At 72.7% G+C, this 111,512-nt stretch carries 106 protein-coding genes and 2 tRNA genes (2 of these 108 only partly in view); 54 read left to right on the plus strand and 54 right to left on the minus strand.

The window, feature by feature from the left end; all coding sequences use genetic code 11:
- On the plus strand, nt 1–232 hold the final stretch of the coding sequence (locus ACZ63J_RS02385) for an AraC family transcriptional regulator (protein WP_465404641.1). Its footprint begins 641 nt before the window's first position; only the last 232 of its 873 coding nucleotides appear in the window; its start codon lies beyond the left edge, outside the window; the stop codon is at nt 230–232.
- Here the strand turns inward: ACZ63J_RS02385 and ACZ63J_RS02390 are convergent.
- The 3 genes from ACZ63J_RS02390 to ACZ63J_RS02400 form a co-directional block, all read right to left on the minus strand.
- Nucleotides 225–371 (minus strand): hypothetical protein, encoded by a 147-nt coding sequence (locus tag ACZ63J_RS02390; protein WP_465404643.1) that lies wholly within the window; start codon nt 369–371, stop codon nt 225–227. The two genes, ACZ63J_RS02385 and ACZ63J_RS02390, sit on opposite strands and share 8 nt — an antisense overlap.
- A gap of 82 nt (nt 372–453) precedes the next feature.
- Nucleotides 454–1,311, minus strand: coding sequence for a S1 family peptidase (locus tag ACZ63J_RS02395; protein WP_465404644.1), 858 nt, complete (start codon nt 1,309–1,311; stop codon nt 454–456).
- Between the two features lie 77 nt (nt 1,312–1,388).
- The gene (locus ACZ63J_RS02400) at nt 1,389–2,018 is read right to left on the minus strand and encodes a TetR/AcrR family transcriptional regulator (protein WP_465404645.1); all 630 of its coding nucleotides are present in this window, start codon (nt 2,016–2,018) and stop codon (nt 1,389–1,391) included.
- Between the two features lie 122 nt (nt 2,019–2,140).
- On the opposite strand from ACZ63J_RS02400, the gene ACZ63J_RS02405 reads away from it, so the two are divergent.
- Both ACZ63J_RS02405 and ACZ63J_RS02410 read left to right on the plus strand, forming a co-directional pair.
- Nucleotides 2,141–2,650: a 4-hydroxylaminobenzoate lyase gene (locus ACZ63J_RS02405; protein WP_465404646.1), complete on the plus strand. Its 510-nt coding sequence runs from the start codon at nt 2,141–2,143 to the stop codon at nt 2,648–2,650.
- Nucleotides 2,647–3,333, plus strand: coding sequence for a nitroreductase (locus ACZ63J_RS02410; protein WP_465404647.1), 687 nt, complete (start codon nt 2,647–2,649; stop codon nt 3,331–3,333). The genes ACZ63J_RS02405 and ACZ63J_RS02410 overlap by 4 nt, the downstream gene beginning before the upstream one ends.
- Before the next feature lies 1 nt (nt 3,334).
- Here ACZ63J_RS02410 and ACZ63J_RS02415 read toward each other — a convergent pair whose 3' ends face one another.
- Nucleotides 3,335–4,177: a CU044_5270 family protein gene (locus ACZ63J_RS02415; RefSeq protein WP_465404649.1), complete on the minus strand. Its 843-nt coding sequence runs from the start codon at nt 4,175–4,177 to the stop codon at nt 3,335–3,337.
- Nucleotides 4,170–4,760 carry an RNA polymerase sigma factor gene (locus tag ACZ63J_RS02420; protein ID WP_465404650.1) on the minus strand — a complete coding sequence of 197 codons (591 nt, stop codon included), beginning with the start codon at nt 4,758–4,760 and terminating at the stop codon, nt 4,170–4,172. Before ACZ63J_RS02420 ends, ACZ63J_RS02415 begins: the two co-directional genes overlap by 8 nt.
- A 115-nt stretch (nt 4,761–4,875) precedes the next feature.
- On the opposite strand from ACZ63J_RS02420, the gene ACZ63J_RS02425 reads away from it, so the two are divergent.
- A complete protein-coding gene (locus ACZ63J_RS02425) occupies nt 4,876–5,886 on the plus strand; it encodes an amidohydrolase family protein (RefSeq protein ID WP_465404652.1) in 1,011 nt (336 codons plus the stop codon).
- A gap of 6 nt (nt 5,887–5,892) precedes the next feature.
- Here ACZ63J_RS02425 and ACZ63J_RS02430 read toward each other — a convergent pair whose 3' ends face one another.
- Both ACZ63J_RS02430 and ACZ63J_RS02435 read right to left on the minus strand, forming a co-directional pair.
- The gene (locus ACZ63J_RS02430; protein WP_465404653.1) at nt 5,893–6,018 is read right to left on the minus strand and encodes a hypothetical protein; all 126 of its coding nucleotides are present in this window, start codon (nt 6,016–6,018) and stop codon (nt 5,893–5,895) included.
- Nucleotides 6,015–6,338: a hypothetical protein gene (locus tag ACZ63J_RS02435; protein WP_465404655.1), complete on the minus strand. Its 324-nt coding sequence runs from the start codon at nt 6,336–6,338 to the stop codon at nt 6,015–6,017. Before ACZ63J_RS02435 ends, ACZ63J_RS02430 begins: the two co-directional genes overlap by 4 nt.
- Nucleotides 6,339–6,465: 127 nt before the next feature.
- On the opposite strand from ACZ63J_RS02435, the gene ACZ63J_RS02440 reads away from it, so the two are divergent.
- The 3 genes from ACZ63J_RS02440 to katG all read left to right on the plus strand — a co-directional run bounded on the left by ACZ63J_RS02440 (nt 6,466) and on the right by katG (nt 9,709).
- The gene (locus ACZ63J_RS02440) at nt 6,466–6,951 is read left to right on the plus strand and encodes a pyridoxamine 5'-phosphate oxidase family protein (protein ID WP_465404656.1); all 486 of its coding nucleotides are present in this window, start codon (nt 6,466–6,468) and stop codon (nt 6,949–6,951) included.
- 69 nt (nt 6,952–7,020) lie between these two features.
- On the plus strand, nt 7,021–7,452 hold the full coding sequence (locus ACZ63J_RS02445) for a Fur family transcriptional regulator (RefSeq protein WP_465404658.1): 432 nt from the start codon (nt 7,021–7,023) through the stop codon (nt 7,450–7,452).
- Between the two features lie 28 nt (nt 7,453–7,480).
- On the plus strand, nt 7,481–9,709 hold the full coding sequence (gene katG / locus ACZ63J_RS02450) for a catalase/peroxidase HPI (protein ID WP_465404660.1): 2,229 nt from the start codon (nt 7,481–7,483) through the stop codon (nt 9,707–9,709).
- A 31-nt stretch (nt 9,710–9,740) separates the two neighbouring features.
- Here katG and ACZ63J_RS02455 read toward each other — a convergent pair whose 3' ends face one another.
- Nucleotides 9,741–10,604, minus strand: a complete 864-nt coding sequence (locus tag ACZ63J_RS02455; protein ID WP_465404662.1) for an LLM class flavin-dependent oxidoreductase — start codon at nt 10,602–10,604, stop codon at nt 9,741–9,743.
- A 149-nt stretch (nt 10,605–10,753) separates the two neighbouring features.
- Here ACZ63J_RS02455 and ACZ63J_RS02460 point away from each other — a divergent pair, with 149 nt between their 5' ends.
- Nucleotides 10,754–11,641, plus strand: a complete 888-nt coding sequence (locus ACZ63J_RS02460) for a LysR family transcriptional regulator (RefSeq protein WP_465404664.1) — start codon at nt 10,754–10,756, stop codon at nt 11,639–11,641.
- Between the two features lie 397 nt (nt 11,642–12,038).
- Here ACZ63J_RS02460 and ACZ63J_RS02465 read toward each other — a convergent pair whose 3' ends face one another.
- The 3 genes from ACZ63J_RS02465 to ACZ63J_RS02475 are packed head-to-tail and all read right to left on the minus strand — an operon-like array spanning nt 12,039 to nt 14,687.
- The gene (locus ACZ63J_RS02465; protein ID WP_465404666.1) at nt 12,039–12,602 is read right to left on the minus strand and encodes a TetR/AcrR family transcriptional regulator; all 564 of its coding nucleotides are present in this window, start codon (nt 12,600–12,602) and stop codon (nt 12,039–12,041) included.
- An 11-nt stretch (nt 12,603–12,613) separates the two neighbouring features.
- On the minus strand, nt 12,614–13,600 hold the full coding sequence (locus ACZ63J_RS02470) for a hypothetical protein (RefSeq protein ID WP_465404668.1): 987 nt from the start codon (nt 13,598–13,600) through the stop codon (nt 12,614–12,616).
- Nucleotides 13,601–13,613: 13 nt separating this feature from the next.
- On the minus strand, nt 13,614–14,687 hold the full coding sequence (locus ACZ63J_RS02475) for an alcohol dehydrogenase catalytic domain-containing protein (RefSeq protein ID WP_465404669.1): 1,074 nt from the start codon (nt 14,685–14,687) through the stop codon (nt 13,614–13,616).
- A 79-nt stretch (nt 14,688–14,766) separates the two neighbouring features.
- On the opposite strand from ACZ63J_RS02475, the gene ACZ63J_RS02480 reads away from it, so the two are divergent.
- Complete coding sequence (locus ACZ63J_RS02480; RefSeq protein WP_465404671.1) at nt 14,767–15,546, plus strand: helix-turn-helix transcriptional regulator; 780 nt, start codon at nt 14,767–14,769, stop codon at nt 15,544–15,546.
- On the opposite strand, the gene ACZ63J_RS02485 is transcribed toward ACZ63J_RS02480, so the two are convergent.
- Nucleotides 15,522–16,100 carry a TetR/AcrR family transcriptional regulator gene (locus tag ACZ63J_RS02485; protein ID WP_465404673.1) on the minus strand — a complete coding sequence of 193 codons (579 nt, stop codon included), beginning with the start codon at nt 16,098–16,100 and terminating at the stop codon, nt 15,522–15,524. The two genes, ACZ63J_RS02480 and ACZ63J_RS02485, sit on opposite strands and share 25 nt — an antisense overlap.
- A gap of 61 nt (nt 16,101–16,161) precedes the next feature.
- On the opposite strand from ACZ63J_RS02485, the gene ACZ63J_RS02490 reads away from it, so the two are divergent.
- From ACZ63J_RS02490 to ACZ63J_RS02525, 8 genes are all read left to right on the plus strand, one after another.
- Nucleotides 16,162–17,169 carry a hypothetical protein gene (locus ACZ63J_RS02490; RefSeq protein ID WP_465404675.1) on the plus strand — a complete coding sequence of 336 codons (1,008 nt, stop codon included), beginning with the start codon at nt 16,162–16,164 and terminating at the stop codon, nt 17,167–17,169.
- A 155-nt stretch (nt 17,170–17,324) separates the two neighbouring features.
- Nucleotides 17,325–18,104 (plus strand): hypothetical protein, encoded by a 780-nt coding sequence (locus tag ACZ63J_RS02495; RefSeq protein ID WP_465404677.1) that lies wholly within the window; start codon nt 17,325–17,327, stop codon nt 18,102–18,104.
- Between the two features lie 58 nt (nt 18,105–18,162).
- A complete protein-coding gene (locus ACZ63J_RS02500; RefSeq protein WP_465404679.1) occupies nt 18,163–19,449 on the plus strand; it encodes an alpha/beta hydrolase fold domain-containing protein in 1,287 nt (428 codons plus the stop codon).
- 15 nt (nt 19,450–19,464) lie between these two features.
- Nucleotides 19,465–19,827, plus strand: coding sequence for an Imm8 family immunity protein (locus ACZ63J_RS02505; protein WP_465312302.1), 363 nt, complete (start codon nt 19,465–19,467; stop codon nt 19,825–19,827).
- Between the two features lie 129 nt (nt 19,828–19,956).
- On the plus strand, nt 19,957–21,093 hold the full coding sequence (locus ACZ63J_RS02510; protein ID WP_465404681.1) for an adenosylhomocysteinase: 1,137 nt from the start codon (nt 19,957–19,959) through the stop codon (nt 21,091–21,093).
- Nucleotides 21,094–21,167: 74 nt separating this feature from the next.
- Nucleotides 21,168–22,043, plus strand: coding sequence for an LLM class F420-dependent oxidoreductase (locus ACZ63J_RS02515; RefSeq protein WP_465404683.1), 876 nt, complete (start codon nt 21,168–21,170; stop codon nt 22,041–22,043).
- 191 nt (nt 22,044–22,234) lie between these two features.
- Nucleotides 22,235–23,647 (plus strand): hypothetical protein, encoded by a 1,413-nt coding sequence (locus ACZ63J_RS02520; protein ID WP_465404685.1) that lies wholly within the window; start codon nt 22,235–22,237, stop codon nt 23,645–23,647.
- A gap of 386 nt (nt 23,648–24,033) precedes the next feature.
- Nucleotides 24,034–24,687, plus strand: a complete 654-nt coding sequence (locus ACZ63J_RS02525) for a GTP pyrophosphokinase (RefSeq protein WP_465404687.1) — start codon at nt 24,034–24,036, stop codon at nt 24,685–24,687.
- A gap of 7 nt (nt 24,688–24,694) precedes the next feature.
- Here ACZ63J_RS02525 and ACZ63J_RS02530 read toward each other — a convergent pair whose 3' ends face one another.
- Together ACZ63J_RS02530 and ACZ63J_RS02535 are read right to left on the minus strand one after the other, a co-directional pair.
- Nucleotides 24,695–25,348, minus strand: a complete 654-nt coding sequence (locus ACZ63J_RS02530; protein ID WP_465404689.1) for a TetR/AcrR family transcriptional regulator C-terminal domain-containing protein — start codon at nt 25,346–25,348, stop codon at nt 24,695–24,697.
- Nucleotides 25,345–26,649, minus strand: a complete 1,305-nt coding sequence (locus tag ACZ63J_RS02535) for a cytochrome P450 (RefSeq protein WP_465404812.1) — start codon at nt 26,647–26,649, stop codon at nt 25,345–25,347. The genes ACZ63J_RS02530 and ACZ63J_RS02535 overlap by 4 nt, the downstream gene beginning before the upstream one ends.
- A gap of 81 nt (nt 26,650–26,730) precedes the next feature.
- Here ACZ63J_RS02535 and ACZ63J_RS02540 point away from each other — a divergent pair, with 81 nt between their 5' ends.
- Nucleotides 26,731–27,288: an ester cyclase gene (locus tag ACZ63J_RS02540; RefSeq protein ID WP_465404691.1), complete on the plus strand. Its 558-nt coding sequence runs from the start codon at nt 26,731–26,733 to the stop codon at nt 27,286–27,288.
- A 45-nt stretch (nt 27,289–27,333) separates the two neighbouring features.
- Here the strand turns inward: ACZ63J_RS02540 and ACZ63J_RS02545 are convergent, their stop codons facing one another.
- Nucleotides 27,334–28,353, minus strand: coding sequence for a hypothetical protein (locus ACZ63J_RS02545; RefSeq protein WP_465404693.1), 1,020 nt, complete (start codon nt 28,351–28,353; stop codon nt 27,334–27,336).
- Nucleotides 28,354–28,441: 88 nt separating this feature from the next.
- Nucleotides 28,442–29,092 carry a DUF998 domain-containing protein gene (locus tag ACZ63J_RS02550; RefSeq protein WP_465404695.1) on the minus strand — a complete coding sequence of 217 codons (651 nt, stop codon included), beginning with the start codon at nt 29,090–29,092 and terminating at the stop codon, nt 28,442–28,444.
- Between the two features lie 196 nt (nt 29,093–29,288).
- Between ACZ63J_RS02550 and ACZ63J_RS02555 the strand changes: the two genes are divergently transcribed.
- The gene (locus ACZ63J_RS02555; protein ID WP_465404814.1) at nt 29,289–31,748 is read left to right on the plus strand and encodes a M14 family zinc carboxypeptidase; all 2,460 of its coding nucleotides are present in this window, start codon (nt 29,289–29,291) and stop codon (nt 31,746–31,748) included.
- Nucleotides 31,749–31,791: 43 nt separating this feature from the next.
- On the opposite strand, the gene ACZ63J_RS02560 is transcribed toward ACZ63J_RS02555, so the two are convergent.
- From ACZ63J_RS02560 to ACZ63J_RS02590, 7 genes are all read right to left on the minus strand, one after another.
- Complete coding sequence (locus ACZ63J_RS02560; RefSeq protein ID WP_465404697.1) at nt 31,792–32,397, minus strand: LysE family translocator; 606 nt, start codon at nt 32,395–32,397, stop codon at nt 31,792–31,794.
- Between the two features lie 272 nt (nt 32,398–32,669).
- Nucleotides 32,670–33,764: a J domain-containing protein gene (locus tag ACZ63J_RS02565; RefSeq protein WP_465404699.1), complete on the minus strand. Its 1,095-nt coding sequence runs from the start codon at nt 33,762–33,764 to the stop codon at nt 32,670–32,672.
- A 438-nt stretch (nt 33,765–34,202) separates the two neighbouring features.
- Nucleotides 34,203–35,786: an AMP-binding protein gene (locus ACZ63J_RS02570; protein ID WP_465404701.1), complete on the minus strand. Its 1,584-nt coding sequence runs from the start codon at nt 35,784–35,786 to the stop codon at nt 34,203–34,205.
- Between the two features lie 163 nt (nt 35,787–35,949).
- On the minus strand, nt 35,950–36,687 hold the full coding sequence (locus ACZ63J_RS02575) for a transporter substrate-binding domain-containing protein (protein ID WP_465404703.1): 738 nt from the start codon (nt 36,685–36,687) through the stop codon (nt 35,950–35,952).
- Between the two features lie 49 nt (nt 36,688–36,736).
- Complete coding sequence (locus ACZ63J_RS02580) at nt 36,737–39,031, minus strand: P-loop NTPase fold protein (RefSeq protein ID WP_465404705.1); 2,295 nt, start codon at nt 39,029–39,031, stop codon at nt 36,737–36,739.
- A 76-nt stretch (nt 39,032–39,107) separates the two neighbouring features.
- Complete coding sequence (locus tag ACZ63J_RS02585) at nt 39,108–40,136, minus strand: aldose epimerase family protein (protein ID WP_465404707.1); 1,029 nt, start codon at nt 40,134–40,136, stop codon at nt 39,108–39,110.
- A 70-nt stretch (nt 40,137–40,206) separates the two neighbouring features.
- Nucleotides 40,207–41,436, minus strand: coding sequence for a PucR-like N-terminal domain-containing protein (locus tag ACZ63J_RS02590; RefSeq protein WP_465404709.1), 1,230 nt, complete (start codon nt 41,434–41,436; stop codon nt 40,207–40,209).
- 246 nt (nt 41,437–41,682) lie between these two features.
- On the opposite strand from ACZ63J_RS02590, the gene ACZ63J_RS02595 reads away from it, so the two are divergent.
- The 7 genes from ACZ63J_RS02595 to ACZ63J_RS02625 all read left to right on the plus strand — a co-directional run bounded on the left by ACZ63J_RS02595 (nt 41,683) and on the right by ACZ63J_RS02625 (nt 56,952).
- Complete coding sequence (locus ACZ63J_RS02595; RefSeq protein ID WP_465404711.1) at nt 41,683–43,677, plus strand: MMPL family transporter; 1,995 nt, start codon at nt 41,683–41,685, stop codon at nt 43,675–43,677.
- Nucleotides 43,674–45,071, plus strand: coding sequence for an MFS transporter (locus ACZ63J_RS02600; RefSeq protein WP_465404712.1), 1,398 nt, complete (start codon nt 43,674–43,676; stop codon nt 45,069–45,071). The genes ACZ63J_RS02595 and ACZ63J_RS02600 overlap by 4 nt, the downstream gene beginning before the upstream one ends.
- Before the next feature lie 92 nt (nt 45,072–45,163).
- A complete protein-coding gene (locus ACZ63J_RS02605; RefSeq protein ID WP_465404714.1) occupies nt 45,164–46,897 on the plus strand; it encodes a fatty acyl-AMP ligase in 1,734 nt (577 codons plus the stop codon).
- Nucleotides 46,894–53,136 carry an SDR family NAD(P)-dependent oxidoreductase gene (locus ACZ63J_RS02610; protein ID WP_465404716.1) on the plus strand — a complete coding sequence of 2,081 codons (6,243 nt, stop codon included), beginning with the start codon at nt 46,894–46,896 and terminating at the stop codon, nt 53,134–53,136. Before ACZ63J_RS02605 ends, ACZ63J_RS02610 begins: the two co-directional genes overlap by 4 nt.
- Nucleotides 53,136–54,713, plus strand: coding sequence for an acyl-CoA carboxylase subunit beta (locus ACZ63J_RS02615; protein ID WP_465404718.1), 1,578 nt, complete (start codon nt 53,136–53,138; stop codon nt 54,711–54,713). The genes ACZ63J_RS02610 and ACZ63J_RS02615 overlap by 1 nt, the downstream gene beginning before the upstream one ends.
- Nucleotides 54,714–54,724: 11 nt before the next feature.
- Nucleotides 54,725–55,693, plus strand: a complete 969-nt coding sequence (locus ACZ63J_RS02620) for an alpha/beta hydrolase (protein WP_465404720.1) — start codon at nt 54,725–54,727, stop codon at nt 55,691–55,693.
- Nucleotides 55,694–55,737: 44 nt separating this feature from the next.
- Nucleotides 55,738–56,952, plus strand: coding sequence for a lipase family protein (locus ACZ63J_RS02625; protein ID WP_465404722.1), 1,215 nt, complete (start codon nt 55,738–55,740; stop codon nt 56,950–56,952).
- On the opposite strand, the gene ACZ63J_RS02630 is transcribed toward ACZ63J_RS02625, so the two are convergent.
- Nucleotides 56,921–57,796, minus strand: coding sequence for an SDR family oxidoreductase (locus tag ACZ63J_RS02630; RefSeq protein ID WP_465404724.1), 876 nt, complete (start codon nt 57,794–57,796; stop codon nt 56,921–56,923). The two genes, ACZ63J_RS02625 and ACZ63J_RS02630, sit on opposite strands and share 32 nt — an antisense overlap.
- A gap of 117 nt (nt 57,797–57,913) precedes the next feature.
- Between ACZ63J_RS02630 and ACZ63J_RS02635 the strand changes: the two genes are divergently transcribed.
- From ACZ63J_RS02635 to fgd, 8 genes are all read left to right on the plus strand, one after another.
- On the plus strand, nt 57,914–58,315 hold the full coding sequence (locus tag ACZ63J_RS02635) for a winged helix-turn-helix transcriptional regulator (protein ID WP_465404726.1): 402 nt from the start codon (nt 57,914–57,916) through the stop codon (nt 58,313–58,315).
- A gap of 204 nt (nt 58,316–58,519) precedes the next feature.
- Nucleotides 58,520–59,287 (plus strand): SDR family oxidoreductase, encoded by a 768-nt coding sequence (locus tag ACZ63J_RS02640; protein ID WP_465404728.1) that lies wholly within the window; start codon nt 58,520–58,522, stop codon nt 59,285–59,287.
- Nucleotides 59,284–60,162, plus strand: coding sequence for an SDR family oxidoreductase (locus ACZ63J_RS02645; RefSeq protein WP_465404730.1), 879 nt, complete (start codon nt 59,284–59,286; stop codon nt 60,160–60,162). The genes ACZ63J_RS02640 and ACZ63J_RS02645 overlap by 4 nt, the downstream gene beginning before the upstream one ends.
- On the plus strand, nt 60,162–60,902 hold the full coding sequence (locus ACZ63J_RS02650) for an enoyl-CoA hydratase family protein (protein ID WP_465339336.1): 741 nt from the start codon (nt 60,162–60,164) through the stop codon (nt 60,900–60,902). The genes ACZ63J_RS02645 and ACZ63J_RS02650 overlap by 1 nt, the downstream gene beginning before the upstream one ends.
- A complete protein-coding gene (locus ACZ63J_RS02655) occupies nt 60,892–61,755 on the plus strand; it encodes a CoA transferase subunit A (protein WP_465404732.1) in 864 nt (287 codons plus the stop codon). Before ACZ63J_RS02650 ends, ACZ63J_RS02655 begins: the two co-directional genes overlap by 11 nt.
- A complete protein-coding gene (locus tag ACZ63J_RS02660) occupies nt 61,752–62,483 on the plus strand; it encodes a CoA-transferase subunit beta (protein WP_465404734.1) in 732 nt (243 codons plus the stop codon). Before ACZ63J_RS02655 ends, ACZ63J_RS02660 begins: the two co-directional genes overlap by 4 nt.
- The gene (locus tag ACZ63J_RS02665; protein WP_465404736.1) at nt 62,480–63,535 is read left to right on the plus strand and encodes an NAD(P)H-dependent flavin oxidoreductase; all 1,056 of its coding nucleotides are present in this window, start codon (nt 62,480–62,482) and stop codon (nt 63,533–63,535) included. The genes ACZ63J_RS02660 and ACZ63J_RS02665 overlap by 4 nt, the downstream gene beginning before the upstream one ends.
- 6 nt (nt 63,536–63,541) lie before the next feature.
- Nucleotides 63,542–64,546: a glucose-6-phosphate dehydrogenase (coenzyme-F420) gene (gene fgd, locus ACZ63J_RS02670; RefSeq protein WP_465404738.1), complete on the plus strand. Its 1,005-nt coding sequence runs from the start codon at nt 63,542–63,544 to the stop codon at nt 64,544–64,546.
- A 1-nt stretch (nt 64,547) separates the two neighbouring features.
- Here fgd and ACZ63J_RS02675 read toward each other — a convergent pair whose 3' ends face one another.
- Genes ACZ63J_RS02675 through ACZ63J_RS02685 form a run of 3 tightly spaced genes read right to left on the minus strand, consistent with a single transcriptional unit; the run spans nt 64,548 to nt 67,620 of the window.
- A complete protein-coding gene (locus ACZ63J_RS02675; protein WP_465404740.1) occupies nt 64,548–65,699 on the minus strand; it encodes an acetyl-CoA C-acetyltransferase in 1,152 nt (383 codons plus the stop codon).
- An 8-nt stretch (nt 65,700–65,707) separates the two neighbouring features.
- A complete protein-coding gene (locus tag ACZ63J_RS02680) occupies nt 65,708–66,478 on the minus strand; it encodes an SDR family oxidoreductase (protein ID WP_465312268.1) in 771 nt (256 codons plus the stop codon).
- Nucleotides 66,475–67,620 (minus strand): acyl-CoA dehydrogenase family protein, encoded by a 1,146-nt coding sequence (locus ACZ63J_RS02685; RefSeq protein WP_465404742.1) that lies wholly within the window; start codon nt 67,618–67,620, stop codon nt 66,475–66,477. The genes ACZ63J_RS02680 and ACZ63J_RS02685 overlap by 4 nt, the downstream gene beginning before the upstream one ends.
- Nucleotides 67,621–67,702: 82 nt before the next feature.
- On the opposite strand from ACZ63J_RS02685, the gene ACZ63J_RS02690 reads away from it, so the two are divergent.
- Genes ACZ63J_RS02690 through ACZ63J_RS02710 form a run of 5 tightly spaced genes read left to right on the plus strand, consistent with a single transcriptional unit; the run spans nt 67,703 to nt 73,164 of the window.
- Nucleotides 67,703–69,226 (plus strand): FadD3 family acyl-CoA ligase, encoded by a 1,524-nt coding sequence (locus tag ACZ63J_RS02690; RefSeq protein ID WP_465404744.1) that lies wholly within the window; start codon nt 67,703–67,705, stop codon nt 69,224–69,226.
- Nucleotides 69,223–70,068 (plus strand): enoyl-CoA hydratase, encoded by an 846-nt coding sequence (locus ACZ63J_RS02695; RefSeq protein WP_465404746.1) that lies wholly within the window; start codon nt 69,223–69,225, stop codon nt 70,066–70,068. The genes ACZ63J_RS02690 and ACZ63J_RS02695 overlap by 4 nt, the downstream gene beginning before the upstream one ends.
- On the plus strand, nt 70,068–71,198 hold the full coding sequence (locus tag ACZ63J_RS02700; protein WP_465404748.1) for an acyl-CoA dehydrogenase family protein: 1,131 nt from the start codon (nt 70,068–70,070) through the stop codon (nt 71,196–71,198). The genes ACZ63J_RS02695 and ACZ63J_RS02700 overlap by 1 nt, the downstream gene beginning before the upstream one ends.
- Nucleotides 71,195–72,130 carry an acyl-CoA dehydrogenase family protein gene (locus ACZ63J_RS02705; protein ID WP_465339350.1) on the plus strand — a complete coding sequence of 312 codons (936 nt, stop codon included), beginning with the start codon at nt 71,195–71,197 and terminating at the stop codon, nt 72,128–72,130. Before ACZ63J_RS02700 ends, ACZ63J_RS02705 begins: the two co-directional genes overlap by 4 nt.
- The gene (locus ACZ63J_RS02710; RefSeq protein ID WP_465404750.1) at nt 72,127–73,164 is read left to right on the plus strand and encodes an acyl-CoA dehydrogenase family protein; all 1,038 of its coding nucleotides are present in this window, start codon (nt 72,127–72,129) and stop codon (nt 73,162–73,164) included. The genes ACZ63J_RS02705 and ACZ63J_RS02710 overlap by 4 nt, the downstream gene beginning before the upstream one ends.
- On the opposite strand, the gene ACZ63J_RS02715 is transcribed toward ACZ63J_RS02710, so the two are convergent.
- Both ACZ63J_RS02715 and ACZ63J_RS02720 read right to left on the minus strand, forming a co-directional pair.
- Complete coding sequence (locus ACZ63J_RS02715; RefSeq protein ID WP_465404752.1) at nt 73,161–74,975, minus strand: flavin-containing monooxygenase; 1,815 nt, start codon at nt 74,973–74,975, stop codon at nt 73,161–73,163. The genes ACZ63J_RS02710 and ACZ63J_RS02715 overlap by 4 nt on opposite strands.
- A gap of 90 nt (nt 74,976–75,065) precedes the next feature.
- Nucleotides 75,066–76,241, minus strand: a complete 1,176-nt coding sequence (locus tag ACZ63J_RS02720) for a GAF domain-containing protein (RefSeq protein WP_465404754.1) — start codon at nt 76,239–76,241, stop codon at nt 75,066–75,068.
- 213 nt (nt 76,242–76,454) lie between these two features.
- On the opposite strand from ACZ63J_RS02720, the gene ACZ63J_RS02725 reads away from it, so the two are divergent.
- Nucleotides 76,455–77,465, plus strand: coding sequence for a TerC family protein (locus ACZ63J_RS02725; protein ID WP_465404756.1), 1,011 nt, complete (start codon nt 76,455–76,457; stop codon nt 77,463–77,465).
- Here ACZ63J_RS02725 and ACZ63J_RS02730 read toward each other — a convergent pair.
- Nucleotides 77,445–77,861, minus strand: coding sequence for a VOC family protein (locus ACZ63J_RS02730; RefSeq protein WP_465312258.1), 417 nt, complete (start codon nt 77,859–77,861; stop codon nt 77,445–77,447). The genes ACZ63J_RS02725 and ACZ63J_RS02730 overlap by 21 nt on opposite strands.
- A 22-nt stretch (nt 77,862–77,883) precedes the next feature.
- On the opposite strand from ACZ63J_RS02730, the gene ACZ63J_RS02735 reads away from it, so the two are divergent.
- Nucleotides 77,884–78,549, plus strand: coding sequence for a GntR family transcriptional regulator (locus ACZ63J_RS02735; RefSeq protein WP_465404758.1), 666 nt, complete (start codon nt 77,884–77,886; stop codon nt 78,547–78,549).
- Between the two features lie 74 nt (nt 78,550–78,623).
- On the opposite strand, the gene ACZ63J_RS02740 is transcribed toward ACZ63J_RS02735, so the two are convergent.
- Complete coding sequence (locus ACZ63J_RS02740; protein WP_465404760.1) at nt 78,624–80,579, minus strand: DNA/RNA non-specific endonuclease; 1,956 nt, start codon at nt 80,577–80,579, stop codon at nt 78,624–78,626.
- A gap of 217 nt (nt 80,580–80,796) precedes the next feature.
- On the opposite strand from ACZ63J_RS02740, the gene ACZ63J_RS02745 reads away from it, so the two are divergent.
- On the plus strand, nt 80,797–81,792 hold the full coding sequence (locus ACZ63J_RS02745) for a zinc-dependent alcohol dehydrogenase (RefSeq protein WP_465404816.1): 996 nt from the start codon (nt 80,797–80,799) through the stop codon (nt 81,790–81,792).
- Here ACZ63J_RS02745 and ACZ63J_RS02750 read toward each other — a convergent pair.
- Nucleotides 81,789–83,279: an adenylate/guanylate cyclase domain-containing protein gene (locus tag ACZ63J_RS02750; protein WP_465404762.1), complete on the minus strand. Its 1,491-nt coding sequence runs from the start codon at nt 83,277–83,279 to the stop codon at nt 81,789–81,791. The genes ACZ63J_RS02745 and ACZ63J_RS02750 overlap by 4 nt on opposite strands.
- A gap of 183 nt (nt 83,280–83,462) precedes the next feature.
- On the opposite strand from ACZ63J_RS02750, the gene ACZ63J_RS02755 reads away from it, so the two are divergent.
- Nucleotides 83,463–84,371, plus strand: a complete 909-nt coding sequence (locus ACZ63J_RS02755; RefSeq protein WP_465312254.1) for an AurF N-oxygenase family protein — start codon at nt 83,463–83,465, stop codon at nt 84,369–84,371.
- A 4-nt stretch (nt 84,372–84,375) separates the two neighbouring features.
- Nucleotides 84,376–85,878: an FAD-dependent oxidoreductase gene (locus tag ACZ63J_RS02760; protein WP_465404764.1), complete on the plus strand. Its 1,503-nt coding sequence runs from the start codon at nt 84,376–84,378 to the stop codon at nt 85,876–85,878.
- A gap of 3 nt (nt 85,879–85,881) precedes the next feature.
- Here the strand turns inward: ACZ63J_RS02760 and ACZ63J_RS02765 are convergent, their stop codons facing one another.
- From ACZ63J_RS02765 to ACZ63J_RS02815, 11 genes are all read right to left on the minus strand, one after another.
- A complete protein-coding gene (locus tag ACZ63J_RS02765; RefSeq protein ID WP_465404766.1) occupies nt 85,882–88,155 on the minus strand; it encodes a hypothetical protein in 2,274 nt (757 codons plus the stop codon).
- Nucleotides 88,156–88,178: 23 nt separating this feature from the next.
- A tRNA-OTHER gene (locus ACZ63J_RS02770) sits at nt 88,179–88,250 on the minus strand.
- Between the two features lie 8 nt (nt 88,251–88,258).
- Nucleotides 88,259–88,330 (minus strand) — tRNA-Thr (locus ACZ63J_RS02775).
- A gap of 52 nt (nt 88,331–88,382) precedes the next feature.
- Nucleotides 88,383–89,525 (minus strand): M20 family metallopeptidase, encoded by a 1,143-nt coding sequence (locus tag ACZ63J_RS02780; RefSeq protein ID WP_465404768.1) that lies wholly within the window; start codon nt 89,523–89,525, stop codon nt 88,383–88,385.
- On the minus strand, nt 89,522–90,508 hold the full coding sequence (locus ACZ63J_RS02785) for a ketopantoate reductase family protein (protein WP_465404770.1): 987 nt from the start codon (nt 90,506–90,508) through the stop codon (nt 89,522–89,524). The genes ACZ63J_RS02780 and ACZ63J_RS02785 overlap by 4 nt, the downstream gene beginning before the upstream one ends.
- On the minus strand, nt 90,501–91,268 hold the full coding sequence (locus ACZ63J_RS02790) for an SDR family NAD(P)-dependent oxidoreductase (RefSeq protein WP_465404771.1): 768 nt from the start codon (nt 91,266–91,268) through the stop codon (nt 90,501–90,503). Before ACZ63J_RS02790 ends, ACZ63J_RS02785 begins: the two co-directional genes overlap by 8 nt.
- Nucleotides 91,268–92,551: an MFS transporter gene (locus ACZ63J_RS02795; protein WP_465404773.1), complete on the minus strand. Its 1,284-nt coding sequence runs from the start codon at nt 92,549–92,551 to the stop codon at nt 91,268–91,270. Before ACZ63J_RS02795 ends, ACZ63J_RS02790 begins: the two co-directional genes overlap by 1 nt.
- Nucleotides 92,548–93,435, minus strand: coding sequence for a polysaccharide deacetylase family protein (locus ACZ63J_RS02800; RefSeq protein ID WP_465404775.1), 888 nt, complete (start codon nt 93,433–93,435; stop codon nt 92,548–92,550). The genes ACZ63J_RS02795 and ACZ63J_RS02800 overlap by 4 nt, the downstream gene beginning before the upstream one ends.
- Entirely contained in the window at nt 93,432–94,439 is a 1,008-nt protein-coding gene (locus ACZ63J_RS02805; protein WP_465404776.1) for an Lrp/AsnC family transcriptional regulator, read from the minus strand. Before ACZ63J_RS02805 ends, ACZ63J_RS02800 begins: the two co-directional genes overlap by 4 nt.
- A gap of 61 nt (nt 94,440–94,500) precedes the next feature.
- Nucleotides 94,501–95,445, minus strand: a complete 945-nt coding sequence (locus tag ACZ63J_RS02810; protein ID WP_465404778.1) for a carbohydrate kinase family protein — start codon at nt 95,443–95,445, stop codon at nt 94,501–94,503.
- A complete protein-coding gene (locus tag ACZ63J_RS02815; protein WP_465404780.1) occupies nt 95,442–96,116 on the minus strand; it encodes a class II aldolase/adducin family protein in 675 nt (224 codons plus the stop codon). Before ACZ63J_RS02815 ends, ACZ63J_RS02810 begins: the two co-directional genes overlap by 4 nt.
- Before the next feature lie 56 nt (nt 96,117–96,172).
- On the opposite strand from ACZ63J_RS02815, the gene ACZ63J_RS02820 reads away from it, so the two are divergent.
- Entirely contained in the window at nt 96,173–96,850 is a 678-nt protein-coding gene (locus tag ACZ63J_RS02820; RefSeq protein WP_465404782.1) for a TetR/AcrR family transcriptional regulator, read from the plus strand.
- On the opposite strand, the gene ACZ63J_RS02825 is transcribed toward ACZ63J_RS02820, so the two are convergent.
- The 5 genes from ACZ63J_RS02825 to ACZ63J_RS02845 form a co-directional block, all read right to left on the minus strand.
- Nucleotides 96,781–97,623, minus strand: coding sequence for a class I SAM-dependent methyltransferase (locus ACZ63J_RS02825; RefSeq protein WP_465404784.1), 843 nt, complete (start codon nt 97,621–97,623; stop codon nt 96,781–96,783). The genes ACZ63J_RS02820 and ACZ63J_RS02825 overlap by 70 nt on opposite strands.
- Nucleotide 97,624: 1 nt before the next feature.
- Nucleotides 97,625–97,954 carry a VOC family protein gene (locus ACZ63J_RS02830; RefSeq protein WP_465404786.1) on the minus strand — a complete coding sequence of 110 codons (330 nt, stop codon included), beginning with the start codon at nt 97,952–97,954 and terminating at the stop codon, nt 97,625–97,627.
- A gap of 1 nt (nt 97,955) precedes the next feature.
- Complete coding sequence (locus ACZ63J_RS02835; RefSeq protein ID WP_465312245.1) at nt 97,956–98,117, minus strand: CopG family transcriptional regulator; 162 nt, start codon at nt 98,115–98,117, stop codon at nt 97,956–97,958.
- A 71-nt stretch (nt 98,118–98,188) separates the two neighbouring features.
- A complete protein-coding gene (locus ACZ63J_RS02840; protein WP_465404788.1) occupies nt 98,189–99,250 on the minus strand; it encodes a DmpA family aminopeptidase in 1,062 nt (353 codons plus the stop codon).
- Entirely contained in the window at nt 99,247–99,855 is a 609-nt protein-coding gene (locus tag ACZ63J_RS02845; protein ID WP_465404790.1) for a TetR/AcrR family transcriptional regulator, read from the minus strand. The genes ACZ63J_RS02840 and ACZ63J_RS02845 overlap by 4 nt, the downstream gene beginning before the upstream one ends.
- A gap of 119 nt (nt 99,856–99,974) precedes the next feature.
- On the opposite strand from ACZ63J_RS02845, the gene ACZ63J_RS02850 reads away from it, so the two are divergent.
- On the plus strand, nt 99,975–101,351 hold the full coding sequence (locus ACZ63J_RS02850) for an APC family permease (protein ID WP_465404792.1): 1,377 nt from the start codon (nt 99,975–99,977) through the stop codon (nt 101,349–101,351).
- Nucleotides 101,352–101,357: 6 nt separating this feature from the next.
- Here the strand turns inward: ACZ63J_RS02850 and mftR are convergent, their stop codons facing one another.
- The gene (mftR, locus tag ACZ63J_RS02855) at nt 101,358–101,975 is read right to left on the minus strand and encodes a mycofactocin system transcriptional regulator (protein WP_465339374.1); all 618 of its coding nucleotides are present in this window, start codon (nt 101,973–101,975) and stop codon (nt 101,358–101,360) included.
- A 108-nt stretch (nt 101,976–102,083) separates the two neighbouring features.
- Between mftR and mftA the strand changes: the two genes are divergently transcribed.
- Genes mftA through mftD form a run of 7 tightly spaced genes read left to right on the plus strand, consistent with a single transcriptional unit; the run spans nt 102,084 to nt 107,677 of the window.
- Nucleotides 102,084–102,185, plus strand: a complete 102-nt coding sequence (gene mftA / locus ACZ63J_RS02860) for a mycofactocin precursor MftA (RefSeq protein ID WP_465312240.1) — start codon at nt 102,084–102,086, stop codon at nt 102,183–102,185.
- Entirely contained in the window at nt 102,175–102,456 is a 282-nt protein-coding gene (gene mftB, locus ACZ63J_RS02865) for a mycofactocin biosynthesis chaperone MftB (RefSeq protein WP_465312239.1), read from the plus strand. The genes mftA and mftB overlap by 11 nt, the downstream gene beginning before the upstream one ends.
- Nucleotides 102,456–103,622, plus strand: coding sequence for a mycofactocin radical SAM maturase (gene mftC, locus ACZ63J_RS02870; protein WP_465404794.1), 1,167 nt, complete (start codon nt 102,456–102,458; stop codon nt 103,620–103,622). The genes mftB and mftC overlap by 1 nt, the downstream gene beginning before the upstream one ends.
- A 2-nt stretch (nt 103,623–103,624) precedes the next feature.
- A complete protein-coding gene (gene mftE, locus ACZ63J_RS02875) occupies nt 103,625–104,305 on the plus strand; it encodes a mycofactocin biosynthesis peptidyl-dipeptidase MftE (protein ID WP_465404796.1) in 681 nt (226 codons plus the stop codon).
- Nucleotides 104,302–105,081, plus strand: coding sequence for a mycofactocin-coupled SDR family oxidoreductase (locus ACZ63J_RS02880; RefSeq protein WP_465404798.1), 780 nt, complete (start codon nt 104,302–104,304; stop codon nt 105,079–105,081). Before mftE ends, ACZ63J_RS02880 begins: the two co-directional genes overlap by 4 nt.
- Entirely contained in the window at nt 105,078–106,487 is a 1,410-nt protein-coding gene (gene mftF / locus ACZ63J_RS02885; protein ID WP_465404800.1) for a mycofactocin biosynthesis glycosyltransferase MftF, read from the plus strand. The genes ACZ63J_RS02880 and mftF overlap by 4 nt, the downstream gene beginning before the upstream one ends.
- A complete protein-coding gene (mftD, locus tag ACZ63J_RS02890; RefSeq protein WP_465339382.1) occupies nt 106,484–107,677 on the plus strand; it encodes a pre-mycofactocin synthase MftD in 1,194 nt (397 codons plus the stop codon). The genes mftF and mftD overlap by 4 nt, the downstream gene beginning before the upstream one ends.
- Before the next feature lie 42 nt (nt 107,678–107,719).
- Here mftD and ACZ63J_RS02895 read toward each other — a convergent pair whose 3' ends face one another.
- The 4 genes from ACZ63J_RS02895 to ACZ63J_RS02910 form a co-directional block, all read right to left on the minus strand.
- Nucleotides 107,720–108,277 (minus strand): snapalysin family zinc-dependent metalloprotease, encoded by a 558-nt coding sequence (locus tag ACZ63J_RS02895; RefSeq protein ID WP_465312233.1) that lies wholly within the window; start codon nt 108,275–108,277, stop codon nt 107,720–107,722.
- Nucleotides 108,278–108,436: 159 nt separating this feature from the next.
- Nucleotides 108,437–108,994 carry a TetR/AcrR family transcriptional regulator gene (locus ACZ63J_RS02900; protein WP_465404802.1) on the minus strand — a complete coding sequence of 186 codons (558 nt, stop codon included), beginning with the start codon at nt 108,992–108,994 and terminating at the stop codon, nt 108,437–108,439.
- A 2-nt stretch (nt 108,995–108,996) separates the two neighbouring features.
- Nucleotides 108,997–110,478 carry an MFS transporter gene (locus ACZ63J_RS02905; protein ID WP_465404804.1) on the minus strand — a complete coding sequence of 494 codons (1,482 nt, stop codon included), beginning with the start codon at nt 110,476–110,478 and terminating at the stop codon, nt 108,997–108,999.
- 71 nt (nt 110,479–110,549) lie between these two features.
- Nucleotides 110,550–110,825: a hypothetical protein gene (locus ACZ63J_RS02910; RefSeq protein WP_465312230.1), complete on the minus strand. Its 276-nt coding sequence runs from the start codon at nt 110,823–110,825 to the stop codon at nt 110,550–110,552.
- 255 nt (nt 110,826–111,080) lie between these two features.
- Here ACZ63J_RS02910 and ACZ63J_RS02915 point away from each other — a divergent pair, with 255 nt between their 5' ends.
- On the plus strand, nt 111,081–111,311 hold the full coding sequence (locus ACZ63J_RS02915; RefSeq protein ID WP_465312229.1) for a hypothetical protein: 231 nt from the start codon (nt 111,081–111,083) through the stop codon (nt 111,309–111,311).
- Between the two features lie 22 nt (nt 111,312–111,333).
- Here ACZ63J_RS02915 and ACZ63J_RS02920 read toward each other — a convergent pair whose 3' ends face one another.
- Nucleotides 111,334–111,512, minus strand: the end of a protein-coding gene (locus tag ACZ63J_RS02920; RefSeq protein WP_465404818.1) for an ROK family protein. 994 nt of this gene lie beyond the right edge of the window; only the last 179 of its 1,173 coding nucleotides appear in the window; the start codon falls outside the window, past its right edge; it ends in the stop codon at nt 111,334–111,336.

Consider the following 111,512-nt stretch of genomic DNA (forward strand, 5'->3'; position numbering starts at 1 on the left):
CGGTCTTTCCCGCGCGACGCTGGCCCGCCGCTTCACGGCGTTGACGGGCCAGCCACCGATGACGTACCTGACCTGGTGGCGGCTGACGACGGCGGCGCGGCTGGTGCGCGAGACGGACCTGCCGCTGCCGTCGATCGCCGCGAAAGTCGGGTATGCGTCGCCTTTTGCGCTGTCGCACGCCTTCAAGCGGCAGTTCGGCGTCGCGCCGGGCGTCTACCGGAAAGTCATTTGAGGAAGTTCAGGCCGAGCGCGGCGATGGCGACAAGGGACACGTCGACGCTGCCGTGAGCGGATTTCCGCGCCTTGGTGATCGACAGGAAGAACCGCCGCTTCCAGCTGAAGTTTCCGATGATGAGCAGGCATGCTCCCACTCCGGGAACGGCCCTGACACACTCGTGAATTTCGGCGGTCTCGAACCTCGGGTCGCGCGGGCGATCGTAGAGGACGAACCGGTCAGCCGATCTGCTCGCGGATCCAGTCCGCCACGACGTCGACCCTCGCGATCGTCTCCGGACCCGGCTGGGGGCACGGCGGCCCGGTGTTCACGATCGCCACCAGGGTGCCTGTCCGGTCGTTGTCGTCCGAGACGAAGAACGGGCCGCCCGAATCCTCCGGGCAGGGGCCGTTGTCGACCGTGCGGGTGCCGATCGGCTGTGCCTCCAACGTTGTCCGGTCGATGCCCGACACCCGGAAGTGCCCGCGTTTGAGGTGGTCGGACGGGCCGAGCACGGTCGCCGAGTGGGAACCCCAGCCCGCGAACTGCAGCTCCTCGCCGACCGCGGGGCGCTGGTCCGCCAGCGTCACCGGGGTGATGCCCTCGACCGGCGCGCTGAGCTTCGCCACCGCCAGGTCGTTGAGCGGTGACTGCCGGACGTCGACGACCTCCGCCGTGTGCCCGCCCGGGTCGCTGTCCTTGAGCCGGCCGACCGTCACCGTCATCGTGTAGCGCGGCCGGCCGCCGATGCGGGCGTCCTTCAGGTCGTGGAAGCAGTGCCCGGCCGTGACCACCCACTGCGGCGCCACCAGCGCTCCGCTGCACGCGCCGTCCCGGACGCCGCCGCCCGGGACCGGGATGTCCGCCGACGTCAGCTTGGCGTTGAACGGCAGCACCGGCGCGGGGGGCGGCGCCGGGGGAGCGGACGTCGCCTCGGGATCAGGCAGGCTGTGTGCGTGGGGTGACGCCGCCAAAGCGGGCAGCGGGGGCGCCGCGGCCAAAGCCGTGTGCGCGAACGCGACGCCGGCCCCCGCCAGCACCGCGACCGCGGTGACCCCCGGCCGGAACAGCCGTCGTCGATCCGAAGTTCGCCTCACACCTCGAATACACGTGCGGGAGGCCGGTTTGGTTGAGTGGACCGCGTTTGCCCCGCTCAGACTGTGTGACGCAGACCTCACCGCCGCCGGCGGGCCGGTTTTGCGGCAATCGCCGGCCACAGCACCGAGACGACCGCCTCGGGGATCCCGTCCGTCGGCTCGCCGCGGTGGAAGGCGGCGAAGTAGCTGCCGAAGCACATCGTCGCGATCGTGTGCTTGTCGACGCCGTCCTGGACCGCACCACTTTCCTGCAGCTGCGTCAGGACGTTCTCGACCAGCGTGACCCGCGGTTCGACGGCGTGCTCGCGGAGGATCCCGAGCAGCTCCGGGGTGCGGATCGCCTCGCCGGCGAAGTTGCCCATCAGCACCATCGCGTCCGGGTTGAAGTACGCGGGGTCCAGGCGGCGGACGGCCTCAGTGAACGCCTCCCGCGGCTCCAGCCGAGCCAAGTCGACGGTGTACATGTCCCGCTGCCGGCGGAAACCGTAGTCGAGCGCGTCGACGACCAGCTCGAACTTCGTCGCCCAGCGGCGGTAGAGCGTCGGGCGGCTGACCTTCGCGTCCGCCGCGATGTCGCCGATGGTCATCAGCGAATACCCGTCGCGGACCAGCCGGTCCCGGGTGGCCAGGATGATCGCCTCGTCGAGCGCCGCGTCCCGGGGACGGCCGCCGGGGCGCGGCCCGGCTTCCTCGCTTGCTTCCGCCATGGCCCGACCCTAGCCGATCCGTTACGAGCAGTGGTCGTTACGCAACGACATTAGTTACAATACTTGACTGTAACGAAACTGCGTCCTACCTTCGGGAGAACCCGACGAGTAAGGAGCCGACGATGACCACCGCCCAGGACCTGATCGACCGGAGTATCCCGTTCCTCGACGCCGTCAAGAACCGGACCGCGGGCGGGGAGCTGGAGACCTGGCTCAACGAGAACCACGGGCCCGGCAGCCCGCTCTACGACGACCTGGCGCGGCTGGTCACCGACGGCGTCCGCGCCGGCTGGGCGGCGAACGTCGAGGTCGACGGCCCGAAGTACCGCCGCAGCCGGATCGCCGAGCCCCGCGACGTCCTCAACTACTTCAGCGTCACGGCCGTCTACATCGAGAGCGTCGAGCCGTACCGCGGGCAGTACCACCAGCACCCGTACGGCGAGCTCAACCTCGTGGTGCCGCTCGACCCCGGCGCGAAGCTGCGGGGCCCGCGCGGCTGGAGCGGCCCGGGCTGGACCGCGCCGGGCCCGGGCAGCCACCACTACCCGGAGGTCAAGGGCGGCGCCCTGATCGCGCTGTTCTATCTGCCCGCGGGCCGGATCTCCTACGACATCACGCCGCCCGCCGAGTGAGCGCCACCGTCGAGGACGCCCTGCGCACCCGCCGCAGCTGCCGGGCGTTCCGGGCGGACCCGGTGCCGCGTGAGGAGGTCGAACGGCTCCTCGCGCTGGCCGCCCGGTCGGCCAGCAACTCCAACTGCCAGCCGTGGCAGGTGCACGTGCTCACCGGCGCGGCCAAGCGGGCCCTCACCGCGGACCTGCTGGGCGCGCACGACGAAGGCCGTCGTACGCCGGGAGAGTTCGCCTACCAGCCCGGCGCCGGCGAGTGGCACGAGCCGTTCCGCTCGCGCCGTCGCCGGTTCGGCGAGGGGCTCTACCGGGACACGCTCGGCATCACGCCGGACGACACCGCCGGCCGCCGCGGCCACCACCGGCGCAACTACGACTTCTTCGGCGCGCCGGTCGGCATCGTCCTGACGGTCAGCCGGCGGCCGCTGCAGGGCGCCCTGGTCGACGCGGGCCTGTTCCTGCAGGCGCTGATGCTGGCCGCGCGCGGGGCCGGCCTGCACACGTGCGCGCAGGCGTCGTTCCTCGACTTCCACCCGGTGCTGCGGCGGCATGTGCGGGTGCCGGACGACCACGTGATCGTCTGCGGCGTGGCGCTCGGATACGCCGACGACGAGCACCGGCTGAGCGCGCACCGCACGCCGCGTGAGCCGGTGTCGTCGTTCGCGTCGTTCTACGAGACCCGCTGAGTCAAGGGCGTTGCCCGGCGCCGTCCACGAACGTCTTCACCGTCACGGCGGTGTCTTCCGTGCCCAGGTACTGGTGCGTGGTGGCGTCGAAGACGATCACGACCGGCTTCGCCTTCGCCGACGAGCCCGGCGGGACCGGCCAGGTGATCCCGACGCCGGGGCGGCCGGCGCCGTCGGTCACGTGGGCGAGCGCCGTCAGCCCGGGCACCTTCGCCGCCGCCTGGAACAGCGCCGCGTAGGACGCCGGGGTGAGCGCTTTTTCGTTGGCGAGGGAGAGCACGTTCTTGCCCATCGAGTTGGTGCTGTCCTTGCCGCCGGGCAGGCCGCCGAGGTAGGCCAGCATCGCCTCGGCCGTCGTCGGCAGGTCCGCCCGGTAGGCGGGGGACGGCCGGCAGTCGTCACCGCCGTGGCAGGCGGGCAGTGCGACGCGGCCGACCACGCCGTCGCTGACAAGGCCGTCGCGGGTGCCGTCGACCGAAAGCCAGATCTCGCGGACGTGGTGGTCGGGGTGCTCGGTCTTCACGTACAGGAACTGGTCCGGGCGCGGCGCCCGGGCCGGTTCCGCCAGCGCCGCGTTCGCCGCTTCGGTCAGCACGCGCACCGGATCGGCGTTCGCGACGCCGACGCCGATGCCGACCCGGTCGGCCGGGGCGAGCGCGACGACCGCGGTGATCGCGGCGGCCAGGCCGATCGAGGCGCCCGCGGCCCAGAACCGGCGCCGGGAGCGGTGCGGGCGTTCGCCGCGCGCCGCGGCGAGCAGGCGGTCGCGGGCCGGGGTGAGGTGCTCCGGCGGCGCGAAGCCGACGGCGTCCGCGCGGTCGCGGATCAGGTCGAGGTCATCCATGGCGGGAGGTCTCCTTCACGAGGTCGTGGGCGCCGAGCGCGGCGCGGACGTGGCCGCGGGCGCGGTTGAGCCGCGACTTCACGGTGCCGACGGGGATGGCCAGTGCTTCGGCGACTTCCTGGTAGCCGAGCCCTTCGGCGGCGACCAGCAGCAGGACGTCCCGCTCGCGCGGCCGCAGCGTGGCCAGCGCCCGGTCGAGCTCCCCGCCGAGCGCCTGCGCGCTGACCTGGTCGGCGACGCGGTCGGCGGGGCCGTCCTCGACCGCCGGCGGGCCGAGCACCGTCCGGAGCTGCAGCTCGCGCACCTCGGCCCGTCGCTGCCGCGAGACGAGGTTCGTCGCGATTCCGTAGAGCCACGGCCGCGCGTCCGGGCGGGTCGTGTCGAACTTCGTCCGCTTGGCGAACGCGATCAGGAACGTCTCCGCGAGCACGTCGTCGGCGGCGCCCGGGCCGAGGCGCCGCGCCACGTAGCGGTGGATGTGCCGGGAGTGGCGGTCGAAGATCACCGCGAACAGGCTCGGTTCCCGCCGCGACCTCGCGATCACGCTCGCGTCGTCGCCGGCATCCGTGTCTTCCGGGGTCATCGCCCGCCTTCCGCTCCGCCAGTGTCATCTGGTGTTCTCGCGAGCCGGGAACGGGTTCCCGGATCACCGGCGGAAGTGACGCAGGTCACGCGCGGACGGCGGTACGGTCGGACCCGTGCTGCCGAAGATCGCGTTGGAGGAAGCCTACGAACACCCCGACCGCGTCGCGCGGCTGCTGGCCGACGAGGAAGCGCTGGCCGCGGTGTCGGACGGCGGCGGGGTGATGCCGGAGTTCTACCGGCCGGTGATGGCGAAGCTGGGGGAGTTCGACGACGTCCGGCTCGGCAGCATGGACCGGGCGGGCATCCGGCACACGATCCTGTCGCTGACCGCGCCCGGCGTCCAGCGGCTCACCGACCCCGCGGCGGCGACCGCGGAAGCGCGCCGGCAGAACGACTTCCTGGCCGGGCAGGTGGCGAGGCACCCCGACCGGTACTCCGGGTTCGCCGCGGTGGCGTTGCAGGAACCGGAGAACGCGGCGGCGGAAGCCCGGCGCGCGGTCACCGAGCTCGGCTTCAAGGGGGTGCTCGTCAACGGCTACACGAACGTCGGAGACCACGAGCACGGCAGCTACCTCGACGAGCCGCGCCACCACCCGTTCTGGGAGGCGCTCGCCGAGCTCGACGTGCCGCTGTACCTGCACCCGCGGCCGTCCCTGCCGGGCGGGCAGGCGCTCTACGCCGGGCATCCGGAGATGAAGGGCGCCACCTGGGGGTTCGGAACCGAGACGGCGGCGCACACCGTGCGGCTGCTGCTGAGCGGGCACTTCGACCGGTTCCCGACGACGAAGCTCGTCCTCGGGCACCTGGGGGAGGCGCTGCCCGCGCTGCTGTGGCGCACGCAGAACATGTTCGAGGCCAACCCGTTCGGCCACCGGCCGCGCAAGACGCTGCCCGAGTACTTCGCGGACAACATCTGGGTCACCACGAGCGGCAGCTTCTCCGACCACGCGCTGATCAACGCGGTGCTCACCGTCGGCGCCGACCACATCATGTTCTCCGTCGACTACCCGTATTCGGAAAACGCCGGGGCCGCCGAGTGGATCGAGCGCGCGCCGATCAGCGAGCTGGACCGCCGCAAGATCGCGCACGGCAACGCCGCCGCGCTCTTCGGGATCGAGCTCTGACGGCGCTCAGCGCCGGGACGCCGCGGCCGCCAGCTGCTCGGTGATCTCCGCCAGCAGCTCGGTCGCGGCGGTGCCGAGCGCGGCCAGGTCGGCCAGGGTCACGTGGGTCTCCGGCGCGGCGGGCGCGGTCATGTCAGCTCCTCGAGGGCGGCGTGGCGGGCGATGACGGCTTCGGCGAACGCGGCGTGCACGCGGAGGTACTCGTCGACGCCGACTGCCGTGTCCGCCCACTGGTGCCAGCGGACGTGGGCTTCGGCGACGTCGAGCTTCGCGGCCGCGGCCACCGCCGCGGCGCTCGTGCCGCCGAGGATCGCGTGGTGCATCAGCGACGGGGACGAGCGCTTCGCGAGCTCGGCCAGCGCCGCGAGGCGGGCGAGCTCGGCGAGCGCGTCGGTGCGGCGCGGGCGCGGGACCGGGCGGGTGTTCTCCCAGTCCGTGAGGACGCTGGTCATCGAACGACTCCTGGTCGGAAGCAGCTGAGACAACCTGAACGACCGACGTTTACCCCTCCGGATCCCGGGTAAACCCGGTGGCTCGTGATCTCCGTCTCACCGGATCGGTGGCAGAATCCGGGCCCTGATGACGGACGACACGCTCGCGGCGCACGCCCGCGCCCTCCTCGCGGCCAACCGCTACCTGACCTTGGGCACGACCGACGCGGACGGCGGCCCGTGGACGTCTCCGGTGTACTTCGCCCCGGCCGACGACCGGACCTTCGTGTGGGTTTCGGAGTCCGATGCCCGCCACTCCCGCAACCTCGCGCAGCGTCCGCGGGTGAGCCTCGTCGTCTTCGACTCGACGGTCGCGCCGTACCACGGCCGGGCCGTCTACGCGGTCGGTGAGGCCCGGGAGGCGGCGGACGCCGAGCTCGACCGCTTGCTCGGGTGCTACCCCCGGCGTGACGACGACGGCGCGTCGGAGCTGGCCCGGGACGACGTCACCGGCTCGTCGCCGTACCGGCTCTACGTGGCGACGCCGACGGAGTCGTGGGTGCTGTGCCCGCGTGCTCCCGGGCAGCCGTGCGCGCTGCACGGCCTGGCGAAGGACCACCGGGCCCGGCTGTAGCGGGAGCCGAGCGACACGGCCGGGTGGCTATTCTTGATTCATTCCAGAAAATGCGGCAGACTCGCCCTCGTGCCCACGACCACGGAGTTCGAGCGGATGCTGCGCGAGGTGTCCCTGCGCGTCACGCGTCCACGGCTGGCGGTGCTGTCCGTGGTGCACGGGCACCCGCACGCCGACACCGACTCGATCATCGGGGCCGTGCGCGAAGGTCTCGGGGAAGTGTCCCACCAGGCCGTCTACGACGTCCTGCGGGCACTCACCGGAGCGGGGCTGCTGCGGCGCATCCAGCCGCCCGGCTCCGTCGCCCGGTACGAGGCCCGCGTGGGGGACAACCACCACCACGTCGTGTGCCGGTCCTGCGGGGCCATCGCCGACGTCGACTGCGCCGTCGGCCACGCGCCTTGCCTGACCGCGTCGGACGCCCACGGCTTCGTGATCGACGAAGCCGAGGTCGTCTACCGGGGCCTGTGCCCCGGCTGCTCCACCGCGCCGAGTTCCTGAACGTTGTTCCCGTCCCGGAAGGATTCCTGTGTCTGACAGTGCTGACGCCAAGGTTGGCGAGCTGAACGAAGAGGCCGCCGGCGGCTGCCCGGTTTCGGCCGGGCGTCGCAACCACCCGACCGAAGGCGCGGGGAACCGCGACTGGTGGCCGAACCAGCTCAACCTGAAGATCCTGCGCAAGCACCCCGCCGTCGCGAACCCGATGGGCGAGGACTTCGACTACGCCGCCGCGTTCGAGACCGTCGACCTCGACGAGCTGGCGCGCGACGTCGACGCGGTGCTGACCACCTCGAAGGAGTGGTGGCCCGCCGACTTCGGGCACTACGGGCCGTTCATGATCCGCATGGCGTGGCACAGCGCCGGCACCTACCGCATCGACGACGGCCGCGGGGGAGCGGGCGCCGGCATGCAGCGCTTCGCGCCGCTGAACAGCTGGCCGGACAACGGGAACCTCGACAAGGCGCGCCGGCTGCTCTGGCCCGTCAAGAAGAAGTGGGGCCAGAAGGTCTCCTGGGCCGACCTGATGATCTTCACGGGCAACCGCGCCCTGGAGACCATGGGCTTCAAGACGTTCGGCTTCGCCGGCGGCCGCGCCGACGTGTGGGAGCCGGACGAGGACGTGTACTGGGGCCCGGAGCGCACCTGGCTGGGCGACGAGCGCTACACCGGCGACCGCGACCTGGAGAACCCGCTCGCCGCGGTCCAGATGGGCCTCATCTACGTCAACCCCGAAGGCCCGAACGGCAACCCGGACCCGCTGGCCGCGGCCCGCGACATCCGCGAGACGTTCGGCCGGATGGCGATGAACGACGAGGAGACCGTCGCCCTCATCGCCGGTGGCCACACCTTCGGCAAGACCCACGGCGCGGCCGACCCCGACGAGTTCGTCGGCGCCGAGCCCGAGGGCGCGGGCATCGAAGAGCAGGGCCTCGGCTGGAAGAACACCTTCGGGTCCGGCAAGGGCCGCGACGCGATCACCAGCGGTCTCGAGGTCACCTGGACCTCGACGCCGACGCAGTGGAGCAACCAGTTCTTCGACAACCTGTTCGGCTACGAGTGGGAGCTGTCGAAGAGCCCGGCCGGCGCCCACCAGTGGGTGGCGAAGGACGCCGAGGACACCATCCCCGGCCCGGAGGCCGGCGACCCGGCCCGCAAGCCGACGATGCTGACCACCGACCTGTCGCTGCGCGTCGACCCGGTCTACGAGCAGATCTCCAAGCGCTTCCACGAGAACCCGGACCAGTTCGCCGACGCGTTCGCCCGCGCCTGGTACAAGCTGACCCACCGCGACATGGGCCCGATCCAGCGCTACCTCGGCCCGCTGGTGCCGGCCGAAGAGCTGATCTGGCAGGACCGCGTCCCCGCCGTCGACCACGAGCTGGTCTCCGACGCCGACGTCGCGGACCTCAAGGCGAAGCTGCTGGACTCGGGCCTGACCGTCGGCCAGCTCGTCTCGACCGCGTGGGCGTCGGCCTCGACGTTCCGCGGCAGTGACAAGCGCGGTGGCGCGAACGGCGCCCGCATCCGCCTCGAGCCGCAGCGCGGCTGGGAGGTCAACGAGCCCGACCAGCTCGCGCAGGTCCTGCGCACGCTGGAAGGCGTCCAGGAGTCCTTCAACTCCGCGCAGTCCGGCGGCAAGAAGGTCTCGCTGGCCGACCTGATCGTGCTGGGTGGCACCGCCGCGGTCGAGAAGGCCGCCGCGGACGCCGGCGTCACGATCACGGTGCCGTTCACCGCGGGCCGCACCGACGCCACCCAGGAGCAGACCGACGCGGAGTCCTTCGCGCCGCTGGAGCCGACGATCGACGGCTTCCGCAACTACCGCGGCAAGGGCCACCGCCTGCCGTCGGAGTTCCTGCTGGTCGACCGCGCGAACCTGCTGAACCTGAGCGCGCCCGAGCTGACCGTGCTCATCGGCGGTCTGCGGGTGCTGGGCGCGAACCACCAGCAGTCCGCGCTGGGCGTGTTCACCCCGACGCCGGGCAAGCTGACCAACGACTTCTTCGCGAACCTCCTCGACATGGAGACCGAGTGGAAGTCCACCTCGGAGGACCAGGAGACCTTCGAGGGCCGTGACCGCGCCACCGGCGAGGTCAAGTGGACCGGCTCCCGCGCCGACCTGGTGTTCGGCTCGAACTCCGAGCTGCGCGCCGTGGCCGAGGTCTACGCCAGCGACGACGCGAAGGAGAAGTTCGTCCGCGACTTCGCCGCCGCGTGGACGAAGGTCATGGACGCCGACCGGTACGACCTGGTCTGAGTTCCCGCACGCCGCGCCCGCGGCCGGCCCCTCACCCGAGGGCGCCGGTCGCGGGCGCGAGGCGTTCCAGGGTCTCGACGTCGGCGGTGAAGTCGTCGGTCGTCGGGGGCATGAGGACCACGTGGTCCGCGCCCGCCGAGAGGTGGGCGCGCGCCTTGGCCGCGATGGCGTCCGGCTCGCTCTCGGCGACCACCGCGCCGGCGAGCGTGTCGACGTCGCCGGCCGAATACCCCAGCCGTTCCACGGCTTTGCGGTACCAGTCCATGCCGAGGCTGCCGGTCACCTTCTCGCGCGCCGCCTCGGCGCCGCCGGTGACCACGGGCAGGCCGACCACCAGCAGCTTGCCCGGCCCGAGTGCCGCGCGGGCCTCGGCGGTGAGCTCCGGCGGCAGGTTCGCCGGGAACGCGCCGTCGGTCAGCTCGGCGGCCAGGGCCAGCATCTTCGGGCCGTTGGCGCCGAGGATCCGCGGGTAGGCCGCGGCGGGCGCGGGCGGCCAGGTCTGCTCGTCCATCCGCGTCAGGTAACCGCGCACGGTCTCCAGCGGGCGGCCGTAGTCCCGGCCCGCGGCGGCGGCCTGCGCCGGGTGGCCGGCCCCGATCCCGAGCACCAGCCGGTCCGGGAAGGCGTCCGCGAGCTGTGCCGCGGCGGCGTGCAGCACCTGCGGTTCGCGGGCCCAGATGTTCGCGATCCCGGTGCCGAAGGTGAGGCGCTCGGTGGCGGCCAGCAGGAGCGCCAGCTGCACGAGGGCGTCCTTGCCGCCGACGACCTCGTTCGTCCACACGGTCCGGTAGCCGGCGTCTTCGAGCCGCCGGGCGCCGTCGCGCTGCGCGTCGGCCGACGGGGTTGTGGTGAACGAGATCGGCAGGTAGACGCCGATCGGTCCCAGGTCCTTCATCAAGGTTCCTCCGCGAAGTGTGTCTCCTTCCACCGTGGGGTCACGGAGCGTGCCAGGTCCAATGAGTGTTTCGCGCAGCGTGACGCGGTTCGCGCATCACCGCAGGTCGTGGGCTTCGGGCCGACTGGTGCCCGGGTTACGCTGGGGACATGCCCGACCCGGATCTGGACCTGCGGCTGGTGCGCAGCTTCACCGTGCTCGCCGGGCGGTGCCACTTCGGCCGCGCCGCCGCCGAGCTGCACCTGACGCAGTCGTCCCTGAGCCGTCAGATCATCCGGCTGGAGCAGCAGGTGGGCGCGCGGCTGCTGGACCGGACCCCGCAGGGCACCCGGCTGACCGAAGCCGGCGAAGCGTTCCTGCCGCTGGCCCTCGAGGTGCTGCGGTCGGCGGCCGCGGCGGCGGCGCACGCGCGGTCGGTCGCCCGGCCGCGCCGGATCACCGTCGGCTACATCGCGAACCTGGTCGTCACCCCGGCCGTGCGCGAGCTGCGCCGCCGGCACCCCGACGCCGAGGTGCGCACCCAGCACCTGCGGTGGGACGACGCCCGAGCGGCGCTGCTGGAGCACCGCGTCGACGTGGCGGTGGTCCGGCTACCGCTGCCGTCGGCGCGGCTGCACGTCACGGTTCTCTACGACGAGCCGAGGGTGCTGCTGCTCCCGCGTGACCACCGCTTGGCGGGCAAGGAGTCGCTGACGCTCGACGACATCGCGGACGAGCCGCTGCCCCGCGCGGCCGACGCGGCGTGGGACGCGTTCTGGCGCATCGACCCCCGCCCCGACGGGCGCCCGGCCCCGGACGGGCCGCGCCTGGCCGAGATGGACGACAAGTTCGAGCTGGTGGCGAGCGGTCAGGCGGTGGCGATCGTCCCGGCCGGCCCGGGCACCGTCGGCAGCCTGCGCCCGGACCTGACGACGGTGCCGCTGGAGGACGTCGAACCGGCGCACGTGGCGGTGGCGTCGCGCGCGGACGACCGGAACGGGCTCGTGGCGGCGTTCCGCAGGTACGCGGAGGCGCTGCTCACCGGAACGCCCGGCTGAAGGGTGCGGGGCTCCATGTGTCCTTTGTGGATACTCGAAGGGTCATCGGGACGCGGCGGACGCGCCCGCCGTGCTGCGGGTCTGCTCCGCCCGCTTGCGTTGGATCGCTTCCTGCGCGCGCTGCAACTTGTCGTGCCAGGCTCCTGAATCGTTCGTCATGATGTGCTCCGCGGGACCGGATGTGACGGGTGGGAGGAGGCGGCCGGGCCGGTGATCGACTGCCGGTGCCGTGGGGTAGAGATACCCACGACGCTCGCCGGTCAACCCCCTTTTGTGTGCTCCACCAGGGTGAAGCCGGGACGCGGGTGGGCCCGTGCCCCGGCTCGCCGCGGTTCGGCAGGCTCACTTCTCTTGCGCGGGAAGCGTTTTCCTGCTCACAGCGTCGGTGTGCGTCGCCTCAGTCCGCGGCGCCGGCGAGGCCGTCGAGGAACACCCGCACCAGCCGCTCCGCCGGTTCCGTCCGCGCCCGCGGCGTCGGGCCCGCCACCAAGGCCGCCTCGTGCATTTCGAAGAGCAGCGCCAGATCCGCGGGCTCGAGATCCGCCCGGACCCGGCCCGTGCGCTGAGCCTCTTCGAAAGCCGGGCGCAGCAACGCGATCAAGGCGTGGGTGTACTGACGCTGGCTGCGTTCCGGAAGCTCGCGGAACAGCCGGACGAGCGGGCGCCGCCGGGCCTGCATCGCGAGGACCCCGCCCAGCAGTTCGCGGAACGACTCCTGGTCCCGCGCCTGGTTCTTGAACGCCGCGAGGTGGTGCGCGGCGACGGCGAGCGCGAGTGCCGTGCGGTCGGGGAAGTGGCGGTACACCGTCGCGCGGCCCAGGCCCGCGCGGCGGGCGACCTCGTCCAGGACGACGTCGGCGTCTTCGCTGAAGACTTCGTCGGCGGCACGGAGGATCGCTTCGCGGTTGCGGCGGGCGTCGACGCGCCGGGGCCCGGCCGCGGACGGTCGCACAGCGCGCATGGCCCCGGACCTTACTCGCGAGTAGTGAGCCCGGCAATCACAGGCAAACCGGCGCGCTCCAGCTGCCGGGCGATCTCCCCGGCGGGGTACGGCGTCCGCCGGTCTTCGGTGTGCAGGGCGAAGTAGAAGTCGTTGACGACCGCCGCGAGCGGGGCGTACCGGCGCAGGAGCGGCGACTGATGCGCCGCCGCGTGTTCGCGGACGAAAGTGTTGCGGGCACGGGCATCCGGCCAGTCGCCGAGGCCCCGGACGACCCGGTTGACCAGATGGGTCAGGACGTAGGCCCGGTCGTGGTCGGCGTGCTCGGCCAGGAACGCGGCCTCGGCGTCCGAAAGCTCGAACCGCGGTGACACCGTGAGGCCGAAGTCGGTGAGGTAAAGCCGCTCGCCGTCGGTGACGATGTTGGCGAAATGCGCGTCGAAGTGCTGGACGCCCTGCCCGGCGAGGAACTCCGTGACCTGCCGGAGGTCCCGCTCCAGCGGCAGGTCGTCACCGTCCCGGTGGGCGAGGCTGTGCGGCAGGTGCTCGAGGAACAGCACGAGGTCGGTGGTGGCTCCGGCGAGTGCTTCCAACCGGCGCCGGACGCCCGGGTCGCCGTGCCAGAACGCGACGTCCGCCTCGATGTCGGCGCGGGGCCGCGGGAGGCCGGGCAGGATCCGCCAGTGGTGCAGGAGCGGAAAGTTCTCGCACGCGCCTTCGCGGACCCACGCGGTCGCCATCAGGTGCGCTTCCAGCTCGCGCCAGGCCCCGCCGCCCGCGGAACCGACGCCGTAGTGCGACCACGGCGGCAGCCCGTAGAGGTCGGCCGTCGAGCGCGGGTTCGCCAGTTCGACGTCGGTGAGGGGGACCCGCTTCACGAAGACCGGTTCGCCCGCCACACTCAGCAGCCAGGTCGACCCGCCGATCCCGGTGCCGAGCGGCCGCGCGCCGGTCAGGAGGTCGTCGGGCGAGTCTTCGAGCGCTGCGGCGAGCTTCTCGTGGCGGGCGAGCCGGGTCATCCTTCGACCGTACTCACGGCCGGATCACCGTGAGGGCGAAGCGCGTCCGGCCGCTCGCCGCGTGGTCGAGGGCACTCGTCATGTCGTCGAGGCCGAACTCCGTGACGGCGAACTGGCCGAGGTCCAGCAGGCCGGCGCGGGCCAGCGCGATCAGGCTCGTGGTCGCCGTCCGCGGGGCCAGCCACTGGCCGCGCACCGTGATGCCGTTGCGCATCAACCACGGGTAGGGGAGGGCGAGGTCGGCGCCGCCGAGCATGCCGACACCGCCCATCAGCACCACCCGGCCGCCCTCGCGGACCGCCATCGCCGCGGCCCGCACCGGCGCGGTGCTCGCCGACGGCGGCAGCAGGTCGAGCACCACGTCGATCGGGCCCGGGGCCGCCCGGCGCAGGCGGCCCGTGTCGCCGTCGCCGGTGAGCCGGACCGTCCGGACGCGGGCGCCGAACCGGCGTTCCAGGTCGGCCAAGACGGCTTCGTCGCGGCCCGGCGCCACCACGCACGCCGCGCCCATGGCGAGCGCGACGGCGACGGCCGCGCTCCCGAAGTTCCCGGTGGCGCCGCTGACCAGCACTGTCTCGCCGGGCCGCAGGTCGGCCGCGAGCCAGCCGCCGTAGGGCACCAGGCAGAGCAGGAGCGCGGTCCACCGGCCGGCGTCGGCCGGGTCGACCGGCCCGAGCGGGACCGCGTTCTCGGTCGGGACGAGCACCTGCTCGGCGTACGCGCCGTGCCCGAAATGACGTTGCAGGAACAGGCCGCCGTCCCCGCGCGCGCTCAGGCCCTGGAGCGTGATGTCCGGGGTCAGCGCGTCGTCGCGCGAGCGGATCGCCGGGTCGCACAGCACCCAGTCGCCGGGCGCCAGGCGGGTCGCGTCGGGGCCGGTCGCGTGCACCTGGCCGACCGCGCCGGCGCCGGGCACGACGGGCAGCGTCAGCTGGTAGTTCCGCTCGCCGCGGAACACCTCCGCCGCGTAGGGCAGCACGCCCGCCGCGACGACGTCGACAAGCACTTCGCCGGTGCCGAGGGCCGGCGCGGGAATGTCTTGCACGGACAGGGGTTTGCCGAACTCTTCGAGGATCGCGGCTCTCATGCCTCGATCGTCGGCGAACCGGGGCGGGCTATCCAGGCCTGGTATCATCCTGGGACTGCCGAGTGCCACGGAGGTTGTCATGCCGGAGGTGGCCCGTGCCGGGCTGGGGGAGTTCCTGCGGTCGCGGCGCGAACGGCTGAATCCCTCGGCGCTCGGGCTGCCGGACCGCCGCCGTCGCCGGACCCCGGGGCTGCGCCGCGAAGAGGTCGCCGAGCTGGCCGGCATCGGCGTCGACTGGTACATCCGGCTCGAGCAGGGCCGCACGGTCAGCCCGTCGTCCGAGACGGTCGAGGCGCTCGCCGGCGCCCTGCGGCTGGACGACGCCGAGCGCGCCCACCTGCGGGCGCTGGCCCGGAACCCGGCCCGGACCCCGTTCCGCCGCGAGCAGGTGCCCGAAGCGACCCGCCGGCTCGTCGAAGGCCTGAGCGAGCCCGCGTACGTGACGGGCCGCCGCTGGGACGTCCTGGCCTGGAACCCCGCCGCGGCCGAGCTGTTCACCGATTTCGGCGCGGCGCCGGAGGCCGACCGGAACGTCCTGGTCTTCCTGCTGCTCGGCACGCGCGGCCGGCGGCTGTTCGGCGACGGCTGGGCGGCGCAGGCCGAGCACGCCGTGGCCCAGTTCCGCGCCGCGCACGACCTGTGGGCCGGCGACCCGGCGTTCTCGGGGCTCGCGGCGCGGCTGCGGGCCGGCTGCCCGGAGTTCGCGACGTGGTGGGACCGCCACGACGTCGGCCGCAGCGGACCCGGCCGGAAGACGTTGTTCGTGCCCGGGCCCGCGGTGTTCGACTACGCGGTCTTCCAGGCCGCCGAGGACCCGGAGCTGCGGGTGACGATCTACGCGCCCACCAGCGGCAGGTAGACCTCGTCGACGATCTCGACGAGCACGCCGTCGTCCACTGTGGTCAGTCCGCGCGTGAGGAGTTCGTTGCGCAGCAACACGAGCGCGACCGTCGCGACCCGCGGGTGCCGGGCTTGGGGTCGTGCTTCGCCGCGTGCGATGGCTCGCTCGACGATCGTAAGCCAGGTTTTCGCGCCTCCCTCGGCGGCCTGTTCGTAGAGCTGCTCGCGGAGTTCGGGCTCCTCGCCGACGCCGGTCAGGAGACCGCGCAGGATCCGCGCGGCGGGCGAGGTCTGGCCGCAGTTGATCGTCCGCAACAGCGTCAGCACGTCTTCGCGGAGGTTGCCGGTGTCGGGCGGCTTCAGGGTGTCCTCGGCCAGGAGCCGGTAGGCGGCGACGCCGAGTGCGGCGCGGTTCGGCCAGCGGCGGTAGATCGTGTTCTTGTTGGTGCCGGCCCGCTGCGCCACCCGCTCGATGGTGAGGCCGGGATAGCCGGCCTCGGCGAGCTCGTCCGCGGTGGCGCGCAGGATCGCCTCTTCCAGCTCGGCGCCGCGGCGCCGGGTCTTCTCGGCCATGGGCGTCACTCTACCGTCCTAGGGTACGGTACGGACCGTACCCTAAATTTCGGGAGGAACCGTGAGAGCCAAAGGCATCGGCTACGACACCGGGCTGGAGCTGAACGGGCGGTTCAACCGGCCCTTCGACGCCGAGCTGGTCCGGCGTGAGCTGGCGGTCATCCGCGACGACCTGCACTGCACGGCGGTCCGGCTGATCGGCACCGACCTCGACCGGATCGAGTTCGCCGCGCGCGAGGCGGCCGCGCTGGGGCTGGAGGTGTGGTTCTCGCCGTTCCCGATGGACCGGACGCCCGAGGAGATCCTCGCGCTGCTCGCCGACGGCGCGTCACGAGCCGAACGCCTCCGGACGGCCGGGGCGGAGATCGTGTTCGTGACCGGGGCCGAGCTGAGCCTCTTCAACCACGGTTTCCTGCCGGGAGACGGGATCGAGGAGCGGCTGGCCGGGCTGCTCGCGTCGCGGGAGCTCGTCGCCGGGCTGTCCGAGCGGGTGAACGCCTTCCTGGCCCGCGCGGTCCAGGCGGTCCGCGCGCGGTTCGGCGGGCGCGTTACTTACGCGGCGGTTCCGCTGGAGCGGGTCGACTGGACGCCGTTCGACATCGTCTCGGTGGACGCGCACCGCTCGAAGGAGGTCGCGCACGGCTACCGCGAGGGCGTCCGCACGCTGGTGGCGTCGGGCAAACCGGTGGCGATCACGGAGTTCGGCGTGACGCCCTACCGCGGCGCGGCCGACCTCGGCGCGCGGTGCGGCGAAATCGTGGAGTACGACGGTGACGTCCCGGTGCGGTTGAAGGGCGAGTACGTCCGGGACGAGGAAGAGCAGGCGCAGTACCTCCGGGAGCTGCTGGAGATCTTCACGGCGGAGGGCGTCGACGCGGCTTTCGCGTGCACGTTCGTCTGCTACGGCCTGGTGCACCGCGCGGACCCGCGGACGGACCTGGACATGGCGAGCTGGGGCGTGGTGAAGCTGCTGGAAGACGGCGCGGGGCAGACGTACCCGGGCGTGCCCTGGGCACCCAAGGCGGCGTTCGGCGCGCTGGCGGACTGCTACTCCGCATCCATCAGATGAATCATCGACCAATTGGGCGAGCATCTTGCCAACGACCACCGGAAAGCGCTAGCTTCGAGAGGTAAGACATCGGATGTCCAGCCCGGTTTTCTGGGTCCGTCCGCCGACCGATGTGCACCCCTGCCGAACTTGTCGTCAGGAAGGACACACCGACGATGCCGGAATTCCCCCGCAGGACGGCGCTCGCCGTCGCCGCCCTCACCGTGCCGCTTCTGTTCAGCCCGATCGCCGAAGCCGCGCCGTTGTGGCACCCGAACCCCGCCACCGACGGCCTGAAGGCCTTCGAGGGCATCGAAGCCGACCGCGGCAACCACCACCCCGACCGCAAGTACGTCGTGGTCGAAGGCGACCACTACCGCTTCAACATCTGGAAGGACGACCGCGACACGACCGGCGGCGGCGACCGCCAGCGCACCGAGTCCAAGGGCATGGTGCAAAGCGGCTCCACGCTCAAGATGCACGACGGCGAGACCTGGACGCTCTCCTACGAGATGTACATCCCGGGCTCGCTGCACGGCACCAGCAAGTTCACCCACATCTTCCAGACCAAGACACCGTCGACCAACGGCGGCCCGTGGGTGACGCTCGACCTGACCCGCAGCGGCAGCAAGGAGATGCTCAACGCGCGCGCCTACGCCAACTCGGGCTCGCCGAGCATCGCGGCCACCGACCTCGCGCCGCTGCGCGACAAGTGGATCACGATCGAATGGACGTTCACGCCGGGCTCGAAGGGCAAGGCGTCGGCCGTCATCCGCAACGGCACGGGCACCGGCGCCCCGGTGGCCGCGCAGGGCAGCATGAGCAGCGTCAACATCCCCGACCAGGGTGACTACGTCCGCCCGAAGTGGGGGATCTACCGCTCGGTGCAGAGCGCCTCTTCCGACATCCTCGACACGTATCTGCTGTTCCGGAACTACACGGCGTCGCAGAAGTAGCGGCGCTGCGCCGCCGGAGCCGTGGCGGTGATGGCCGGTACCGGGTGACACTGGCGGCATGAAGGTCGTCGACGGGCAGCGGGGCGTCTACCGCCCGTCGACGACCGCCGTGCCCCTCTTGAGACGCGGTCCGGTGCTGGTCACGGCCGCTTTTGCCGCGCTGGGCGGGGCGCTGATCCCGGCCGTCTCGGTGCCCGCGCTGTGGCGGGTCTGGCAGCTGTACGCCATGTTGTTCGCCCTGGTCGCGACCCTCGAGCTGGTGGCGGTCTTCGCGGTGCTGGGGTGGCCGACCCGCAGGACGGCCCACGCCGCCGCGCTCGCCGCGACGACGTCGCTGGCGGTGTGGGTGGCCAGCCGGCCGCTCGGGCTGCTCGTGCGCCTCGACCCCTGGCAGCCCGCCGACGCGGTGGTCGGCTTCACCGACTACGTCGCGGCCGGGCTGCAGGTCGTGGCGGTGTTCGGCTTCCTGGTCGTGGCCCGGCGGCGGGCGCACCCGCGGCCGTCGGCGCTGCGGCGCGTGTCGGCGTGGATCGTGCTGTTCCCGGTGCTGCTGGTGGTGTTCGCGACGGGCGCGGCGGGGACCGTCGCAGCCGGAGCGGGCATCACGGCGCCCACCGCGTCGACGCTGCTCGACGGCGCCACGGTCGAGTACTGCCGCCCCGCCGGTGTGCCGCTGGCGATGGACGTCACCCGGCCGCGGCCGGGCGGGCCACCGGCGCCGGTGGCGCTCTTCCTGCACGGCGGCGGGCTGATCTCCGGCGACCGCAGGCCCGCCGGACCCGGTGCCGAGCTCGCCGGGTCCCGGCTCACCCCGCTGCGGGACGAGCTGACGGCCCGCGGCTTCACCGTCGCGTCGATCGACTACCGCCTCGCGCCCGCCGCACCCTGGCCGGCGGCGCTCACCGACACCCGCTGCGCCGTCCGGTTCCTCAAGGCGAACGCGGCGGCGCTGAACATCGACCCGGCCCGCGTCACGGCGGTCGGCTCCGGCGCGGGCGGCACACTGGCGTCCCTGCTCGGCGTCGCGCCGGGGCCGGACACCGGCCAGTACCCGGGGCAGGACAGCAAGGTCCGTGCGGTGGCCGCGCTGGCGGCCCCGGCCGAGTTCGACCTCACGGGCCTCGACCCGGTGACCCGGGCGTCGGTGCTGGTGGCACTGGGCCGCGCACCGTCGACGTTGCGGGCGGCGAGCCCCCTGGCGTACCCGGCGGCGGGCGCCCCGCCGTTCCTGATCGCCGAAGGCGGCCGGAAGTCGGCGGAGTTCGCGGACCACCTGCGCGCGGCGGGCGTCCCGGTCACGACGAACCCGGACGTCGCCGGCTTCCTGGCCGCCGCGGTCGGCTGACGGCACACTGGCCGCATGCCCACGGTGCGTCCCGAGATCAAGTACCTGATGACCCCCGACACCGACCCGCCCGAGTCGTTCGTCCCGGCGGACCCGGAGCGGTTCATGTTCCTGGTCCAGCTGATCGCGGGCCCGGAGGGGGAACCGGGCGAGGAGTCGTTCCAGTTCGTCGTGTGCACGCCGGGGTGGCTGCGCGAGGAGGTGGCGAGCGGGCCGATCTCGCTTCGCCACCACGTGATCGTCCACCACTACGACTGGCCCGCGCTGGTGGCCTACTTCGAGGGCCTGGTGGCCGGGTGCGTCGGCGCGAACTGGCACGAGGCCGCCGAGCGGCTGGCCCGGTACGGGTGGTGGGAGTTCGAGGACTACACGCCCTGATAGCTTGAGGCCATGAGCGGACGAGGGCTGGTGGCGCCGATCTTCGGCGACCACTCGTACCGCTGCGACTTCTACGGTTGACCGGCCCCGCTTCCGGGTCCCCTTTCTCGTTCAACCGCTAGGAAAGCCATGCCTTCTTTTGTGCACGCCGGAACCCAGTGGGCGCTCAAGCACATGCCCCTGACCACCGCCGCCGTCGAAGAGACCGCGCCCGTGCTCGCCGGGCGGCGGCTCGCCATGTGCCTGCACGTCGAGCCCAAGACCGCGGCCCTGGTCACCCTGCTGGCCCGCGCCGGCGTCGAAGTCACGCTGACCGGCTCACCCGGCACCACCCACGACGACGTCGCCGACGCTCTCCGGGCGCTCGGCGTGCGGGTGCACACGCGCCGCGCCGACGATGACGCCGCCCACGCCCGCAACGTCGTGAAGGTCCTCGAGTGCGAGCCGGACCTCACCCTCGACAACGGCGCCGACCTCACCCTGTCGCTGCTCGGGTCCGGCGTCCCCGCGGGGTACCTCGGCGGCACCGAGGAGACGACCACCGGCGGGATCCGGCTGCGGGAGAAGCAGGTCGGCCACCCGGTCGTCGTGATCAACGACTCACGGCTGAAACTGCTGGTGGAGAACGAGTTCGGCGTCGGGCAGAGCGTCGTGCAGGGATTCCTCAACGCCACCAACCTGATGGTGCCGGGCATGCGCGCCGCCGTGCTCGGTTACGGGCCGTGCGGCAAGGGCGTCGCGGACACGCTCTCGCGGCTCGGCGCGCGGGTTTCGGTGTGCGACACGGACCCGATGCGCGCGCTGCAGGCCATTTTGGACGGTCACCGCGTCGGCCCGGCCCTCGAGGTCCTGCCCGGCGCGCAGGCGGTCTTCACCGCGACCGGCGCCCCCGGGGTGGTCGGCGAGGCCGAGCTGGCGGTCCTGGCCGACGGCGCGCTGCTCGCCGGGGTCGGCCACTTCGCGTGGGAGATCGACGCGGACGCCCTGCGCGCGGCGACCGTCCGCACCGTCGAGTACGGCGAGCCCGGCCGCCGGACCGGGCACGTACTGGCCGACGGCCGCGAGGTCGTCGTCCTCGACCACGGCCGGATGCTCAACCTGACCGCCGCCAACGGCAATTCCATCCAGGCCATGGATCTCGGCCTCACGCTGCAGGTCCGCAGCCTGGCGGCGGTGGCCGCGGGCGGGCTCGCGGCCGGGGTGCAGGCGGTGCCCGGGCCGGTCGAACGGCGGATCGCCACCGACCTGGTGGCGCGGCTGCGGTAGCCGGGGCTTGCCCTGGAGCGCGCTCCAGGTCCTAGCGTGGCGGGCACGCCGACCGCACGTCAGGAGAACGTCTCATGGACCTGGGTTTCCACCTCCCCATCTTCGACATCGAGGGCGGGACCACCGCCATCGCCGGTGAGCTCGCGCGCGTGGGCGCCGCGGCGGAGGAGGCCGGGGCGACGTGGCTGTCCTTCATGGACCACTACTTCCAGATCGAGCCCACCGGCCTCCCCGCCGAGGCGAACATGCTGGAGGGGTACACGACGCTCGGCTTCCTCGCCGCGCACACGTCCCGGATCGACCTCGGCCTGCTCGTCACCGGCGTGACCTACCGGCACCCGGGGCTGCTCGCGAAGATCGTCACGACCCTCGACGTCCTCTCGGGCGGCCGCGCGGTGCTCGGTGTCGGCGCGGCGTGGTTCGAGCGTGAGCACGCCGGGCTCGGGGTGCCGTACCCGCCGATCGCCGAACGGTTCGAGCGGCTGGAGGAGACGCTGCGCATCTGCGGGCAGATGTGGGACCCGGCGGACAACGGCCCGTTCGACGGCAAGCACTACCAGTTGGCCGAGACGCTCTGCTCGCCGCAGCCGATCAACCGGCCGAAGGTGATGATCGGCGGCAGCGGCGAGCGCAAGACGCTGCGGCTCGTCGCGCAGTACGGCGACGCGTGCAACCTCTTCGGCACCTCGCCCGAGGACGTCGCGCACAAGCTGGACGTGCTGCGGCGCCACTGCGACGACGTCGGCCGCGACTACGACGACATCAGGAAGACGATCCTGGCCAACAACCCGCGGCCGGGCCCGGACACGCGCGACGAGTTCGTCCGCGCGATGGCGGGTTTCGCGAAGCTGGGGGTCGGAACGGTGATCGTCACCCCGACGACGGGGTCGCCGGCGGCGTGGATCGACGGCATGGCGCCGGCCGTGCCGCAGCTGGCGGACCTCGGCTGACGGGAGCGCGCGTTGACACCGCGCTTACTCCGGCTCTGGTAGGCAGGGCCCCGAACCGGTGGACCGCCGGTTCGGGGTTCGTCCTGTCCACAGTGGATTTTCCGTGGTGGTAACCGGAAAATCCGGATGAACCGCTCTGGTCGTCCCGCCCGTGTGCCGGGGTGAGGTGGCGACCAGAGAGGAGGGGCTTGATGCCCCAAGTGCGCACTACCGGACGACACCGCAAACCGGCGACGATCGGACTCGCCGCACTGCTGGGAATCGCGGGAGCGACCGCGACGGCAATCGCGTTGAGCAGCCCGGCCGGCAACGCGGCCACCGAAGACTGCGGAGGGCTGGACACGGCCCTGCAGAACAATCTCGCCTTCATCGCAGGTCAGCAGGCCGCCCCGGACGCCCAGTCCGAGGCCCGGATAGCCAACCGCCAGGCGGTGGTCGACCAGATCCAGCAACGCCGCACGGCGGCGGGCTGCGACGGAGCGGTGGCGGCGAACGCGACGCTGGCGGCGTGCACGGAGGTGGCCGGGCTGGCGGACCAGGTGGCTGCCAAGAACGACGCTGCCGACCAGGGTGCGGCGGCGGATGAGAACGGGATGGGCGCCGGTAAGGCGAAGAAGAAGGCTGCCGAGCAGGGTGCGGCGGATGAGAACGGCATGGGCGCTGGCCAGGCGAAGAAGAAGGCTGCCGAGCAGGGTGCGGCGGACGAAAACGGGATGGGCGCTGGCCAGGCGAAGAAGAAGGCCGCCGAGCAGGGCGCGGCGGACGAGAACGGCATGGCCGCCGACCAGGGCGCGGCAGCAGCGGACGCGGCCGACCAGAACGCGGCGGGCGAGCAGGCCTGCCAGGTGGTCCAGCAATGCCTGACCCAGGCGACCGGGACGGCGGACGCCAACGGAATGGCGAACCAGAACGGCAAGGCCGCGGAGAACAAGGCCGCCGACCAGCAGAACGGCATGGCCGACCAGAACGGCATGGCCGGTGGCGGCAAGGCCGCCAAGGACCAGGCTGCCGATCAGGGCGGCATGGCTGACCAGAACGGCGCCGCCCAGCAGAACGGTATGGCTGGTAGCGGCAAGGCCGCGAAGAACCAGGCTGCCGATCAGGGCGGCATGGCTGACCAGAACGGCATGGCTGATGGCGGCAAGGCCGCGAAGAACCAGGCTGCCGACCAGAACGGCATGGCCGACCAGAACGGCATGAACGCCCAGGACCAGGCCGCAGCCCAGAACGGCACGGCGGACCAGCAGGAGAACGCGGTCTCCGCCCAGGACTGCGCGGCGCTCCTCGAGTGTGTCGCCCAGGCCGACCCCGCCGCGGCGGCCGGCCAGCAGGGCATGGCCGCCGAAGAGAGCACCGGAAAGAAGGCGGCCGACCAGGGCGCGGCAGGCAAGGCGGCGGACGGCAAGGCCGCGGGCAAGGCAGCGACCGGCAAGGCGGCCGACGAAAGCGCAGCAGCCGACGGCATGGCCACCGCCGACCAAGGCGCCGGCGACCAGGCCGCGACCGACCAGGCGGCGAACCAGGCCGCGATCGAGCAAGCGGGCGCCATCGCCGCCAAGTGCGTTGCGTCCGTCACGGCCGCAACCGTCCCCATGGGGCGCTGACCTCACCGACAACCGGAAAACCGCAAGCCCACCTCGGCCCGGACCGCACCTGGTCCGGGCCGAGGTGACACCAGCTCCCCGGACCACACCCGACCCAGGCCGGAGTGACACCGACCCCCGGGACCGGGCGCGGTCCGGGCCGGGCGACATCGGCCCCCGGGGACCGTTCCTGGTCCGGGCAGGGATGACTCCGGCCCCAAGACCGTGCCGGGGCCCGGCCGAGGTGACATCAGCACCCCGGCCCAGGCGGGCGACACCCCCGAACACCGCCTTTTCCACCCCGATCCGGTGACCAGCGGGAACCCCGGCCCGTCGCCGATCGTTATCCGGAGGGAGCCCAGTAACCTGGAGCTCGGACCCACGACCGACAACAGCACGAGGCTTCAGTGACCACCGACCCGGCGGCCGACGAGACTTCCCTGCGCGAGGCGGCCGACGAGCTCGCCGTGGCCGGGCAGCTCCCGCGGTTCCTCCTGATGTACAAGTTCGCCATCGAAGAGCTGATGACGAAGCTGCGGATCCTCAGCGAGGAGTTCGACTTCGTCCACCGCCACGACCCGATCGAGCACATCACGAGCCGCGTGAAGCGGCCGGAGGCGATCAAGGAAAAAGTGCACCGTCGCGGCCTCGGTGACGACTGGGTCTCCGCGGCCGGCGCGCTCGACGACATCGCCGGGATCCGCGTTGTCTGCCCGTTCGTCGACGACGTCTTCGCGGTCGCCCGCATGCTCACCGCCCAGGACGACGTCGAACTCTTGCGCACCAAGGACTACATCAAAAACCCGAAGGCGAACGGCTACCGCAGCCTGCACCTGATCGTGCGCATCCCGGTGTTCCTGTCCGACCGCGTCGAAAAGGTCAAGGTCGAGGTCCAGCTGCGCACCATCGCGATGGACTTCTGGGCCGCGGTGGAGCACAAGCTGTCCTACAAGTACCGCGACAGCGTCCCGCCGGACTTCGCGGGTGAGCTCGCCGCCGCGGCCCGGACGGCCGCGGACCTCGATTCGCGGATGGCGGCGTTGTACGAACGCATCCGCTGACGAGCCGTCACGGCGCGAGCGCGTCCAGCAGGATGCCCAGCCCGAACTCGAACTCCGCTTCGTGGTCGCACACCGCGAGGTACGGCGCCGCCGCGGAAACCGCCGGCAACCCTGATCCCTCCAGGTCGGCAAGCCGGTCCTGGGTGCCCGGTGGGTCGGCGCCGCTGAACGTCGGCGCGGCGTCGACCTCGCGCATCAGTGTCCCGATCAGGAACGCCAGCACCGCGCGCAGCCCGTGCACCGCGCGGTCCGGGGGATACCCCGCCGCCAGCAGCGGGCCGAGCACGGCCTCCACCGGGGCGAGCGCGGTCATCGACGCGAGCTGGCGGGTCAGCACGAGCGGTGCCGCGCGCGGGTGGCCGAGCATCGCGGCGCGGAAACCGTGGGCGAGCGCGGACATCGTCGCCCGCAGGTCGCGCCCGGGAACCGGCGCGGGGATCGCGGCGAGCAGGACCTCGGCGACCCCGTCCAGCAGGGCGTCCTTGCCGTCGACGTGGTTGTAGAGGCTCATCGGGTCGACGCCGAGCCGGCGCGCGAGCTTGCGCATGCTGACGGCCTCGAGCCCGTCGGCGTCGACGAGCGCGAGCGCCTCCCGCAGGATCCGCTCCCGCGACAGGGCGCCGTCCGCATCCTTGGGCGGACGGCCACGCCGGCCCGTCACGCGGCGAGCACCGCGGGCAGGTATTCGTACCCGCGGAGGATGCGCGTCTGACGACGACGGCCGCCGGGCAGCACCCGCAGGCCGGGAAAGCGGCCGAAGATCGTCCGCAGGCCGATCTCGCCCTCCATCCGGGCCAGCGACGCGCCCAGGCAGTGGTGGCGCCCGGCGCCGAACGACACGTGGTCGCGGGCGCCGGCGCGGGTGACGTCGAAGACGGCCGGGTCGGTGAACACGCCGGGGTCGCGGTTCGCGCCGGCCAGCACGGTGGTCACCAGCGCCCCGCGCGGCAGGCGGACGCCGGCGATCTCGGTGTCGCGCACCGCCAGGCGGCCGGTCAGCAGGACCGGCGGGTCGTGGCGCAGCACCTCCTCGACGGTGTTGCCCCACAGCTCGGGCCGCTCGCGCAGCACCGCGAGCTGCTCCGGGTGCTCGCTCAGCAGGGCGATGCCGCTGCCGAGCAGGTTGACGGTCGTCTCGAAGCCGGCCGCCAGCACCAGCCCCGCGGTGGACTTCAGCTCGGTCTCGGTCAGCCCGACACCGTCGTCGCGCGCCGCGACGAGCCGGCTGAACAAGTCGTTCCCGGGGTGGCGGCGCAGGTGGTCGAGGTGTTCGCCGAGCCAGGCGTCGAACTCGGCGAGCGCGGTCTCGACGTCGCGGAAGGTGCGCCACCCGAGCCCGAGGTCGAGGCTGGGCGCGGCCGCCGCGCCCAGCGACAGCACCTTGCCGAGCTGCTCCGGCGGGACGCCCAGGATCTCGCTGATGACGGTGACCGGGAGCAGCCCGCAGTAGGCCTCGACGAGGTCGGTCTCACTCCCGGGCTCGAGGCGCTCGAGCAGGCCGTCGGCGATCTGCTGGACCCGGCCGCGCAGCTGCTCGACGGCGCGGGCGGTGAACACGCCGGTGACCAGCTTGCGGTACCGGGTGTGCTCGGGCGGGTTGACGGCCAGCAGCGACGGCGGCCGCACCGGGTGCAGGTGCTCGCCGGCCGACCACTCCACCAGCCGCCCGAGCGCCGACCCGTCACCCCCGACCACGCCGACGCGGAAGTCCTCACTGGCCAGCACCTCGCGGACCGCGCCGTGGTGGGTGGTCATCCAGCCGAAGCGGGTGCGGGCGAGCGGGCCGGCGGCGCGGATCTCGTCGAACAGGCCGGTCAGGTCCCGGCCTTCGGCGGCGTCGACGACCATCCGGCCCTGGAGGTCGCCGCGCCGGGCCTCGCGGCGCAGCACGGTGCGGGGGAGCGCGTGGCCGAGGCCCCAGCGGATGGCGGGCTTCGCCCGGGCCAGAGCGGTGTCGAGCACGGTCACGGTGTCCCCTTCCCACGGCGTGCCTACAGTGTAGGTTATCGTCGAAACCTACGCCGTAGATTTAAGGGAGCCCCGATGACCGCGTTCGCCATCCCCGGCCCGGCCGTCCTCGAAGCCCGGCAGAAACTGGTGCTCGACCACTTCCGCGACGAGGTCGCCCAGGACTGGGACGCGGCCCTCTCGACGTTCCCGCACCCGCACTACGAGGTCGTCGCGACCATGACGGTGCACGACGGCGACAGCGCCGTCCGCGGCTACTACCACGACACGCGCACCGCGTTCCCCGACCAGCACCACGAGCTGATCGCGCTGCGGCACAGCGCCGACGCGGTGATCGTGGAGTTCTGGCTGCTGGGCACCCACCTCGGGCCGTTCGGGAAGATCCCGGCCACCGGGTCCCCGTTCCGGGTGCGGATGTCGGCGTACTTCGTCTTCGACGCGCGGGAAAACCTCGTCTGCGAACGCATCTACTTCGACACGCTCTCGATGCTCAAGCAGCTCGTCGGCGGGGTGGACAAGAAGAACCCGAAGAACTGGCCGCTGCTGGTCAAGGTCGTGCGCGGGCTGCTGGCCATGTCCGGCGAAACGCCCGACCCGCGGCTGGTCCACACCACCGAACCGGACCTCGGCTGAGGGCGCCGACGTCTGTCCTTTGTGGATGACGTCGGCGCCCTCAGGTCAGGAGCCGACCGCCGTGCACGTCCAGCGCAGCGGGCCGTATTCGCTGCCCGTGTTGCCGAAGACCGTGCCGTCGTCCCCGACCACGAAGACGTCCGCGTCGACCCCATCCGGGGCCGGGAGCGCGCCGAGCAGCTTGGTGTCCTGCCAGACGGCCGCGTGCCCGGTCAGGCTGTCCAGGCTGCCCGCGATGAGCCCGTGCGCGTTGATCGCCTCCGCGGTCCCGCCCCGCTCGAGGGGCCGCGGGTCGGCGGGGCCGTGCCAGGCCAGGGCGCGCGAAGCCGGCCACGGGGAGTCGATCGCCGTGCCGACCACCACGCCGTTGCGGAGCTCGCGGATGAGCACCGGCCGGTCTTCGCCGGTCAGCGGGATGACCTGCCCGTGGCGCCAGAGCGCGCCCAGCTTGTTGCCGGGGGCGTTGAGCAGCACCGTGCCGTCGTCGTCGAGGTCGATCCCGTACCCGGCCGGGCTGTCGATGACGAGCGGCCCCGCGGACAGGTTCGACCACAGGATGCTGACCGGGTGGTCGTCTCGGAGGGTGTAGGCGCTGGCCAGGACGTCGCCCCGCTCGTTGAGGGCGGTGGCCGAACCGATGCGGTAGCCGGCCGGGGTGGGCAGCTGCGTCAGCGTGCCCGGCCCGTGGTGCCCGCCGCTGAACAGGTAGACGCCCACTTCGGTGGACGTCGGCAGGCCGCCGGAGAGCAGCACCGTCCCGGCGGAGTTCTCGCCGGCGATGTTCGGGTAGACGAACGACGCGAGCGCGTCCGGGATGCGGGGCTTGTTGTCGGTCCAGACCACGACCCGGCCCATGTCGACCGACACGTCGGTCACCGTGCCGACGTAGTTGCCGTGGCTGTCGGTCCCCCTGACGTCGGTGAATTCGGCGTCGTACCCGTCCGGCGGGACGACCTTGTGCGCGGTCCAGGTGCACGGTGCGGCCGCGGTCGCGGCGGCCGGAGCGGTGAGGACGGTGCCGAGCGCGAGCGCCACGGCGGTGAGTACGGCAGCACGTCGAGACATGCGATCTCCCCCTGAGGTCGGTGAACGCACGCTGCACGCCCGGCGCCCGCCGCCGGTTGGGCCGTCGGCGGGGTGCTACCCGATCGGCCTAGCGGCCCCGGTCGCCGACCGGGGCGAGCAGCACGCCGAGCGCGACCAGCTCGGTCAGCGCCATCCCGCGTTCGACCAGGCCGAGCGGGATGAGCGTCCACCAGCGGCCGCCTTCCACCGCGGCGACCACCACCGCGCCGAGGATCACGGCGAACCAGCCCAGCGACACGATCGCCAGCACGCGCGCGAGCCACCGGCGCACGGGGGAGCCCGGCAGCGCCGTGCGCGCCGCGACCAGCACCGCCAGCGGGAGCGCGACGAACGCGACGACACTCGCGATCCGGTGCAGCGTGCCGCCGAAGTCCGAGCGGGAAACCGTGGCCCAGTCGGGTTTCGGGAACGCGACGATCACCAGCAGCCCGACCGTCCACAATGCACCCAGGACGGCCGCGGGCGCGGGCAGCCGCCGTTGCCGGGCCAGCACGGCGAGCCCGGCGGCCGAGCCGAGCGCGACCAGGACCACGGCCAGGTCGAACAGCCACTTGTGGTCGGACAGGCCGTATTCGCTGATCGTGCGGCGGGTCGCGCTGATCTCGTCGGTCGGCGGGATGACCTGCAGCAGCAGCACCAGGCCGGCGCCGAGCACGAGCGCGGCCACACCGGTCAGCGAGATCGCGGCGGAAACCCGTCGCGCAGGGATCGTGACCATGCTCCGACAGTAGCCGGTCCCGGGTTGAACTCCCGGTGAAACGGGCCTTTCGGGCAGGTGGAACGGGCAGGTAGTACGACTTACGGCGGTTACCGCGGCCGGATTTCCTCCATTATGGTCACTCGCTACCGGTACGTCCGTGCTGCCGGCCTCGTCAAGGAGGTCTTGTCCTGTGGGGAATTCACCAAGACGACTGGTGCTGCTGGCTTCGGCCGTGGCACTGGCCGCCACGTTCGTAGCGCTGCCTGCCGGAACGGCCGGCGCGGCGCAGAACATTTTGCGTGCCGACAAGTCGGTACCCCGCTCCTGCTTCGCAAAGGTGCAGCCCAAGGGCACCGCGGGCACCGACCGCCGGGACGTCACGTCCACGGTGGACGGTCTCGTCCAGGCCCGTCTCAAGCCGGTGCAGGGCGCCGAAGGCGACTGGGACGTCGCCGTGTTCGACAAGGCCACCGGCGCGGTGGTCGCCGCCTCGACGGCGTTGCGAACCCGCGAACTCGCCGAAAGCTTCGTGAAGAAGGGCCAGGAGCTCGTCGTCCAGGGCTGCCGGTACGGCGGCTCGGCCGGCCAGGCCCAGCTCGGTGTCGACTTCCTGGCGCTGACCCCGCAGGGCACGCCGACCACCGCGCAGAAGGCGCAGCTGGTCCGCGTCCAGACCCCGACCCGCGCCGACAAGGCCAAGCTCACCGGCCTCGGCCTCGACGTCACCGAGAAGGGTGACGCGACCGGCGTCGAGGTGGTGCTCGCCGACGACACCGACCGCCAGACGCTCACCAAGAGCGGCCTGAAGTCGACCGTGGTCCAGGCCGACCTGTCGGCCAAGTCGGTCGCCGACGCCAAGGCCGACCGCGCGTACGCGGCCAAGACCCCCAAGTCGGTCCTGCCCTCGGGCCGGACCAGCTACCGGCACCTCTACGACTACGAGTACGAGATGAAGGAGCTGGCCCGCGCCAACCCGAAGCTCGTCTCGGCGTTCACCATGCCGGAGTCGACCTGGGAAGGCCGCGACGTCATGGGGCTGGAGATCGCCACCGACGTCAAGAACCTGACCGACGGCAAGCCGGTCGACTTCACCATGGGTGTGCACCACGCCCGGGAGTGGCCCGCCGGCGAGACGGTCATGGAGTGGGCGTACGAGCTGGTCAACGGCTACGCGCACGACAACCAGATCCGGAGCCTGGTCGGCAAGACGCGCAACGTCATCGTGCCGATCGTCAACCCGGACGGCTTCGACATCTCCCGCGAGGCCGAGCCGAAGGGCGACTTCTCCCGCTTCGACTACGAGATGAAGCGCAAGAACTGCAACGTCAATGACTCGCCGCCGCAGTTCGCCACCGGCGTCTGCAAGGCCAACCCCGGCGGCCGGATCCGCGGCACCGACCCGAACCGCAACTACGCCGGGTTCTGGGGCGGCAACGGGGCCGAGATCGCCTGGAGCGGCGACACCTTCCGCGGCTCGGCGCCGTTCTCCGAGCCGGAGTCGCGCAACATCCGCTCGATCGTCTCCTCCCGCCAGGTGACCAACCTGATCACCTTCCACACCAACGCGGCCCTGGTGCTGCGCCCGCCGGGCGTGGCCGACGTGCGGCCGCCGCTGGAGGAGCCGCAGTACAAGGCGCTGGGCGACAAGCTGGCCTCGCGCAACGGCTACACCAGCGAGCCGAGCTGGGCGCTCTACGACACGACCGGCACCACCGAGGACTGGTCGTACTGGGCCACCGCGGGCTGGGGCTTCACCATCGAGATCGGCGGCGCGGGCTTCCACGAGGCCTACGAGACCGCCGTCGTCGCCGAGTACGCCGGGCTGGCCCCGACGACCGGCGCGGGCAAGGGCGGCAACCGCGGCGCGCTGCTGGACATGCTGTCCAACGCCGCCGACCCGCAGCAGCACTCGACGCTGATCGGCTCGGCGCCCAAGGGCTACCAGCTCAAGCTGCACAAGACGTTCCAGACCCCGACGTCACCGGTGATCCAGGCCGACGGCACCACCAAGCCGCCGATCTACGTCACCGACGACCTGAACGCGAAGCTCACCACCACCGGCGGGCGGTTCGCGTGGTCGGTCAACCCGTCGACCCGGCCGTACGTGGCGGGCCGCTACGGGCGCGACCCGCAGGGACCGGCGCAGCAGGGGTACGCGGTAACCAACCCGGCCGGGGTGCCGCCGATCAACCAGAACTACCCGGCCGACCCGGCGGGTGACTCGTTCACCTTCCACGTCGACGGCCTGCCGAAGGTGGACAACGGGAAGTTCAGTGTCAACATCAACTGGGCGAACACCGCGACCGACTGGGATCTGTTCATCTACGACTCGGCCGGCAACCTGGTCAGCTCGTCGGCGAACGGCGGCACGACGTCCGAGCACGCCGTGCTGTTCGACCCGCCGGCCGGCGACTACAAGGCCGTGGTGGTCAACTACGACCAGGCCGACCCGAACGCCGTCGACGACTGGACCGGGGACGTGTCGTTCTCGTCGCCGATCCCGCCGACGTACGGCACGAAGGAGGCCTACCAGCTGACCTGCTCGGCGCCGAACGGCAAGCTCGTCGGGGTGGCGGACGTGTTCGCCGACCGCGGCCAGACGATCGACGTCGGTGAGGTCTGCACCCGCTCCGCGCACGCGCAGAAGCAGCGCGCTTCGGGCGGCGTCCGGTAGTTCTGTGGTTCGTGAGGGCCCCTTCGCTGCGGCGGAGGGGCCTTCACGGCGTTACGACGAGGGTGATGCCCAGGACGACGAGAACCGTGCCGACAACGCGGTTGAGGGCCGGTTTGGCGTGGGCGTACCAGCGCTGGGTGGCGGGAGAGGAGAACAGCAGCGCCACGCTCAGGTGCCACGCGGTCGAGACGGCGACGATCAGCACGACGGCGGCGACCTTGACGGCGGTGGGTTCGGACGGCGGCAGCGTCGCGGTGAGGACGCTGCCGAAGAAGGCCGCGGCCTTCGGGTTGGTCAGGTTGCTGGTGACGCCTTGGCGGAAGGCGCTCCCGTGGCCGGCGGGCGGGGCTGCGTCGGGTGAGCGGGCGCGCAGCCAGAGCCGGACGCCGAGCCAGGCCAGGTAGCCGCCACAGACGACCCGCAGGGCGGCGGCCAGCCAGGGTTCCCGCGCGAGAAGGCTGCCGAGCCCGAAGACGGCCACGGCGGCCAGCAGGCCCCCGGCGGCGATCACCCCGAGCGCGACGGCCACGGCGGCCCGGCGCGATCCGGCCGCGGCGGTGTGCGCGATGAGGACGAAGTTGGGCCCGGGGGAGACGGCCGCGGGGAGGTAGGCCAGCAGCACGGTCCCCAGCGTGGCGGCGGGGCTCACGTTCGGTGGTGGTTTCCGGTGGTCGGGGTCATGTCGTGCACGGTATTCGTGCCGGTGACCGGGAGGTTGTGGGGTTGGTGCGGCCGGGGCTGGGGCGCTCGGACCGGGCCGTCGTGAACGGCGGCGGGCACCGGCCGGGGGCCGCCTCGAACCGCCGGGGCGCAGGTGTGACCCCGCTCGGCTCGGCCGAGATCGTCGGCTGCTGCTGCCCGGGCTCCCGAAGCGGGCTGCCCGTGGCGAGCGCCGATGCACCACCACCTGCGTCTCCGCGCTCACGCGGCCCGGCCGCCCCCGCCCACCACCTGGTCCCTCATCGTCCGCAGCGCCTCGTGGTCCACAGTGGACGGATCCGCCGCGAGCCACTCGCCGATCTCGTGCAGGAACGTCTCCGGGGTCATCGGCGCGACCACGTCGTCGCCCGGATCCGCCGTGGTCAGGTCGCCGCTGCGGCTCGGGTACACGATCATCGCGCCGCGCAGGGCCACTCCCGGCAGCAGCTCGCGGTACGCGGCGAGGCTCTCGGCGAGCCGGCTGCCGCCGCCGCGGAACGGGCGGCCGTTGCGCAGCAGCCTGCCGTCCTCCGCCGTCTCGTAGTGGCCCGGGAGCCACAGCTTCGACTCGACCAGGACCAGCCGCTTGCCGCACAGCACCGCGTGGTCGACGTCGGCGAACACCGAGCCCGGCCACGCGAGCCCGTGGAAGATGCGCGCGCCCGGCAGGCGGGTCAGATACCCCTCGAGGAGGTCGGCCGTGAGCCGCTCGGCCAGCTCGTCGCGCTCGGTGCCGGGGGCGCCGAAGACCGTGCGGCCGCCGAACTCCTCGGCGTAGGCGTCGCGGGCCCGGCTGGCCCGCAGGTAGCCGCGCGCCAGCCGCTGGACGAGCAGCGCCGTCCCGGCCGTCAGCAGCAGCCAGACGACGAGCACCGGCGGCGAGAACTCCACCCCGCCGACCAGCGGCAGCAGCACCAGCACCATGCCGCCGACCGCGGCGACCACCGGTGTGTGCCCCGGCCCGCGGCGGCGGCCGTGCCGCATCCGGGTGTCCTCGCCGGCGAAGTGCCACCAGGTCAGGTCCTCGGCGTCGAGGTCGGGCAGGTCGGGGACGAACCCGGGCTCGTCGCCGAAGCGGCGCCGGGGCCGCGGCCGCACCGGGACGGGCACCACCGTGGCGCCGCCGGCGTCGTAGCGGGCGCGGCGGACCGGGTCGCTGAGGACGTCGTAAGCGTCGCGGAGCAGGCGGAACGTGCCGACCGTGCCGCCGGCGTCCGGGTGCATGGTCTTCGCCAGCCGGCGGTAGGCCGTCTTGACGTCGGCCGCCGTGGCGTCCCGGCGGACGCCGAGCACCTCGTAGTAGTCGACCTCGGGCACGCGGGCGGTCACCTCCGGATGGGCTGCGCGAAGACTTTATGGGGTCGGCTCGCGGGGCCGGGCACCGCCTCCGCGGCACGCCAGGGTGATGCTCCCGCGGCGCTGGTCAGGGCCGTGTCAGGAGTTTTACCGTTCACGGCGGCGGGTTCGTTGCACCGGCCCCGCCCGGCCCTCCGCCGAGGTGTGACGACGTCCTCCGCGCCCACGCGGCCGCGTTCGGGGTGGTCCGTGACCGTCCACTGAGGACTGTTTGTCGCCCGGAAGTGTTGTCGCGTGGGCGATCGCCGGGTTCACGGTGACGGTTGGTAACCGGAATTCACTCGAACAGCCGTGAACATATGTTCGAATCCGCGGCTAGGATGGAGACATGTCCCCGGCACCCCACGAACGTGACGGGCCCACCGCCACCCCACCTCGGCAGCGGGCCCGTCACCCCCGTCAGCGCTCGCGCAGCAGGAACCGCTGCAGCTTCCCGCTCGCGTTGCGCGGCAGCGCGTCGATAAACCGCACCTGGCGCGGGTATTTGTACGGCGCCGCAACGGCTTTGGCGTGCTCCTGGAGGGCGTGCACGACCTCCAGGCCCGGCGTGACGCCCGGGCGCAGCACGACGAAGGCGGTCACCACGGCGCCGCGGTCCGGGTCGGGCGTGCCGACGACCGCGCACTCGTCGACGTCCGGGTGGGTCAGCAGCACCTCTTCGACCTCGGGAGCCGCGATGTTGTAACCGGAAGAGACGATCATGTCGTCGCTGCGCGCGACGAAGCGGAAGTAGCCGTCCGCGTCGCGCACGTAGGTGTCGCCGGTGAGGTTCCAGCCGTCGCGGACGTAGTCGGTCTGCCGCGGGTCGCCGAGGTACCGGCAGCCGGTCGGGCCCTGGACCGCGAGCAGGCCGGGCGTGCCGTCGGGCACCGGCTCGCCGTCGAGGTCGAGGACGGCGGCCCGGAAGCCGGGCACGACGGTGCCGGTCCGGCCGGGGCGGGCCGCCTCGTCGGCCGCGGAGATGAACACGTGCAGCATCTCCGTGCTGCCGATCCCGTCGATCAGCGGCCGGCCGGTGACCTCGCGGTACCGCTCGGCCACGGCGGCAGGCAGGGCCTCCCCGGCGGAGACGGCGCGGCGCACGCCGGCGAGCAGCGGGCCGTCGCCGGCGCCGAGGATCGCGCGGTAGGCGGTCGGCGCCGTGAACAGCACGGTCACCGCCTGCTCGGCGACGATCGACGCCAGCTCCTTCGGCGTGGCGCGCTCCAGCAGGAGCACGGACGCGCCGGCGTGCAGCGGGAACACCAGCAGGCCGCCCAGGCCGAAGGTGAACGCCAGCGGCGGCGTCCCGCAGAACACGTCGTCGGCGACGGGCCGGAGCACGTGCCGGGAGAACGTGTCGGCGATGGCGAGCAGGTCGCGGTGGAAGTGCATCGTCGCCTTGGGTGTCCCGGTGGTGCCGGAGGTGAAGGCGAGCAGGGCGACGTCGTCGGCGGCCGTGGGCACGTCGGCGAAGGTCGCCGGGTGCCGCGCGCAGCGTTCGGCCAGTTCGGCGCCGAAGGAGACCACCGGCAGGCCGGGTGGCAGCTCGTCGATCAGGCGCTCGTCGCACAGGGCGACCGACGGCCGAGCCCGGTCGGCGATCTTGTCCAGCTCGCCGCGGCGCAGCATCGGCATCGTCGTGACCGCGACGGCCCCGGCCTTGAGGACGCCAAGCCAGCAGGCCGCGAGCCACGGCGTGTTGGCGCCGCGCAGCAGCACGCGGTTGCCGGGCACCACCCCGAGCTCGGCGGTGAGCACGTGCGCGATCCGGTTGGCGCGCGCCACGACCTCGCCGTAGGTCCACGTCTCGTGCGGCGACCGCAGGCACGGCCGGTCCGGGCCGAGGCGGGCGGCGGTGTGGTCGAGCAGTGCCGTCGCGGCGTTGAGCCGGTCGGGGTAGTGCAGCTCGGGCCGGTCGAACACGAGCCGGGGCCACTGCTCGAGCGGCGGCAGCCGGTCGCGGCAGAACGAGTCGGTGTGCGCGCTGGGAGTAAGCGGCATCGCAGCTCCTCGGGTCTCGGCCACGGGATCGGCCTGCACCTCAAGAAACGTAGCACTCGTTGCGACCGTCGAGAAGACGCTATGCCGCACTCATGACGGCGACGACGAAGAAGCGATAGCACTCCGTCGGCCGGGGACCGCGCAGGGTGACGACCATCCGTCCTCAGTGGACGGACGAGCTCCCCGACGGCGGGGCGACGGTGGCGTCCGGCTGGTTCGCGCGGCGCAGCGACTCGGCGACGAAGCCGCCGGCCTTCAGCTCCTCGACCAGCTCATGCAGGAACACGACGGTCTCCGCCCGGCGGTCCGGGGTCGTGGCGACGGCCTGCTGGATCTCCATGAAGCGTTCGCCGATCACCCGCGTCCCCGGGTGGGCGGCGGCGTAGGCGGTGATCGGCTGCCGGATCCCGGCCGCCGCCTCCAGGCCCTGCTCCTCGAAGACGACCACGCCGTCCTTGCCCCGCACGACCGTGGCTTGCCGGAGGGTGCGCGTCAGGAACAGGTCGTAGGCTGACCCCTCCTTGACGCCGACCCGGACGCCCTCCTGGTCCACGTCGGCCGGCGACCGGAAGGCCGAGCCGTCCGGGACGGCGAACACGCCCTCGATGAGGACATAGGGCGCGGTGAAGGCGACCTGGGCCGCGCGCGCCGGCTCAATCGCCAGGAACCCGAGGTCGGCCGCACCCGAGGTCAGCGCCTCGAACGACTTGCGGGCGGCGTCGAAGCAGGCGAACTCCACCGGAACGCCCAGCCGCGCGGCCACCTCGCGCGAGAGGTCCACGGTGACCCCACCCGGTTCGTCCGGCGCGCCGTGGGCGAGCACGGAGTTCCCGAGGTTGATGGCGGCCCGCAGCGTGCCCGCGGGCGCGAGGTCTTCGGCGACGGCGTGAAGGTCTCCCATGATCAGCGAGGGTAACCACGGGACCGGCCACCCGGCGCCGAAGTGTTGCTCACCCCACCGCCGGCGGGGTGAGGTCGAGGTTGAGCGTCTTGCGGACGGCGAGGATGGTCTCCGTGGCGAACTTGGGGTGCAGTGCCATGCGTTGCCGGGCCAGGGCGATCAGGTGCAGGTCGGGACCGAGGCCGGGCTCCTGCAGGTCGTCGGTGAAGACGTCGAGCACCGTGGCGCACAGCAGCGCGAAACAAGCGGCGTGCCGGCGCAGCCGTTCGACCGGGTCACCCGGGTCGCCGGCGGTGGCCGGGTCGGCGAGGCGGTGGGCGAACTCGACCAGCTCCAGGGACTGGTCGACGTCCTTGAGGTGGAGGAGCTCCGCCGAGAGGCGCGTGACCTCGTCGGTGGGTGGCAGCATGTCCGCCATGCCGGCCAGGGCGTGCGCCTTGCCGCGCAGCTCGCTGCCGATCAGCCGGCGGGTGACCGTCTCCAGCGTGGGGTGGTAGACCTCGTTGGCGATGTCGACCATTTCGATGGTGTAGCGGCGGAGGTCGCGCGGCAGCCCGCCGGACAGGCAGTGGCACAGGTATCCGAACTGCTCGGGCAGCTCCGGCAGCCGCAACGTGATCCACAGGCGGCTTTCCTCGAGGGTGAAGTGCTCGACGCGGATCATTTCGGTGAACGCGCTGTCGAAGGCGTCACGCACCGCCAGCCCGCGTTTCTCGAAGTTGAGCACCGCGTCGTCGGAGACGGACACGAAGAACAGGCAGCCCGGGACGTCGAAGATGGCCTTGATGTCGTTGATGAACTGGTGGGCCTTCTCCGGTTCGCCGATCTTGTCGAGCTCGTCGATCGCGACGACGAGCAGGCCGGCGAGCTTCTCTTCCGCCAGCCGCCGCGCGGTCGAGGTGGCGAACTCGCGGAACTTGTCGACCACCTCGGGGTGGGTGAGCTGCTGCTCGGCGCGCTGGGTGGACCAGGTCCGGCCGGCTTCGCCCTTGAGGGGCATGTTCAGCTTCCCGGACCAGCCGGTGGTGTAGGTCTGCAGGAAGCGGATCTGGTCGAGCTGCTTCTTCGCCTGCTTGCGCAGCGCGGTGATGCCGGGGGAGGTGCGGTGGCGGGCCGCGGTGAACGCGGTGCGGGCGACCGCGGCGACCAGCACAACACCGATGTGCACCGGGACCGTCGCCAGCACGGCCAGGGCGGCGAGACGCATCGGGGACTGGCCGGCCGTGAGCTGGGACAGGTCGCGGGGAAGGGCGCGGTCGAGCAGATCGGCGATCTCGCGCGCGAACACGGCGATGTCGGGCGAGCCCCAGAGCAGCATCGCGATGGCGGCCGAAACGGCGAAGTGGACCACGATCCGGGTCGCCTGGTCGAACACCCGGCGGGCGAGCCGCCGCCGGCCCGGCGCCGTCGCGGTGCCGACGGTGGCGAGGACCGCGCGGCAGAGCAAGGCATGCAGGTGCAGAACGAACTCGCGCGCCTCGTAGTTGGCCGGCGCGGACGCCAGCACCAGGAACGGCGCCGGGTTTCCGCCGCTGCTGTGCAGGCCGGCGGTGATCGACTTGATCGCGGTCGTCTTGCCGACCCCACGGTTACCGGCGAGGGCCACGGCGACGGAGTCGGCGCGGTCCAGCACGCGGGTCAGGCGCCGGGTCGCCGCCGTCTGGATGATGTCGGCGCCGATCTCCTGGTAGAGGCCCGTGACCTCGCGGAAGATGAGCTTGGTCCCGAACGTGAGCTTGCGGTTGCGCCGGATGAACTCCTGGATCGCCGGCACGACGATCTCGGCCCGGACATCGGCCAGCCGGTCGCCGAGGCCGATGAGGTCTTCGTGCGGGACGATGCGGCCCACCTCGCCGAGGCTTGTGACGGGGAAGAGCTCCGGGACCCGGCGCAACGCGATCCGGCCGGACATCGCGACCACCCCGGCCAGGCCGGCGGCGCCCAGCGCGGCGAGCGACCAGGAAAGTGCGGAGTAGCTGTAGACGAAGCACGACAGGTAGGCCGCGGTGAGGCCGACCGCGGCACCCAGCCAGAGGACCTTGGCCGGCCCCAGGTGCCGGATCCGCGGCCGCCGGGAGCCACTGTGGTCCTGCTGGGCGTACTCGTCCTGGGCCATGCGGACGCGGGCGAGGGTGGACTCGCTGGCCAGGACCGCCGCTTTGGCGTCTTCGGCGCGAAGTCCCTCCGAACGCAAAGTCGCCCGGAGATCCGGGTCGGCGAGCGCGTCGTCGAGCATGACCTCGAGAGCGAGGGCCGCCGTCCACAGCTCGAAGTCGTCCGACGTCGTGACGTTCCAGTCCTGGAGCACACTGGGGCCGAGATCTCTGGGCGGTTCATCGCTCATCGGGACATGGTGCCAACGGGCCTGGCGCGGGTCGCCGGTTCCGCGGCAGGTGCGCCCTGTTGGCCGAACGCCGTTGTTACCCGGTGGTGACCGGTGGCTCCTCCGCCGCGGTCAGCGCGAAGGTCGTCTCCTGGTGGTAGACCTCGCCCGGGCGCAGGACCGTGCTCGGGAAGTCCGGCCGGTTCGGCGAGTCGGGGAAGTGCTGCGGCTCCAGCGCGAACCCCGCGCCGCGGTGGGGCAGCCGGTTGCCCGCGTAGAACTGGAGCCCCGGCTCGGTGGTCGTCATCGTGAGCAGCCGGCCGGACGCCGGGTCCCAGGCCTGGGCCGCCCGGGGGCCGTCGAGCACCCAGTTGTGGTCGTAACCGCCGGCGATCGCCAGCTGCGGGTCGGGCCGGTCGAGGCGGGCGCCGATCGGGGCCGGGGAGCGGAAGTCGAACGGCGTGCCGTCGACCGGGGCCGGGGCGCCGCGTGGGATCTGGCCGGTGTCCGTGGGGCAGAACCGGCTCGCGTTCAGCGTCAGCCACTGCGCGTGGACGTCGCCGGCGCCGGCCAGGTTCCAGTACGTGTGGTTGGTCAGGTTGACCACCGTCGGCGCGTCCGTCTCCGCCCGGTAGGTGAGGGTCAGCCCGCCCGCGGTGAGGCCGTACGTCACCTCGGCCGTGAGCCGGCCGGGGTAACCCTGGTCGCCGTCCGGGCTGACCAGGGTGAGCCGCAGCCCGCCGGCGACTTCGGCGGCGGACCACACGCGCGTGTCGAACCCGGCCGGGCCGCCGTGCAGGCTGTTCTTGCCGTCGTTCAAGGGCACGCGGTGCAGGACGCCGTCGAGGGTGAAGGCGCCGCCGGCGATCCGGTTGGCGTACCGGCCGATCACCGCGCCGAGGAAGACCCGTGCCGCGCCCGGCCGGTTGTTCGCGACGTACCCCGCGAGATCCGGATGGCCCAGGACGACGTTGCCCGGCCGGCCCCGGCGGTCCGGCGCCTCCAGCGACTGGATGACGCCGCCGTAGTCGAGCACGCGCACGGTCAGCTCGCCGCGGGTGAGGGTGTACCGGTGGACGTCGGTGTCGCCGACGCGGCCGAAGAGCTCGCGGGTCACCAGAGTCATCGGATCGCCCTCCAGCACGCTGTTAGCGTTAACACCGTGTCGGAACTCTAAGTTCCGCCCGACGGCGAGGTCAAGCCTCCGGCTGGGTGCCGAGCAGCTGGTGCGCGCGCAGGGCCATCTGGATCTCCAGCCGGTGTGCGGGGTCGCCGAGCCGCTCGCCGAACAGGTCGCTCAGCTGGCTCACCCGGTAGCGCACCGTCTGCGGGTGGATGCCCAGTGCCTGCGCGATGTCGGGGGTGTTCCCGTTGTGCTCCAACCAGCTCAGCAACGTCTCGGCCAGCCGGACCTGCTGCTTCACCGTCAGCCCCGCGAACGGCGCGAGCGCCTTCGCCGACAGCTCGTCGAGCAGGAACCGGTCGGCGAGCAGCCAGTGCGTCGCCAGGTGGTCGGCAGTGTGTGTCACGGCGCGATCGTCGACGATCCCGCGCCGAACCAGATCGAGGGTGCGGCGGGCCCAGCGCAGGGACGTCGCCGCGTCGGCCGGCCGGACCCGCGGGCCCACCGCGGCGCGCCAGCCCGGCAGGCGGCCTTCGAGCCCGCGCAGGTCGCGTTCGGGATGCGGGGTCAGCAGGCAGGGCTCGGTGCTTTCGAGGTCGAGCAGGACGTCGTCAGCGACGTGCGGGCCCGGGGTCAGGTCCTGGTCGGTCCGCGGGTCGAGCGCGACGACCGTGACCCACTCCGGCATGGTCCACTTCGCGGCTTTCGCCGTCGTCACGATCGTCGCCGGCGACGACGGCGGAGTGGCCAGCAGCAGCTCGAGCAACCGGCGCCGGCGGCGTTCGAGCGTGCCCGTCGCCATCGCCTGCGCGAGGGTGTACCCCTCCACCGAATACGACGAAATCTCGTCCACGTAAGCAAAAATGGCTTCCGCGCCGACGCAGAGCACGGCCGCCGGGAAGCGGTGCGCCTGCCCGAGTTCCGCGACGTAGCGCCACGCCGCACGCCCGCCCGCGCGGTAGGCGGCCTGCAGCGAGTTCAGGCTGCCGCCGTCGTGGTGGACACGTTTGCCGACCTCCATGAACAGTGGCGCCCAGTTGTCCTGTGTGGACGCGAGCTCCTCGATGCTGTCGAGGCAGCTGACGACGGCGTGCTCGATCGCCAGCACGATGATCTTGCCGAACTCGCCTTCCAGGGGCTTGGCGTACTCGGGCACGGCGCGCTGGATCTCTTCCAGGATCCGGCGGGCGAGCGGGTCGGCGTGCGGCCGGAACCGGCGCGCGAACTCCGTCGGCAGCGAACACCACAGCTGCCGCGCGCGACCGGAGCCCCGCGGGTGGGGGACGGTGACCGTCCGGGTCATTTCCCACCCCTTTCCGCATCGGCGCGGACGTCCATGTACTCACACGGAAACACCGCTTGGCAACCGCCGGGCCTGGTTCTGTCACGCGGGACCCAACTGCCGCGCCGGGGTTTGTCACCTGTCCGACAAGCGGCGAAACACTCATCACCACAAGGGTTTTCGCGTGCCGATTTGTGGTCCCGGTCCGTATCTTCCTGCGCCGTCCGGTTGTTAGCGTGATCAACCACGCGACCGGAAGGAGACGGGATGAAAACGCTCGTTTCGTGGTCGTTCCGCCGCGCCGGCGTGGTGGTTTTCCTGTGGCTGACCGCACTCGGCGGGCTCGGTTTCGCCGTGCTGCACACCGGTGCGGCCTTCCGCGACACGGTGGCGCTGCCCGCCGCGGACAGCACCGCGGCGGCGAACCTGCTGCGCGGCGCCGGAGCGGCCGGGGACGAGGAACGGGTGGTCGTCCGCCCGCCGGACGGCACGGTCGACTCCGGCACGGTCCGCGTCCGGGTCGACGCCTTGGTCACCCGGCTGGCCGCGCTCCCGCACGTCGTGTCCGTCACGCCCGGTGAGGTGTCCGGCGACCGGCGGACCGCGGTGCTCACCGTCCGGTTCGACGCGCCGGCCGCGGACCTCGGCCAGGGCCCGGCTGACGCGCTGGCCGCCGTAGTCCGTGACGCGGACGGCCTCACCGCCGGCGCCGCGGGCGAGCTCGCCGCGATGACGGCGGCCGCGCCCGACCTGGGCAACGCCGGGATCGGCCTGCTCGCCGCGGCTCTTGTCCTGCTGGCCGCCTTCGGGTCCCTGAGCTGTGTACTGCTGCCGGTCCTCACTGCGTCGGTTTCGGTCGGCTGCGCGCTGGCCGTGGTGACGCTGTTGTCGCACGTCATGACCGTGCCGAAGATCAGCACCGAGATCGCCGCGCTGCTGGGGCTCGGCGTCGGCGTCGACTACGCGCTGTTCGTGCTCACCCGCTTCCGGCAGGGCCGCCGGGAAGGCGCGGAACCGGCGGTGGCGCTGGCCGCCGCGGCGGCGACGTCGGGCCGCAGCGTCGTTTTCGCCGGGCTCACCGTGAGTGTCTCGCTGGCCGGGATGCTGACCGTCGGAATGCCGTTCCTCGACGGGATCGCGGTGGCCGCCGCGGTTTCCGTGGTACTGACCGCGTCGGCCGCCTTGACGCTGCTGCCCGCGTTGCTGCGGCCGGTCGCGCGCCGGATGCGCGTCGCGGGGGACGGCACCGGCGCCCGCTGGGCCCGGCTCGCGCGTTCGGTGACCGCGCGGCCCGGTCCGTACACGCTCGCCGCGCTGCTGGTCGTCGCCGTGCTCGCGCTCCCGATGACCGGGCTGCGGCTCGGGGTGCCGGACGCCGCCCACGACCCGCCCGGCAGCGTCACGAAGACCGCCGCGGAGCTGCTGGACACCGGGTTCGGCCCGGGCGCCGCCGCTCCGCTGCTGGTGACCGGCACCGGCGACGGGTCCGTCGGGACGCTCCGGGAAGCGCTGCGGGCCCGGGCCGACGTCGGCCCGCCTACGCCGTTGCCCGGCGGCTGGCTGCTCACGGTGGTCCCGCGGACCGCGTCCGACGATCCGGCCACCGGCGAGCTGCTGGCCTGGACGCGGACGATGGCCACCACCCTCGGCGGCCCGGACACGCACGTCGGCGGGCTCGTCGCGACCCGGGCCGACTTCTCGGCGGCGATCACCGCGCGGCTGCCGCTGTTCCTCGTGAGCGTTGTCGGCCTTTCGGTGCTGCTGCTCGCGTGGGTGTTCCGCAGTGTGCTGATCCCGGTGACGGCGGCGGTGATGAACCTGCTGACGGCTGCGGCGACGACGGGCGCGATCGTGGCCGTGTTCGGCGCGCCGGTCGAGCCGTACCTGCCGGTGTTCCTGTTCGCCGGGCTGTTCGGGCTGTCGATGGACTACGAGGTCTTCCTGATCGCGCGGATCCAGGAGGCGTGGCGCCGCCACGGGGACACGCGGGCCGCGGTGGTCGACGGCGTCGCGGCGACCGGGCGGACCATCACCGCGGCCGCGCTGATCATGGCGCTGGTGTTCGTGTCGTTCGCCTTCGTGGACGCCCGGGTCGTGCGGGAGGCGGGGGTGGGACTGACCGTCGCCGTGCTGCTCGACGCCGTGGTCGTCCGGTGTGTGCTCGTGCCCGCGGTGATGGCTCGCTTGGGCGCTGCCAACTGGTGGTTCCCGCGCCGACGTCGGGCTGTGGTCACCCGCGAGCTGATCGGGAGCGCACGATGACGCGCCGGTTCCCGACGCTGGTGCTGATCGCGCTCGGGGCGTTCGTCACCACTCTCGACAACACCATCGTCGCGGCGGGCGCGCCCTCGATCGCGCGGGACCTCGCGCTGGACCTCGGGGCGCTGCAGCGGGTCGCGCTCGGGTACATGCTGCCGTTCGCCGGTCTGCTGCTGGTCGCCGGCACCCTGGTGGATCGCTGGGGTCGCCGGGCGACGCTCGTCGCGGGCCTGCTCGCGTTCGGCCTCGGCGCGGCCCTCGGCGGGCTGGCCGGTTCGGTCGAGGTGCTCATCGCGGCCCGGGTGCTGCAGGGGACGGCGGCCGCGTTCCTGGTGCCGGGCCTGCTGAGCCTGCTGCGCACGAACCTCGACGTTCGCGGCCGGACGCTTGCCGCGGCGGTGTGGACGGCCTGCCTGGCCGCCGCGCTGGCGCTCGGCCCGGCGCTCGGCGGCGTGCTGAGCGCGTCACTCGGCTGGGGCTGGATCTTCTTCGTGAACCTGCCGTTCGTCGCGGTGATGCTCGTGCTGGTGCCGGCCGCCGTGCCCCGCGGCCGGGACCCGGACGCCCCGCGACCGGCGACCGGACCCATGATCGTCGTGACGGCGAGCCTGGTCCTGGTCACGGCGGCGCTGGTCCGGTCCGGAACCGGGGTCGCGGTGCCGCTGCTCGCCGTGGGGGTCGCGCTCGGCGCCGGGTTCGTGGTCCGGGAACGGCGGGCTCACGACCGGATCGTGCCGGCGGCCCTGACCGGCAACCGGGTGTTCGCCGGCTCGCTCGCCGTGCAAGTGCTGTGGGGACTGGGAATCTCCGGTGTCTTCTTCTTCACGCCCTTGCTGCACCAGGAGTTCCTCGGACTCGACCCGGTCGGCGCCGGGCTGCCGCTCGTGCTGGTGGCGGTGGCGGTGATGGCCGCGACCCCACTGGTGCCGGGCGCGGTGGCGCGGTTCGGTCCACATCGGACTGTCGCGGGCGGGCTCACGGTCGTAGGCGCCGGGCTGCTGGCGCTCGCCGCCGTGAACCACATCCCCGCGATCTCCCCGCGGATGCCCGGACTGGTGCTGATCGGGGCCGGGTCGGCGTTCACCACGCCGTTGACCTCACACGCGCTGGACGTTGTCGCCGAGCGGTACTCCGGCACGGCGTCCGGGCTGCTGAGCGCGTCCCGCGAGCTGTCGAGCGCGCTGGGGGTGGCGCTCATCGGCGCCGTGCTGACCGCGGTGCGGGGAATGCAGCTCGACGCGGGCGCGACGCCCGGGACAGCCTTGGCCGCCGGGTACACCGCCGGGCTGCTCGCCGCGGCGGTCCTGACCCTCGTCGGCGCGCTGCTGGCCGTGCGGGTGGTGCGAAGCCCTTCCGCCACAACCTCGTCGCCGCGTGACAAACGCGCGGTGCCGTAACCCGTTTCCCCGTGAGCATCCGAGATCGCCTGATTGACAACGTCCGCCGGAAACCTCTTCACTGCGCCGGTAAACGCTATCTGCGAGGGACCATGGAAACCATTTCCGAGCCGCTTCCCGTCACCGGGGAAACGGACGGCGACGCCGAATCGTTCGCAACCCTGTTGAGCCATTGGGCACAGGTCCTCGGCGACGAGGTCGCGCTGACCCACCTGGACCACCGCACGTCCGCGGACGGCCGGGCGAACACGCTCACGTGGCGTCAACTCGACGCGCGCGTCGACGCGGTTGCCGCGCGGTTGAGCGAAATCGCCGCGCCGGGGGAGCGCGCGGCGGTGCTCGCCGGGCAGTCGGCGGACTATGTCATCGGGTTCCTCGGCGCGCTCCGGGCGGGCCTCGTCGCGGTGCCGCTGTTCGCGCCCGGCCTGCCCGGGCACGCGGGCCGGCTGACCGCGGCACTCGCGGACTGCACCCCGCGGGTCGTGCTGACCACGACCGACGAGATCGACGTCGTGCGCGCGTTCACCGGCGGCCCGGCGGTGGTCACCGTCGACGCACTGGCTCCGGTCCCGCCGCACGACTGGTCCCGGCCGGACCCCGACGCGCCGGCGTACCTGCAGTACACATCGGGGTCCACGCGCTCGCCCGCCGGGGTTGTGCTGACCCACCGCAACGTGCTCGCGAACGCTCGTCAGGCGTGCGCCGCGTACGGCGCCGAAGCGCGGACGACCTCCACGGTCAGCTGGCTGCCGCTGTTCCACGACATGGGCCTGATCCTCGGCATCGGCGCGCCGATGGCCAGCGGCATGGCGTCGCTCCTGCTGGACCCGCTGGCGTTCCTCGAACGGCCCTCGCGGTGGCTGCGTGCGCTTTCCGCGAGTCCCGGCGCGATCAGTGCCGCGCCCAACTTCGCCTACGCCTACAGCGCTTCCCGCGTCACCGAGGCTGAGAAGAGCTATCTGGACCTGAGCCGGGTCGTGTCGCTGATCAACGGCAGTGAGCCGGTGCTGCCCTCGACGATCGCGAAGTTCCAGGCCGCCTTCGAAGAGTGCGGGTTGCGGCCCGAGGCGCACCGGTCGTCCTACGGCCTGGCCGAAGCCACCGTCTTCGTTTCTGTTACCGGCGCCGGGAAACCGGCGCGGCAGGCCACGTTCGACCGGGCCCGGCTGGCCGCCGGGTTCGCCGAGCCGGCCGCCCCGGGCGCGTCCGCGACCACGCTCGTCTCGTGCGGCCGCCCGGTCGGCCAGCGTGTCCGCGTCACCGACCTCGAGACCGGTTCGGAGGTCAAGCCGGGCGAGGTCGGCGAGATCCGGGTCAGCGGCCCGAACGTCGGCCGCGGGTACTGGGGCCGGCCCGACGCGTCGGCGGCCACGTTCGGCCTGCCGCCGCTCGACCCGGACACCGGGACGGGCTGGCTGGCGACCGGCGACCTCGGTGTGGTGGTCGACGGCGAGCTGTTCGTGACCGGCCGGCTGAAGGACCTCGTGGTCGTCGACGGGCGCAACCACTACCCGCAGGACGTCGAGCAGACCGTGGAGGAGAACCCCGCCGTGCGCCCGCATTCGGCCGCGGTGTTCGCGATCGACGGCACCGACGGGGAGACCGCGGTCGTCGTGCTGGAACGGGCCAAGGACAGCGATGCCGATGTCACCGAAGCGGCCGCCGTGCTGCGCTCGGCGGTGTCGGCTGGGCACGGCCTGCGGCTGCACGACGTCGTTTTCCTGCCGCCCGGCGAAGTTCCGCGCACGTCGAGCGGCAAGATCAGCCGGGCGCGGTGCCGGGAGTCCTATCTGGACGGTTCGCTGGCCACGCGGCGGCTGGGATGAACGCCGGTGAGATCCGCGCCTGGCTCGCCGCCCGGGTCGGCGCGGTGGACCCCGACCGTCCCCTGAGCGAGACGGGACTGTCCTCGAGGGACGCGACGAGCCTCGCCGCCGACCTCGGCGACGTGCTGGGCCGCCCGCTGCCGGTGACGCTGGTCTGGCAGTACCCGACGATCAACGCGCTCGCGGCTCATCTGTCCACTGTGGATTCACCTTCGGTGGCGGCTTTGCCTGTGACGGAAGGGGAACCGATCGCGATCGTCGGCCTCGGCTGCCGCCTGCCGGGCGGAATCGACTCCCCGGAAGCCTTCTGGCGGTTCCTCGACGCCGGCGGTGACGGCATCGGCGACGTCCCGGAGGGGCGTTGGGAGACGTTCGCGCCCGCCGAGGACTTCGCCGATGTGCCGCCGCGCGGGGGTTTCCTCGCGGACGTCGCCGGGTTCGACGCCGCGTTCTTCGGCATCACCCCGCGTGAGGCCGAGGCGATGGACCCGCAGCAGCGGATCGTCCTGGAGGTCGCCTGGGCGGCGCTGGAGCACGCCGGGATCCCGCCGTCGAGCCTGCGGGGGAGCCGGACCGGGGTGTTCGTCGGGCTGTCGGCGACCGAGTACGGCTCGCTGACGATGACCGACGTCGCGGGGGTCGACGTCTGGTCCGGCCCGGGCGCGGCGGCGAGCATCACCGCGAACCGGCTTTCGTACCTGCTCGACCTGCGCGGACCCAGCCTCACGCTCGACACGGCGTGCTCGTCGTCGCTGGTGGCCGTGCACCAGGCGGTGCAGAGCCTGCGGCTCGGCGAGAGCGAGACCGCGCTCGCCGCCGGGGTGAACGTGCTGCTGTCACCCGGCATCACGGCGGGCTTCCACCGCGCCGGGGTGCTCGCCGCGGACGGCCACTGCAAGCCGTTCGACGCCGCCGCGGACGGCATCGTCCGAGGTGAGGGCTGTGGGGTGGTGGTGCTCAAGCCGCTACGGGCGGCGCGGCGGGCGGGCGACCGGGTGCTGGCGGTGATCCGCGGCAGCGCGGTGAACTCCGACGGCCGGTCCAACGGCCTGACGGCGCCCAACCCGGAAGCTCAGGCGGCCCTGCTACGCGACGCCTACGCGGCGGCGGGCGTCGAACCGTCCTCAGTGGACTACATCGAGGCGCACGGAACAGGGACGCCACTGGGCGACCCGCTCGAAGCGGGCGCGCTGACGGCGGTGCTCGGGAGCGGGCGTCCACCCGAGCGGCCGTTGCTGGTCGGTTCGGTGAAGAGCAACCTCGGCCACCTCGAAGGCGCGGCCGGGATCACCGGGCTGGTCAAGGTGGTGCTGGCCATGCTGAACCGGCGGCTGCCGGCGAGCTTGCATTTCCGGTCGCCGAACCCGCACATCGATTTCGGTGGGTTGCGGGTGGTCGACGAGGCGGCGGAGTGGCCGCGGTATTCGGGTGTGGCGCGGGCGGGGGTGTCGGCGTTCGGGTTCGGCGGGACGAACGCGCATGTGGTGCTGGAGGAGTGGCCGGCGGCTTCGTTCCCGGTGCGGTCTGATGTGGATGGTCCGCAGGTGTTCGCGCTCTCGGCCCGGTCGGCGGAGGCGTTGCGGGCGCGAGCGGGGGAGCTGGCGGACTGGGTGGAGACGCGGGAGGTGCCCCTCGGGGCGGTGGCCTCGACGCTGGCTCACCGGCGGGAGCACCTGCCGGTGCGCGGCGCGGTGATCGGTGAGGGCCGCGGGGAAGTGGTCAGCGCGCTGAGGGAACTGGCGGCCGGTGGTGGTGTGGTCGCGGACATTCGTGATGTGGCCGGGCGGGTGGAACTTCGCGCCGCGGTCGCCGATCCCGGTGTCGTCTTCGTCTTCTCCGGCTACGGCTCCCAATGGGACGGCATGGGCCACCACCTCCTCCACTCCGAACCCGCCTTCCGCACTCAAGTCGAATCGCTCGACCCCGTCTTCCGAACCGAAACCGGCACCTCCCTCCACGACCTCCTCACCCAAGAAAGAACCGACCTCGCCAAAACCCAGCTGGCCCTCTTCGGCATGCAACTCGCCCTCGCCGGACTCTGGCGCGCCCACGGGATCACCCCCGCTGCCGTGCTCGGGCACTCCATGGGCGAAGTCGCCGCCGCCGTTGTTGCCGGGGCGCTCGATGTCCGGAACGGCCTGCGCGTCATGACCACCCGGGCCCGCCTGCTCGCCGAACTCGACCAAGGTGGTGATGGCGCGATGGCCGTCGTCGAGCTTTCCCGCGCCGAGCTGGCGAAGTTCCCCGAGGTCAGCGTCGCCGTCTACGCGTCTCCGACCCAGTGCACCGTCAGTGGCGCCGCCGCCCAGGTTGACGCTCTCGTCGACCACGCCGAACGCCTCGGCAGGCTCGCCCGGCGGCTGCCGGTCGGCGGGGCCGGGCACTCCGTCGCCGTCGATGCCGTGCTCGGGCGGTTCCGCGACACCCTCGCGGGCCTGATCGCCGGGAAGCCGGAGATCCCCTGCTACACCAGCGTTCTCGACGATCCCCGCGAGACACCGGCCTTCGATGTCGAGTACTGGGCGGCGAACCTGCGCCGTCCGGTGCGGTTCAGCCAGGCCCTCGAAGCCGCCGCGGCCGATGGGCACCGGGTGTTCGTCGAAGTCTCGCCGCACCCGGTGGCCGCCGCCGCGATCGAGCAGACCACCGGGGAACCGTGCCTGCCCTCGGCCAGTCGCCGGGTCGACGAACGGGTCGCCTTCCTCACCAGTCTCGCCCGGCTGTACGTCCAAGGTCGAGCGGACCTCGCCGGCCGCCCGCGGACGCCGGTCGTCGAGCTGCCCGGTCCGGTCTGGCGCCACGAACGGTTCTGGCCGCGACGCACCCCGCGCACCGGCGGCGGCCACCCGCTGCTGGGTGTCCACATCGAACAACCCGGCGGAAGCACCCACCTCTGGCGCGCCGACGTCGGCACGGCCGTGCTGCCCTGGCTGGCCGACCACACCGTCCAGGGCACGCCCGTCTTCCCGGCCACCGGCTTCCTCGAACTGGCGCTCGCCGCCGGCGGGCACGTCCGTGACCTCGAGCTGCGCGAGGTCCTCCCGCTGGCCGAGCACACCGAGGTGACGACCACCCGCACCGGCGCCGAGCTGAGCGTGCACGCCAAGTCCGCCCACGGCGAGTGGGTCCGGCACGCCACCGCCCGCCTCGGCAGCGGCGGCACACCGTCGGCGCCGTTCGGCGCGGTCACCGGGGAGCCCGTCGACCTCTACCGCGTGCTGGCCGACCTGGGCCAGTCCTACGGCCCGGCCTTCCGCGGCCTGCGCCGGGTGACCGCCGCTCCCGGACGCGCGTCGGCGGCGATCGTGCTGCCGGAGGCCGACCATCCCGCCTACGTGCTGCACCCCGCGCTCGCCGACGCCTGCCTGCACGCCCTGGCCGCGGCCGTCGGCCAGGCGGACGCGCTCTACCTGCCGCTCACCGTGGGCGAGGTGGTCGTCGCCGGGGATCCGCGCAAGGGGGTGCGGGTCGACGCCGTCCTCGGCTCGGTTGATCCCTCCGGGGACGGCCTGCTCGGCAGTGTCCAGCTGGTCGACGCCGGGGACGCCGTCCTGGTGGAGTTCCGGGACGTCTACTGCCGCCGGTTCCGGGACGCGGCTCTGGCCCGGCTGCTGTTCGAAGCGACCTGGCAGCCGGCCGATCTGCCCGCGGCCGGGCACGAGCCGAACTGGATCATGCTCGATGACGAAGGCCTCGAAGACCGTGCCGCACTCGCGAAGCAGCTCCGCGAGAAGAAACCGGCTGCGGTGGTCGCGCTGCTCGGCGGGGCGACCGGGCCGGATCCGGCCCGTGCCGCGCGGCTGGTCGCGACGCTGTCCGGAATCACCGCCGAGCTGGCCGAACTCCCGGCGCCGCCGCGGTTGTGGCTGGTCACCGCGGGTGCGCAGAGCATCGAACCCGGCGAGCGCGGCGACCCCGGCCTGGCGGCGGTGCGTGGGCTGGTGCGCGTGCTCGCCTTCGAACACCCCGAGCTCCGCGTGAGCCAGGTCGACTTCGACGGCGAACCGGACCCGGCCCGGCTCTGGGAGAGCCAGCTGCGGGACGAGGTCTCCGCGGACGGCCCGGACGACGAAGTCGCCTGGCGCGAAGGCATCCGTCACACCCGGCGACTGGTCCGCCCGGAGCTCGGCGACCCGCTGCGCGAGCCGGTCCGCGACGGCGCCTACGTCATCACCGGCGGGCTCGGCGGCCTCGGGCTGGCCGCGGCGAAGTGGCTGGCCGGCCGTGGGGCGACGCGCTTGGTGCTCTGCAGCCGCCACCCCGCCGACCCGGACCTGGACGACCTGGGTGTCGACGTCCGGGTGGTGGCCGGGGACGTCGCCGACCCCGGCACGGCCGAGGCGCTGGTCGCGGCCGCCACCGACGGCGGTGTGCCGTTGCGCGGAGTGCTGCACGCGGCCGGTGTGCTGGCCGACGGCGCGGCGATCACGCTGGACGCGGCCGCGCTCCAAGCCGTCTGGCGGCCGAAGGCGCTCGGCGCCTGGCGGCTGCACGAAGCGACCGCCGGGCACGATCTCGACTGGTGGCTGGTCTATTCGTCCGCGGCCGCGTTGTTCGGTTCGCCGGGCCAGGCCGCGTACGCCACCGCGAACGCGTGGACCGACGCGCTGGTCACCTGGCGCCGGGCCCAAGGACTCCCGGCGGCGACGATCGAGTGGGGTGCCTGGGGTGAGATCGGCGCCGCGGCCGGGTCGCGCAACCCGGTCCTCGAACCGCTCGGCACGGAGGAAGCGCTCTCCGCCCTCGACGCCGTCCTGGCACGCGACCGCGCGGCGACCGGGGTTGCCCGGGTGGCCGCCGAGACGGTGCTGGAGCTGTTCCCGCGGCTGGCCGAACGGCCGTTCTTCGCCCTCTTCACACCGGAGCCCGCGGAGTCCACTTGGGACGGTCTGGAGTCCCTGCGTGCCAGGTCGAAGGAAGCCGCGCGGGCCGCGATGGCCGACCACCTGGCCGAGCTCGTCGCGGGCCTGCTGGGCTACGCCGAGGTCGACCGGAACGTGCCGCTGACCCGGCTCGGGCTCGACTCGCTGTCGGCGATGCGGGCGAGGGGCGCGGTCGAACGCGACTTCGGGCTGCCGCTGCCGATCCCGTTGCTGCTGCGCGGGGCGAGCCTGGCCGAGCTGGCCGGTCACCTCGCCGAGCAGGCCGGTTTCGGGACGTCGGACCCGGCCGAGCCCGGGGGAGCGGGGCCGCGCGACCCGGCCGAGCGCTGGGTCGCCCGCCACTGGCAGGCCGAGCTGGGTGGTCCGGAACCCGGGGTGCACGACGACTTCTTCACCGTGGGCGGGGATCCCGGACGCGCACAGCGGCTGCGCGAGGTGTTCGCCGAGCAGCTCGGCGCAGTGCCCGCCGTGGACCGGCTGTTCGCCACACCGACGGTCGCCGCGCTCGCCGACCTGCTGCGGGCCGAGCTGGAAGGCCACGGCGACGGCCCGGTTCGGCTGCTGCGCGACGGCGTCGGCGAGCCGGTGTTCCTGTTCCACCCGGCCGGCGGGCCGACGAGCGTCTACCGCGAGCTCGTCCGGCTGCTCCCCGAAGGCCAGCCGGTGTACGGGTTCGAGCGGATCGACGACGAAGACACCGTCGAAGCCAAGGCGGCCTGTTACACCGAGCTGATCCGGGAGATCCAGCCGCACGGGCCGTACCGGCTGGGCGGCTGGTCGTTCGGCGGCTGCCTCGCCTACGAGACGGCGCGGGTGCTGACGGCGGCGGGCGAGCCGGTCGAGCTGGTGTTCCTGATCGACACCATCCTGCCGCTGCCCGCGCCCGGGAAACCGGTGGGGGAGCTGCTGCTCGACCGCTTCGACCGGTTCGCCGAGCACGTCTCGCGCACCTACGGCGTGCCGTTCGCAGTTCCACGCGAGGAGCTCGCGCGGCTGGACGAGGACGCCCAGATCCGCTGGGTGATGGACCGGCTGGCCGCGCAGGTGCCGGACCTGGGGCCGGGCGTGCTGCGGCACCAGTACGAGTCCTATGTGGACGCCCGGGTCGCCGAACGCTACACGCCGGTCCGCTACGACGGCCGGGTGCTGCTGCTGCGGGCGCGGGACCCGCACCCGCTGACGACCGCGCTCGACCCGCGCTACCTGCGCACCGACCCGGCCCTCGGCTGGGACGAGCACTGCGCCGGCCTCGAGGTCGTGCGGGTGCCCGGCGACCACGTCTCGATGATCGACCCGCCCCACGTGGCGGAGCTGACCGGAGCGCTGGCGGAGAGACTCGAAGTGGGGGTGCGCTGATGGACGAGCTCAGGCCGACCACGGCCTTCCGGATCGCCGACCTCGCGGCGCGGCAGGACGAAGTCGTCCGGATCGCCGAGAAGCGGGCCGTCGACCGGCAGCACGCCAAGGGCAAGCTGACCGCGCGGGAACGGATCGGGCTGCTGCTCGATCCCGGGTCGTTCGTCGAGCTGGACCAGTTCGCGCGGCACCGGTGCGCGGAGTTCGGGATGGACGCCAACCGGCCGTGGGGCGACGGCGTCGTCACCGGGCACGGGACCGTCGACGGGCGGCAGATCTGCGTGTTCTCGCAGGACTTCAGCGTCTTCGGCGGCAGCATGGGCGAGGTCTCCGGCGAGAAGGTCCTCAAGGTGATGGACCTGGCCATGAGCATCGGCTGCCCGGTCGTCGGGATCAACGACTCGGGCGGCGCGCGCATCCAGGAAGGCGTTGTGTCGCTGGCGTACTACGCCGAGCTTGGCCGGCGCAACGCGCACGCGTCCGGCGTGGTCCCGCAGATCTCGATGATCATGGGCCCGTGTGCCGGCGGCGCGGTCTACGCGCCGGCGATCACCGACTTCACCGTGATGGTCGAGGGAACTTCGCACATGTTCGTCACCGGCCCGGACGTCGTGCACGCCGTCACCGGCGAGCGGGTCACCGCGCAGGAGCTCGGCGGTGCGGCCGTCCAGAGCGAGGTCGCCGGCAACGCCCACCACCGGGCGGCCGACGAAGAGGACGCAATCGAGTGGGTGCAGACCCTGCTCGGGTACCTGCCGTCGAACAACCTCGACGCCGGCCCTGAGTACGCCGACGACACCAGCGCCACCGTCAGCCCGGCCGACCTCGATCTCGACCGGCTGGTGCCCGATTCGCCGAACCAGACCTACGACATGGCCGAGCTGATCGTCCGGTTGGTCGACGACGGCGAGTACACCGAGGTGCACAGCGGCTTCGCGCCCAACATGATCTGCGCGTTCGGCCGGGTCCAGGGCCGCACGGTCGGGGTGGTGGCGAACCAGCCGCGGCACCAGGCCGGCGTGATCGACATCAACGCGTCCGAAAAGGCGGCCCGGTTCGTGCGCTTCTGCGACGCGTTCAACATCCCGCTGCTCACCCTCGCCGACGTCCCGGGTTACCTGCCGGGCACGGACCAGGAGCGCGGCGGGATCATCCGCCGCGGCGCCAAGCTGATCTACGCCTACTCCGAGGCGACGGTGCCGAAGGTGACCGTGGTCGTCCGCAAGGCCTACGGCGGCGGGTACGCCGTGATGGGCTCCAAGCACCTCGGTGCCGACGTCACCATGGCCTGGCCCACGGCGGAGATCGCGGTGATGGGCGCGGAGGGCGCGGTGCAGGTGCTCTACCGGCGGGAGCTGGCGGAGCTGCCGCCCGAGCGGCGCACCGCCGCGCACCGGCGGCTCACCGAGGAGTACCGCAAGCGCCACGCCGGCCCGTACCTGGCGGCCGAACGCGGGTACGTCGACCAGGTCGTCACGCCGTCGCAGACGCGCCTGCTGGTGGCCCGCGCCCTGCGGACGTTGCGCACCAAACGGCAGACCCTGCCGGCCAGGAAACACGGAAACATCCCCCTGTGAAGGAGACTTCGATGAGAGCCACCCTGCTGATGCTGGCCGTCGTGGTCCTGCTGGCCAGTGGTGTCACCGCCGCCCAGGCGAGCCCCGCCGTGGCCGACGACGGCGCGAAGGTCGTCCAGGAGACCTGGCTCGACGCCCGGACCGTCGACCTGAAGATCGACTCACCCGCCCTCGGCACCACCGGGATGGTCCGGCTGATCGTGCCGAGCGGCTGGGCCACGCAGCCCACGCGGACCTGGCCGGTGCTGTTCCTGCTGCACGGCTGCTGCGAACCCGTCGACTACAAGTCGTGGGACCAGTTCACCGACGTGAAGGCGTTCACCGCGACGAAGGACGCGCTGGTCGTCATGCCGACCGACGGCCCGGCCGGGATGTACACGAAGTGGTGGAACTTCGGGCTGTCGAGCAAACCCGACTGGGACACCTTCCACACCGCGGAGGTCCGCCAGATCGTCGAGCGCGGGTACCACGGCGGCACCCGCCGGGCGATCGCCGGGCTGTCGATCGGGGGGTACGGCGCGCTCGCGTACGCCTTCCAGCACAAGGGGATGTTCGGCGCGGCGGCGTCCTACAGCGGGGTGCCGAACACGCTCTTCCCGGGGATCCCGGTCTGGATCGGCGGCATCCTGGCCCGTGCCGGGATCTTCAACTACCTGAACCTCTGGGGTGACTCCTTCGGGATGCAGCCGATCTGGTCGTCGCACAACCCCTACGACCACGTCCAGGACCTGCGTGGCACGGCGCTCTACCTCTCCTGCGGCAACGGCCAGACCGGGCCGCTCGACCCGCCCGGGCAGAGCGACGTGCTGGAGCCGTCGGCGCTGCTGTCTTCGCAGAGCTTCACCGACAAGCTGCGGCAGGCCGGCATCCCGGCGACCGTCGACTACTACGGGCCGGGCACGCACAGCTGGCCGTACTGGCAGCGGGCCCTGCACAACTCGTGGCCGGTCCTGGCCGGCGCGCTCGGCCTTCCCGCCTGAGCCTTCCTTTGAATGACAGAGCTCTTTCCCCGATGGAGGTTGTGGTGAAGTCTGTCCCCTTGCGACGCGTGCTGTCGGCGCTCCTCGGCGTCTCGCTGGCGGCGTTGGGAGTGGTGGCCGCGAGCCCGCCCGCCGGCGCGGCGGCGGCCCCGATCCTGCCCGGTCCGTTCGACGACTCGTTCTACACACCGCCGTCACCGCTGCCGGCCGGGAAACCCGGTGACGTCCTGCGCTGGCGCCCGTCGGTGCCGCTGCTGAACGCCGCCAACGCCGACGCGTGGCAGGTCATGTACCTCTCGACCAACGCGCAGGGCCGCCCGGACGCGGTGACCGGGACGGTCCTGGTGCCGAAGGGCAAGGACCCGGCCGCGGCGCCGATCGTCGGGTACGCGGTGGGCACGCAGGGCCCGGCGTTCAAGTGCACGGCGTCGAAGGCGATGGAACGCGGCACGCTCTACGACCAGCCGGCGATCAACGACTCGCTGTCCAGCGGGTACGCGGTCGCGGTGACCGACTACGAGGGTTACTCGCCGACGACGGTGCCGACCTACATCACCGGCCAGTCCATGGGCCCGGCCGTGATCGACTCGGTGCGGGCGGCGCAGAACCTGCCGTCGGCGCGGCTGGCGAAGTCGGCGAAGGTGATCTTCCAGGGGTACTCGCAGGGTGGCGGCGGATCGATGTGGGCGGGGGAGAAGCAGCCCACGTATGCGCCCGAGCTGAACGTCGTCGGCGTGGTCGCCGGCGGTGTCCCGGCCGACCTGACCGAAGTCGCCAAGGGACTCGACGGGTACGTCGGGTTCGGGTTCCTGGCCTTCGCCGCGGTGGGGCTCGATGCCGCGTACCCGGACCTGAAGCTGGATTCGTTCCTGAACGCGACCGGACGGCAGCAGCTCGGCGACGCGAAGAAGAACGCCTGCGTCGCCGAGCTGTTGCTGAACTACTCGTTCAAGAAGATCAGTGACTACACCACGACGAACCCGCTGAGCACGCCGCAATGGCAGGCGCGGCTGGCGCAGAACAAGCTCGGCGCCAGCCCGCCGCGGGTGCCGGTGTTCCAGTACCACGCGAGCACCGACGAGATCGTCAACACGCCACAGGCGGAGACGCTGCACCGGACCTACTGCGCGGCGGGTGTCCGTGAGCAGTGGCAGACGTACGTCTCCGACCACGCGACCGGCATCCTCGCCGGGAACGCGGACGCGCACCAGTGGATCGTCAAGCGGTTCAGCGGGGCGCCGGCGCCGTCGAACTGCTGACGAACGCGGTGACGGCCTCGGCCAGGGGTGTCGTCGGCCGGCCGATGAGCCGGCTCAGGTCGCCCGACGTCGAGGACAGCTCGCCGGCCGCGATGCCGCGGTCGGCGTCGGCCAGCATCGCCGCGACCGGCTCCGGCAAGCCGGCGCCGACCAGGACCTTGCGGTACTGCTCGACCGGCAGGTCCTGGTAGGTGACCTCGGTGCCCGCCGCGGCCGTCACCGCGGCGGCGAGGTCGGCGTACCCGAACGGCTCGTCGCCGGCCAGCTCGTACACCCGGCCCTCGTGTCCTTCGCCGGTCAGGACCTCGACGGCCGCTTCCGCGAAGTCGGCCCGCGGGACGGCGCCCAGCCGGCCGTCACCCGCGGCGCCGGCGAAGGAGCCGACCGCGAGGGCCTGGCTGATCGTCTGCGCGTAGTTCTCGGTGTACCAGCCGTTGCGCAGGAAGGTGAACGGCAGGCCGGACGCGCGGATGACCTCCTCGGTGGCCTTGTGGTCCGGCGCGACGAACAGCTTCGTCGTGTCGGCGAACAGGACGCTCGTGTACGCGAGGTGCCGCACGCCGGCTTCGCGAGCGGCCGTGACGACGGCTTCGTGCTGCGCGAGCCGCTGGCCGGGAGTGCTGCTGGAGATCAGCAGCACCTTGTCCGCGCCGGCGAAGGCCGCGGCCAGGCTCGCCGGGTCGTCGTAGTCGGCACGCCGCACCTGCACCCCGCGCGCGGCGAACTCGCCGGCCTTCTCCGGGTCGCGCACGGCCGCGACGACCTCGGCGGCCGGGACCTTCTTCAGCAGGCCTTCCACGACCAGGCGGCCGAGCTGGCCGGTGGCGCCGGTGACCACGATCATCTGCTTCTCCTCGCTCCTGGAATGCTTACCCACAGAGTGTACTAACTTTGAGAAAGTGCAAACTTCTAGTGAGCATCCTCACCTGGGTTTCCCGGGGTCGCGAGGTACCGTTGACCCATGAGCGAGGCGCCGGAGTGGCTGGACGAGCACGGGCAGGTGATGTTCGACGTCTTCGCGCAGGCCTGCACCTCCCGCGCGACGCTCGAGCACATCACCGGCCGGTGGGGGATCCTCGCGATGGCCGCCCTCCACGACGGCACGCTCCGCTTCAACGCCCTGCGCCGCCGCGTGTCGGGCGTGAGCGAGAAGATGCTCGCCCAGACCCTGCAGGCCCTTGAGCGCGATGGTTTTGTGCACCGCGAGGCCCAGCCGACGATCCCGCCGAAGGTCGAGTACAGCTTGACCCCGCGCGGCCGCCGGACTGCGGCGCTGCTGCTGTCGCTCATCGAGGATGTTGAGGGGCAGATGCCTGAGGTTGTGGAAGCCAACGCGAGGTACGACGCCGCGAAGGGCGACTGACGTCCTCGGGGTAGCTGCCGTTCGGGGACGACGGGGTTGCCAGTGCGTTCGGCAAGTCCGGTCCGGCGCCGCGGCTCGGTGGCGACGAGCCGTTCGGCTGAAGTGGTCTCCTTGCCCAAGCTTCGATAGTGGGTTCTAGTCCGTATCGCGCACCTGCAGCGTGGGCACCTTGCCCAAAGTGAGAACGTGTTCTAGTTTTGAGCTGTGCAGACCGATCTGGGCTTGACCGGCGCCGTAGTGCTCGTCACCGGCGGCGTCCGCGGCGTGGGCCGGGGCATCACCGACGTCTTCCTCGCCCACGGCGCCCACGTCGTCACCTGCGCCCGGCACGAAACCCCCACCGACGCCGAGTTCGTCCGGTGCGACGTGCGCGACGAAGCCCAGGTCGCCGCCCTGATCGCCGGGATCGTCGAACGCCACGGCCGCCTCGACGTCGTGGTCAACAACGCCGGCGGCGCCCCGTATGCGCCCGCCGCGGAGGCGTCGCCGCGGCTGCACGAGAAGATCGTCCAGCTGAACCTGCTCGCCCCGCTGCTGGTCTCCCAAAAAGCCAACGCCGTCATGCAGCGCCAGGACGGCGGTGGCTCCATCGTCATGATCTCCAGCGTCAGCGGGACCCGCGCGTCGCCGGGGACCGCCGCCTACGGCGCCGCCAAGGCCGGGCTCGACAACCTCACCGCCAGCCTCGCCGTCGAGTGGGCGCCCAAGGTGCGGGTCAACGCCCTGGACGTCGGCATGGTGCGCACCGAGCAGGCCCACCTGCACTACGGCGGCGAGGCCGCGATCGAGGCGGTCGGCAAGACCGTGCCGCTGGGCCGCCTCGCCGAGCCCGAGGAGGTCGGCGCCTGCGCCGCGTTCCTCGCCTCCGGCCTCGCCTCCTACGTCTCCGGCGCCACCCTGCGCGTCCACGGCGGCGGGGAGGTCCCGGCGTTCCTCGCCGCGGCCGACGTCAACCACGAGGAGGATTCGTGAGCAGGTTGTGCCAGGACCGCGTGGTCGTGGTGACCGGCGCCGGCCGCGGCATCGGGCGGGCCCACGCGCTCGCCTTCGCCGCCGAAGGCGCGCCGGTCGTGGTGAACGACGTGGACGGGGACGCGGCCGCCGGAGTTGTCGCCGAGATCGAGGCGCTGGGCGGGAAAGCCGTGTCGAACACCGACGACATCGCCGACTGGGCCGGGGCGAAAGACCTGATCGAGACGGCGCTTGGGAACTTCGGCCGCCTCGACGTGCTGGTCAACAACGCGGGCTTCGTCCGGGACCGGATGCTGGTCAACCTCGGCGAGGACGAGTGGGACGCGGTGGTCCGCGTCCACCTGAAGGGACACTTCGCGCCCCTGCGGCACGCCGCCGAACATTGGCGCGCCGAAGCCAAAGCCGGGCGGACGCCGAGCGCGCGCGTCATCAACACGAGCTCGGGCGCCGGGCTGCTGGGCAGCGTCGGCCAGGGCAACTACTCGGCGGCGAAGGCGGGGATCGCCGGGCTCACCGTCGTGGCGGCGGCCGAGCTGGCGCGGTACGGCATCACCGTCAACGCGATCGCGCCGGCCGCGCGGACCCGGATGACCGAGGCGGTGTTCGCGTCGATGGCGCGGCCCGACGAGGGCTTCGACGCGATGGCGCCGGAAAACGTCTCGCCGCTGGTCGTCTGGCTGGGCAGCGAAGAGTCCGCGCACGTCACCGGCCGCGTCTTCGAGGTCGAGGGCGGCAAGGTCTCCGTGGCGGAGAGCTGGCGGCGCGGCCCGGCCGTCGACAAGGGCGGTCGCTGGGACCCCGCCGAGCTCGGCCCGGTCGTGAAGGACCTGCTCGAGCGCGCGCCCGAGCCCGAACCCGTCTACGGAGCGAGCTGATGGGCATCCTCACCAAGCGCGACGGCCACGTCGAAGTGATCACCGTCGACTACCCGCCGGTCAACGCGCTGCCCGTGCAGGGGTGGTTCGACCTGGCCGACGCGCTCAAGAAGGCCGGTGACGACCAGGACGTCCACGTCGTCGTGCTCCGCGCGGAAGGCCGGGGCTTCAACGCCGGCGTCGACATCAAGGAGATCCAGCGCAGCGCCGGGTACGACGCGCTCGTCGGCGCGAACAAAGGCTGTTACGCCGCTTTCGGCGCGGTCTACGACTGCGCGGTGCCGGTGGTCGCGGCGGTGCACGGGTTCTGCCTCGGCGGCGGCATCGGCCTGGTCGGCAACGCCGATGTCGTCATCGCTTCCGACGACGCCACCTTCGGTGTGCCGGAAGTCGAACGCGGGGCGCTCGGGGCCGCCACACACCTGGCGCGGCTGGTGCCGCAGCACCTCATGCGCACGCTCTACTTCACGGCCCGGCGCATCACCGCCGCCGAGCTGCACGCCCACGGCTCGGTCTACGAGGTCGTGCCGCGTGCCGGGCTCGACGACGCGGCCATGGCCGTCGCTCGCGACATCGCGAAGAAGGACCCGAGGGTGATCCGGGCCGCGAAGGAGGCCCTGAACGGCATCGACACCCAGCAGGTGCACCGCAGCTACCGCTTCGAGCAGGGCTTCACCTTCGAGCTCAACCTGCTCGGCGCGTCCGACGAAGCCCGCGAGGAGTTCTTGAATGGCCGATAAGCGCACGACCGCCGACGACGCCGTGGCGGAGATCCGCGACGGCATGACGATCGGCATCGGCGGCTGGGGCTCCCGGCGCAAGCCGATGGCGCTGGTCCGCGCGCTCCTGCGCACGCCCGTGAAGGACCTGACCGTGGTCTCCTACGGCGGTCCCGACGTCGGCCTGCTGTGCGCGGCCGGGAAGGTGAAACGGGTCGTGTTCGGGTTCGTCACGCTCGACTCGATCCCGTACGACCCGTGGTTCGGCCGCGCCCGCGAGACCGGCGCGATCGCCGTCACCGAGTACGACGAGGGCATGTTCGGCGCGGCGCTTTCCGCAGCGGCGCAACGGCTTCCGTTCCTGCCGATGCGGGCCGGGCTCGGCTCGGAGGTGATGCGGGCCAACCCGGACCTGCGGACCGTCCGGTCGCCCTACGCCGACGGCGAGGAGCTGGTCGCGGTGCCCGCACAGCACCTGGACGTCGCGCTGGTGCACCTCAACCGCGCCGACGCCCGCGGCAACGCCCAGTACCTCGGCCCGGACCCGTACTTCGACGACCTGTTCTGCCTGGCCGCGGCGAAGCGGTTCGTCTCGGTCGAAAAAGTCGTCGACACGCCCGAGCTGATGGCGGGCGGGCCGGTGCAGTCGCTGCTGCTCAACCGCGGCAGCGTGGACGGTGTCGTCGAGGCGCCGCGCGGCGCGCACTTCACCACGGCGGTGCCGGACTACGGCCGCGACGAGCGGTTCCAGCGGCACTACGCCGCCTGTGCGAAGGATCCCGAGGCGTGGCCGGGGTTCGCCGACCGGTTCCTGTCCGGGGACGAGAAGCGTTATCTGTCCGAAGTGGACAAGTTCGAGGCGGAGGCGGCATGAGCGCGACCCGGGCCGAGATCGCCGTCGTGGCGGTGGCCGAGCTGTTCCGCGGCGACGGCGAGATCGTCGTCAGCCCGATGGGCCTGGTCCCGCAGCTGGGCGCGAAGCTCGCGCGGCTGACCTTCGAGCCCGACCTGCTCATGTCCGACGGCGAGGCGTTTCTGGTCACGACCGACGGGGAAGTCGAGGGCTGGCAACCGTTCCGCAAGATGCTCGACACGATCGTCCCGCACGGACGGCGGCACGTCGTGATGGGCGCCAACCAGGTCGACCGGTACGGCAACCAGAACATCTCCGCCATCGGCGACCACGCCCAGCCGAAAAAGCAGCTGCTCGGGGTGCGCGGCGCGCCGGGCAACACCGTCAACCACCGCACCAGCTACTGGGTTCCCCGGCACAGCACGCGCGTGTTCGTGGACAGCGTCGACGTCGTTTCCGGCGTGGGGTACGACAACGCCGCGAAGGCGGGACCGTCGGCCGAGAAGTTCCACGACGTGCACCGGGTCGTCTCGAACCTCGGGGTGTTCGACTTCGGCACGACGGAGCACTCGATGCGAGCGGTGTCGCTGCACCCCGGCGTCACCCGCGAGGAGGTCACGGCGGCGACCGCGTTCGAGATCGACTTCGACGGCGCGGAAACGAGCCGCGAGCCCACGGACGAAGAACTGCGGATCATCCGCGAAGTGCTGGACCCGAAAGGCCTGCGCGACAAGGAAGTCCCGGCGTGAAGACGGCGCTGACCGAGCTGGCCGGGATCGACCACCCCGTCGTCCAGACGGGGATGGGCTGGGTCGCCGGGCCGCGGCTGGTGTCGGCGACGGCGGAAGCGGGCGCGCTCGGCATCCTGGCGTCGGCCACGATGACCTACCCCGAGCTGGAAGCGGCGGTCGCGGAGGTCAAGAAACGGACGGAGAAGCCGTTCGGCGTCAACCTGCGCGCCGACGCGGCCGACGCCGGCGACCGTGTCGACCTGCTGATCCGCGAGGGTGTCAAGGTCGCGTCGTTCGCGCTCGCGCCGCGCAAGGAGATGATCGCGAAGCTGCGCGACCACGGGATCGTCGTGATCCCCTCGGTCGGGGCCGCCCGGCACGCCGAGAAGGTCGCGGCCTGGGGCGCGGACGCCGTCATCGTCCAGGGCGGCGAAGGCGGCGGGCACACCGGGGGAGTGGCGACCACGCTGCTGCTGCCGAGCGTGCTGGACGCCGTCGACATCCCGGTCGTCGCCGCGGGCGGGTTCTTCGACGGGCGCGGCCTCGCCGCCGCGCTGGCCTACGGCGCGGCCGGTGTCGCGATGGGCACCCGGTTCCTGCTCAGCAAGGAGAGCACCGTCCCGGACGAGGTCAAGCGCGTCTACCTCGAGCAGGGTCTGACCGGGACGGTGGTCACCCGGCGCGTCGACGGCCTGCCGCACCGGGTCCTGCGCACCGACCTGGTCGACAAGCTGGAGCGCACCGGCCGGCTGCGCGGGCTGGCGCAGGCGGCGAAAAACGCGCTCCGCTTCCGGAATATCACCGGACTGTCCCCGGTTGCGATGGTCAAAGAAGGCCTGGCGATGAAGCACGGCAACGCACTGACGTGGAGCCAGCTGGTCATGGCGGCGAACACCCCGATGCTGCTGCGCGCGGGGCTCGTCGACGGCCGGACGGACGCGGGAGTGCTAGCGTCGGGACAGGTGGTGGGCATGATCCACGACCTGCCCACGGTGGCCGAAATCGTCGAGGGCACAGTGGCCGGGGCAGGTGAGATCCTTCGCCGCCTCGGCCGGGAAACGGGAGGATGAGCGAGGGTGGCGCTGAAGGTCGGTTACAAGGCTTCCGCGGAGCAGTTCGGACCGCGGGACCTGGTCGAATACGCCGTGCGCGCCGAAGAGGCCGGCCTCGACTCGGTCTGGGTGTCGGATCACTTCCTGCCGTGGCGGCACGAAGGCGGCCACGCGCCGTGGGCGCTGGCATGGATGCCGGCGGTCGCCGAGCGCACGAAGCGGGTGCAGATCGGCACGAGCGTGCTGACCCCGACGTTCCGGTACAACCCGGCGGTGATCGCCCAGGCGTTCGCGACGATGTCGCTGCTGTCGGGCGGCCGGGTGATCCTCGGCGTGGGGTCCGGCGAGGCGCTGAACGAGATCGCCGTGTCGGGGCGCGAGTGGCCGGAGTTCAAGGAGCGCTTCGCGCGGCTGCGTGAGTCGATCAAGCTGATCCGCGAGCTGTGGACCAGCGACAACGTGAACTTCGACGGCGAGTACTACAAGCTGGTCGACGCGCGCATCTACGACCGCCCGGAGCAGCCGGTGCCGGTGTACATCGCCGCGGGCGGGCCGGTGGTGGCCAAGTACGCGGGCCGCGCGGGCGACGGGTTCATCTGCACGTCCGGCAAGGGCATGGACCTCTACACCGAGAAGCTGATGCCGGCGGTCAAGGAAGGCGCGGAGGCGGCCGAGAAGACCGTCGAGGAGATCGACCGGACGATCGAGATCAAGCTGTCCTACGACCGCGACCACGAGAAGGCGCTGGAAAACACGCGGTTCTGGGCGCCGCTGTCGCTGTCGGCGGAGCAGAAGCACAGCGTCACTTCGGCCGACGAGATGGAACGGCTGGCCGACGAGCTGCCGATCGAGCAGGTCGCGAAGCGGTGGATCGTCGCGTCCGACCCGGACGAGGCCGTGGCGCAGATCAAGCCGTACCTGGACGCGGGTCTCAACCACCTCGTCTTCCACGGCCCGGGGCACGACCAGGAGCGGTTCCTGAGCCAGTTCTCCGAGGACGTGCTGCCGAAGCTGCGCGCCCTCGGCTGAGCTAGAGCCGCTCGATGATGGTGACGTTGGCGGTGCCGCCGCCTTCGCACATCGTCTGCAGGCCGTAGCGGCCGCCGCGGCGCTCCAGCTCGTGCAGGAGCGTCGCCAGGAGCTTGGTGCCGGTGGCCCCGATCGGGTGGCCGAGGGCGATCCCGCCCCCGTTCACGTTGACCCGGTCGGGGTCCGCGCCGGTTTCGTCCAGCCAGGCCAGGACCACACTCGCGAACGCCTCGTTCACCTCGAACAGGTCGATGTCCTCGACGCTCAGCCCGGCCTTCCGCAGCGCCTGTGCGGTCGCCGGGATCGGGCCGGTCAGCATCCACACCGGGTCGGCCGCGCGCACCGACAGGTGGTGGATGCGCGCCCGCGGGGTCAGGCTGTGCTCGCGGACGAAGCGGTCGGACGCGACCAGCGCCGCGCTCGCGCCGTCGGAGATCTGGCTGGCCACCGCCGCCGTCAGCCGGGAGCCTTCGCTGAGCGGCTTCAAGCCGCGCATCCGCTCCAGCGTCGTGTCGCGACGCGGGCCCTCGTCCTGCCGGAAGCCGTCGACCGGGACGATTTCGGCGTCGAAGCGGCCTTCGTCGATCGCCGCGAGCGCGCGCTGATGACTGCGCAGCGCGTACTCCTCCATGGCGGACCGGCTGATCTCCCAGTGCGCGGCGATCATGTCGGCGCTGCGGAACTGCGAGACCTCGACACTGCCGTAGCGCTCCTGCCAGCCCTTCGAGCCGGAGAACGGGTCGTCGAAGCCGTACTCGCGCCCGGCCAGCATCGCCGCGCTGATCGGGATGCGGCTCATGTTCTGCACCCCGCCGGCCAGCACCAGGTCCTGCGTGCCGGACATGACGGCCTGCGCGGCGAAGTGCACGGCCTGCTGGCTCGACCCGCACTGCCGGTCGATCGTCACGCCGGGCACGTGGTCCGGGAGCCCCGCGGCCAGCCATGCTGTTCGCGCGATGTTCCCGGACTGCGGGCCCAGGGTGTCCGTGCAGCCGAGGATGACGTCGTCGACGAGGTCCGGGTCGACGCCGGCGCGTTCGACGACCGCCCGGATGACGTGCGCGGCGAGGTCGGCGGAGTGCCAGCCGGACAGCGCGCCGCCGCGGCGTCCCACCGGGGTGCGGACCGCGTCGAGGAGGAAGGCTTCGGGCACGGGGGCTCCTAGGGGTGCTGGCTGCTGACGGAGACGACTTCGCCGGTGAGGTAGCTCGCGTAGTCGCTGGCGAGGAAGACCATCACGTTGGCGACCTCCCACGGCTCGGCGGCGCGGCCGAACGCTTCGCGTTTGGTCAGGTCTTCCAGCAGCTCGTCGCTGGTCACCTTGGCGAGGAAGGGATGCATGGCCAGGCTCGGCGCGACGGCGTTGATCCGGACGCCGTGCTCGGCGGCGTCGAGCGCCGAACACCGCGTCAGCGCCATGACTCCGGCTTTCGCGGCGGCGTAGTGCGCCTGCCCGGCCTGGGCGCGCCAGCCGATCACCGACGCGTTGTTGACGATCGCCCCGCCGCCGCCCTGGGCGACGAACTGCTTCAGCGCCGCGCGGGTGCAGCGGAACGTCCCGGTGAGCGTGATGTCGAGGACCCGCGACCACTCGTCGTCGGCCATGTCCAGCACGGACTTCGTGCCGCCCAGCCCGGCGTTGTTGACCATCACGTCGAGGCGTCCGAAGTGCTCCACCGCGCCGGTGATCAGCGCCTGGACCTGGTCCTCGGCCGTGACGTCGCAGGGAATCGCGTGCACCTTGCCAAGCGCGGCCAGTTCGGCCGCCTTCTCGCCGAGCCGCCGTTCGTGCCAGTCGGAGACGACGACGCTCGCGCCCTCCTCCAGGCACCGGCGGGCCACGGCCGAGCCGATGCCGGTGCCCGCGGCGGCGGTGACCACGACGACCTTCCCGGACAGCAGGTCGTGGCCGGGTGGGTACTGCGGGATCACGGTCGTGCCTCCCTCGGCAGGCCGAGCACCCGCTCGGCGATGATGTTCCGCTCGATCTCGTCCGACCCGCCGTAGATCGTGTCCGCGCGGGTGAACAGGTAGAGCCGCTGGGCGTCGTCCAGCTCGGCGCCGGCGGCGACCAGCGAGCGTGCGCCCCGCGCCCGCATCGCCAGCTCGCCGAGCCCGCGGTGCCACTGCGCCCACAGCAGCTTCCCGACGGCGACCTCCGGTCCGGCGGGACGGCCGAGCGTCCGCAGCGCGTGCGCGCGCAGCACACGCAGGCCGATGCGGGCGCGGGTGAGGTCGGTGCGCAGCAGGGGGTCGTCGTAGGTGCCGGTGCGCTTCGCTTCGGCGACGATGTCGTCGAGCTCGCGGCGGAAGCCGATCTGCTGGCCGAGAGTCGAGACGCCGCGCTCGAAGCCGAGCGTGGCCATGGCGATCTTCCAGCCGTCGCCGGGCTCGCCGACGACCATTTCCGCGGAGGTGCAGGCGTCGTCGAAGAAGACTTCGTTGAACTCCGAGGTGCCGGTCAGCTGCTGGATCGGCCGCACGGTGACGCCGTCCTGGCGCAGCGGCACCAGCAGATACGACAGGCCGTGGTGGCGTTGCGACCCGGGTTCGGTGCGGGCGACGACGAAGCACCAGTCCGCCACATGAGCCAGGGACGTCCAGATCTTCTGGCCGTTCACCACCCACGCGCCGTCACGCAGGACGGCCGACGTCGAGACGGCGGCCAGATCGGAACCGGCGCCGGGTTCGGAGTAGCCCTGGCACCAGAGCTCTTCGACGGCGACGATCTTCGGCAGGAACCGTTTCCGCTGCTCAGGCGTGCCGAACGCGATGAGCGTCGGGCCGAGCAGCTGCTCGCCGATGTGGTTGACCCGCGCGGGCGCGCCCGAGGCGGCGTACTCCTCGTGGAAGGCGACCTGCTCGTCGAGGGACAGGCCGCGGCCGCCGAACTCGCGAGGCCAGCCGACGCACGTCCAGCCCGCGGCGGCGAGGTGGCGTTCCCAGGCCAGGCGCAGGTCGAACGCTTCGTGCTCGCGTCCCGGGCCGCCGAGGCCGCGCAGTTCCGCGAACTCGCCGGTCAGGTTGTCCGCGAGCCAGCCCGCGACCTCGCGGCGGAATCGCGTCGGTTCCACACACGCCTCCTTGCTGCCGGGCCGGTCCGGCACCTAGGGTAATGAGAACACGTTCTAGTTTGTCGGTCCAGAGGAGGGTGTGGTGGGACAGACCACGATCCCGGCCGTCGTCCGCGATGCCGCAGCGAAGTTCGGCTCCGCCGAGGCGCTCGTCGACGGCTCCCTTCGCCTCGGTTTCGACGACCTTCTGGAACGTGTTCAGTCGGTCGCGCGGGCGTTCGTCGCACGCGGTGTCCAGCCCGGCGACCGCGTCGCCATCACCCTCCCGAACACCCACCACTGGGTCCTGACGGCTTTGGGCGCGCTCTACGCGGGCGCGACGCTGATCCCGGTCAACACCCGGTTCACCGCCGCCGAGACCGTGGACCTGCTGGTCCGGAGCCGGGCGAAGGCCCTGGTCGTGGCGGCCGACTTCCTCGGCGCCGACCGCCACGCCGCGATCGTCGCGACCGGCGCGGACCTGCCGGACACCGTGGTCCGCGTGCCGCTCGAACAACCTCACCGCGCGGTCGCAGGCACCTTGGGCTGGGACGAGTTCCTCGCCGAAGCCGACCGCGTGCCCCTGGCCGACGCCGAGGCCCGCGCCGACGCCGTCCGGCCCGAGGACGTCAGCGACATCCTCTTCACCTCGGGCACGACCGGCCGCTCGAAGGGTGTGCTGTCGGCGCACCGCCAGGTGGTCGACGTCGCCGCGGCCTGGGCGGACTGCGGCCAGGTCACCGCCGACGACCGCTACCTGGTGATCAACCCGTTCTTCCACAGCTTCGGCTACAAGGCCGGGATCGTGGTCGGCCTGCTCACCGGCGCGACGATCGTCCCGCAGGCGGTCTTCGACGTCCGTGCGGCGCTCGACGTCATCAAACGCGAGCGCATCTCGGTGCTCCCAGGCGCGCCGACGATCTTCCAGTCGCTGCTGCGCGAGCCTCACCGGGACGTCTCGTCGCTGCGGCTCGCGGTCACCGGCGCGGCGACCGTGCCCGCGTCGCTCGTCCGGCGCATGCGCGCGGAGCTGGGCTTCGAGATCGTCCTGACGGCGTACGGGCTCACCGAAGCCGTCGTGGTCACGATGTGCCGGCCGGGAGACGACGCCGAGCTGGTCGCGAGGACGTCCGGCCGGGCGACCGCCGGGTTCGAGGTCGAGATCCACGGCTCGCCCGGCGAGGTCGTCCTGCGGGGGCCGAACGTGATGCTCGGGTACCTCGACGACGCCGAGGCCACCGCGAAGGCCGTCGACGAAGACGGCTGGCTGCACACCGGCGACGTCGGCGAGCTCGACGCCGACGGGTACCTCACGATCACCGGCCGGCTCAAGGACATGTACATCTGCGGCGGCTTCAACGTCTACCCGGCCGAAGTCGAACACACGCTGACCGAGCTCGGCGGCGTGCGCGACGTCGCCGTGATCGGCGTGCCGGACGAGCGGCTCGGCGAAGTCGGCAAGGCGTTCGTCGTCGGCGACGACCTGACTTCGGCCGACGTCATCGCGTTCTGCCGCGAGCGGCTCGCCAACTACAAGACCCCGCGGTTCGTCGAGTTCCTGGACGAGCTGCCCCGAAACGCTTCCGGCAAGGTGCTGAAGCGGCTGCTCAGTGAGGAGACGAAATGAGCGAGGACGTCGTCCGCTACGAGCGCCGCGGGCCGGTCGCGGTGGTCACCATGAACCGGCCCGAGTACCGCAACGCGCAGAACTCGGCGATGACGTACGCCCTCGACGACGCCTTCACCCGTGCGGTGAACGACGCCGAGGTCAAGGTGATCGTGCTGGCGGGGGAGGGCAAGCACTTCTCCGCCGGGCACGACATCGGCACCCCGGGCCGCGACGTGGACCAGCCGTTCGACCGGCGCGCGGTGCTGTGGTGGGACCACACCGACCGGGCCGGCGGTGACCAGCGGTTCGCCCGCGAGTCCGAGGTCTACCTCGGCATGTGCCGCCGCTGGCGGGAGCTCCCGAAGCCGATGATCGCGAGTGTGCAGGGCGCGTGCATCGCGGGCGGGCTGATGCTCGCCTGGGTCTGCGACCTCATCGTCGCTTCCGACGACGCGTTCTTCGCCGATCCGGTGGTGCGCATGGGGATTCCCGGTGTCGAGTACTTCGCGCACCCGTGGGTGCTCGGCCCGCGGGCGGCGAAGGAGGTGCTGTTCACCGGCGAGCGCTTCACCGTCCAGCAGGCCAAGGAATGGGGGATGATCAACCGGATCGTCCCGCGCGCCGAGCTGGAGCAGCACACGCTGGAGCTGGCGGAGAAGATCGGCGGGATGCCGCAGTTCGGTCTCGCGCTGGCGAAGAAAGCCGTCAACCAGGCCGAAGACCTGATGGGCATGCGGTCCGGAATGGACTCCGTGTTCGGGCTGCACCACCTGGCGCACGCCCACAACGCGGAGACGTCGGAAGACTCCCTCGGCGGGCAGTCGGCGCGGTCGATGCGCGACGCGAACAAGGGGACCTGATGGACCTCGACATCGACGAGGCCTCCGAGGCCTTCCGGGCCGAAGCGCGTTCGTGGCTTTCCGAGCACGTCCGGGAGTTGCCGTCGATGGACACGGCCGAGGGTTTCGCGGCGCACCGGGAGTGGGAGGCCGAGCTGGCCGACGCGCGGTGGTCGGTCGTGGCGTGGCCGCGGGAGTACCACGGCCGGGACGCGTCGATGCTGCAGTGGCTGCTGTTCGAAGAGGAGTACTACGCCGCGCGGGCGCCGGGGCGGGTGAGCCAGAACGGGATCTTCATGCTCGGCCCGACGCTGTTCGCGCACGGGACGCAGGAGCAGCGTGACCGCATCCTGCCCGCGATGGCCCGCGGCGACGAGGTCTGGGCGCAGGCGTGGTCGGAACCCGAGGCGGGCAGCGACATCGCGGCCCTGCGGAGCACGGCGGTGCGGACCGACGGCGGCTGGCGGCTGTCGGGCGCGAAGACCTGGAGCTCACGGGCCTCCTTCGCCGATCGCGCGTTCGGGCTGTTCCGGACCGACCCGGAAGCGCAGCGGCACCACGGCCTGACGTACTTCATGCTCGACCTGCGTGCCGGCGGCGTGACCGTCCGGCCGATCCCGCAGCTGGACGGCGAGCCGGGGTTCGCGGAGATCTTCCTCGACGACGTCTTCGTGCCGGACGAGGACGTCATCGGCGAGCCGGGGCAGGGCTGGCGGGTCGCGATGACGACGGCGAACAACGAGCGTGGACTATCACTGCGCAGCCCGGGGCGGTTCCTCGCCGCGGCCGACCGGCTCGTGGATCTCTGGTGGGCGAAGGAGTGTCCACCGTCCACACAGGACCGTGTCGCCGACGCCTGGATCGGCGCCCGCGCGTACCGGCTCTACACGTTCGGCACGGTGAGCCGCCTCGCCGACGGTGGTGAGCTGGGCCCGGAGTCCAGTGTGAACAAGCTGTTCTGGTCGCACCTGGACGTCGAGCTGCACGAGACGGCGTTGGACGTGCTCGGCCCGGCCGCGGAGACGAATGCGGACTGGGTCGACGGTTACCTGTTCTCCCTGGCCGGGCCGATCTACGGCGGCACCGACCAGATCCAGCGCAACACGATCGCCGAACGGCTGCTGAAACTTCCGAGGGAGGCGCGCCGATGAGGTTCCAGCTGTCACCGGAGCAGCGCCAGTTCTCCGCGTCCCTGCACGACTTCCTGGACAACGCCGACACCGCGGCCGCCACCCGCGCCTGGGCCGCCGGGGACCACGACCGCGGCCTGAAGCTCCTGCGCGGACTGGCCGACCTCGGGGTGCCCGCGCTGCTCGTCGGCGAAGACCACGGCGGGCTCGGCGGCACCCCGGTCGACCTGGTGGTCGCGTTCGAAGCGCTCGGGTACCACGCCGTGCCCGGCCCGCTGGTCGAAACGGCGGCCGTCGCGCCTTCCGTGCTGACCGGGGACCGGCTCACCGCACTCGCCGAGGGTGACCTGCTGGCCACGGTCGTCGCGCCGCCGGAGGTGCCGCTCGCCCTGGACGCCGACGTCGCCGGGGTGGTCCTCGACCTCAACGAGGGCGAGGTGTCCGGTGTCGGGACCGAGCTCGTCCGGTCGGTCGACCCGGCCCGGCGGCTGTTCCGGATCACCGGGACCACCCGGCCCACCGCGGCGGATCCGGTCGCGTTCGACCGGGGTGTCCTGGCCGTGGCCGCGCAGCTGCTCGGGGCGGGTCAGTGGCTGCTCGACGCCTCGGTCGCCTACGCCAAGCAACGCAGCCAGTACGGCCGCGCGATCGGCGAGTACCAGGCGGTCAAGCACCTGCTCGCCGACGTCGTGACGCAGCTCGAACTCGCCCGGCCGCTGCTGTACGGCGCGGCCGTCGCCGGCGACACGTTCGCCCGTGACGTCTCGGCGGCGAAGGTGATGGCGGGCGACGCCGCGTACCTCGCCGCGCGCACGGCGTTGCAGGTGCACGGCGCCATCGGCTACACCGCCGAACACGACCTGGGCCTCCGGCTGACGAAGGTGCGGGCCTTGGTCGGCGCCTGGGGAACCGGGGCGTTCCACCGGGCGCGAGTCCTGGCGGAGCTGCGATGACCGATCCGCTGGAGACCGAGGAAGCCCAGGCCCTGCGGGACGCGGTGCGGTCGCTGCTGACCCGCCGGTCGGGCCCGGAGGCGGTCCGGGCCGCCATGGACTCACCACTCGGGTACGACGACAAGCTCTGGTCGACGCTGTGCGAGCAGATCGGCGTCGCCGCGCTCACGATCCCCGAACACTACGGCGGCGCGGGCGCCGGCCTGGCCGAAGCGTGTGTTGTCCTGCAAGAACTCGGCCGCACGCTCACCCCCGCCCCGATGTTGGGCTCCGCGGTGCTGTGCGGCGAAGCGTTGCTGCGCACGGGAAACGACGAAGCTTGCGAGCGCCTGCTGCCGGGCATCGCCGCGGGCACGACCCTCGCCGCACTGGCCTGGTCGGACGAAGTCTGGTCGCCGGGCCTGACCGCGTCGGACACCGGACTCGACGGCCGCGCCCACTACGTCCTGGACGGCGACATCGCGGACACGCTCTTTGCGTTGGCCCGCACCCCGGACGGGATCGGCCTGTTCGAGGTGCCGCTCGAGGACGTCCGCCGGGAGCGCGTCACCACGCTGGACCCGACCCGGCGCCTGGCGGTGGTGGACTTCGAGAAAACACCGGCCCGGCGCCTGGACACCAACGGCTTCCCTTTGCGGAAGCTGCTGGACACGGCCACGATCGCCGTGGCGGCCGAGCAGGTCGGCGCGGCCGCCCGCGCGCTGGAACTGACGGTGGAGTACACGAAGCAACGCCGCCAGTTCGGCCGTCCGATCGGGTCGTTCCAGGCACTGAAGCACCGGATGGCGGACGTGCACGTCCACATCGAGGCGGCCCGCTCGGCGCTGTATGCGGCCTTGGTGGACGGGGACGCGGAAGCCGTGACGACGGCGAAAGTCGTGTGCAGCGAAGCGTTTTCGCACGCGACGGCGGAGATGATCCAGCTGCACGGCGGCATCGCGATCACCTGGGAGCACGACGCCCACCTGTACTTCAAGCGCGCCCACGGGACCGCGTTGCTGTTCGGCGACCCCGTGAGCGCGCTGTCGTTCTAGGCCAGGTGGTGCACCTCCTGCAGCCCGTAGACCGGCGTCGGCAGACCCTCCGCCCGCGCCTTCAACTGCAGCGCCAGGTACAGCGAGTAATGCCGGGACTGGTGCAGGTTCCCGCCGTGGAACCACAGTCCTTCCTGCTGGGTGGGCTTCCACATGTTGCGCTGCTCGCCCTCCCACGGGCCCGGGTCCTTCGTCGTGTCCGAGCCCAGGCCCCACACTTTGCCGACCTTGTCGGCGACCTCCTGGCTGATCAGGTCGGCCGCCCAGCCGTTCATCGAGCCGTAGCCCGTCGCGTAGACGACCAGGTCCGCCTCCAGTTCCGTGCCGTCTTCGAGGACCACGGACGTCTCGGTCAGCTCGACGACCTGGCCGTGCGCCAGCTTCACGTCGCCGTTGGCCACCAGGTCGGCCGCGCCGACGTCGATGTAGTAGCCGGAGCCGCGGCGCAGGTACTTCATGAACAGGCCGGAGTCGTCGTCACCCCAGTCGTGGCGGAAGCCCGCCGCTTCGAGGCGGTCGTAGAACTCCTGGTCGCGGTCCTTGATCGCGGCGTACACCGGCTGCTGGAACGTGTGTATGATCCGGTAGGGGAGCGAGGCGAAGGTCAGGTCGGCCTTCTGCGTCGTCATGCCCGCGGCGAGCGCGCGCTCCGAATAGAGGTCGCCGAGCCCGAGGTCCATCAGCGAGTCCGACCGCACGATGTGCGTCGAGCTGCGCTGGACCATGGTGACGTCGGCGCCGGCTTCCCACAGCGCGCCGCAGATGTCGAACGCCGAGTTGTTGGACCCGACGATGACGGCTTTCTTGCCGCGGTAGGCGTCCGGCCCCGGGTGCTGGGAGCTGTGGTGCTGGTCGCCGCGGAAGCGGTCCTGACCGGGCAGCACGGGAACGTTCGCCTTGCCCGACATGCCGGTCGCCAAGACCAGCTGCTTCGGCTTGAGGACGACTTCTTCGCCGTCGCGGTCGAGGACGACCGTCCATTCCTTCGCTTCTTCGTCGTAGGAGGCGTTCTTGCAGGTCGTCGACGACCAGTAGTTCACCTCCATGACCTTCGTGTACATCTCCAGCCAGTCGGCGATCTTGTCCTTCGGCGCGAACACCGGCCAGGTGCGCGGGAAGTCGAGGTAGGGCAGGTGGTCGTACCAGACCGGGTCATGCAGGCACAGCGACTTGTACCGCCCGCGCCACTGGTCGCCGGGGCGGGCGTGCCGGTCGACGACGACGTGCGGCACGCCGAGCTGGCGCAGCCGGGCGCCCAGCGCGATCCCGCCCTGCCCGCCGCCGATGACCACGACGTAGGGCTGGGTGGTCGTCCCCAGCTCCTCGGCCTCCGCTCGCCGCGCCTCCGCCCAGGTGACGCGGTCGCGGTGGATGCCGTGCTCGGCGCCCTTCGGCCGGGTCGTGCCGAGCGGCTCCTCGTGGCCCTTGAGCTCGTGCAACGTCGTGAGGAAGGTGAACGCGCCTTCGTCGGTGAGGCGCAGGTGGCCGCGCCCGCGCCCGGCGGCCGTCTCGAAGCCGATCCAGGATTCGACCACCCCGTCGTTCTCGGTGGGCTCCTCGGTGGGGTGGAAGCCGGTCGCGTCGGCGGTGTCCATCGTGGCGAGGAGGAGGTCCTTCACGCCGTCGCGGTTCTCGACGGTCTTGAGGTTCCAGGTGAACGCGACGAGGTCGCGCCAGAACGACGTCGTGGCGAAGAGGGCGGCGGCCCGGTCGGCGTCACGGGCCGCGAGCGCGGCCTCGAAGTCGGCGAGCCAGCCTTCGACGCGCTGCCGGGCGCCGATCGCCGCGGCCGGTTCGAGGGTCTGGGTCATGAGCGGACCTCCCCGTCTCGGGCACCGTCTTCGTCGGCGGCGCGCTCTGCGCAGCCAACACCGCCGGCCGGGCCCGGGGAAAGGGTTGCCCTAGGGTTGCATCAGGACGACGTCGACCCCGGCGGCGATCCGGTACGGCCGCGCGAGCAGCAGGCCGCCGACGACCTTCCGCAGCCGGGACAGCTCGGCGCGCACGGTCACCAGGTGCGTGCGGTCGCCGTAGAGCGTCTCGGACAGCTGCGCGGCCGACACCCCGGCCGGTCCGGCGGTCGCGATCAGCCGCAGCAGGTCCGCCTGGCGCCGGCCGAGCGGGTGCGTCCACCGCACCGAGCCCTCCACGATCGCGCGCGGCGGATCGAGCTCGAGCGTCAGCCGCAGGGCTTCGCCGCGGCTCGGCCGCAGCAGCCAGCCGCCGGGCACCGGCTCGGGCTCGCACGCCCCGACGCCGCGGACCGCGACCGGCACACCCTGGCGGGGAACGGCGACCCGGTCGATCCCGGGAGCCCCGCTCTGCGCCGCGACCCAGCCGTGGTCGTCGACGACGAGCCCGGGCCCGCCCCCGAGCACGTGCCCGGACAGCTGCCGGAGACCTTCCAGCCGCATTTCGTGACGCTGCCGCAGGACGGCCTCGGCGAGCCGCACCGACGTCCCGACCAGCGCGACGGTCATCGGGTGGACCGTCTCGGCCGGCCCGCTGACGTCGACGATCCCGAGCAGCTCGCCGGTGCGCGGGTCGTGCACGGGGTAGGCGGTGCAGGCCCAGGTGTGGTGCGAGCGCACGAAGTGCTCGGCCGCGAACATCTGCACGGGCGCCGCCTCGGCGAGCGCGGTGCCGATCGCGTTGCTGCCGATCGCGGGCTCGGACCAGGTGGCGCCTTCGGTGAAGCCGAGCGAGTCGGCCCGATGCCGCACCCGGCGCGCCCCTTCGCGCCACAGCACAACACCGTCGGCGTCGGTGACGACCATCAGGTGGTGCGCGTCCTCGGCGACCGACGTCAGCGCGCCTCGCAGCTCCGGCAGGACTTCGCGCAGCCGGCTGCGGGTCCGCCGCCGTTCGACCTCGGCGGCGTCGACCGGGTCGGGTGCGGGCGGTCGGTCGGGGTCGACACCCTGCGCGGCGACGCGGCGCCAGGAGCGGGCGACGAGCCGCCGCGGGGCGGTCTCGGGCGGCCGTCCGGCGAGGACGGCGTCGTGGATGCCGGCCAGCAGCCGGGCGTGCCCGGCGACGTCGGTGCCGGGCCGGACCGCGCAGACTCCTTCGTCCACCGCCACCTCCAGGGCCGTCCACCACGGTAACCCGCAGGTACGGGGGTGGGGCAACCTCGGCGCAACGTCCGGAGTGGCGGCCGGGGGCAAGCGACTGTACGGTCCGTGACCGGGCCGCACCCACCGTCACCGCGGCGGTCCACAGTGGACGGCACGGGCGAGTGATCCGGACCTTCCGTACAATCGGGACAAACGACCGAAGTAGGGGAGCGGATGGGCATCGGCGTCGGCACCTGGGTTCTCACCATCGGCGTGATCCTGGCGCTGCTCGCGATCGACCTCGTGGTCGCCGCGCTCCGGCCGCACCGGGTCGGGTTCGGGGAGGCGGTCGCGTGGTCGGTGGGGTACATCCTCGTCGCCGTCGCCTTCGGGGTCTGGCTGACGCTGGCCCACGGCGGTGAGTTCGGCGCCGAGTACTTCGCCGGCTACATCGTGGAGAAGAGCCTGTCGGTCGACAACCTGTTCGTGTTCGTGATCATCATGACGACGTTCGCCGTCCCCGAGGAGCACCAGCACAAGGTGCTCACCTTCGGCATCGTGCTGGCGCTGGTCATGCGGGCGATCTTCATCGCGCTCGGCGCGACGCTGCTGGCGTTGTTCTCGTTCATGTTCCTGCTGTTCGGTCTGCTGCTGATCTACACCGGCGTGCAGCTGTTCCGCCACCGTGACGCCGACCCCGACATCGAGACCAACCTGGTGGTCCGCACCGCGCGGCGGCTGCTGCCGGTCTCCGACAGCTACGACGGCGGCCGGCTGACAACCACGGTGGCGGGCCGCCGGGCGGTCACGCCGCTGGTGGTCGTCCTGGTCGCGATCGGCGGGGTGGACCTGCTGTTCGCGCTCGACTCGATCCCGGCCGTGTTCGGCGTGACCGAAGAGCCCTACATCGTGTTCGCCGCGAACGCGTTCGCGCTGCTGGGCCTGCGGGCGCTGTACTTCCTGGTGAAGGGCCTGCTCGACCGGCTCGTGTACCTCTCCGCCGGGCTCGCGGTGATCCTCGCGTTCATCGGCGTGAAGCTGATCCTCCACTGGGCGCACGTCGACATCGACGAGCGGGTCCCGGAGATCGCGACGCCGGTGAGCCTCGCGGTGATCATCGGTGTCCTGGCCGTCGTGACGGTCGCCAGTCTCGTCAAGACTCGCAACGACCCGGCCGCGAAGGCGCACCCGGGCTCGCTGCGCGCGTCCGACACGTCGAGCCGTTCAGACGGCGAAGACCTGTGAGTCGTCCGCGAAGGCCTTGAACTCCAGGGCGTTCCCGGCGGGGTCGAGCAGGAACATCGTCCACTGCTCGCCGGGCTGTCCCTCGAACCGCAGATAGGGCTCGATCACGAACCGCGTCCCGGCGGCGCGCAGACGCTCGGCGAGGGTGTGGAACTCCTCGACGGTGAGCAGCAGGCCGAAGTGCGGCACCGGCACGTCGTGGCCGTCGACCGGGTTGTGGGCCCGCTCGGGCGCGCTCGCCGCCAGGTGCGTGACGAACTGGTGGCCGTGCAGGTTCCAGTCGACCCAGCGCTCGGCGCTGCGGCCCTGCTCGAGCCCGAGGACTTCGCCGTAGAAGCGGCGGGCGGCGTCGAGGTCGTCGACCGGCACGGCCAGGTGGAAGCGGGGGATGCTCATGTCCTGATGTTAACATTCCGACATGAGCAGATCGGCCCAGGTCACGCCCGCCCGCCGGCGGGGGCTCGCCGACGAGGTCGCCGACCGCATCCGCGACGCCGTCTTCGACGGGGTCTACCCGCCCGGCAGCCAGCTGCGCGAGGTGGAGCTGGCGGCGGCGCTGGGAGTCAGCCGCGGGCCGGTGCGAGAGGCGCTGCTGCGGCTGGAGCGCGAAGGCCTGGTGCGCGGCGAATGGCACCGGGGCACCACGGTGACCGCACTGTCCGATGAGGACGTCGCCGAGCTGGACAGCCTGCGGGCGGCGCTCGAACAGCTCGCCGTCGCGCTGGTGGCCGAGCGCGCGTCCGACGACGAGCTGGCCACGATCGACGACGCCGTGCGGCGCATGGAGCGCGCGGCCGACGAGCACGAGATGGTCCGCTGCGACCTGGGTTTCCACGACGCGGTCTACGCCGCCGCCGGGCACCGGCGCCTGCGCGAGGCCTGGGAGGCGATCCGCTCGCAGGTGCACCTGTTCCTGCTGACCCGCATCGGCGTGGACACCGAGGGATACCTGGCGGGCATCCCCGCCGAACACCGGCAGCTCGCCGACGCACTGCGGGCGCGGGAGAAGGAGGCGGCGCTCGAGCTGTTCGCCGAGCACCGCCGCCACGCCTTCGACATCCTCGCCGGCCGCGCGCCGAGCTGACCCGGGCGACGCTCGGCCGGGTGCGCGTTCGCCGTGTTCGGGCAGGGCCACCGGCCGCACGCCGGACTGACCGGTCAGAGCACCAGGTCGGCCAGGTCCCGGATCTCCTTGGCCTCGTTCGTCGACTCCAGGCCGGTCAGCGGGTCGGCGGCGGGCAGCTCCCCGAACGACAGCCCGGTGAGGTCGGCGATCCGCCGGACCGGCACCTGGTAGGTGCGGTAGGCGCCGTAGCTGAACTCGGTCGCGGCCTCCAGGCCCTTGATCAGCTCCTCCTGGCTCAGCAGGTACGCCGTCGCCGACAGGGTGCCGTCGGACTTCACCATCACGACGACCTTCCAGAACTGCCGGGGGAGCCGGACCCCGCGGTAGGCGTCGTCGTCCGCGGCCAGCACCGGGCCGGTGACCACCGTGACCTTGAGGTCGGCGGTGTCGGCGTTCTTCAGCACGTAGTCCTCGAGCCCGGCCCACGTCGTCTTGTTCTGGTTGAAGTCCTTGTGCTGCGGTGAGCAGTTCGTGAAGTGGAACGTGTCGTCGTTGCCGAGCTGGGCGATCGCCTCGGTCGTGCCCCACGCCGGGTCGAGCCGGCGGACCAGGTGCCCGCGGTCGAGCGGGTTGTCCCGGTAGATCTCCTCGCCGATCTGCTCGGTGACGGCCACACGCGGGTCGAGTGACCAGTGGTCGGCTTCACGGTGCAGCGCCCGGCTGTGGCGGCCGTCGATGTTGACCGCGGTGAAGAACGCCAGCCCCCGCTCCTTGTTCATGACGAGGCTGAAGTGGTGGTAGGGCAGGACGTACCGCGGCTCGCTTGTGGCCTGCCGGTTGGTCGCCGCCAGCGGCACCATCGTGTCGGACAGCTCGGGCAGCGGAACCGTGTGCCCGGGCAGGAAGTCCGGGTCGTACCCCTCGCGGTTCGAGTAGTCCGGGTCGATCCGGCCCGTCTCCGGGCTCGCGGCGACGGCGGGCGCCTCGGCGCGCAGCCGGATGTCGACCGGCATCGTGAGGGTGAGGACCTGCGGGCCCGCCGCCTCCACCACCGGCCGGGCCGGCTTCGCGCGTTCGGGGCGGGTGGAGAGCCGGTCGACGAGGGCCTGCTGCGCGGGCGGGAACTGCTTGCCCTGCAGGAATCCCAGCAGCCTGCTGACCCGGATCCCCTCGTTGAGGAAGTTGCCGAACTCGGCGTGGCCGTCGGCGCGGACGCTGGCGTGGTGCAGCGCGACGATCTCCCACTGGTCGTTGAACACCGGCGAGCCCGACGAGCCCGGTTCGGTGTCGGTTTCGTAGTGCAGGAACTGCTCGAGGACGTCGACGATCCGGTTCTCCCGCAGGGCGACCTGCTTCTTCAGGCCCTGGGGGTGCTGGATGATCGTGACGAAGTCGCCGACGATCGCCTTGCCCTCGGTCCCGATCAGCCGGTTGAACCCGAAGGGGCTCAGCTCGTCGGCGGTCGCCTTCACCGCCACGAGCGCAAAATCGAGGTCTTCGTCGGCGACGAAGAAGCGGTCCGGGTCGAAGCCGAACGCCCGCACCGGCCGGGGCAGGCCGTCGACGCCGTCCTGGTAGTCGAACTCGATGAGGCTGAACCCGGCGGTCGCGGCGTCGGGGAGCACGTGGTGGTTGGTGAGCAGCAGGTCCGGTGAGACGAGCGATCCCGTGCCGTAGCCGACGAGCCGGCCGCGTTCGTCGCGGATGTTCACCCGGCCGACGGCGGCCGAGGCCGTGACGCCGCCTTCGAGGTACCCGACGCCGAGCAGGTCGTTGGTGAGGATGATCCGTTCGAGGATCGCGCCCGCGGCGGTCATCGCGGCCGGGTCGCCGGCGGCGATCGCCGCGGGGCTGACCGGCCGCACGTCGGGGTAGTACCGGCCGAGCCGGTCGATCCGGGTGGCCACGCGGCTCGGCTCGTCGGCGAGGGCGATCCCGCCCTTTTCCCGCAGCAGCGCGATCTTCGCCTGCCGCTGCCCGGTGCGGCGCGCGGCGCGGCCGGCGACGGCCTCCTGCTGTTCGGACGGTCGTTCGGTCTGCACGTCCACGGTGCCTCCCCGGGTGGCTTTTCCGACGGTGCGGAAACATCGCGTTAGTCGGTTTCGCCCGGACCGCGTTACACGATATCCGGCGTGTCGGAAGGAGTTTCTTTTCAGTGCACCCGGCGTTGTTCTTGCGCCATTTCGAAGAATGGGGAAAATAACCGTCCGCCGCCACGATGTGCGGGCCGCACCGCCGGGGTGCGAGCATGCGGGTATGTCTTCCATGCGTGCCTTCGTGCTCACCGGGCCCCGGCGGGGCGAGGTCCTCGAGGTGCCCTCGCCCGAGCCCGCGCCGGGCGAGGTCGTCGTCGACGTCGAACGCGCCGGCGTCTGCGGCACCGACGTCGAGTTCTTCACCGGCGAGATGGCCTACCTGCGCGAGGGGCACGCCGCCTTCCCGATGCGGCTGGGGCACGAGTGGGCGGGCCGGGTGTCCGCGGCCGGCGCCGGGGTGGACCCCGCGTGGCTCGGCCGCCGCGTCATGGGCGACACCATGCTCGGCGACCGGACCTGCCGCCGCTGCCGGCGCGGGCACCAGCACACCTGCGAAAACCGCCAGGAGGTCGGGATCCGGGGCGGCCGGGCCGGGGCGCTGGCCGAACGGCTCGCCGTTCCCGCGTGGTCTCTGCACGCGCTGCCCGACGAGGTCGACGCCGTGCTCGGCGCGCTCGTCGAGCCGGGTGGCAACGCGCTGCGGGCCGCCCGGGCGACGAACGGCGGCGAGGGTGACCGCGTGCTCGTCCTCGGCCCCGGCACGATCGGGCTGCTGACCGCGCTGTTCCTGCGAGCGGCCGGCGCCGAGGTGCACCTGCTGGGCCAGGAGCCGCTCGCGTTCGCCCGCGGCCTCGGCTTCGCTGAGACGTGGACCCGCGAGACCCTCCCCGACCTGCCCTTCGACGCGGTGGTCGACGCCTCGGGCGCGGCCGAGCTGCCCGCGCTCGCGGTCGAGGTGGTGGAGCCGGCCGGCCGGATCGTCTACATCGGACTGTCCGCGCGGCCGAGCACGATCGACACCCGTGCCCTGGTGATGAAGGACGTCACGGCGGTCGGCGTGCTGTCCGCGTCACCCGGGCTGGCCGACACGATCACCGCCTACGCCGCCGGCACGATCGACCCGCGGCCGCTGGTCGGGGCGACCGTCGGGCTGGACGGCGTCGCCGCGGTGCTCGGCGGCGAGCGGTTCGCCGCGCCGAAGGTGCACGTCGACCCGCTGCGCTAGCGGGGTGCGGCCAGGGTCGTGGGGCGGCTGCGGCCGCGCAGTGTGACGTCTTCGGTCGCGACCCACCGGGCCGTTTCTTCTTCCGCCGCCGAGGAAACCGCCGTCCACGAGGCCAGCAGCCGGCCCGGCGCGTTCTTCGCCAGCTCGGTGAGCCGGGCGGCTTCGTTGACCGGGTCGCCGATCACCGTGTACTCGAAACGGCGCGGGTCGCCGACGTTGCCCGCGACCGCGTCGCCGGTCGCGACGCCGATGCCGGCCGGGCCGTCGGGCACCTCGGCGGCCAGCCGGCGGGCGATCGCGCGGGCGGCGGCCAGCGCGCACGTCGCGTGGTCGCCGAGCGGGGCCGGCGCCCCGAAGACGGCCAGCGCGGCGTCGCCGACGAACTTGTTGACCAGCCCGTGGTGGCGGTCGACCTCGTCGACGACCACCGCGAAGAACCGGTTGAGCAGCCCGACGACCTCCTCGGGCGGGCGGCTCGCGGCCAGCGCCGTCGACCCGACGAGGTCGACGAACAGCACCGACACCGTGCGCACCGTGCCGCCGAGCTCCGCCGACGAGCGCATGGCCTCGACGGCGACCTCGTGCCCGACGTGCCGGCCGAACAGGTCGCGCATCCGTTCCCGCTCGGCGAGCCCGGCCACCATGTTGTTGAAGCCGGCCTGCAGCAGGCCGAGCTCGGTGCTGTCGTAGACGGGGATCTCGACGCCGAAGTCGCCCGCCCGGACGCGGCCCAGCGCGTCGCGCACCGACGAAATCGGGCTCACGATCGCGCGGGCGGTGAACACCGTGACGAGCAGGCCGAAGCACAGCACGACCAGGCCGAGCACGATGACCGACACGGCGAGCTTCGTCGTGGAGACGTCGCCGCGCACCCACGCCAGCACCGCGGTGACGACCAGGCCCGCGACCGGCACCCCGGTGCCGAGGCACCAGAACAGCAGCATCCGCAGGTTGACCCCGCCGTGCACCGGCCGCGGCGGCGTCGTGTCCGCGAGGGCCAGCGCCGCGTACGGCCGCAGCGCGAGCTCGCCGAAGAGGTAGGCGATCGCGCAGACGACGACGGCGGCGAAGGCGACCACGAGGAACTCGGTGAGCACGACCGCAGGCTGGACGAGCGCGGCCAGCCCGCCGAACACCAGCGTCGCGACGCCCCACAGCACGGCCTGCACGACGGTGAGCCGCAGCGGCACCCGGAGGCTCGCGGCGCGCTCGGCGTCGTCCGGGCGGCGGCCCTCGGCCGCCCAGCGCAGGGTCCGCAGCGCCCCGCGGGTGCCCCAGAGCGTGCCGACGACCACCGCGGACACGACGTAGACCGGCACCGCGACCGCCGTCACGCGCACCAGGTCGCCGGACATGCCCGGCGCCGGCATGAGCAGCGCCGCGAGCCCGACGACGACCAGCGCGCCGATGACGTTGGTGGTGATCAGGGCGGCGGTGAGCAGGCGCTGGACGCTTCTGCGCAGCGCGGAGTCGCTTCGTGGAGGCACCGGATCCTGCCGATCGACGGATTGAGTGAACGAATGTACACCGAACTTTCCGGACCTGGCGAGCGACACGCCCGCGTCGACAGCGAAAAGCAGGGGTGCTCGGCGCCGGGGTGTGCACCCGTTGAAGTATGTGTTACGGTTGGTAACAGTGAACTGCGGTAACACTCGACGAGGAGGTCGGCCATGACGAGCACCAGCGAGCGCGAAACCGCCGTGTCGGACCGGGAGACCATGGCCCGGCGCCTGCTCGACTCGTCGGAGCAGCTTTCGTACGACCCCGTCAAGGAGGTCGACTGGGAGACGCCGCTCGACACCGACCACCACGGCGCGAGTCCCGAGTGGAGCACGCTCTACGGCACCTCCTACTGGGCGGACATGACGCCCGGCCAGCAGCGCGAGCTGACGCGCCAGGAGGCGGCGTCGGTGGCCAGCACCGGGATCTGGTTCGAAATGATCCTGCAGCAGATGGTGCTGCGCGACTTCTACGCCAAGGACCCGACCGACCCGGCCTTCCAGTGGGCGCTCACCGAGATCGCCGACGAGTGCCGGCACTCGATCATGTTCGCCCGCGGCGCGGCGAAACTGCGCGCGCCCGCCTACCGGCCGCGCCGGTTCGTCGTCGAGCTCGGCCGCGTCTTCAAGGCCACCGCGACCGGCGAGGCCGCCTACGCCGCGATCCTCGTCGCCGAAGAGGTCCTCGACGTCATGCAGCGCGACTGGATGCGCGACGAGCGAGTGGCGCCGTTCGTGCGCACCATCAACAACATCCACGTCGTCGAAGAGTCCCGGCACATGAAGTTCGCCCGCGAGGAAACCCGCGAACGGCTCGAAGGCGCCGGCCGGCTGCGCCGCCAGATCAACGGCTTCGTCGTCGCGGTCGCGTCGTACTTCATCGTCACCAGCATGGTGAACCACAAGGTGTACGAGAACGCGGGACTCGACGGCAAGCGCGCGCGGCGCGAGGCGAAGGCGAACGAGCACCACAAGTCGATGCTGCGCTCGAGCTGCTCCGGGCTGATGGAGTTCCTGCACTCCGCCGGCCTGCTGACCAAGCCGTCGCTGTGGTTCTACAAGCGCGCCAACCTCATCTGACGCCATGGCCTTCGCGATCACCCAGACCTGCTGCGCCGACGCGACCTGCGTGTCGGTCTGCCCGGTCAACTGCATCCACCCGACCCCGGACGAGCCGGACTTCGGGCGGACCGAAATGCTCTACATCGACCCGGACACCTGCATCGACTGCGGCGCCTGCGCGGACGCCTGCCCGGTCGACGCGGTCTTCCCGGCCGGTGACCTGACCGGGCCGCTGCAGGCCTACGAGGAGATCAACGCGGAGTACTACGCGGGGCGTGACGTCCTCGCCGAGGCCACCGTCGCCCCGAACTTCCACCGGTGGGCGCCGCCGGCGTTCACCCGCGTCCTCCCGAGCGACTTCGCGCCCCTCGACGTCGCGGTCGTCGGCACCGGCCCGGCGGGCATGTACACCGTCGAAGACCTGTTGCTGCACACCAACGCCCGGGTCACCCTCGTCGACCGGCTGCCGGTGGCCGGCGGCCTGATCCGCTACGGCGTCGCGCCCGACCACCCGTCGACGAAGAAGATCGGCGAGACCTTCGCCCGCTTCCACGACCACCCGCGCCTGCGGCTGCGGCTCGGCACCGAGGTCGGCCGCGACGTCACGGCCGCCGAACTGGCCGCGCGGCACGACGCGGTGGTCTACGCGGTCGGCGCCACCGGCGCGCGGCGCCTCGGCCTGCCGGGGGAGGACCTGCCCGGCAGCCTCCCGGCGGCAGACGTCGTCGGCTGGTACAACGGCCACCCGGACGTCGACCCGGACGCCGTCGACCTCTCGGCCGAGCGGATCGTGGTGGTCGGCACCGGGAACGTCGCCCTCGACGTCGCCCGCGTGCTCACCGCGGACCCGGGCGAGCTGGCGGGCACGGCGATCGCGCCGGCCGCGCTGACCCGGCTGCGCTCGGGCAAGGTCCGCGAGGTCGTCCTGCTGGCCCGGCGCGGCCCCGAGACGGCGGCGTACACGCGGTCGGAACTGCTGGCGCTGGCCGCGCGGCCGGACGTCGACCTGGTGGTGGACAACCACGACCCGCGGATCGGGCAGGCGATCGACGCCGCCGCACCGGAGGACAAGGCGGCGCTGTTGCGCGGTTTGTCCCGGGAGACGGTGGACTGGTCGGCGTCGCCCCCGGACGGCCGTCGCCGGGTCGTGCTGCGCTTCCACTCCACGCCGGTGGAGTTCACCGGCGACACCGAGGTCCGCGGTGTCCGCGCGACGGGACCCGAAGGCGCGGTCGAGATCACGGCGAGCCGCGTGGTCCGGGCGGCCGGTTTCCGCGGCGCGCCGGTGCCGGGCCTGCCGTTCGACGAGGCCGCCGGGACCGTGCCGAACCAGGCGGGCCGGGTGGAGAGCATGCCGGGAACGTATGTGGCGGGCTGGATCAAACGCGGGCCGTCGGGCGGCATCGGCGCGAACAAGTCGTGTGCCCGGGAGACGGTGGGGGCGTTGCTCGAAGACGCCGTCGCGGGGCGCTTGCCGGTGCGGCGGAAGGGCGCGGGGTTAGCGGCGAAGCTGCTTCGCCGCTAACCCTCACCGGCCGCGGAGGTCCGGCAGGAACCAGTGCGTTCCCGTCGTCCAGCCGAGGAACCGCCGGCCGGGGCCGTCTTCGACTTCGCCGTCCGCGGTGAACCGGCCGCCCGCCACGACGTGCGCCAGACCGGTCACCGCCGGGCCGAACCGGGCGGCCAGGCCCGCGCGGTCCACCGACCCGGCCAGCCGCTCCACCGCCGCCCGCTGGGCCGGCTCGGCGCAGAAGCTCAGGAAGAAGAGCGCCTGCCGCCACGCGTAGGCGGCGTTCTTCACCGCGTGCAGGGCCGCGTGCCGGTGGTCGACCCGCATCGCCAGGCGGCGCACCACCCACGTGAACACCTCGTCGGCCAGCTCCGGCGCCGAATCCCGGACCCGCCCCCGCAGGCCCAGCGTCTCCACCAGGACGGCGAGGTTCTGCGTGGTGAGGATCTGGCTCTGCTCCAGCACCGTGCCGTTGGCGGCGACCGAACCGAACCCCGGCCTCGGGCGCGCCTCGGCCGCCCGGGCCACGCAGACGTCGGCGAAGTCGTCGGCCGTCCGCCGGGCGAACGCGCGGAAACGGCGCGGGGCCGCCGCCGCCCACGTTTCGGGCAGGTCGTAGTACCGCGCGTACAGCGTGCCGGCCAGCGCCCGGCTCGTGGTTTCCGCCGCCGTGCGCCACTTCGCGGTGAACGTGCCCATGAAGATGTCGGCCGCGACCTCCTCCACCAGCGGCATCGGCACCCCGGCCTGCTTGGCCAGCGCGCCCAGCTCACGCACCAGGGTGTTCGGCAGGATCGCCTGCGGAAACGCCCCGAGCGCCAGCAGCACCGTCTGGTCCAGCGTGTGCCGGGCCGCCCGGGCGGCGTCCGGACGGCGGACCCGCACCGGTTCGAGCGCGCGCACCCACGGCAGCTCCTCGATGCCGACCTGGTGCTCGAGGTCGAGCAGCAGCAGCCCGCGACGACGCCGGAAAGCCGCGTACGTCTGCGCGTACAACCCGGCGAGCCGGCTGTCCTCGAAGTTCGCCGCCAGCAGCTGCGCGGTGATCTGCGGCAGGACCGTGGCGAGCACCTCGCCCGAGGTGATCACGCCCGAGGCGATCAGCTCCTCGATCGGCGCCTCCAGCGCCCGGCTGACCTTCGCGACCAGGTGCGGCGGCGCGTCTTCGACGACGCTGCCGAGGTCCGGGAGCCCGCCGTCGGCCGGGTAGCGGTCCAGGCGCTCGGCCAGCGCAGTCGCGAGATCGGCGTACGTCGGCCGCGCGGCGACCGCCGCCTGGATCGCCCGCAGCGCGGCGCGCGGCTCGGACCCCGGCTCACCGTGCTTGGTGACGGTGTTCGCCAGGGCCCGCCGGATCCAGCCGACGTCCCGGCCGGTCAGGGACGCGCTGTCGTGTTCGCACGCCAGCAGCGCCCGGTACAGCCGGGCGAAGTTGCTCTTCGGATGGGTGTGCGCCGACGACGCCGTGTGCCGCGCACTCGCCGTGGCGTAGTCCGCCAGCCACTGCGCGCGGCGCTGGGCCCAGTCGGCCGGCCACGCGCGGCACGGCCAGCCGCCGGTGACCGCACCGGCCTCGGTCAGCCGCGGCAGGTCGCCGTCGACCGTGTCGCACCACAACGCCACCAGCCGGTCGAAGAGCGGGTGCCAGACACGCAGGGTTTCGCGCATCGCCGTGATCGTGGGCTTGGTGGCCGCCGCGTGCAGGGACGACCGGACTTCGCCGACCGTGGTCAGGCGGACGAGCGCACCCGGGGGCCGCGGCGCGGCGCCGGGCAGCGGGGCCAGGCGCAGGCGGTGCATCAACGGCCGGAGCTCGGCGACCAGGTCGAGCGCGGCTTCGGCATGGCCGTGGTCCAGCAGCCACACGACGACCGGCAGCGCGGCGTCCTCGGGGACCTCGACCCGGTAGGCCTCGGTGGCGAGCGCGGCGCGCAGCGTGGCCAGCCCCGCGTCGGTGAGGTACCAGAGGTTGAGCCGCTCGCGGTCGGTCGTGCCCGGGCCGTCGGCGGGCAGGGCGGCTTCGTCGGGGTGCAGCGGGACTTCGGCGAGGAACCGGCCGGTGGCGAACCCGCCGTGCGCGACCTCGAGCGTCACCCACGCCGGGGTGTCCGCGACCGGCGTCCGCGAGCCGATCCGCAGCGTGCCGTCGGCCATTCCCGCCAGGACTTCCCGCCACCGGCCGGCCTTCGCCCGCGCACGGTGGCGTGTGGCACTGTCCTTCGCGGAACCCGCGGTGCGCAGTGCGCGTTCGAGCTGGCCGTGGGCGTAGCCCGGCGACGCCGTGTGTTCCATGTGGACTCCCCCTGCCGTACGAGACTCGGAGGCAGGGGTCGAACCTGCGCCCTCCCGGAAGGAGCCGGGTGTTCTGCCTGCTGAACTACTCCGAGTGGAGGGGACATGGAGGCAGGAGTCGAACCTGCGCCCTCCCGGTTACGAGCCGGGTGATCTGCCGCTGATCTACTCCATGGTTTCCCCGCGGGGAAAAGGTAAACCACCGCCCGGGTGGTCGCCAGCGGTTTTCAGGAGGTGGCGAGCCGGTGCAGGACCGCGGCCGCCAGCGCCGTGCGCTCCAGCATGCCCGTCACGCTGATGTGCTCGTGGCGCGCGTGCGCGCCGTCGCCGACCGCGCCGAAGCCGTCCAGGACCGGGTTTCCCAGCGCCGCCACGAAGTTGCCGTCGCTCGCGCCGCCCACCGAACACTCCGCCAGCGGCACTCCCAGCTCGGCCGCGAGGTCGCGGGCCAGCTCGTACAGCCGGGCGATGCCCTCGGAGCGTTCCATCACCGGCCGGTTCCAGCCGCCTTCTACCTTCACCGTCGCGCGGGGATCGTGGGCCGCCAGCGCCGCCAGGCCCTCGTCGATGCGAGCCGCCTCCGCCGCGCTCGAGACACGGACGTCGATCTCGCCCGACGCCGTCCCCGCGATCACGTTCGACCGGGTGCCGCCCGCGACGACGCCGACGTTGACCGTGGTCCCGGCCGCCGGGGCGGACAGCGCGTGCAGGGCAAGGATCGCCCGCGCCAGCTCGTCGACCGCGCTCGCGCCCTTCGCCGGGTCCAGGCCCGCGTGCGCCTCGACGCCCGTCGTGTGGACCCGGAACAGGCCGACACCCTTGCGTGCGGTCTTCACCGCGCCGTCCGCGCTCGCCTCGAACACCAGCGTCGCCTGGGTGCCCGCCGCGGCCGCCTCGATCACCGGGCGGGACGCCGGGCTGCCGATCTCCTCGTCGCCGTTGAGCACCAGCCGCACCGCCGGGCGGGGCAGCCCCGCGGCGTCGAGCGCGCGCAGCGCCCACACCGCGTGCACCAGGCCGGACTTCATGTCGAAGATCCCCGGCCCGGTCGCGCGGTCACCGTCCACGGTGAACGGCCAGTCCGCGAGTGTCCCGAGCGGCCACACCGTGTCGTAGTGGCAGAGCAGCAGCACGGGCTCGCCGGCGCCGGCGAAGTCGTAGACCTTGATGTCGCCGTACTGCCCGCCGTCGACGTCCCGGACGTGTTCCGGCGGGCCCAGCCGCTCCCGCAGCCAGCCGTCCACCCAGGACAGTCCGCGGTCCAAAGCGGACTTGTCGTCGCTGGGCGTCTCGATGCCGACGTACTCGGCGACGTCGGCCAGGAGGTCGTCGCGGTGCGCCGTCACCCACTCGTGCAGTTCGCGGATCACCGGGCTCGCTCCAGTTCGGTCAGGTGGGTTTCGGACATCGGCGCGGCGCCGGTCTCGACGGCACGCAGGCGCGTCAGCATCGCGCGCAGCAGCGGCACGTCCGCCGCGGCGAGCACCGGCGCGTAGTGGTGGTGGACCTCGACCGGGCGGTGCCGCACGGCGATGTCGCGCCAGATGCCGCTGCGGTCCTTCGGCTGGGTCCGCAGCCACGCCACCAGCCGGTCGGTCGCCGCCTCGCGCCCGGTGGCGCCGGGCCGGTAGGCCGCCGGGTCGAACCGGTCGAACGCCTCCAGCGTGCGGTCGCCGGCCGCGGCCAGGACCTCGGCCGTGAGCGCGTGCATCAGCGGGCGGTGCCGGTCGATCAGGTCGGCCATCGGCGCGTCGGCCAGCGCGGTGGTGGTGAGCATCGCGCCGAAGCCGAGCTTCGACCACAGGAACCCTTCGACGTTGGCGGTCGCCTTCGCCGGACCCCACGCCTGCAGGTCCGCGACGACCTCCTCCACCCGGTCGCTGATCCGGCCGTCCGGCTCGCCGACGACCAGCGCGCCGAGCCCGCCGTCCCGCACCACGCCAGGTTCGACCACGTCGGCGAAGAGGTTCACGAACGCGCCGACTGTCCTTTCCAGACCGACGTGTGACGCGATCAGCTCTTCGTTGAGGCCGTTCTGCAGGGACACGACAAACCCGTCGGCCGCCAAGCGAGGGGTCAGCCAGTCCAGGACGGTCTCGGTCGCCTGCGCCTTGACGGCCAGGAGGACCCGGCCGAGCGTCGGCGGTGCGTCGTCCGGGAGGAACGCGGGCAGCTCGACCGTCTCGTCGCCGTCCGGGCGGCGCAAGGTCAGGCCGTGGTCCGCGATCGCGGCCACGTGCGCCGGGTCGGCGTCCACTATGGACACCGGGTGGCCCGCACGGGCGAGGTGGAAGGCGAGCGTGCCGCCGATCGCGCCCCCGCCGACCACCGTGTACGAGCGCCGGTCAGACATGTGCTCCCTTTCCCTGTTGCACCGAGGTTTCCCCGGACCAGTGCAGTGGCAGCCCGGCCGCGCCCGCGGTGGAGCCGCCGTCGACCCGCAGGACCGCGCCGGTGATCCAGCCCGCTTCGGGCCCGGCGAGCCAGAACACCGCGTCGGCGATCTCGCCGGGCTCACCCCGGCGGCCGAGCGGGTTCACCGACACCGCGGCCGCGTAGTCCTCGGTGACCGGGTTGGCGTCGCTGTCCACGGTGACGAAGCCGGGGCTCACGGCGTTCACGCGGATGCCGTGCGCGCCCAGCTCCACCGCGCAAGCCTTGGTGAGCATCTCCAGCGCGGCCTTCGACGTCGCGTAGTGCGCGGCGCCGGGCCGCGCCCGGGTCGCCGCGCCGGAGGAGATGTTGACGACCGCGCCGGGCCGGCCCGCCCGGCCGAACGCGACCGTGGTCAGGAGCGCGGCCCGCACGTTGACGTCCTGGACGCGGTCCCAGGTCGCCGCGGTCATCTCCAGCAGGGGAGTGGCGGGGTAGATCCCGGCGGCGTTCACGAGCACGTCGACCGGCCCGGCCCGCTCGACGAGCCCTTCGGCGTACTCCGCGTCGGCGAGGTCCCCGGGTAGCTTTACGACCTCGCCGGGCAGCCGGGCGGCCACTGTGGACAGTTCCGCCGCGCGGAGGTCGGCCAGGACGAGGCGGTCACCCGCGGCGGCGAACCGCGCCGCGATGGCGGCCCCGATCCCGCCGCCGGCCCCGGTGACGAGCACGGTCCGCACTACAGCACCTTCCCCTTCGTCTCCGGCATGGTGAGGTAGACGGCGACGCCGACGAGCGCGGCCGCCGCGACGTAGACCCACACGAGGTTGCCGAGGTGGTTCGTGTTCAGCCAGGTCGTGACGTACGGCGCGGTCCCGCCGAAGATCGCCACGGCGAGGGCGTACGGCAGGCCGATGCCGGTGGTCCGGACCTCCGGTGGGAACTGCTCGGCCATGATCACCGCGCAGTTCGCCGAGTACCCGACGATCAGGACCAGCCCGATCAGCTCGATGACAAAAACGCTCCAGAAGCTGTTGCCCAGGAAGTGGAACGCGGGCCAGGTGAACACCACGAACCCGGCGGCGAACGCCGTCATCGTCGCCTTGCGCCCGATCCGGTCGGACAGCAGGCCGCCGAACGGCAGCAGCGCGATGAACACGACCATGGCGAGCGTGTTGGCCAGCAGGGCCGTCTTGAGCGGGATGCCGGTGGCCAGGTGCGCGTAGGCCGGCATGTAGGAGACCCACACGTAGTAGATGAGCGTGCCCGCGATGGTCACGCCGGCCACGCGCAGCGCCGCGCCCGGGTGGTCGCGCAGCATCGCGACCACCGGGTTGCGCCGCGGCTTCGTGGCGAGCTTCGTGAACGCCTCGGTCTCGTGCACCGACACCCGCAGCCACAGGCCGACCAGGCCCAGCAGCCCGGCGATGCCGAACGCGAGCCGCCAGCCCCAGCCGTGCAGGTCCGCTTCGGACAGGGTCGAGTTGAGGATCGTGCCCATCAGCGCGGCGAGCAGCGAGCCGAGGCCGACCGACACCTGCTGCCACGACCCCGCGAACGCGCGGCGCCCGGGCGCGGCCGACTCGATCAGGAACGCCGACGACGAGCCGAACTCGCCCCCGGCGGAGAAGCCCTGCACGAGCCGTGCCAGCAGCAGGATGATCGGCGCCAGCACGCCGATGCTCGTGTACGTCGGGCACAGCGCGATGACGATCGACGCCCCGGCCATCAGCGAAATGGTGAGGGTGAGGCCCTTCTTGCGGCCCTTCCGGTCGGCGTACGCGCCGAGGACCGCGCCCCCGATGGGGCGCATGACGAACCCGACCGCGAACACGGCCAAAGTGGACAGCAAGGCGGTGGTTTCGTTGCCGCCGGCGAAGAACTGGCCGGCGAAGACCGGCGCGAACGTCGCGTAGACGGCCCAGTCGACCCACTCGACGGTGTTGCCGACCGCGCCGGCGACGATCGCCTTGCGCTGCTGCGCCGTCAGGCGGTGGCTGACGACGGTGTCCACAGTGGTCATGCCTGCTCCCTTAGGACGTGGTCGACGATCTGCGCGTGCGTGGCGAACCAGACGCCGTCGTGGCCGCCGATGTGGTCGAGCAGCTCGGCCAGGACCGTGATCCGCGAGCGGTGCCCGATGATGTGCGGGTGCATGGTCAGCTGGAAGATGCCGCCCTCGGCGTAGGCGGCGTCGAACTCGTCGCGCCAGATCGACAGCACGCCGCGCGGCGGGGTGTAGGGCCGCAGGGACGCGAACCGGTCCATCATGAAGTACGGCGCGTCGTCGCGGATCCACTCGACCGGCAGCTCGACGACACCGGTGGGCTCACCGTGCTCGACCAGCTCGTAGCAGTCGTCGTCGGCCATCAGCGACGAGTCGTAGGTGAGGCCGAGCTCGCGCGTGATGGCGAGCGTGTGCGCGGAGAAGTCCCACGACGGCGTCCGGATGCCGACCGGCCGGGTGCCCGCGAGGCGTTCCAGGACGTCGGCCGCGCGGAAGGCGAGGTCGCGTTCCTCGGTCGCGGTCAGCGCGGTGTTGCGCTCGTGGATCCAGCCGTGCAACGCGACCTCGTGCCCGGCGTCCACATAGGACTTGACTTCGCCGTCGTGCAGCAGCGCCGACACGGCGGGCATGAAGAAGGACGCGGGCGCGTCGTGCCGCCGCAGGAGGTTCAGGATGCGCGGCACGCCGACCCGCGCGCCGTACTCGCCCTGCGCCAGCTTGCCCGGCAGGACGTCGCCGTCGCGCAACGCGGGCGTCTCGTGGTCGGAGTCGAAGGACAGCGCCACCGCCACCTTCGCCCCGCCGGGCCATGCCTTCGGGCGCAGCGGGCGCCCGGCCCGGACGTGCTCGACGTGCCCGCGCCACGTCTTTTCGTCCCACTGCCACGGCTGTTCGGTCATGCGTCCTCCAAGCTGGCGGCGGGCGTCGGGGCCCACGCGCGCTTGAGCGTCGAAACCTGCAGGGTCACGTCGGCCTCCCGGAGCCCGGGCAGCGCGCCGACGACGTCGGTGGTGTGGCGGTACAGCTCGCCGTAGTGGCGCAGCACGATCTGGCCGACGAGGTTGAACCGGCCGGTGGTGGCGCTCAGGTACTTCGTCCCGGGGTGGGCGGCGAGCTGCTGGCCGGCGCGGTCGAGCTCACCGGGCACGATCGACAGCCAGAGCATGAACTCCAGCGCGTACCCGAACATCGCCGGCTCGGCGAGCGTCCGGAAGCGCAGGCAGCCGCGGCGCACCAGGGAGTCGACGCGGCGGGCCACTGTGGACTCACTGGTGCCGATCTGCCGGGACACCTCCTTGAACGGCAGCCGCCCGTCCTCGCCCAGCGCCGCGCAGATCGCGAGGTCGACCTCGTCGAGCTGCTCCGGCGGGCGCTCCCAGTGCTGCTCCTCGAACGGCCGCACGTCACCGCCGCGCAGCTCGTGCGCGGCTTCCGCGCTCAGCTCGCCGGAGTTCCAGTCGTGGTTGGAGGTGAAGGTGCGCATGACGGCGAACGTCTCGGCGTCGCGGATGGCCTCGGCCGCCGGGAAACCGTTCTCCTGCAGGCCCGCGATGTCCCCGTAGGAGGGCAGGACGAACTCGGCGGAGCAGTCGGCGCTGCCGGCCAGCACGGTCGCGTACCGCACGTCGGGGCGCGCTGCGAGCGCGTCGGCGACTTCGGCCGCGGTGCCCGGGCGGCACTTCAGCCGCGCCAGGACCGGCACGCCGAGACCGCACCGCAGGACGTCGACCACGCCGATCACCCGCAGCCGGCCGGTCTCGGTGAGCTGCGCGGCGCGCCGGAGCACGGTGGACTCGCTGGCGCCGACGTGCCGGGCCACGGCACCCCACGACGCCCGCCCGTTGAGCTGCAGGGCGGCGACGATCCGCCGGTCGAGGTCGGTGGTTCTGCCTTCGTTCTGCACGAGAGGCATCCTGAATGCAGGAAAACGTCAAGTCAAGGGGTGGCGATGCAGGAAAAGTGCATCAGAGGCGCGGGCTCATCTCCGCGAAGAGGTCCGCCACGGTGAGGTCGAACTCGCCGTGGTCGCTCCCGAGCCCCTGCGCGACCAGGGCGGCGGCCGCGCAGCCGAGGACAGCGGCCGCCTCGAGGTCGCGGCCGAGGCCCAGCCCCCGGAGGAACCCGGCCGAGAACGCGTCCCCGCAGCCGGTGGTGTCGACGACCGGCACGGCGAACGCGGGCACCGCGAACGTCTCGTCCGCCGTCACGACCAGCGCGCCCTCCGCTCCCCGCGTGACCGCGACGCAGCCGACGCCCTTGCCGAGCACCGCGCGGGCGCCGTCCTCCAGGGTCGCGGCGCCGGTGAGGCCGAGGAGCTGTTCTTCGTTGGGCAGCAGGAAGTCCAGCAACGGCAAGGCTTCTTCGAGCCAGGTAAGCACGCCGGGATCCCCGGGCGCGAGCAGGTCGGCCGACGTCACCACGCCGGCCGCGCGTGCCGGGCCGAGGATCTTCGCGGCCTGCTCACCGCCCATCAGCTCGGGACCGCCGAGGTGGAGGTGGCCGGCCCGGGCCAGCTCGGCGCGGGGGAGGTCGCCGGGCCCGTAGCCGAGGTTCGCGCCGGGCACGTGGAATGCGGGACGGCTGCCGTCGGGCCGGATCGGCAGCACGGAGGCCGAGGTCTGCACGCCGTCGCGGCGGCGCACGAGCGAGGTGTCGACGCCGTGGCGGGCGAGCATGGTCAGCAGCAGGTCACCGATGGGGTCGGTGCCGACCGCGCCGGCGGTCCGGACGGTGGCGCCGAGCTTGGCCAGGGTGACCGCCGTGCCCGCGGCGGTGCCGGCCGGGCCGAAGCGGATCTGCTCGACGAGCGCCGCGCCCTGGCCATCGGGAATGGCCGTGACCGGGCGGACCTGCACGTCCACCACGTGCGCGCCGAGGGTGATGACGGTCTGGCCTCCGGGCCGGCTCACCAGATGTCCGCGATCCGCTGCGGCTGCCCGTAACCCCGCTGGACCGCCGCGGTCACGACGGCCTCCTGCTGCTCCGGCCCCAGCACCCGCGGCTCACCGAGGCTCGCGGCGCGGACGTACAGACCGCAGGCCCACTCCAGCAGCAGCGCGTTGTCCATCGCCGCTTCCAGCGTCGGGCCGTGGGCGATCGCGCCGTGGTTGGCCAGCAGGGCCGCCGTCTTGCCGTCGAGGGCCGCCAGGGTCTCCGCGGCCAGCTCCGGGGAGCCGAAGACCGCGAACGGCGCGACCCGGACCGACCCGCCCAGCGCGAGCTGCTGGTAGTGCACGCACGGCAGCTCGTCGAGCACCAGGGACACCGCCGTGGCCTGCGGGGAGTGGGTGTGCACCACCGCGCCCGCGCCGTAGTGGCGGTAGATCCCGAGGTGCAGCTCCAGCTCCGACGTCGGCGCGAAGTCACCGGCGACCACACGGCCGTCGAGGTCGACCACCGTCACGTCCGCCGGCTCGGCGCGGCCCAGCTCGATCCCGGTCGCGGTCACCGCCACGTGCTCACCCGCGCGGACGCTGACGTTGCCCGCGGTGCCGATCAGCAGGCCTTCGCCCGCCAGGCCGTGACACGCCCTGGCCACGGCCCGCCGCGCTTCGTCGAGGACTGAGCTCGCCTCCGTCATGCGCCCGAGGCTAGGATAAATCCGAAACAAAGTCACGTTCAGGTTGGGAGGCGGGAATGACCGACCCGCTCCCCGCGCGGCTGCGGCGGGTGCCGCGTCAGGCGCGGGCGCGCCAGAAGCTCGCCCGGATCCTGGCCGCCGCCGACCGGCTGCTCGCCGAGGACGGGGTCGAGGCGCTGACCACGACCCGGGTCGCCGCCGAGGCCGGCGTCTCCGTCGGGACGCTGTACCAGTACCTCCCGGACCGCGACGCCATCACCGAGGCCCTCGGCGACGTCTACCTGACCCGGCTCGAAGACCTCATGGACGCCTTCGCCGCGCAGGCGGCCGTCGAGACCTGGGACGACCCCGTCGGCCTGCTCGTCGACGCGTTCGCCGGCCTCTACCGCGCCGAACCGGGGTTCCGCGCGCTGTGGTTCGGCCGCGGGCTGACCGAGGGAACGAAGGAAGCCGACCTCGCGCACAAGCGCGTGATGGCCGACGGCGTGCGGCGCATCCTGGTGGCGCAACACCTTCTCAGCGGCGACGACGACGAGGCCACGGCCGTGTGCCGCACCGCGTTCCTCGCCGCGGACGCCGTGATCCAGGAGGCGTTCCGCGGCGACCCGGCGGGCGCGGCCGGGCTGCTAGACCAGCTCAAGGCGATGCTGCGGGCCTACCTGGGTCACGTGGTGGCGACGAGGAACTCCTCACCCTTGACGATGCGGAGCCCGTCGGACCGGCCCGCGAAGTAGCGCTCGTCCAGCTCGGCCCCGGAGACGTGCGTCGTGTCGCGGAAACCGGCTTCCCGGGCCAGCGCCAGCATTTCCGCGGGGGAGAAGGAGCTGAGGAAGGGCGTGCCCGCGGCCTTCGCCTTGCTCGCCGTCGCGCGGTGGCCGGCGCGGTCGCCTTCGTCGAGCAGGTCCGCCGGCAGCATGAACGTCAGCACCAGCGTCGACCCGGGCGCGAACCCGGCGATCCGGCGCAGCGTGGCCGCGTTCGCCTCCTTCGTGAGGTACATGCTGACCCCGGTCGAGGCGACGACGGCGGGCTCGTCCGCCACGAACCCCGCGTCCGCCAGCCGGTCCGGCCAGGACGCGCCGGCTTCGAAGTCGACCGGCACCAAACGCAGCCAGGCCGGCACCCCGAGGCCGAGCTCGTCGAGCCGCTGCCGCTTCCAGGCCTGCGGGCCGGGCTGGTCGACCTCGAAAACGCGGAGCCGGGCCGCGACCTCGGGGCGGCGCTGGGCGAAGGTGTCCAGGCCGGCCCCGAGGATGACGTACTGCCCGACACCCCGGCCGGCCTGCTCGACGACCACGTCTTCGACGAACCGGGCCCGCGCGACCATGCCGGCGCGGTACCGCCCGGCGGTGGCGGGATTCATGTCCGGCCGGTCGGCCCAGCCGGGCCCGGCGTCGGCCAGGCGCAGGCCGAGCTCGTCGTCGAAGACGTGCGGTGGCGGGTCGAGCCGGAGGTGCAGGGCCCGCCACAGGGCGGTCCGCACCGCGGTGCTGTCGGGGGCGGCCACGTCAGCGCGCCTGGAGTGTCCACGTGCGACCATCGGGGTCGCGGACTGTCATTTCCTTGGTCCCGTAATGGGTTTCCTCGAACGGCGTGACCACTTCGACGATGCCGCCGGCTTCGAAGGTGTCAGGGACCTTGAACACGGTCTGCGTCCGCAGTTCCCGGCCCTCGGGGACCTCGGCGATGAAGACGTACGGGCCGTCGCCGGCGCGGAGCTGGCCGGAGTTGTGGTCGGTCGAGAACTCGAGCTCGTAACCGAGCGCCTGGAAGAACTTGGCCGCCTTGCCCCAGTTGTGCGTCTCCAGGTGCAGGGCCTCGATGCCTTCGGTGGTCACGTCAGGTCTCCTTGTCGGGAACGGGTTCGGCCAGGTAAGCGCGCAGGGCGTCGGCGACCAGCGCCGACAGCGACAGCTCCGCTTCGACGGCCCGGTGCTTGACCTGCCGGATCAAGCCGACCGGCAGGTACACGTTGAACTGCTTGACGTCCTCATCGCCCACTCGCCGAGGCTAGCATGCTAGCAAGCTAATGCGCGAGGGCAGCGGGCGATGACCGAGATTCCCCGACGGGGTCAGCCGAGCCAGTGCCCGGTGGGCAGGGCGGGCACCCGGCGTCCCTGGTGACCGGTCATCTCCCGGTTGGCCACCAGCGCGTTGAGCACCGCCTCCTCGACCGCCTGCACGACGGCCTCGAAGAACGGGTCGATCCGGCCCCACGGCACGAAGCGGAGGTTCTCGTACTCGGCTTCCGAGGTGCGCGGGAAGGAACTGGTGAGCGCGCCCGGGTTCGCGGTGCTGAAGGCGAGGAACAGGTCCCCGGAGAAGTGTGAGCCCGTCGTGCCGGTGCGGGCCAGCCCGAGCGGGACACGGCGGGCGAGCGCCGTGCACTGTCCCGGCAGCAGGGGCGCGTCCGTGCCGACGACCGCGATCACCGACCCCGCCCCGGCGGGCGCCGCCCATTCCTCCATCGGGTTGTCCGCCGCCAGCAGTGCTCCGACGGCCTCACCGGCGACGGTCAGCTCGTGACGGCTGCCGAAGTTCGCCTGCGCCAGCACGCCCACCGTGTACTCGTCCGCGCCGTGGGCCACCACCCGCGACGCCGTGCCGGTGCCGCCCTTGAAGCCGTAGCAGGTCATCCCGGTGCCGCCGCCGACGGAACCCTCCTCGACCGCGCCGCCGCGGGCGGCGTCGATCGCCGCGGCGACGTGTCCACTGTGGATCGTCGCGGCGTTGATGTTGTTGAGGTAGCCGTCCCAGGTCTCGCCGACCACCGGCAGCAGCCACTCCGCCGCGACGTCGGGGCGCTCGCGCACCACCCAGTCGATCACCCCGCGGTGGCACGTGCCGACGGCGTGGGTGTTGGTGATCAGCACCGGCAGCGTCAGCGACCCGGTTTCGGCGAGCCACGCGGTGCCGGTCATTTCGCCGTTCCCGTTGAGGGAGAACGTGCCCGCGGCACACGGCACGGCGAAGTCCGCGCGGCCGCGGGGCAGCACGGCGGTGACGCCGGTGCGCACCGACTCGCCCTCGACCAGGGTCGTGTAGCCGACTTCGACGCCGGGGACGTCGGTGAGCGCGTTGTGCGGGCCGGGCCGGCCGGACAGCGGGAGGCCCAGGTCGCGGGCGCGGGTCATGAAGGCTCCTCCAGGGCGCAGGTGGTGGCGGTGCGGGCGAACGCCAGCAGCATCGCTTCGGCGGTGGCCCGTTCCAGCGTCGGCACGGCCTGGGTGAGGTGCAGGCCGTAGCCGTCTTCGAGGGCGACGAGGTTGCGCGCGATCGTGACCGGGTCGGCGGTCAGGGTGAACTCGCCGGTCGCCGCGCCGGCTTCGAGGATGCCGGTGTAGATCCCGACCTGACGCTCGTACAGCGTGATGTGCCGGGCCGCGTACACCGGGTCGCGGCGGGCGATCGTGCCGAGTTCGTAGAGCAGCACGCACAGTTCGTCGTCCGGGCCGGTGGGCAGGCCGCCGCGGAGCGTCGCGAGCAGCCGTTCGCCCGGGGTTCCGTTCGCGGCGGCCTGTTCGCGCTGGGTGCAGAACCGTTCGACGGCCTCGTGCTGCACCTCCTGCAGCAGGTCGGCCAGGGTGGGGAAGTAGTAGAGCACCGAGCCGGACGACAGGCCCGCGCCGTCGGCGATGTCGCGCAGCCGCAGGTTGAGGACCCCGCGTTCGACGAGGGCGCGCCGCGCCACCGCGATCAGCTCGGCCCGCCGCTCGGGCGCCCTGCTCGGTCGTGCCATGCCCCCATTGTTCGAACGAGCTTCGAAAAAAGCAAGGTCTTGACTCTTCGCCTTCAAGCGCCTTTGATCCGTGGTCACCTGGTTTTTCGAACGAGCTTCAGAGAACTGGAGGCCTGGTCGTGACCACCCCAGCCCTGCGCCGCGGTCTGCGCACCCTCGGCACCCTGCTCATCACGCTCTCGGCGATCAGCCCCGCCTCCTCGGTGTTCATCATCGCGCCGGGGGTGCTCACCGGCGCCGGCACCGGCGCGTTCCTGAGCTTCGCGGCCGCGGCGGTCGTCGGGGTGTTCATGGCGTTCGTCTACGCCGAGCTCGCGTCGGCGTTCCCCCTGGCCGGTGGTGAGTACGCGATCGTCGCGCGCACGCTGGGCCGGCTGCCCGGGTTCGCCGTGCTGGGGCTGATGCTCATCACCCAGGTGCTCATCGTCGCGGTGATCGCGCTCGGCGTCGGCACCTACCTGGGCGTGCTGCTGCCCGGCCTGCCGGGGCCGGCCGTCGCGGCGGTGACGTGCGTGCTGGCCGCCGTCGTCGGGATCTTCGACATCAAGCTGAACGCCTGGGTCACCGGGGTCTTCCTGGCGATCGAGATCCTCGCGCTGGTCGTGGTGAGCGCGCTCGGCCTGGTGCACCCGGCGCGGCCGTTCACCGACCTGCTGGCCCACCCGGTGGCGCCCGACGGCAGCCCGGCGACCGTCGGCGCGATCGTGATCGCGATGGCCGTCGCGATGTTCGCCTACAACGGTTACGGCTCGGCGGTGTACTTCGGCGAGGAGACCCAGGACGCGCCCCGCGGCATCGCCAAGGCGATCCTGCTCGCGCTCGGCATCACGGTGGTCGCCGAGCTCGTCCCGGTGACGGCGGTGCTGCTGGGCGCGCCCGACCTCAACGGACTGTTCGGCGCGGAGAACATGTTGTCCGCCTTCATCTCCGCGCGCGGCGGCAGCACGCTCGACACGGTGATCAGCCTCGCCGTCGCGCTCGCGATCATGAACGCGGTGCTGGCGATCGTCCTGATCAGCTCGCGGCTGGTGTTCAGCAGCGGCCGCGACCGCGCCTGGCCGGGCGTGGTCAACCGGGCGCTCGCCGCGGTGCACCCGCGCTTCGGGACGCCGTGGGTGGCGACGGCAGGCACCGGCGTGGTGGCCGCCGCGCTGTGTTTCGTGGACCCGCAGCTGCTGCTGGTGGTGACGAGCACGTCGATCGTGGCGGTGTACGCGGCCCTGTGCCTGGGCGCGATCATCGGCCGCCGCACCGGCGCGACGGCGCACGCGCAGTACCGGATGCCGTGGTTCCCGGTCGCGCCGGTGCTCGCGCTGGCCGTGCTGGTGTTCGTGGTGTACCAGAACATCCTGGACCCGGTGGTGGGCCGGCCGAGCTTGATCGTCACGGCGGGGATCGTCGTGCTGGCGGCGGTCTATTACCTGCTGGCGCTGCGCCGCCGCGGCGGCTGGCAGCTCGCCGAGCCGGTGACCGACGAGGAGCTCGCCCGCGACTGAGCGGCGTCAGTCCCCGGGCTCGACGGCCGGGTCGGCGAAACCTCCGGCCAGCGCTCGCAACGCCGCGTCCAGGTACACCGTCAGGTCCGCGTCCGCCCGGGCCGACCAGCGCTCGTACGCCGCGCGGCAGGTGGCCAGGACCGCGCGGCCCACTGCCAGCGGGTACAGCGAGTCCGCCGGCTGGCCGGTCCGCTCGGCCACGTACGCGCTGACCGCGCGCTCCCACGCGTCGTAGTGGCGGGCCGCGCTCGCGGCCAGCTCGGGGACCGAGCTGACCAGGTGCATCCGCATCCGCAGCTCGGGGACGTCGTCGGCGCGGTAGTGGTTCGCTTCGAGCACCGCCTCGCGGACCGCGGCCATCATCGGCAGGTCGCCCGGCGCCGCCGCGAGCAGCTTGGTGATCGTCTCGACCTCGTGGTCGAACTCGTTCCATAGGACGTCGGACTTGGCGTCGTAGTAGCGGAAGAACGTGCGGCGGCTGACGCCGGCGGCCGCGGCGATCTCGTCGACCGTCGTCTCGTGGAAGCCGCGCTCGGTGAACAGGCGCAGCGCGATGACCTCCAGCTCGCGGGCGCTCGTGCCGGGTGGCCTGCCGCGGCGGGCCGCGGGGGTGTGGTGGGTCATCCGGGTGCCGTTCTCCTCCGGGTCTTGTTTCCGACACTGCGTGACATTACTCTGCTCCCTATTCGTCACAGAGTGCCGAAAATAAGTCGACGTGCCGAAGGAGCCACGATGACCGAGAAGACCGCGGAAGAGCCCCTGGAAGAGCCTGTCGTCGCCGAGGACCTGCTGGTGGAGGAGGTCTCGATCGACGGGATGTGCGGTGTCTACTGAGCCGTTCGACCTGGACGCGGCCTGGCGCCTGGACGACCGGGTCTCGATCCGGCCGGAACGGTTCGGCGCGCTGCTGTACCACTTCGGCACCCGCCGCCTCTCGTTCCTCAAGAGCCCGGCGCTGCTGACCGTCGTCCGGTCCCTGGAAACGCACCCGACCGCCCGCGCCGCCTGTGCCGGCGCGGGGGTCGGGCCGCCCGAGCTGCCGCGCTACCGCGCCGCGCTGGCCGCGCTGGCGGCGTCGCGGATGATCCAGCCGAGGAGTCTCTGATGTCCCTTGTGGACGAGTTCCAGTACGGGCTCGACGCCCCCATCTGCCTCACCTGGGAGCTGACCTACGCCTGCAACCTTTCCTGCGTGCACTGCCTTTCCTCCTCGGGACGGCGAGACCCGCGCGAGCTCAGCACCGCCGAGTGCAAGGCGCTGATCGACGAGTTCGAGCGCATGCAGGTCTTCTACGTCAACATCGGCGGCGGGGAGCCGACCGTGCGCCCGGACTTCTGGGAGCTGGTCGACTACGCGACCGCGCACCACGTCGGGGTCAAGTTCTCCACCAACGGCGTCAAGATCACGCCCGAGGTGGCGGACCGGCTGGCCGCGAGCGACTACGTCGACGTCCAGATCTCCCTCGACGGCGCCACCGCCGAGGTCAACGACCACGTCCGCGGCCCCGGCTCCTACGCCACCGCCATCCGCGCGATGGAGAACCTCGCCGGCGCGGGCTTCGAGAACTTCAAGATCTCCGTCGTGATGACCCGGCACAACGTGGCCCAGCTCGACGAGTTCAAGGCGATCGCCGACCGCTACCGGGCCCAGCTGCGGATCACCCGGCTGCGCCCGTCCGGCCGCGGCGCGGACACCTGGGACGAACTGCACCCGACCGCCGCCCAGCAGCGCGAGCTGTACGACTGGCTGGTGGCGCACGGCGAGAACGTCCTCACCGGGGATTCGTTCTTCCACCTCGCGGGTTACGGCGAGGGTGACCTGCCCGGGCTGAACCTGTGCGGCGCCGGGCGGGTGGTGTGCCTGGTCGACCCGGTCGGCGACGTCTACGCCTGCCCGTTCGCCATCCACGACACCTTCCTCGCCGGCAACGTCCGCGGCGACGGCGGGTTCACGTCCGTGTGGCGGGAATCGGAGCTGTTCACGTCGTTGCGGAGCCCGCAGAGCGGCGGGGCGTGCGAGTCGTGTTCGGCGTTCGACGCCTGCCGGGGCGGCTGCATGGCCGCGAAGTTCTTCACCGGCCTGCCACTCGACGGCCCGGACCCGGAGTGCGTGCGCGGCCACGGCGAGCCGGCGCTCGCGGGGGTCACCAGCGTCCCGAAGCCGTCGCTCGACCATTCCCACCGGCGGCGCCCGGTTCCGGTGACCATCGGCATGCGGCGCCCGCCCGACCGCGCCTGCGACGAGAACCCCCTCGCCGGGTTCAGCCGCTGACCGTGCGGCTCGCCGAGCTGTCCTCCCCGGACGTCGCGGAGCGCGCGGCGGCCGGGGCGATTCTGGCCGTGCCGGTCGGCGCGACCGAGCAGCACGGCGCGCACCTGCCGCTGACGACCGACACCGACATCGCGCTCGCGCTGTGCGACGGCCTCGCCGCCGCGCGGCCGGACGTGCTGGTGGCGCCGGCCGTGGCGTACGGCTCCAGCGGCGAGCACGCGGGCTTCGCCGGGACGCTGTCGATCGGGCAGGTGGCGACGGAGCTGCTCCTGGTGGAGCTCGGCCGGTCGGCGGCGGAGACGTTCCGGCGGCTGCTGTTCGTCTCCGCCCACGGCGGCAACACCGGCCCGGTCACCCGGGCGGTGGCCCGGCTGCGGGCGGAGTCACGCGACGTCGAGGTGTTCCGGCCCCGGTGGCCGGGCGAGCCGCACGCCGGGCGGCCGGAAACAGCGCTGCAGCTGGTGCTGCGGCCCGGCAGCGTCCGGATGGACCGCGCGGTGGCGGGGGACCGGCGGCCCTTGGGTGAGCTGATGCCGGCGCTGCTCGAGGGCGGCGTGCGAGCGGTGACGGGGACCGGTGTGCTCGGCGACCCGAGGCCGGCGACCACGGCGGAAGGCACGGCCCTGCTGGCTGAGCTGACCACGGCGTTGGTGTCCCATGTGGACGGATGGGGGAAGCGATGACGACGCGGACCGCGCTCGTCACCGGAGCCGCCCGCGGGATCGGCGCCGCGACCGTGCTTCGCCTGGCGCGTCAGGGATATGCCGTGCTCGCGGTGGACCTGGCCGCCGACGATCCCGCGCTGCCGTACCCGATGGGGAGCAAGGCCGAGCTGGAGGCCGTCGCCGCGCAGGCGGGCGCCGAGGTCTTCGTCGCCGACGTGCGGGACTACTCGGCGATGGCCGCCGCGGTCGCCGAGGCGGAAGGGCGCTGGGGCGGGCTCGACGTCGTCGTGGCGGCCGCGGGAGTGATCGCCGGCGGGGCCCCGCTGTGGGAGGTGCCGCCGGAGCGGGAACGCGCGGTGCTGGAGGTCAACTTGAACGGGGTGGTCAACCTGGCCCGCGCCGCCGTGCCCGCGCTGCTGCGGCGCCCGGCGCCGCGGTCGGGCCGGTTCCTGGCGGTCGCGTCGGCCGCGGCCACCCGCGGGCTCCCGATGCTCGCCGCGTACTGCGCGGCCAAGGCCGGGGTCGCCGGGCTGGTCCGCGCGCTGGGCGCCGAGCTGGGGGAGACCGGCGTGACGGCCAACGCCGTGAGCCCGGGGTCGACCGACACCCCGATCCTCGCCGAGAGCGCCCGGCTGTACGACCTGCCCGATGCGGCGGCGTTCGCCGGGCAGCAACCGGTCCACCGGCTGCTCGACCCGGACGAGGTGGCCGCGGTGTTGACGTTCTTGGCAAGCCCCGAGAGCGGCGCGATGACCGGCGCGGTGGTGCCGGTGGACGGAGGTTTGGCCCTGTGACCCCCTTGCCGTCCGGCTTCCGCGTCGTTCTCGACCGCGACACCCGCCGCCTGACCGAGGAACTCGTCTTCGGCGGTTCCCCCGCCCGCGTCGTACGGCTGACCCCGGCCGGGCAGAAGGCGTGGCAAGAGCTCGTCGACGGCCCGATCACGACCACCGCCGCGGGCGTGCTCGCGCGGCGGCTCACCGACGCCGGCCTCGCCCACCCCGTGCCGCCCGAACCGGCCGCGCCGCCGGACGTGACGATCGTCGTGCCGGTCCGCGACCGTGCCGAGCTGCTCGCCCGCTGCCTCGCCGGGCTCGACGGCCGGCACCCCGTCCTCGTGGTCGACGACGGTTCCGAGGACGCCGCCGGCGTGGCGGCCGTCGCCGCCGCGCACGGGGCGAAGCTCGTCCGCCGGGACGTCAACGGCGGTCCCGGCGCCGCCCGCAACACCGCGCTGGACCACGTCTCCACCGAGCTGGTGGCCTTTGTGGACAGTGACTGCGCGCCGGCCGCGGACTGGGCCGACCGGCTCGTCGCGCACTTCGCCGACCCGCTCGTCGCCGCCGTCGCGCCCCGCGTGCGGGCCCTGGCCCCGGACACGGCGGCCGGGCGCTACACGCGGGCCGCGTCCAGCCTCGACCTCGGCGACCGGCCCGCGCGGGTCGCGCCCGGCACCCGGATTTCCTACGTGCCGACCGCCGCGCTGGTGGCCCGGGCGGCCGTGGTCCGCGAGCTCGGCGCGTTCGACCCGGGGCTGCGGTTCGGCGAAGACGTCGACCTCGTCTGGCGGCTGCACGCCGCGGGTTCGCGCGTCCGGTACGCCCCGGACGTCGCCGTCGACCACCACGAACCCGCGACCTGGCCGGAGCTCCTCCGGCGCCGGGCGCGCTACGGCACGTCCGCCGCCCCGCTCGCCCGGCGCCATCCGGGCGCGCTCGCGCCGCTGGCCCTGCACCCGTGGCCCACGCTGACCGTCGCCGCGCTGCTGGCCCGCCGTCCGGCGCTCGCCGCGCTGGCGTTCGGCGGCTCGGTCGGCAGCATGGTCCGGACGCTGCGCGAGCACGACGTCCCCACCGACGGTGTGGTGCGTGCGCTGGCCACCGCCGTCCAGCAGACCTGGCTCGGCTTCGGTCGCTACGGCACGCAGTTCGCGTCGCCGCTGCTCGTGGCCCTGCTCGTCCCGCGCGGGTGGGGCCGCCGCGCCGCCGTCGCGTCGCTGCTGCTCGGCCCGCCGCTGACCGCCTGGGCGCAGCGCCGCCCCGGCCTCGATCCCGTCCGCTACACCGCCGCGGCGATCGCCGACGACGTCGCCTACGGCGTCGGCGTCTGGTCCGGCTGCTTCGAGAACCACACGTTCGAGCCGGTCCGCCCGGCCCTCGCCCGGCGCCTGCTGCGCTTCGACCCGAAGGGAAAACGATGAGCACCTGGTTCGAATCCGTCGCGGAGGCCCAGCGGCGCGCGAAGAAACGGCTTCCCGGGTCGGTCTACTCGGCCCTGATCGCCGGGTCCGAGAAGGGCCTCACCCTGGCCGACAACCTCGGCGCGTTCGACGAGCTCCGGTTCGCCCCGCGCACCGCCGGGCTCTCCGGCGAACGCGAGCTCGGCACGCACGTGCTCGGCCGGGACGTCGCGCTGCCGGTGCTGATCTCGCCGACCGGCGTGCAGGCGGTGCACCCCGACGGCGAGGTCGCGGTGGCCAGGGCCGCCGCCGCGCGCGGGACGTCGGTCGGCCTGAGCTCCTTCGGCAGCAAGCCGATCGAGGAGGTCGTCGCCGCCAACCCGAACACCTACTTCCAGATCTACTGGACCGGCACGCGCGACGACATCCTGCGCCGCCTCGAGCGCGCGCGGGCCGCCGGCGCGGTGGGCATCATCCTCACGCTCGACTGGTCGTTCTCGCACAGCCGCGACTGGGGCAGCCCGCACATCCCCGAACGGCTCACCTTCCGCGAGCTGCTGCGGTTCGCGCCGGAGGGGCTCGCCCGGCCGGGGTGGCTGCTGGACTACGCGAAGACGCGGCGGCTGCCCGACCTGAGCGTGCCGAACATGGTCGCGCCGGGCGAGGAGGCGCCGACGTTCTTCGGCGCGTACGGCCAGTGGATGCAGACGCCGCCGCCGTCGTGGGACGACGTCGCGTGGCTGCGCGCGCAGTGGGACGGCCCGTTCCTGCTCAAGGGCGTGATCCGGGCCGACGAAGCCCGCCGCGCGGTCGACGCGGGGGTCAGCGCGATCTCGGTGTCCAACCACGGCGGCAACAACCTCGACGGCACGCCGGCGACGATCCGCGCGCTGCCGTCGATCGCGGCCGCCGTCGGCGACCAGGTGGAGGTGCTGCTGGACGGCGGCATCCGCCGCGGCAGTGACGTGGTGAAGGCGCTGGCCCTCGGCGCGCGGGCGGTGCTGGTCGGCCGCGCCTACCTGTGGGGCCTGGCGGCCGGCGGGCAGGCGGGCGTGGAGAACGTGCTCGACGTCCTGCGCAACGGGATCGACTCGACGTTGCTCGCGCTGGGCAAGCGCAGTGTCCACGACCTGAGCCGCGACGACGTCGTCGTGCCCGCGGGCTTCGAGGCCGAGCTCGGCGTCTCGGAACCGGCCACGCAGCGCGCATGAGTGTGGCCCGGGCGAACCCGCCCGGGCCACACTCGGCGAAACTCAGAAACCGTAGACGGTCTCGTAGACGCGCTGCTCCGGCGTGTTCGTCGCCGCGAGGCCGTTGGCCCACAGCGAGTTCACCCGGCTGCGCTCCGCCGCGTTGGGGACGGCGTTGGTGCAGGACGGGCCGGGGCCGCCACCGGACATCAGCTCCGAGCACGGGCCCGAGTAGTGGTCGGGCAGGCCGAGGGCGTGCCCGGTCTCGTGCGCCGCGATGCGGGTCGGGTTGTACTGGCGGGCCTGGGTGTAGTCGATGAAGATGGTGCCGCTGCCGTGCCCGTTGGTCGAGGCGTAGGACCCGCGGGGGTCGTTGCCCTCGGTGTAGCGCAGGCTCGCACCCGAGTTGCGCTCGACCAGTCTGACGTTGGTCACACTGTTGTTCCAGTTGGCGGCACCGGCGTTGATCACCGAGCGGAACGACGGCGCGCTGGCCGTGCTGTAGTACACCGTCGTGACGGCGGCTTCCTGCTGGGTGGCGGCGGCAGCGGTGCCCGCGGCGACCGGGGTGACGGCCAGGGCGAGCGCGACAGCGCCGGCCAGGGCGAACTTCCTCGACATCGGAAGACTCCTCGTTGGGGACGGGGATTTGCCGGATTTGCGCGCGCTGTCGAAAAAGTTACTCGCTGCCCGGCCCGGCCGGAGCCGACTTAGGTAGGGCCGTCGAAGTGGTGATTTACCAACACTTTCTCCGGGTTGACAACGGGCCGCCGCCGGGGTTCAGGCGTCCAGGGTCAAGCCGATGAGCTGCTGTTCCAGCTGCCGCGCCGCCGCCACCTCGAGGCCGACGCCCCACAGCGGCGCGGTGCTGGCGCCGTCGGCCGCCGCGACCACCAGCGTCACGACGTGGCCGGGCAGGCCGTCGTCGTGGAGCTCGTGGTCCCAGCGCTCGGCGTCCGCGCGGGCGAGCTCGGCGATCTCCGGGATCGAGATCAGCTGCGCGATCAACGCGATGTTCTCGCGGATCGCGACCTCGTCCTGGGACGTGTCGAGCGACGCCCGGACGTACGCGCGGACCAGCCGGCCCGGGCGTGTGTCGGCCGGGTCCAGGGCCGCGTGCACCTCGGCCCGGTAGACGTCCAGGATGTCCTGGGCGAGCGCGCGGACCAGCGCGTCCTTGGCGGGGAAGTGGTACAGCAGCCCGCCTTTCGACACCCCGGCCGCCTTCGCGATGTCGTCGAGGGACGCGGAGATCCCGCGCGTGCGGATGACGGTCCCGGCCGCGTCGAGCAGCGCCCGGCGCGTTTCCTCCGGGCCGCGCCCGGCTTTGCGAGGCATGCTCAGTCCTTTCCGGACGGAATCGTACGCCAGGCGATCACCGCGGCGACGGCGGTGACGGCCGCCGCCGCGAGCGAGGTCACCTGCATCGCGCCGGTGAACGCTTCCCTTGCCGTGTGGGCGAGTCCGGACGCCGGGTCGAGCACGGTCACCGCCGCGGCGAGGGAGTCGCGCGCCTCGGCGGGGACCCCGTCGGCCGGCAGGAACGCGCGGTAGCCGACCGTCACCAGCGAGCCGAGGATCGCGATGCCCAGCGCCGCACCGAGTTCGTACGCGGTCTCGGAGATCGCCGACGCCGAGCCGGCCTTGTCCCGCGGGACGGCGGACAGCACCGAGTCCACGGTGAGCGTCAGCGCGAGCCCGACCCCGAGGCCGACCGGCACCAGGCTCAGGCCCAGCCACCAGTACTGCGGCGCTCGTTCGGCCACCGCGACCAGCGCGAGCCCGAGCGCGGCGACCGCGAGGGCGGCCGCGACGGCCCGGCCCCGGCCGAGGCGGCCGACGACCACCCCGACGGCGGCCACGACGACGATCGAGGCCAGCGTCGCCGGCATCTCCGCGAACCCGGCCTGCAGCGGCGAGAAGCCGCGCACGAGCTGCAGGTACTGGGAGAAGAAGAACAGCAGGCCCATCAACGCGAACACCGCGATGAAGCTGGCGAGGACGGCGCCGCTGAACGCCCCGTTGCGGAAGAGCGTGACGTCGATCAGCGGGCTCGCCGACCGCCGCTGACGGCGTACGAACAACACACCGGAGACGACGCCGACGGCGGCCGCCACGGCGACCTGCGCGTCGAGGCCCGAGCTGACGGCGTGCTTGACCGCGTAGACCAGCGGGACGATCGCGGCCAGCGAGAGGCCGGCCGAGAGCAGGTCGAAGCGGCCCGGGTCCGGGTCACGCGACTCCGGCAGCAGGACGGCGCCCGCGATCAGGAACACCACGACGATCGGGACGTTGATCAGGAACACCGAGCCCCACCAGTAGTGCTCCAGCAGCAGGCCGCCGACGAGCGGGCCCAGCGCGATGCCACCGCCGGACCCGGCCGACCAGATCGCGATGGCGCGGGTGCGCTCGCGCGGGTCGGTGAAGAGGGTGCGGATGATCGAGAGCGTCGACGGCATGATCGTCGCGCCCGCGACCCCGAGCAGCAGCCGCGCGAGGACGAGCACCCCGGCGGTGGGGGAGAAGGCGGCCAGCGCCGAGGCGACCCCGAAGGCCGCGGTGCCGATGAGCAGCACCCGCTTGCGGCCGAAGCGGTCGGCGAGGTTCCCGGCCGTGACCAGCAGGCCCGCCAGGGCGAGCGAGTAGACGTCGCCGATCCAGAGGATTTCGGTGGCGGTCGGCGCGAGCTCGCGGGTCAGGGACGGCACGGCGAGGTAGAGGACGGTGCCGTCGACGGCGAGCAGCAGCACGGCGCCGACCAGCACGGCGAGCGCGGCCCAGCGGCGGGTCGCGGGCGGGGAGACGGTCAGGCTGGTGGTCATGCGTCTTACTATACCGTCCAGACGGTATAGTAACGCGAGTGGAGCTGGTCACACCGCGGCTTTCGCCGAGGTCAGAGGCTTCGATGGGCTCCCGAGGCCGGGCCCCGGCGGGTCAGCTCTTCGGCCAGGATCAGGCTGACGTGCACGGACGCCTGCCCCAGCGTCCGCCGGGCCACGCCGACCGCAGTGAACAGCACGAGCACGGTCACGCTGAGGAGCAGGCCACCGACGGTGTCGCCGGGGATCACCGCGGCGACCGAAGCGGCCAGCACGACCGGCGGCCACCAGGGCGCGGGCAGCGCGTGCCGCGGCCGCCGGATCCTGGCGTGTGCCCGATGGATGCTCATGGCCGCCTCCGCTCCACTGTGCGCCGGGGTGGCCTTGCATCATGACCGACCGGATCGTCCGGGTGACCGGGTATTCGCGTTACGTACACGATCGCCCGGAATGCGCCGCCGAACGGCCTAACCCACGCCGTGTCCGATGCGCTGTGGGTGGCCTCGTATCACCGCTTCGGGGCATGGTCGTGCGGTGCTGGAGGGTGCTAGCGATCGGTGATCAGAGCCACGCCACCACTGTCTCGGCGCGCCTAGACTGGAGGTATGACGGCGGAAGAGCTGATGATCGAGTTCGCCTTGACGCGCCTCGATCACCCGGACCTCGACCTCGAGGACCTGGCCGCGCTCGTCGTCCGGCGAGGCGGGCCGGAGCGCGAGCTGGAGTTCGCGGCCCGCAACCTGGCCGACCGCGGCGAACTGCGCGGCGCGGCCTTCCCGACGGCCGTCGAGTACGTGCTGCGGGTGGTGCTGACCCTGCGGGGGCCGTCGGACTGACCGGCGCCGCCGAGCGGCACCGCTAGGCCTCGCCGGCCGCCCGGCTCAGCCCCCGCCGGTCGAAGACCAGCTCCCGTGCCGTGCCCAGGGCCGTCGCGATCGCTCCCGCCAGGACGGCGTCCTCGCCCAGCTGGCCGGCCACGATCTCCGGGACCACCGGGATCGTCACGGCCAGGGCGCGCCGCATCGGGTCGGCCAGGA

The organism is Amycolatopsis sp. NPDC104863, assembly GCF_055582965.1.

What these genes read in the sequence shown, in the direction of transcription:
- ACZ63J_RS02880 (WP_465404798.1), top strand. Translation starts at nt 104,302, where the DNA reads ATGACGACGCGGACCGCGCTCGTCACCGGAGCCGCCCGCGGGATCGGC.
- ACZ63J_RS02910 (WP_465312230.1), bottom strand. Translation starts at nt 110,825, where the DNA reads ATGAGCATCCATCGGGCACACGCCAGGATCCGGCGGCCGCGGCACGCG.
- ACZ63J_RS02545 (WP_465404693.1), bottom strand. Translation starts at nt 28,353, where the DNA reads ATGTCTCGACGTGCTGCCGTACTCACCGCCGTGGCGCTCGCGCTCGGC.
- ACZ63J_RS02895 (WP_465312233.1), bottom strand. Translation starts at nt 108,277, where the DNA reads ATGTCGAGGAAGTTCGCCCTGGCCGGCGCTGTCGCGCTCGCCCTGGCC.
- ACZ63J_RS02610 (WP_465404716.1), top strand. Translation starts at nt 46,894, where the DNA reads ATGAACGCCGGTGAGATCCGCGCCTGGCTCGCCGCCCGGGTCGGCGCG.
- ACZ63J_RS02515 (WP_465404683.1), top strand. Translation starts at nt 21,168, where the DNA reads ATGGACCTGGGTTTCCACCTCCCCATCTTCGACATCGAGGGCGGGACC.
- ACZ63J_RS02735 (WP_465404758.1), top strand. Translation starts at nt 77,884, where the DNA reads ATGAGCAGATCGGCCCAGGTCACGCCCGCCCGCCGGCGGGGGCTCGCC.
- ACZ63J_RS02595 (WP_465404711.1), top strand. Translation starts at nt 41,683, where the DNA reads ATGAAAACGCTCGTTTCGTGGTCGTTCCGCCGCGCCGGCGTGGTGGTT.
- ACZ63J_RS02700 (WP_465404748.1), top strand. Translation starts at nt 70,068, where the DNA reads ATGGACCTCGACATCGACGAGGCCTCCGAGGCCTTCCGGGCCGAAGCG.
- ACZ63J_RS02435 (WP_465404655.1), bottom strand. Translation starts at nt 6,338, where the DNA reads ATGACCAGCGTCCTCACGGACTGGGAGAACACCCGCCCGGTCCCGCGC.
- mftA (WP_465312240.1), top strand. Translation starts at nt 102,084, where the DNA reads ATGACCGAGAAGACCGCGGAAGAGCCCCTGGAAGAGCCTGTCGTCGCC.
- ACZ63J_RS02785 (WP_465404770.1), bottom strand. Translation starts at nt 90,508, where the DNA reads ATGTCTGACCGGCGCTCGTACACGGTGGTCGGCGGGGGCGCGATCGGC.
- ACZ63J_RS02915 (WP_465312229.1), top strand. Translation starts at nt 111,081, where the DNA reads ATGACGGCGGAAGAGCTGATGATCGAGTTCGCCTTGACGCGCCTCGAT.
- ACZ63J_RS02840 (WP_465404788.1), bottom strand. Translation starts at nt 99,250, where the DNA reads ATGACCCGCGCCCGCGACCTGGGCCTCCCGCTGTCCGGCCGGCCCGGC.
- ACZ63J_RS02650 (WP_465339336.1), top strand. Translation starts at nt 60,162, where the DNA reads ATGGGCATCCTCACCAAGCGCGACGGCCACGTCGAAGTGATCACCGTC.
- ACZ63J_RS02715 (WP_465404752.1), bottom strand. Translation starts at nt 74,975, where the DNA reads ATGACCCAGACCCTCGAACCGGCCGCGGCGATCGGCGCCCGGCAGCGC.
- ACZ63J_RS02420 (WP_465404650.1), bottom strand. Translation starts at nt 4,760, where the DNA reads ATGACCCCGGAAGACACGGATGCCGGCGACGACGCGAGCGTGATCGCG.
- ACZ63J_RS02495 (WP_465404677.1), top strand. Translation starts at nt 17,325, where the DNA reads ATGCCGGAATTCCCCCGCAGGACGGCGCTCGCCGTCGCCGCCCTCACC.
- ACZ63J_RS02695 (WP_465404746.1), top strand. Translation starts at nt 69,223, where the DNA reads ATGAGCGAGGACGTCGTCCGCTACGAGCGCCGCGGGCCGGTCGCGGTG.
- ACZ63J_RS02900 (WP_465404802.1), bottom strand. Translation starts at nt 108,994, where the DNA reads ATGCCTCGCAAAGCCGGGCGCGGCCCGGAGGAAACGCGCCGGGCGCTG.
- ACZ63J_RS02705 (WP_465339350.1), top strand. Translation starts at nt 71,195, where the DNA reads ATGAGGTTCCAGCTGTCACCGGAGCAGCGCCAGTTCTCCGCGTCCCTG.
- ACZ63J_RS02820 (WP_465404782.1), top strand. Translation starts at nt 96,173, where the DNA reads ATGACCGACCCGCTCCCCGCGCGGCTGCGGCGGGTGCCGCGTCAGGCG.
- ACZ63J_RS02815 (WP_465404780.1), bottom strand. Translation starts at nt 96,116, where the DNA reads ATGACGGAGGCGAGCTCAGTCCTCGACGAAGCGCGGCGGGCCGTGGCC.
- ACZ63J_RS02585 (WP_465404707.1), bottom strand. Translation starts at nt 40,136, where the DNA reads ATGACTCTGGTGACCCGCGAGCTCTTCGGCCGCGTCGGCGACACCGAC.
- ACZ63J_RS02570 (WP_465404701.1), bottom strand. Translation starts at nt 35,786, where the DNA reads ATGCCGCTTACTCCCAGCGCGCACACCGACTCGTTCTGCCGCGACCGG.
- ACZ63J_RS02415 (WP_465404649.1), bottom strand. Translation starts at nt 4,177, where the DNA reads ATGGATGACCTCGACCTGATCCGCGACCGCGCGGACGCCGTCGGCTTC.
- ACZ63J_RS02430 (WP_465404653.1), bottom strand. Translation starts at nt 6,018, where the DNA reads ATGACCGCGCCCGCCGCGCCGGAGACCCACGTGACCCTGGCCGACCTG.
- ACZ63J_RS02520 (WP_465404685.1), top strand. Translation starts at nt 22,235, where the DNA reads ATGCCCCAAGTGCGCACTACCGGACGACACCGCAAACCGGCGACGATC.
- mftD (WP_465339382.1), top strand. Translation starts at nt 106,484, where the DNA reads ATGAGCACCTGGTTCGAATCCGTCGCGGAGGCCCAGCGGCGCGCGAAG.
- ACZ63J_RS02725 (WP_465404756.1), top strand. Translation starts at nt 76,455, where the DNA reads ATGGGCATCGGCGTCGGCACCTGGGTTCTCACCATCGGCGTGATCCTG.
- ACZ63J_RS02475 (WP_465404669.1), bottom strand. Translation starts at nt 14,687, where the DNA reads ATGAGAGCCGCGATCCTCGAAGAGTTCGGCAAACCCCTGTCCGTGCAA.
- ACZ63J_RS02660 (WP_465404734.1), top strand. Translation starts at nt 61,752, where the DNA reads ATGAGCGCGACCCGGGCCGAGATCGCCGTCGTGGCGGTGGCCGAGCTG.
- ACZ63J_RS02575 (WP_465404703.1), bottom strand. Translation starts at nt 36,687, where the DNA reads ATGGGAGACCTTCACGCCGTCGCCGAAGACCTCGCGCCCGCGGGCACG.
- ACZ63J_RS02655 (WP_465404732.1), top strand. Translation starts at nt 60,892, where the DNA reads ATGGCCGATAAGCGCACGACCGCCGACGACGCCGTGGCGGAGATCCGC.
- ACZ63J_RS02405 (WP_465404646.1), top strand. Translation starts at nt 2,141, where the DNA reads ATGACCACCGCCCAGGACCTGATCGACCGGAGTATCCCGTTCCTCGAC.
- ACZ63J_RS02480 (WP_465404671.1), top strand. Translation starts at nt 14,767, where the DNA reads ATGCCGGAGGTGGCCCGTGCCGGGCTGGGGGAGTTCCTGCGGTCGCGG.
- ACZ63J_RS02540 (WP_465404691.1), top strand. Translation starts at nt 26,731, where the DNA reads ATGACCGCGTTCGCCATCCCCGGCCCGGCCGTCCTCGAAGCCCGGCAG.
- ACZ63J_RS02800 (WP_465404775.1), bottom strand. Translation starts at nt 93,435, where the DNA reads ATGACCGAACAGCCGTGGCAGTGGGACGAAAAGACGTGGCGCGGGCAC.
- ACZ63J_RS02505 (WP_465312302.1), top strand. Translation starts at nt 19,465, where the DNA reads ATGCCCACGGTGCGTCCCGAGATCAAGTACCTGATGACCCCCGACACC.
- ACZ63J_RS02580 (WP_465404705.1), bottom strand. Translation starts at nt 39,031, where the DNA reads ATGAGCGATGAACCGCCCAGAGATCTCGGCCCCAGTGTGCTCCAGGAC.
- ACZ63J_RS02500 (WP_465404679.1), top strand. Translation starts at nt 18,163, where the DNA reads ATGAAGGTCGTCGACGGGCAGCGGGGCGTCTACCGCCCGTCGACGACC.
- ACZ63J_RS02590 (WP_465404709.1), bottom strand. Translation starts at nt 41,436, where the DNA reads ATGACCCGGACGGTCACCGTCCCCCACCCGCGGGGCTCCGGTCGCGCG.
- ACZ63J_RS02485 (WP_465404673.1), bottom strand. Translation starts at nt 16,100, where the DNA reads ATGGCCGAGAAGACCCGGCGCCGCGGCGCCGAGCTGGAAGAGGCGATC.
- mftR (WP_465339374.1), bottom strand. Translation starts at nt 101,975, where the DNA reads ATGACCCACCACACCCCCGCGGCCCGCCGCGGCAGGCCACCCGGCACG.
- ACZ63J_RS02470 (WP_465404668.1), bottom strand. Translation starts at nt 13,600, where the DNA reads ATGACCCGGCTCGCCCGCCACGAGAAGCTCGCCGCAGCGCTCGAAGAC.
- ACZ63J_RS02905 (WP_465404804.1), bottom strand. Translation starts at nt 110,478, where the DNA reads ATGACCACCAGCCTGACCGTCTCCCCGCCCGCGACCCGCCGCTGGGCC.
- ACZ63J_RS02455 (WP_465404662.1), bottom strand. Translation starts at nt 10,604, where the DNA reads ATGAAGGACCTGGGACCGATCGGCGTCTACCTGCCGATCTCGTTCACC.
- ACZ63J_RS02440 (WP_465404656.1), top strand. Translation starts at nt 6,466, where the DNA reads ATGACGGACGACACGCTCGCGGCGCACGCCCGCGCCCTCCTCGCGGCC.
- ACZ63J_RS02635 (WP_465404726.1), top strand. Translation starts at nt 57,914, where the DNA reads ATGAGCGAGGCGCCGGAGTGGCTGGACGAGCACGGGCAGGTGATGTTC.
- ACZ63J_RS02550 (WP_465404695.1), bottom strand. Translation starts at nt 29,092, where the DNA reads ATGGTCACGATCCCTGCGCGACGGGTTTCCGCCGCGATCTCGCTGACC.
- ACZ63J_RS02765 (WP_465404766.1), bottom strand. Translation starts at nt 88,155, where the DNA reads ATGGAACACACGGCGTCGCCGGGCTACGCCCACGGCCAGCTCGAACGC.
- ACZ63J_RS02620 (WP_465404720.1), top strand. Translation starts at nt 54,725, where the DNA reads ATGAGAGCCACCCTGCTGATGCTGGCCGTCGTGGTCCTGCTGGCCAGT.
- ACZ63J_RS02600 (WP_465404712.1), top strand. Translation starts at nt 43,674, where the DNA reads ATGACGCGCCGGTTCCCGACGCTGGTGCTGATCGCGCTCGGGGCGTTC.
- ACZ63J_RS02760 (WP_465404764.1), top strand. Translation starts at nt 84,376, where the DNA reads ATGGCCTTCGCGATCACCCAGACCTGCTGCGCCGACGCGACCTGCGTG.
- ACZ63J_RS02755 (WP_465312254.1), top strand. Translation starts at nt 83,463, where the DNA reads ATGACGAGCACCAGCGAGCGCGAAACCGCCGTGTCGGACCGGGAGACC.
- ACZ63J_RS02460 (WP_465404664.1), top strand. Translation starts at nt 10,754, where the DNA reads ATGCCCGACCCGGATCTGGACCTGCGGCTGGTGCGCAGCTTCACCGTG.
- ACZ63J_RS02845 (WP_465404790.1), bottom strand. Translation starts at nt 99,855, where the DNA reads ATGGCACGACCGAGCAGGGCGCCCGAGCGGCGGGCCGAGCTGATCGCG.
- ACZ63J_RS02630 (WP_465404724.1), bottom strand. Translation starts at nt 57,796, where the DNA reads ATGATCGTGGTCACCGGCGCCACCGGCCAGCTCGGCCGCCTGGTCGTG.
- mftC (WP_465404794.1), top strand. Translation starts at nt 102,456, where the DNA reads ATGTCCCTTGTGGACGAGTTCCAGTACGGGCTCGACGCCCCCATCTGC.
- ACZ63J_RS02465 (WP_465404666.1), bottom strand. Translation starts at nt 12,602, where the DNA reads ATGCGCGCTGTGCGACCGTCCGCGGCCGGGCCCCGGCGCGTCGACGCC.
- ACZ63J_RS02710 (WP_465404750.1), top strand. Translation starts at nt 72,127, where the DNA reads ATGACCGATCCGCTGGAGACCGAGGAAGCCCAGGCCCTGCGGGACGCG.
- ACZ63J_RS02510 (WP_465404681.1), top strand. Translation starts at nt 19,957, where the DNA reads ATGCCTTCTTTTGTGCACGCCGGAACCCAGTGGGCGCTCAAGCACATG.
- ACZ63J_RS02730 (WP_465312258.1), bottom strand. Translation starts at nt 77,861, where the DNA reads ATGAGCATCCCCCGCTTCCACCTGGCCGTGCCGGTCGACGACCTCGAC.
- ACZ63J_RS02795 (WP_465404773.1), bottom strand. Translation starts at nt 92,551, where the DNA reads ATGACCACTGTGGACACCGTCGTCAGCCACCGCCTGACGGCGCAGCAG.
- ACZ63J_RS02615 (WP_465404718.1), top strand. Translation starts at nt 53,136, where the DNA reads ATGGACGAGCTCAGGCCGACCACGGCCTTCCGGATCGCCGACCTCGCG.
- ACZ63J_RS02745 (WP_465404816.1), top strand. Translation starts at nt 80,797, where the DNA reads ATGCGTGCCTTCGTGCTCACCGGGCCCCGGCGGGGCGAGGTCCTCGAG.
- ACZ63J_RS02605 (WP_465404714.1), top strand. Translation starts at nt 45,164, where the DNA reads ATGGAAACCATTTCCGAGCCGCTTCCCGTCACCGGGGAAACGGACGGC.
- ACZ63J_RS02400 (WP_465404645.1), bottom strand. Translation starts at nt 2,018, where the DNA reads ATGGCGGAAGCAAGCGAGGAAGCCGGGCCGCGCCCCGGCGGCCGTCCC.